The organism is Agrobacterium sp. ST15.16.055, from assembly GCF_027956555.1.
Classification (GTDB): domain Bacteria; phylum Pseudomonadota; class Alphaproteobacteria; order Rhizobiales; family Rhizobiaceae; genus Agrobacterium; species Agrobacterium salinitolerans.
In genome coordinates this window covers 57,392-170,929 of the sequence record NZ_JAQKGN010000008.1, presented here as the reverse complement: position 1 = coordinate 170,929, position 113,538 = coordinate 57,392, and the positions used below count along the sequence as shown (strand labels likewise).

Below are 113,538 nucleotides of genomic sequence, written 5' to 3'. Positions count from 1 at the left end.
CGCGCTGATGACACATCTGCGCGCCTCCCGCGACAATCTCGAAACCTTCCTCGCCCCGGTCGGCACGGTAAAGGCGCTGAGCGACATCGACGGCCTGCGTGTGGCGCTCACCGATGGCAGCACCATTCATTTCCGCCCTTCCGGCAACGCCCCGGAAATGCGCTGCTACGTCGAAGCCGCCAATCAGGATGAGGCCGAAACGCTTCTGAAAAAGGGGCTCGACCTCATCCGTAATTTTGGCTGAGTCTGGATGCCACCTGCACGATGGTGTAAGCTTGCCGCATGAAGAGAGCAGAGGCCATCAGGAAACTCAAAATGCACGCCCATGCCATGAAAAGCATGGGCGCGACATCGCTTTATGTTTTTGGATCGACCGCCCGCGATGAAGCACTGACCGCAAGCGATCTGGATGTCTTCATCGATTACGATCAGGACGGCCGCTTTTCGCTGATCGATCTCGTCGGCATCAAGCAGTTTCTGGAAAACGAACTGGCGATGGAGGTGGACGTGACCACCCGCGACAGCCTCCACCCGCTGCTCCGCGCCGACATCGAGCAATCCGCAGTGCAGATATTCTGATGATAAAACGGAGGATCTGGCCGGTTCTCAGCGAAATGCTGGACGCGATCCAAGGCATCGAAACGCACACCGCCGGACTATCACTGGACGACTTCAAGCAGAACTGGCTCCTCAAGCTCGCCGTACAGCGCGCTTTGGAGATCATTTCCGAGGCATCACGGCACATCCCGGCAGAATTATTGCGGGACGTTGCGCCTGAAATTCCGTGGAAACAGATTCACGGGATCGGCAATACTCTACGACATGAATACCACAAAGTCGCGGATGATGTGATCTGGGCGGTGGTGACCGAAAATGTCGCACCACTGAAAATAGCCGTCCAAGCTATTCAACAATCCGTCGGGCCTGACAACTGACGTTTTATGGGCACGATGTCCCAAATGTCGCATCCCGTCTTTCCCTGTTGCACTCGCTGGCCCGGAAAGCGATAAGGACCGCAGGGTCCAAGGAGGCGACGATGAGCGGCGAGACCGTTACCCTTTACGAAGCGATCGGTGGCGATGCGACCGTCAGGGCGCTCACCCGGCGCTTCTATGAATTGATGGATACCCTGCCCGAGGCCGCACGCTGCCGCGCCATCCATCCTGTCGATCTTTCCGGCAGCGAGGCGAAGTTTTACGACTACCTGACCGGATATCTTGGCGGACCGCCCGTCTATGTCGAAAAACACGGCCACCCGATGCTGCGCCGTCGCCATTTCGTCGCCCCTATCGGCCCCGCCGAGCGGGATGAATGGCTGCTGTGCTTCCGCCGCGCCATGGATGAGACGATAGAAAATGCGAAGCTGCGCGAGATCATCTGGGCGCCGGTAGAGCGGCTGGCTTTTCACATGCAGAACCAGGAAGCGGATAATCCATGACCCACGAGAGACTGCGCGCCTTCATTCTGCTGCTGGGTAGCCTCCTGGGTGCTGCCGGCGTCATGCTTGCCGCCGCCGCGACCCATACCGGCGAAACCTATATGCTGGGCAATGCCTCGGCTATGGCGCTGGCGCATGCGCCGGTGCTGGTGGCGCTCAATATTGGCGCTAACCGCATCAGAACCGCCATTCCGGCGGGCCTGATCCTCGGCCTCAGCACGGCGGTCTTTGTTGGTGATCTCGTCACCAGACATTTTTCAGGCCACAGCCTGTTTGCCTACGCGGCCCCCCTGGGTGGCCTCGGAATGATCGCGGGATGGCTGGTGCTCTGCGCCGGCGCGTTCCTGAAGCCGAAAGGCTGATCGGCCTTAACGCCGCCGCGTCCAGCGAAACGGCAGGATGTTGCGGCCCTTTTCTGCCGCCTCGCCGAGTGCAAAGGGTGGTGCTTCGCCGGGCTGGCGGGTGCGCAGATGGGGAAAGATCGCCACATTATTGCCGGCGGTCGCGGCGCGATTGCGCCTTTCACGTTCACCGATGATTTCATAGATTTCCGTCAGGGCCGGATCGGCGGCCTGCTCGGCCATCTTGTGAAGTTCCGCGCGGCAGGCCTCGTCTGCCACCGGCTCTTCGCCCTTAAAATTATTGCGCTCGTCGCTCATCGCTGGAGGTCCGTTCATTCATCGTCTGCAGCGCCCGCTCCAGACTGGATTTGCTGCCGTTGCGCAACGGAACGAACGTCTTGCCGAATTTCTTGCAACCGGACTTCACCCGCAGACACGCATCGTGGCTGATACAGTCGATCGGGCAGAAAACGCAGTCGACGGAGGGAAGAACGGTATCGATGCGGGAGACGGCTTCACGCAGGCCGCCGTCGTGATGAATGAGCTCCGCGCCGAAATTGCTGGCGATCTGGCGAAGATGGGCAACCTGACAGTCACGGCCGCCGACATAAAGAAAGCTTTTCGGACCGGAAAGCTGCTGTTCGGACACATCCTTTTCGGTCTGTGGCGCGCCCTTGCCCTGCTTGCCGCCGCGTTCGGCCTTCTTCTTTTCCTTGCGTGCCATTCCCTCACCTGCCGGTTGGTTTTTGATACCCCGATATTGGGCCCCGACATTCGGGATGCGGGCACCATAATAAAGATGAGTTTTCTAGTAAAGTATAAAGGTGATAATTTTCATCATGTTTTTCGCAGCACGCTTAGGCGCTGAGAATCCGGCGATGCTCAGCCGGTTATCCGTAATCCGCCCATGAAAAGCTGCTCGAGATGGCGGGCCGCATCTTCGAAACGCCCGTCGCCGCCGTGTCTGTCCCCCAGCACCGCCCGCACCTGCACATCGAAATCGGCATAGTGCTGAGTGGTCGACCAGATAGAGAAAATGAGGTGGTAGGGGTCGCATTTGGCCATCCGCCCGGCCTTCACCCAGGCGCGGATCACCTCTGCCTTCTCATCCACCAGCTGTTTTAGCGGGCCTTTCAGTTCGTCCTCGATATGGGGCGCGCCCTGCAGGATTTCATTGGCGAACAGGCGGCTTTCACGCGGAAAATCCCGCGACATTTCCAGCTTGCGGCGAATGTAGGAGCGGATTTCGCTTTCGGGATTACCCTCGGCGTCAAAGGCGCGCAGCGGGTCGAGCCATGTATCCAGCACTCGCTCGATCAGCGCGCGATGCATCGCCTCCTTGGTGCGGAAATAATAAAGCACGTTCGGCTTGGACATGCCGGCCGCCTCGGCAATCTGGTCGATGGTGGAGCCGCGGAACCCATTCGTGGAAAAAACACTGAGCGCAGCTTCAAGAATCGCTTCCTGCTTTTCCTCCTGAATGCGGGTCCGCTTCTGTGTTTTCGCTGCGCGCGGTATGGCCATTCTCAGCTCTCTGTTTCTTTTCAATGCAATTGCCGCTACAGTATGCTTAAAAAATAATCGCCGTTCATAGCTTAGGCAAAATTACTGCGATTCGTCACAAAATCCCTTGCTGACGCCAGTGCGAATTTGCAATGTTTACCAGCCGGTCAATTTATCCACCATCGCCGCCACAAGGCAATGGCTGTTATCTTAACCGGCAAAAAATGGGAACGGCACAAGCTTTGCTTTGATAAAAACAAAACAGGTGAGGACGACACTGCATGGCGGCGGGTAAGAACTTGACGGTCAATGGCGACCGTCTGTGGGACAGTCTGATGGACATGGCGAAGATTGGCCCCGGCATCGCCGGCGGCAATAATCGCCGCACACTGACGGATGAGGATGCGGAAGGCCGCCGCCTGTTTCAGCGCTGGTGCGAGGCGGCGGGTATGACGATGGGCGTCGACCGCATGGGCACCATGTTCGCCACCCGCCCCGGCGAAGACCCGGACGCGTTGCCGGTCTATATCGGCAGCCATCTCGACACCCAGCCGACCGGCGGCAAGTACGACGGCGTGCTTGGCGTGCTGGCCGGGCTGGAAGTGGTGCGCAGCCTGAACGACCTCAATATCAAAACCAGACACCCGATCACCGTCACCAACTGGTCGAATGAAGAAGGCGCGCGCTTCGCGCCCGCCATGCTGGCCTCGGGCGTCTTCGCCGGCATTCACGATCTCGACTACGCCTATAGCCGCACCGATACCGACGGCAAGACCTATGGCGACGAGCTGAAGCGCATCGGCTGGCTGGGTGAGGAAGAGGTCGGCGCGCGCAAGATGCACGCCTATTTCGAATATCACATCGAGCAGGGGCCGATCCTGGAGGCGGAAGGAAAACAGATCGGCGTCGTCACCCATTGCCAGGGCTTGTGGTGGCTGGAAGTAACGTTGACCGGCAAGGAAGCCCATACCGGCTCCACGCCCATGGCCATGCGCGTCAATGCCGGCCTAGCCGCCGCCCGCATTCTTGAAAAAGTGCAGGAAGTGGCAATGGCCCACCAGCCGGGTGCCGTCGCCGGCGTCGGCCAGATGATCTTCACGCCCAATTCCCGCAATGTCCTGCCCGGCAAGGTGGTTTTCACCATCGACCTTAGAACCCCCTCGCAGGCGAAGCTCGACAACATGCGGGCCATCTTCGAACGCGAGGTGCCCGCTATCGCCGAAAAACTCGGCGTCGGCTGCTCGATCGAGGCCATCGGCCATTTCGATCCCGTCACCTTCGATCCGGTGCTGGTGGGCCGCGTGCGCAATGCCGCCGAAAAACTGGGTTATAGCCACATGGACATCATCTCCGGCGCCGGCCACGATGCCTGCTGGACCGCACGGGTCGCCCCTTCCACCATGATCTTCTGCCCCTGCGTGGACGGGCTTTCGCACAACGAAGCGGAAGAGATTTCGCCGGAATGGGCAAAGGCTGGCTGCGATGTGCTGCTGCATGCGGTGCTGGAGACTGCGGAGATCGTGGAATGATCGTGCCCACGAGGCCTTGCCCCCTCATCCGGCCCTTCGGGCCACCTTCTCCCCGGCGGGGAGAAGAAACACGCGGCAACACCCCCGACCCTACCACCGGCGTCATGAAAATCTGCGACGGTGCCTCCCATTTCTTCTCCCCGCCGGGGAGAAGGTGGCCCGAAGGGCCGGATGAGGGGGCAAGGCTCATGGTGGACCACACGGGCAAAAAAGCAGCAAAACGCCAACCTGGCAAAACCACGCAAGCCCGAAAACTCCGCCGCGACGAGACCGACGCCGAATACCGCCTCTGGTATGAACTCAAAGGCCGACGGCTAAACGGCTTCAAGTTCAGCCGGCAAGTCCCGCTTGGCGCTTACATCGCCGATTTCGTCTGCCGCGAGAAAATGTTGATCGTCGAACTTGACGGATCGCAGCACGCCTCTTCCCCCCACGACCGGCAACGGACGCTCTGGTTAAACGGGCAGGGCTATACCGTGCTCCGGTTCTGGAACCACGAAGTTTTCGAAGACCTCTCCTCCACGCTCACCACCATCCTCGCCGTCCTGAACGCCGAGACTTTCCTGCCCGATCATCCCGACCGTTATTCGCCAGCCCTCGTCACCGGGAACACGCCACAATGACCGCCACCATCATCAAGAACGGCACCGTCGTCACCGCCGACCTCACCTACAAGGCCGATGTGAAGATAGAAGACGGCAGGATCACCGAGATCGGACCCGATCTCACCGGCGGCACCATCCTCGATGCCACCGGATGTTATGTCATGCCCGGCGGCATCGATCCGCATGTGCATCTGGAAATGCCCTTCATGGGCACCTATTCCGCCGATGATTTCGAGAGCGGCACGCGGGCGGCGCTGGCCGGCGGCACGACCATGGTGGTGGATTTCTGCCTGCCGGAGCCGGGGCAATCGCTTCTCGATGCCCTGCAACGCTGGGACAACAAGGCAACGCGTGCCAATTGCGATTATTCCTTCCACATGGCCGTCACCTGGTGGGGCGAGCAGGTCTTCGATGAGATGAAGACGGTGGTTCAGGAAAAAGGCATCAACTCGTTCAAGCACTTCATGGCCTATAAGGGCGCGCTGATGGTGAATGACGACGAGATGTTCGCGTCCTTCTCGCGCTGCGCGGAACTCGGCGCGATTCCCTTCGTGCATGCGGAAAACGGCGATATCGTCGCGCAGATGCAGGAAAAACTGATGGCGCAAGGCAATATCGGGCCGGAGGCGCATGCCTATTCCCGCCCGCCTTCCGTAGAAGGCGAAGCCACCAACCGCGCCATCATCATTGCCGATATGGCCGGCGCGCCGCTTTATGTCGTCCACACCTCCTGCGAACAGGCGCATGAAGCCATCCGCCGCGCCCGGCAAAACGGCATGCGGGTCTATGGCGAACCGCTGATCCAGCACCTGATCCTCGATGAAAGCGAATATGCCAATCCCGATTGGGATCATGCCGCCCGCCGGGTGATGTCTCCGCCCTTCCGCAACCGCCAGCATCAGGACAGCCTCTGGGCCGGTCTCGCCTCCGGCTCGCTGCAATGCGTGGCGACCGACCATTGCGCCTTCACGACCGAGCAGAAACGCTTCGGCCTCGGCGATTTCCGCAAGATACCGAACGGCACCGGCGGGCTGGAAGATCGCATGCCGCTGCTGTGGACCCATGGCGTGGCGACCGGCCGGTTGACGATGAACGAATTTGTCGCCGTCACCTCCACCAATATTGCGAAAATCCTCAACATCTACCCGAGAAAAGGCGCGATCCTCGTCGGCAGCGATGCCGATATCGTCGTCTGGGATCCGGCGCTTACAAAGACCATCAGCGCCGCAAGCCAGCAATCGGCCATCGACTACAACGTGTTCGAAGGGCAGAAGGTGAAGGGCATGCCGCGCTACACCCTGTCGCGTGGCCTCGTCAGTGTCGAGGAGGGCACCATCGAGACACAGGAAGGCCACGGCCGGTTCGTGACCCGCGATCCCTATCCCGCCGTCAGCCGGGCGTTGTCCACCTGGAAAGAACTCGTTTCGCCGCGCAAGGTGGAGCGTAGTGGCATTCCGGCATCGGGCGTATGACCATGAGCAGCGAGCCGAAACGCGAAATCCTCATCGCCGCCGCCGTTCTCCTCAACGAGCACCGGCAGATGCTTGTGGTGCGCAAGCGCGGCACCACGCAGTTCATGCAACCGGGCGGCAAGATCGATCCGGGCGAAACGCCGGAACAGGCGCTGCACCGCGAGCTGGCCGAAGAAATCGGCCTGACGCTGCCCGAACATGCCGTTCGTTATGAGGGCATCTTTCGCGAGGAAGCCGCCAATGAACCGGGCGCCGATGTCGTCGCCCACGCCTTCACCGCCAGACTTCATGCCGAGGTCACCCCGCAGGCGGAAATCGAGGAAGTGCGCTGGCTCGATCTCGACCGCAACCCCGGCGTGACCATCGTCAGACTGACGGAAACCCAGATGCTGCCGCTGGCGCGCGCAGCGCTCACGGAAAGCGACAATCAGCAAAGATGAACCAGGCCTCTCCCTATTCCGTCGTTTCCGCCAGAAAACTGGGCCTCACCTTCGAAACGGGGGATGGACCTGTCCACGCGCTGTCCAATGTCGATCTGGATGTGAAAAAGGGCGATTTCGTCTCCTTCATCGGCCCTTCCGGCTGCGGCAAGACCACGTTTCTGCGGGTCATCGCCGATCTTGAAAAACACACATCCGGCGAGATCACCGTCAACGGCACGACGCCGGAAAATGCCCGCAAGGACCGATCCTACGGTTATGTGTTTCAGGCCGCCGCGCTTTATCCCTGGCGGACCATCGAAAAGAACATCGCGCTGCCGCTTGAAATCATGGGTTACAGCAAGGCCGAGCAGCGCGAGCGCATCGACCGAACGCTTGACCTCGTCAACCTCACGGGCTTCGGTAAGAAATATCCCTGGCAGCTTTCCGGCGGCATGCAGCAGCGCGCCTCCATCGCCCGCGCACTCGCCTTCGATGCCGACCTGCTGTTGATGGACGAGCCTTTCGGCGCGCTGGACGAGATCGTCCGCGATCACCTCAACGAGCAGCTGCTGAAACTCTGGGATACGACCGGCAAGACCATCTGTTTCGTCACCCATTCCATTCCCGAAGCGGTCTATCTCTCGACGAAAATCGTCGTCATGTCGCCGCGGCCGGGGAGAGTGACTGATGTGATTACATCCACCCTGCCGCGGGAAAGGCCGCTGGAGATCAGGGAGACGCCGGAGTTTCTGGCCATTGCCCATCGGGTGCGTGAGGGGTTGAAGGCGGGGCATAGTTATGACGGGTGAGGTCAGCGCCAGCATTGGCTCATTTGGCGGGAGGTTGCCACACGTTTCTTCTCCCCGCCGGGGAGAAGGTGGCCCGAAGGGTCGGATGAGGGGGCAAGGTTGCGGCCTACCGCTACCCTTGCCCCCTCATCCCGCTGCCGCGACCTTCTCCCCCTCGGGGAGAAGAAGGCAGGCGGCTCTACCTCCATTCCATTCGCAAACAGTGAGATGGCCGAGACCCACCCACGAGTCGATCTCCCCCCTTGAGGGGGAGATGTCCGGCAGGACAGAGGGGGGTAAGCCTCACCCTCGGAATGATCGGCGGAGCAAAACCCCATGACCCTCCTCCGCCACCGCGTCCTTCCCATCCTCACCGTCCTCCTCGCCATCCTCATCCTCTGGTACCTCGCTGTCATCTATCTCAACATGCCCTTCGCCCGCGATCAGGCCACCCGCGCCGGCCAGACGCCGAGCTTCACGGAACTCCTGCCGCAAACCTTCGCGCAGGAGCGCCCGGTCCTCCCGGCCCCGCACCAGATCGCCGCCGAACTCTGGGACACGACCGTCAACAAGGCCATCACCTCCAAGCGCAGCCTCGTCTACCACGCCGGCATCACGCTTTCGGCCACCCTGCTCGGTTTCGCCATTGGCGCAGTGCTGGGCATTCTCCTCGCGGTCGCCATCATCCATAACCGAGCCATGGACCGCTCCGTCATGCCGTGGATCATCGCCAGCCAGACGATCCCCATCCTCGCCATCGCGCCGATGATCATCGTCGTCCTGAACTCCATCGGCATTTCCGGGCTTCTGCCCAAGGCGCTGATCTCCACCTACCTCTCCTTCTTCCCCATCGTCGTCGGCATGGTGAAGGGCTTAAGAAGCCCCGAAACGCTGCAGCTTGACCTGATGCACACCTATAATGCCTCACCGGCCCAGATCTTCTGGAAGTTGCGCTGGCCCTCCGCACTGCCTTATCTTTTCACCTCGCTGAAGATCGCCATTGCGATTGCGCTTGTGGGTGCCATCGTCGGGGAACTGCCGACGGGCGCGGTGGCGGGCCTCGGCGCGCGGCTCCTCTCCGGCTCCTATTATGGCCAGACGGTGCAGATATGGGCGGCGCTGTTCATGGCCGCCGGTGTGGCGGCGTTGCTGGTGTCGATCATCGGCATTGCCCACGCCGCCGTCCTCAAGAGAATGGGAGCACGGCCATGACGAACCCCTTCTGGTTTATCGGCGCGATCCTGTTCTGGCTTGCCGCCTGGGCCTTCAACGAGTGGCTGGTGCGGCGCAATTTTACCTCGACCTCTGGAAAGCGCATCGGCCGCATCGCCGTGCCCCTCCTCTTCGGCCTTGCCCTTCTGGTTCTGTGGGAAGGCATCGTGCGCGGCTTCTCCGTGCCGCCCATCCTGCTGCCGGCCCCGAGCGCCATTCTCGCCCGCCTTCTCGGCTCGCTGCCGATCCTCTGGGCGGATTTCCGCCAGACCTTCCTCAAATCGGTGCTGACGGGTTATGTGCTCGGCTGCGGCCTCGGTTTCATCGCCGCCATCCTCATCGACCGCTCGCCCTTCCTCCAGCGCGGGCTTCTGCCCATCGGCAATTTCGTCTCCGCCCTGCCGGTCGTCGGCATCGCACCGATCATGGTCATGTGGTTCGGTTTCGACTGGCAGTCGAAAGTCGCCGTCGTCGTCATCATGACCTTCTTCCCGATGCTGGTGAACACGGTGCAGGGACTTGCCGCCGCCAGCCACATGGAACGCGACCTGATGCGCACCTATGCCGCCGGCTGGTGGCCGACGCTGATAAAGCTGCGCCTGCCCGCCGCCTGGCCCTTCATCTTCAACGCGCTGAAGATCAATTCCACGCTGGCGCTGATCGGCGCCATCGTCGCGGAATTCTTCGGCACGCCCATCGTCGGCATGGGGTTCCGCATATCGGCGGAAATGGGCCGCAGCAATGTCGATATGGTCTGGGCCGAAATCGCGGTCGCCGCACTCGCCGGCTCCGGCTTTTATGGTCTGGTGGCGCTCGCAGAGCGGGCCGTCACCTTCTGGCATCCGTCCGTCCGTGGGGGACGAACGTAAATAACGAAAAAGGGAACAGCGATGAAAATGAAACTTGCATCCATGCTTCTTGCCGGCGCGTCACTTCTGACCGCATTCGGGGCTGAGGCCGCCGACAAGATCACCCTGCAGCTGAAATGGGTGACCCAGGCGCAGTTCGCCGGTTATTATGTCGCCAAGGACAAGGGCTTTTATGAAGCCGAAGGTCTCGATGTCGATATCAAGCCGGGCGGCCCGGATATCGCACCGGCGCAAGTGCTGGCTGGCGGCGGGGCCGATGTGATCGTCGACTGGATGCCGTCAGCACTCGCCACCCGCGAAAAGGGCGTGCCGCTGGTCAATATCGCGCAGCCGTTCAAATCGTCGGGCATGATGCTGACCTGCCTGAAGGAAACCGGCATCACCAAGCCTGAAGATTTCAAGGGCAAGACGCTGGGCGTCTGGTTCTTCGGCAATGAATATCCGTTCCTGTCCTGGATGGCGCATCTGAAAATCCCGACCACCGGCGGCGCGGATGGCGTTACCGTGCTGAAACAGGGTTTCAACGTCGATCCGCTTTTGCAGAAACAGGCCGCCTGCATTTCCACCATGACATATAATGAATATTGGCAGGTGATTGACGCCGGCATCAAGCCGGAAGAACTCGTCACCTTCAAATATGAAGACGAAGGCGTGGCGACGCTGGAAGACGGACTTTACGTTCTCGAAGACAAGCTGAAAGACGCCAAGTTCAAGGAGGACATGGTCAAATTCGTCCGCGCCTCCATGAAAGGCTGGAAATGGGCCGAAGAAAACCCTGACGACGCCGCCGATATCGTTCTCGAAAACGACGCCTCCGGGGCGCAGACGGAAAAACACCAGAAGCGGATGATGGGCGAGGTTGCCAAACTCACCGCCGGTTCCAAGGGCGCGCTTGACAAGGCAGACTACGAGCGAACGGTAAAAACCCTGCTCGGCGGCGGCTCCGATCCGGTCATCACCAAGGAACCGACAGGCGCCTACACCACTGAAATCACCGATGCGGCGCTGAAATAGCCGAATTAAACCCGAATAAAGGGAACGCGCGGCGCCATCCGCGCGTTTTTTTCGCTGGTAACCCATTCGACGAATTACAATATCCAGCCCCATACAAAAATGTATATCAACCATCGCGGCTATGCGGATTGATTTGCACGGCAACAGGAATTACAGTCCCGCCTACAAGACTGCCAACTTTGATCTTGTAAAATAAGCACAGGGCAAAGGTGCTTAAGATTCGCGTTGAGGGGCGTTTGAATCGGGAGGATCGAAAAGGAAGTATTGTGATCCCTTGTTTCACATTCGCTATCGCATGACCTTTTAAGACACGCCTTGGGCTGCAGGACATGCGATCGGATATTGCGCGAGCCAAGACACATGCAGCATAAAGTCACGTTTAACCGGTTTGTATTCCTTCTTCTTTCGGCAACGGCGCTTCCCCTCTCAGCAGCCGCCGAGGGAGAGACGCAGGCGCCGGCCAAACAGCAGAACCTGCCATCGATCATCGTCGCGCATGCGGCAAAACGCGATCTCGTGGACCGCATCATTGCCACCGGCACGATCCGCCCCGTGGACGAGATTTACGTCCAGCCGCTGGTCGACGGTCTGTCGATCGACACGCTGAACGCCGATATCGGCGACCGGGTGGAAGCGAAGGCGGTTCTCGCGGTCCTTTCATCGGACAGTCTGATCCTTCAGAAAAGCCAGCTTGAGGCCAATAAGGCCAAGGCACAGGCCGCTGTTGCGCAGGCCAAGGCACAGGTTCTGGAAGCGGAGGCGAGCGCCAACGACGCGAACCGCCAGCGTGACCGCGCCGCAAAGCTCGGCCAGAGCGGTTCCGGATCCGTCTCGCAGGTTGAGCAGACGCAGGCGCAGGCGGAAGTCGCCGCCGCCAAGCTGAACGCCGCCCGCCAGGCCGTTTCCGCCGGCGAAGCCGATATCAAGGTTGTGGATGCGCAGATTGCCGATATCGACCTGAAATTGACGCGCACCGGCGTGAAAACCCCGGTCGCCGGTATTGTTTCGGCCAAGAATGCCAAGGTCGGCGCGATTGCCAGCGGCGCCGGTGATCCGCTGTTTACCGTCATCAAGGATGGCGCGATCGAACTTGTCGCCGATCTGTCCGAGACGGATATCCTCAAGGTGAAACCCGGCCAGAAAGCCTATTTGACGGTTGCCGGCGGAGCTGAGAAAATAGAGGGCAAGGTGCGCCTCGTGTCGCCCACCGTCGATCCGACCACGCGCCTCGGTTCCGTGCATGTGGTGTTGCCCGAAGGTAGCCCGGCGCGATCCGGCATGTATGCCAGCGCGGCGATCATCGTCGAGGAGACGAATGCGCTCGCCTTGCCGCTGTCGGCCGTCACCTCCGGGCGTGAAGGTTCAACCACCCGCAAGGTGGAAGGCGACGTCGTCAAACAGGTAAAGATCGAGACCGGCATCGAAGACGGCGGTTTTATCGAGATTGTCAGCGGTCTTGCCGCTGGAGACAAGGTTGTCGAGAAAGCTGGGGCATTCGTGCGTGATGGGGACCGGATCAGACCGGTGGAAGCCCAGACGGCTGCGTCCAACTGACTGAGGGAATGAGATGAACTTTTCCGCATGGTCAATCCGTAACCCGATTGCGCCGCTGCTCGGCTTCGCGCTTTTGATGATCCTCGGCATGCAGGCGTTCAACACCCTGCCCATCACCCGTTTTCCGAACATCGACGTTCCCGTCGTGGCCGTCACCGTCACCCAGAGCGGCGCTTCGCCGTCCGAGCTCGAAATGCAGGTGACGAAGGAGATCGAGGACGCCGTCGCCGCCATCAGCGGCGTCGACGAAATCCAGTCCACCGTGGTCGATGGCCAGTCCACCACCACGGTCGTCTTCCGCATCGAAAAGCCGACGGAAGAAGCGGTTCAGGATACGAAGGACGCCATCGACAAGATCCGCAGCGATCTTCCCGCCGATATCGAGGAACCGATTGTCAGCAAGATCGACGTCGAGGGTCAGGCGATCCAGACCTTCGCCGTCTCCTCGCCCAACATGACGCTGGAAGAACTGTCCTGGTTCGTGGATGACACGATCAAGCGTTCGCTCCAGGGCCAGTCGGGCATCGGCAAGGTGGACCGTTATGGCGGCGCTGACCGCGAAGTGCGCGTTTCGCTGAACCCCGAAAAGCTCGATGCCTATGGCATTACCGCCACCGAGGTGAACAGCCAGCTGCGCGGCACGAACGTCGATCTCGGCTCGGGCCGAGGCCAGGTTGGCGGCAACGAACAGACCATCCGCACGCTCGGCGATACGCGCGACGTGAGCCAGCTTGCCAATACCACGATAGCGCTGTCCAACGGTCGTTTCGTCAAGCTCTCCGAACTCGGCACGGTCACCGACACCTATGAGGAGCAGAAATCCTTCTCGCGCTTCAACGGCAATCCCGCCGTCACCTTCGCGGTGTTCCGCTCCAAGGGCGCGAGCGAGGTCTCGGTCGCCGAAACCGTGGCGGCAAGCCTCGATCAGGTGCGCAAGGATCATCCCGACGTCTCGATCGAAATGGTCGATGACGCCGTCTATTTCACCTATGGCAATTACGAGGCGGCGCTGCATACGCTGATCGAAGGCGCTATCCTCGCCGTTATCGTCGTCCTGCTCTTCCTGCGCAACTGGCGTGCAACGCTGATTGCCGCCGTGGCGCTGCCGCTTTCCGCGATCCCGACCTTCTGGATCATGGATATCATGGGCTTCTCGCTCAACCTCGTCAGCTTCCTGGCCTTGACCCTCGCCACGGGTATTCTCGTCGACGACGCCATCGTGGAAATCGAGAACATCGCCCGCCATATCAAGATGGGCAAGACGCCCTATCGGGCAGCGCTGGAAGCGGCGGATGAAATCGGCCTCGCCGTCATCGCCACCAGCTTCACCATCATCGCCGTCTTCGTGCCCGTCTCGTTCATGCCGGGCATTCCGGGCCAGTACTTCATCCAGTTCGGCCTCACCGTCGCCTTCTCGGTGTTCTTCTCGCTCGCCGTTGCCCGCCTCATCACACCGTTGATGGCGGCGTATCTGATGCGTGCCGAAGATGCGATGGACGATCACCACGACAATGATAGCCGGCTGATGAAGGCCTATACGCGCATGGTCACCGCCACCACCCGCAAGTGGTGGGCGCGATATCTGACGCTGCTCGGCGCCATCGGCTTCCTCGTCGCTTCCGTCATTCTGCTCGCTGGCGTTCCGGGGAGCTTCCTGCCGCCGGACGACGCCTCGCGCGTGACGCTTTCGGTGGAACTGCCGCCCAATGCGACGCTCGACGAAACCGACCGCACGACAACGCAGATTTATCACGCCATCCGCGACATCGATGGCGTGGAAAGCGTCTTCATCCTCGGCGGCGCTTCGCCCAAGGGGGACCTGGAACTGCGCCGCGCCACCGTCAACGTCATCCTGCAGCATATCGACCATTCGCTGCTGAAAACCCTTGTCAACAAAGGCCTCGGCTCCCTTCCGCTCATCGGTCAATATCTGCCGAAGGTGGAAGAGAAGGGCCGCACACGTCCGCAATGGGATGTGGAGCAGGATATTTTCGCGCAGGTGCGCGGCATTCCCGATGTGCGCATCATCAAGCTCAACGACCGTGCGGAACGCGAGCTCTCCTTCAACTTCCTCTCCTCAAACGAGAAGGACCTGAACGACGCCGTCGGTATTCTAGAAAGCCGCCTGCGGGCCTCGCCGATCCTTGCCAATGTCAGCTCGGAAGGCGCCCTGCCCCGGCCGGAACTGCAAATCCGCCCGCGCAAGGATGAAATCGCCCGCCTTGGCATCACGCCGCAGCAGATTTCGCAGACCGTGCGTGTCGCCACCATCGGCGATACCGATGCGCAACTGACGAAGATTTCGCTGGATGACCGGCAGATTCCGATCCGCGTGCAGGCGTCGCTCGACACCCGCCGCGACCTCGCCACCATCCGCGCGCTGAAGATCAAGACCGCCTCCGGATCGCTGGTGCCGCTCTATAGCGTTGCCGATATCGATTATTCGGAAGGTCCAAGCTCGATCAAGCGCAACGACCGCAACCGCGTCGTCTCCATCGGCTCCGACGTTCCCTTCGGCACGGCGCTCGATACGTCGACGGCCGAATTCAAGCGCATCGTGTCGGAAACCGAACTGCCGGCGAGCGTTCGCCTTGCCGAAAGCGGCGACGCCAAGGTGCAGGGCGAAATGCAGCAGGGCTTCGTCAATGCCATGCTGCTCGGCCTGATGCTGGTGCTGGTCGTGCTCATCCTGCTCTTCAAGGATGTCATCCAGCCCTTCACCATCCTGTTCTCGCTGCCGCTCGCCATCGGCGGCGTGGCAGTGGCGCTCATCATCACGCAGAACGCGCTCTCCATGCCGGTTCTCATCGGCATCCTGATGCTGATGGGCATCGTGACGAAAAACGCCATTCTGCTGGTGGATTTCGCCATCGAAATGCGCCGTCACGGCATGGAACGGGTGCATGCCATGGTGGAGGCCGGCCGTAAGCGCGCCCGCCCGATCATCATGACCTCCATCGCCATGTCGGCGGGAATGTTGCCCTCCGCCCTCGGCGTCGGCGAAGGCGGTTCGTTCCGCGCGCCGATGGCGATTGCGGTGATCGGCGGCATCATCGTATCCACCGTACTGTCGCTGATCGTGGTGCCGGCCTTCTTCCTGATCATGGACGACCTCTCGCGCCTGCTCGCCCACCTCTTCGGCCGCTTCGTCGGCAAGAAGGAAGTGGAGGAGGAAGCCCTCTCCAACGAGAAACTCTCGGAGATCGCCCACGAAAACAGCCTCGCCCTCTCCTCGCTGGAGGCCCGGGTCGCCAACATGGAAAAGGGCACCGGCGAAAAGGCAGGCGAAAAGGGCAGCAATATATTGCGACTGCCGCCGCTCGCTGCGGAGTGAAAGTTGCAAATACGAAGATTGAAACGCCGGGGCTTGTACCCGGCGTTTTTTCGTCTCTGTGGTAAAGCACGACATCGCGGCATATTTCTTCTCCCCGCCGGGGAGAAGGTGGCCCGAAGGGTCGGATGAGGGGGCAACTTTGCCGAATCTCTCTACCCTCGCCCCCTCATCCCGCTGCCGCGGACTTCTCCCCCTCGGGGAGAAGAAATATGCCGCACCTACTCACTCCATTTTCCCCTGCCGCCCTGATCTTCAACGGCTCGGCCGCATTGCCAAACCCGTTTGATCGAAATCAATTCGCTTTCCAGATGAACTGCTAGTCTCCCTCGCATCGGGAATTGCCGGTTGAGGATTAATGCTATGGGTTCTTTGCAGATAGGCGTGAGGGAGAAGGAACTTCCCCGGTTTCGTATCGCTTCGGACAGCCCGGCAAAAGGTTTAAGCGGGAGCCGGATGGACGTGAACAAGACCGTGAAGCTGAGCAACAGGGACAGGAACATTCTGCTGCGCGCACCCTTGATCGGGATAGCGGATGATGCGGCGGCGCTGAAGCTGATGGAGGCGGCGACCATCACCAATGTCAACGCCCGCCACGTCCTCTTCAAGGAAGGTGAAGCGGCGCAGCATTTTTACTGCGTGCTCTCGGGTTATATCAGGCTTTACCGGCTGGACCGGCACGGACGCGAGGCGGATGTGCGTGTCAGCGGCCCCGGCGATACCTTCAACGAGTGCCTGATCTTCGGCAGCGATACCTATCGTTACAGCGCGCAGGCGGCGGAAAACTGCACCGTGGCGCGTTTCGAGCTGGCAAGAATCCGAACCCTGATCGATCAGGAGCCGGCCATCGCCAAGGCCGTCATGCGCTGCTTGTCCAACAGCCTGCTCGGCACCATGGATTGCATCGCCAACGACCGGCTGCAAACCGCGCCGCAGCGGGTCGCCCATTACCTCATCAATCAGGGCCCGCGCGACGCCACGTCCTTTTCGCTGCGGCTGCCGTTCCAGAAAAGCCTGCTCGCCGGCAAGCTCGGCCTCGCGCCGGAAGCGCTGTCACGCGCCTTTTCCACCCTGAAAAAGGCTGGTGTCACCGTGCGCGGCCGCATCGTGCAGGTCAACGACGTGGCCGCATTGAAGCAAATCTGACATACGGGGAGAGGATGGAGGGCGGGATGCCTCAGGGCATTCCGCCCTTCTCTTACAAACCGCCCTGCTCTTTCAGGAAACCAACGATGCGATCCACGCCATCGCCGCGCTTCATGTCGGTAAAGACGAAGGGCATGGCGTTGCGCATGCGGGTCGCATCGCTGTCCATGACGGTCAGATCGGCGCCGACATAGGGCGCAAGGTCCTTCTTGTTGATGACCAGCAGGTCCGAGCGGGTGATGCCCGGCCCGCCCTTGCGCGGAATTTCCTCGCCCTGGCAGACGGAAATGACATAGATGGTGATATCGGCAAGATCGGGCGAAAAGGTCGCGGCGAGGTTGTCGCCGCCGGATTCGATGAAGACCACATCGAGATCGGGAAACCGCGCATTGAGCCCGGCAATCGCCTGCAGATTGATCGTGGCGTCCTCACGAATGGCGGTATGCGGGCAACCGCCCGTCTCCACCCCGACGATACGCTCTGATGGCAGCGCCTGCATGCGCACCAGCGCCTCGGCATCCTCCTTGGTATAGATATCATTGGTGACGACGGCGACGGAATAATCCCCGCTCATCGCCTTGCAGAGCTTCTCCGTCAGCGCCGTCTTGCCGGAACCCACCGGCCCACCAATGCCGACGCGCAGAGGCCCATTACCCGATTTCATCACTCTGTTCCCTTCATCATGCTGTGGTCCAATTTTACGACAACCACTCAAATTTCAGCTCAAATATACGCAAGGATCGTGCCACTTGTTTCTTCTCCCCGCCGGGGAGAAGGTGGCCCGAAGGGTCGGATGAGGGGGCTAGCTCTCGGTATATCTCTACCCTTGCCCCCTCATCCCGCTGCCGCGACCTTCTCCCCGGCGGGGAGAAGAAACAAGTGGCATGCGCTCGCCCCATCGATTGCCGTCGCTTTCACGACCGGAAAAGCCGCGTACCCTGTGTTTCGTGCCGCATCGCCGCCGTATCGGCGATAACAGTGGCGCTGCCGAGATCGTCGAGCGTGGATAATGCGGCCCGTGCCGCAACGTCCGCGATCATCGCCTCGCTTGCGGCCAGAATGGCGACACCATCCTTTTGCCCCGCGACGCCAAGGCGGATGCCGGCCGAAACGATCTGCGAGACGCCGGCATGCAGAAAGGCCGCAAGCGTCTCGCGCAGCGGTACTCCATGGCCGGAAGCAATAGCGCCTATGGCGACGGGATAAGGAGCCTCCTTCGGCAACAGCTCCAGAACCGCGTGCGGCCATGCGCCGGCAGCGGCAACGAAAGCATCGCCCAGAAGCACGGTCTCACGATAACGCTCCGCCGAGCCGGCCAGCGCACGGCCGAGATCAGCCATTTCGCTGAGCGCCGCGGCATCCTGCGAGCTTCGCCAGGCATGCGCCAGAAACACCGCATCGTTCCACAGGCTACCGTGGCTCAGCAGCGTTTCGAGCCAGTCGCGCAGGGCCGCCGCATCGCCGACGCGCCGATCTTCCACCGCCTTTTCAAGCCCGCCGGAATAGGAAAAACCACCGACGGGAAAAGCCGGCGACATCCAGGCCATCAACCGCAGCAGCGCGGCGACGCCGCTTTCCGCGCTCACGGCTCAGCCGTGATCGTGATGGTGGTGGCCATGATCATGGCCATGGGAATGACCGCCATGAGCGTGGTAAGCGCCGCGTGCCGGCTGGAACGGTTCTTCGACCTCCCGCACGGTAGCGCCCAGACCTTCCAGCATGGCACGAATGACGTGGTCGCGCAGGATGAGAATTCGCTCTTCCTCGATCTGCGCCGAAAGATGCCGGTTGCCCAGATGCCAGGCAAGCTCGATCAGGTGAAGACGATCCTTCGCTTTGATTTCGAACAGCTTTTCATCCGCCGCACGGACCTCGATCAGGTCGCCGTTTTCCACCACCAGAAGATCGCCATGGGCAAACAGCACGGGCTCCTTGAGATCCAGCATCACCATCTCGTCGTTCTGCAAGTGCAGCAGCTTGCGGCGCAGATGCCGTTGGTCATGCGCCAGGGTGACATAGCCGGAAGCTTCGTCGGCAGGAGTTCCGGCCGGATGATAGGAGGTGACGCGCAGCATGGGATGATCCGTTTCAGAAACAGTCTTGGGAGGCTGATTTTTGACGGATAGGCGGAGGGATTTCAAGAAGCGATTTCAGCAAGAGGCACCCCGGACAACGAAAGGCCCGGCATCGCTGCCGGGCCTCCCCGAAATAACAAAACCGAAATCAGGCCGCAGCGCGGCTTTTCAGGTTTTCGAGAATATTCTGCGGCGAAGAAACGCCGTAAGGGTCGGATTCGCAATTGTCGGAATAACCCTCTTCCTCGAACCACTGCTCCACCAGACCGTCATTGATGACGGCGGCGTAACGCCAGGAGCGCATGCCGAAACCGAGATTGTCCTTGGCGACCAGCATGCCCATCTTGCGGGTGAACTCGCCCGAACCGTCAGGAATGACCTTGACGTTTTCGAGGTTCTGGCCCTTGGCCCAGGCATTCATGACAAAGGCATCGTTGACCGACAGGCAATAGATTTCGTCGACGCCCAGCGCGCGGAATTCACCCGCCAGCTTTTCGAAATCCGGAAGCTGGTAGGTCGAGCAGGTCGGCGTAAAGGCGCCGGGCAGCGAAAACAGCACGACCTTCTTGCCCTTGAAATAATCGTCGGAGGTCATGTCCTGCCAACGGAAAGGGTTCGGTCCGCCAACGGCTTCATCACGAACGCGCGTGCGGAAGGTTACGGCGGGCACTTTTTTGCCGAGCATGTCTTGTCTCCTGTTCTGGCGTTTTACATGGATCGCTTGGGATCGATCCGCGCGGACTTGTTTAGCAGTTTCCATAGCGCATGACGCGCTGCGGTGCAGCATAAAAAAAGGATTTCAGCCGCCAAATACGCGAAATGGCCGCACGGAATTTGGGATCAATTGTGCATATCTATCGACCAGCGCAACAGCGGCGGCAAGGGCGTCCACCAGCCGGTTTGAATGCCCGCGTCCCGCAACATCGCGGCTGACCATGTGTTGCATCCGGCGAGCGCATTGAACCAGCCATTCGCCTCGAAAAACGCGTCCGTCAGGCCGTAGCCGGCACTGGCAACCGGCCTGACACCGTTGTCGTTTCCGGCAAAACTTGCCCTGATGCCCGCGACAAGGCGCTGATAGCCCGCTTCGGAAATGCGAAGCCGTTTCACGCCGGCGAGACTGGCGGGAAAATCGCCTGTCACATCCACATGCATGACGGCGCTGTCCAGCGTAAAGGAGCGCAGCACCGGCATCGGCTTCAGATCGGCCCAGGTGGGCGTTTGGATGTAAAACGAGCGGCCGCCCCAGCCGAACACCAGATAGGCGGCCGCCGGATGATTGACCGCAATGCCGCCCTCCTGCAACTCGGCAAAAACCCGCCGCAGATCGTCATCGATAGGCAGGGCAATGTCCGTGTGGATCGGGTTGGACAACAGCAGGATTTCGCGATCTTTCCCACCGTTTACATCATCCGCGAAAAAGGGACGCGGCACCACGGTGCCGAGCACGAAAAGCAGGACGACCAGCAGCAAGCCGCCGCCGATCCATCTGAGAACAGTCCGCAACGCAACGTCCGTTAAAACAGGAAATAACGCTGCGCCATCGGCAGCACCGTCGCCGGTTCGCAGGTCAGCAACTCGCCATCCGCCCGCACCTCATAGGTCTCGGGATCGACCTCGATATGCGGCGTCAGCGAATTGTGGATCATCGACGCTTTCGAGATACCGCCACGCACGTTCTTAACCGCCAAAAGCTTCTTGGCGACCCCGAGCCGCTGGGCAAGGCCACCGTCGAGCGAGGCCTGCGACACGAAAGTGACCGAGGAATTGGTGCGCAGCTTACCGTAGGCCGCAAACATCGGCCGGTAATGCATCGGCTGCGGTGTGGGAATGGAGGCGTTCGGATCGCCCATCGGTGCCGCGGCGATGGAACCGCCGAGCAACACCATTTCCGGCTTCACGCCGAAAAACGCCGGATTCCACAACACCAGATCGGCGCGCTTGCCGACTTCGACGGAGCCGATCTCGTGGCTTACACCCTGGGCGATGGCCGGGTTGATGGTATATTTGGCGATGTAACGGCGCACCCGGAAATTGTCGTTTTCGCCGGTCTCTTCCTTCAGGCGACCGCGCTGGCGCTTCATCTTGTCGGCGGTCTGCCAGGTGCGGATCGCCACTTCGCCGACACGGCCCATGGCTTGGCTGTCGGAGGAAATGATCGAAAACGCGCCGATATCGTGGAGGATATCCTCCGCCGCAATGGTTTCCTTGCGGATGCGGCTTTCGGCAAAGGCGATATCCTCAGGGATGGACGGGGAAAGATGGTGGCACACCATCAGCATGTCGAGATGTTCCGCCAGCGTATTGACGGTATAGGGCCGCGTCGGGTTGGTGGAGGACGGAATGACGTTCGGGTTGCCGCAGACCTTGATGATATCAGGAGCATGGCCGCCGCCCGCCCCTTCGGTGTGGAAGGCATGGATGGTGCGGCCCCTGATCGCGGCAACGGTGTCTTCTACGAAGCCGCTCTCGTTCAGCGTGTCGGTGTGGATCATCACCTGCACGTCGTATTCGTCGGCCACCGTCAGGCAATTGTCGATGGCGGCAGGCGTCGTGCCCCAGTCTTCATGCAGCTTCAGGGACGATGCGCCGGCAAGGATCATCTCCTCCAGCGGCGCTGGCAGCGAGGCATTGCCCTTGCCGGCCAGCGCGAGGTTCATGGGGAATGCATCGAAGCTTTCGATCATCCGCTCAATGTGCCACGCGCCGGTGCAGGTGGTGGCAAGCGTGCCATGCGCCGGGCCGGAACCGCCACCGAGCATGCAGGTCACGCCACTCATCAGCGCTTCTTCGATCTGCTGCGGGCAGATGTAGTGGATATGCGCGTCCATGCCGCCTGCCGTCAGGATCTTGCCTTCGCCGGCAATTGCTTCCGTCGAAGGGCCGACGATGATCGTGACACCCGGCTGCGTATCCGGATTGCCCGCCTTGCCGATGGCATGAATGCGGCCGTTCTTCAGGCCCACATCCGCCTTGTAGATGCCGCTATGGTCAACGATGACGGCATTGGTGATGACGGTATCGACGGCGCCTTCGGCCCGCGTCGCCTGGCTCTGGCCCATGCCGTCGCGAATGACCTTGCCGCCGCCAAATTTCACTTCCTCGCCATAGGTCGTGTGGTCCTTCTCGATCTCGATGAAGAGTTCGGTATCGGCAAGACGCACCTTGTCGCCAACGGTCGGGCCAAACATACCGGCATAAGCGGCGCGGGAAATCTTGTAAGGCATGGGTTCAGGCTCCTTCGGACGCGGAGAAAATCGATGTGGGAGAAATTCGTTTGAGCCGGCCCTCGCCCGCGAGGGCTTCGACCAGCTGTTGTTCGGCGGTAAATGGATGTCCGCTCCAGCCCTGATGGCCGAAGCCGGCAATCGCCACCTCGTCATCCTCATCGCTAACATTCTCAAGAACATGGGCGATGGCGAAAAGGCCGGTGCTGGGGCAGACATAGGGCGCGGGCGCATAGGCTTCGAGCGCGACATCGAGCCGTTCGTGAACGCCCCGATGGATAACAACATGGCTCTTGCCGCCCGCCCGCGCGATTGCCGCAAAGGCAGCTGTGTAATCGGCGCAGAAATCGGTGAGTTCCGGCCAGCGCACCCGGATATCAGGTTCCATTTCTGCAAATTTTGCGGGATCACGCACCGACCAGATGGCAGCCGCCTGTCGCACACCGTCGCTTTCGCGCCATTCGGTCCCTTCGCTCATCTCGCGACCCGGCCGCCCGGTATTGCAGACGGCCACGACATCGGTGCGCGTGCCGCCAAGCCCGAGGGAGCGGCAGTCGTTGAAACGGATGACGATATCCGAACGGTCGATGAGCCGGGCGGCGCCGGGCGGCAACTCCCCATTTCCAACAATCGTGATCTGCCGCCCCATGCGTTCAGAAGCCTTCCGACAGCTGGCGCAGATCATCGGCACGCTTAGTGCTCATCTCGGCCAGGCAGGAAGAAATCAGCATCGGCTCCATCGAGCCGCCCCGCGCCTGAAAGCCTGATAGCGCGCAATTCGCATCGCGAAACGCCACCCAGGCGCGCTGGGCAGTGACCAGAGCATCGGCCGCACCCTTGCCATCCGCATCCGCCGCTTTGTCACGTTCGGTTAGCAGCTTGCGCAGCTTCTGATATTCGACATTGAGCTGCTTGTCGGCCTTCTCATAATCCTTTCCAGCGCAAATCGTCATATCCGCCTGCGTCTGTGGTTCCTTGCAGTTTGGCTCCTGTGCGGTTGCCGGCCCAGAGATGCCTGCAGTCACGCAGAAGACGGCGGCCATGGCGAGGCTGTTTTTGCTGATCGCCATCGCTCAGGCCGCCGCGCCGTCAAAAGCCTGCGACTTCAGCGCCCGGGGGTCGACACCGTCGAGACAATTGGCATTGACCGCCACCATCGGCGTTCCATCCGGCCCATCGGCATAAGCAAAGCTCTCGATGCCGCAGGTGGAGCAGAAAAGATGATGGATCTTGTGTTTGTTGAAGAGATATTCGCTGAGCTTGTCCTCGCCGGAAAGCAGCGTGAATTTCTCACGCGGCGCAAAAGCGAGCGTGGAACCCAGGCGCTTGCAGCGCGAACAATTGCAGACGACGGTATGGTCGAGATCGGCATCGACCTCGAAGCTCACATCGCCGCACTGGCAGCTTCCATGATAATGCGCCGTCGCCATTTCATAACCTCCCCATGACCTGTTGACGGAAACCATAAACCTCGCGCTTGCCGGACAGCGGCACCAGCGTCACTTCCCGTTTCTGGCCGGGCTCGAAACGTACCGCCGTGCCGGCCGGAATATCGAGGCGCATGCCGCGCGCCTTGTCGCGGTCGAACAGGAGACCCGCATTGGTCTCGAAAAAATGGTAATGACTGCCCACCTGCACAGGCCGGTCACCCGAATTGGCCACTTCAATCGTCACGGTCGGCTGGCCAGCATTGAGTTCGATGGTGCCCTCTGCGGCAATGATTTCGCCTGGTTTCATGGAATTTCCCCTTTTATCTCAGGCAGCGTTGGCCGCCATGCAGCCTTTGCCCCTCACCTAATCGGTTCGTGAACGGTCACCAGCTTGGTGCCATCGGGAAAGGTCGCTTCCACCTGCACATCATGGATCATCTCGGCGATACCATCCATCACCTGATCGCGGGAAATGACATGCGCGCCCGCCTCCATCAGCTCGGCCACGGCGCGGCCATCGCGGGCGCCCTCGACCACGAAATCGGTAATCAGCGCAATCGCTTCGGGATAGTTCAGCTTCACGCCGCGTTCCAGCCGGCGGCGCGCCACCATGGCGGCCATGGAAATCAGCAGCTTGTCTTTTTCTCTTGGGCTAAGGTTCATCGTGGTCCCGCAGCTTGGAATCTGTTCCGCCAGCATGGTTGCGGCAAGCAGATCCGACGTGTTGACAGACCCCGAGGGACGCCTGATACGAAGCGATCCGAAGGGTTTACAGATTCCAGACTTTCGGCACTGGCGCGCCGTTTCGCAAGAGCGAAATGATCGGGAAAAGCAATTTTCTCAAGGAGAAACCGTCTGCGGCGGCAACCCGTACCACAAGCTTGCCCTGCCATTGGCTGGCGCCGCCGCTTTCCCCGGCAATAGCCCGGATTTTAGGCAGAAGCGCCTCGGAGAGAGGCCCGATGTAAAGCAGCGTGGCAAAGGCCACCTGGCCGGCGAGAACCGCCGGTTTCGCCGTCAGCGCCGCCACCTCGCCCGAAAGCAGAAGCTCTTCGGCATGCACAAGCGTGCCCCCGTGGCGAATGCGCCAGCGGTCACGAAAAAGCCCATGCGTCATCGCCTCGCCCATGGCCTGGCGACCGAGCAACACGGCTTCGACGGCGATGAATTCGGAGGATTGGTCGAGATCGGCCTCGAGCCGACGGGTGAGCGATGCCCGGTCGAAGAGAATGGTTTCCTGCGGCAGCCAGTGCAGTTTCGCGCCCGGCCCGGCAGAAATGCGGGCGGTAACCGTGGCTGTGCCTGATGATGCCTTGTAGACTTTCTCACAGGCCTGCGTTGTCACGACAAGCGAGGTGCCGGCACCGGCGACCGCCTGCCATTCGATCTCGTCTCCGCCGGTGAGCCCGCCGGAGGAATTGATGAGAATGGCCTCGGCTTCGTTCGAAAAAGTGTCCGGCAGGCGGATCTTGGCGCAGCCTTCCTGAAACAATTCGTCCAGCCGGCTGCGCCCTTCAACGGCCTTGGTTACAATGCGTCCTCTGCCACGGGCGCGTTGCTGCCGGACAGGCTGTTGAGCGTCTTCACAACCGGAAGGGACGATGACTTGCTGTTGCTGCTGCACGCGGTCTCCGAAGCACTTGCGGAAGCGGACGAGGCTTTTGCGCCGCAATCCTTCTTGACGACGGCGTCCACCACCAGCTGTCCTTCCGTATTGCGGAAGAAATCCCACATTCTTTCGGCCGCATCAACCGTGCGCGTCACTTCGCCTGTGGGCATCTTGCGCTCCACGGCCGGTTCCGCCTTCGGCGTCTGTTCGCCGCCCGGCTTGCGGGTGACGACAGCGCTCGCGGCCAGCACTTCCGCCTTCATCGTGGCGCGCGGCCAGGCATGGTCCCAGTTCTCGATGACATAGGACTGAATGCGCGCACCGGCCTTGCAGACATCATAGGAATTGACGGTGAAGCTCTCGCCCACCTTGCTTTTGGCGGCGCCTTTGCAGCCGTCCATTTCGGCCCAGCGCTTCAGCGCCGTCTCGCCGCCATATTGCCAATAGGACTTGCCGCCGCCCTGATAGGGATTGGCGGGGTCTTTCAGCCCGGCAAAGGCGATGATCGACATCGGCCGCGCCGGTTTGCAGCTTGCCGCATCCGGTCCCCATTTGCCTTCGGTCTCCAGCGGATAACCCGCACGCAGCGAGGCGACGAAACCGGCAGCGGTGAAATCCGCGCCGCCATTGCAGATGAATTGCGACAGCATGCGCCCGCCGCCGGAATAACCGGAACCGTAAAAACGCTCCTCATCCACGCAGAACCTGCCCTTCACCATGGTGATGGCATCGCGGATGAAACCGACGTCGTCCAGCCCGCCCGGGCGCTTGGTGACGCCGGGAACATTCCAGGCATGGGTGCCGGGCAATTCGCCATTCAGGCTGCCGGCCAGCGCCACCACCACCACACCGTCCCGTTCGGCAAGCTTGTCCCAGCCGCTGCGGTTCAGCTGGCCATGCGGATTGCTGTTGGAGCCATGAAAATCGAACACCACGGGCAGCGGCTTTTTTCCATCATAGGCGGATGGAACAAAATAGACGCCGTCGCGTTTCTGGCCATTGGAAAGAATGGAAAAATCATGCCTGCCCGGTTCCATGCCGGGTCCGGGCAATTGACCGCAGGTCGATGCCGACGCTGCGACACCGGCGCTCGCGCACATGGCAAGACCCAGAAAGAGGGTGCGTGCGGAGCGGAACAGCCGGGCGGTCCGGCCAATGGCAAAATCTTGATGCATTGACACGCCTTTATTGGGCACGGTTTTCCCGACGATACGTCGGACGTGCGTGGAATGTAAGGGATCAACTGTCGCGGCGTGCGAATAGACTTTTCCTGTGTCCCGCATGCAGCATTTGCGCTGCCAATATCACAGGCTTTTATTCAACGAAATGCTAAGATTGCGCATAAAAGCCATGCAGACACGCATAGACTTTCAAAATATTAATCGGCCATTTGCACATCGTGATCGGCGTGCGGCATCTTTAGTCTCGGTTTATACTGTCAGGTGACGCCGCGCCTCGGGCGTATCCAGCGTCTCGGCCAGGCCCTGATGCACGATCTCGCCGCGATCCATGATGTAGACGTAATCGGCGAGCTCGCGGCAGAAATCCAGATATTGCTCGACCAGCAGGATCGCCATGCCGGTGGAATCGCGCAGATATTTGATCGCCCGGCCGATATCCTTGATGATCGACGGCTGAATGCCCTCGGTCGGCTCGTCGAGAACGAGGATCTTCGGCCGCGTCACCAGCGCCCGGCCAATGGCAAGCTGCTGCTGCTGGCCGCCGGAAAGATCGCCGCCGCGCCTTCCCAGCATGGATTGCAGCACGGGAAACAGGCTGAAAATATCATCCGGAATGAACCGTTCCTTACGCGGCAGCGGCGCATAACCGCTCTCCAGGTTTTCCTGCACGCTGAGCAGCGGAAAGATTTCCCGCCCCTGCGGCACGTAACCGACGCCGCGCTTGGCCCGGTGGTAAGGCGCCAGCCCATCCAGCGGCGCACCGCCAAAGCTGATCGAACCGCCACTGATGGCATGCTGGCCGGTGACGGCGCGCAAAAGCGAGCTTTTGCCTACACCGTTGCGGCCGAGAACACAGGTGATCTTGCCCATTTCAGCATTCAGCGAAACGCCGCGCAGCGCCTGGGCTGCGCCGTAGTGGAGGTTGATGTTGTCGACTGTCAGCATGGTGAAACTCCAATGACGGTATGGTGTGCGGTGCTACCCCCCTCTGCCCTGCCGGGCATCTCCCCCTCAAGGGGGGAGATCGGCAAGCGGCGAAAACTCTGCCCATGGAACGGGCGGGTGCGGCATCTGATCTCCCCCTTTGAGGGGGAGATGCCCGGCAGGGCAGAGGGGGGTACGGCAAACGCAGACGCTTCCATCACCGCCCCAAATAATTCTCAATCACCTTCGGATCGCTCGACACAAAATCGATCGACCCTTCGGCCAGCACCGAGCCTTCGGCAAGGCACGTCACCTTCACCCCAAGCTCGCGGATGAAGCCCATATCGTGCTCAACCACGACCACCGAACGGGTCTTGGCGATTTCCTTCAGGAGCACGGCGGTTTCGGCGGTTTCCGCGTCCGTCATGCCAGCCACCGGCTCGTCCACCAACAGCAGCTTCGGCTCCTGCGCGAGCAGCATGCCGATCTCCAGCCACTGTTTCTGCCCATGGGAGAGATTGGCGGCGAGGTCGCCGCGGCGGTGGGAAAGGCGCACGGTGGCGAGGATTTCCTCGATGCGTGCCTTGTCCTCCGCCGTCAGCCGGTAGAACAGCGTAGCGAACACGCCGCGCTTGCGGTTCAGCGCCAGTTCCAGATTGTCCCAAACGGTATGGCTTTCGAACACCGTCGGTTTCTGGAACTTTCGCCCTATGCCGAGCTGGGCGATATCCGCCTCGTCCTTTTTGGTGAGGTCGATGCTGTCTTCGAACAGCACCGTGCCGGTATCCGGCCGGGTCTTGCCGGTGATGATATCCATCATCGTCGTCTTGCCAGCACCGTTCGGGCCGATGATGGCGCGAAGCTCGCCCGGCTCCACAACGAAGGAGAGAGAGTTCAGCGCCCTGAACCCATCGAAGGAAACGGAAACACCGTCGAGATAAAGCAGGCTCTTGGTTCTGTTTTCGGAAACCGTGTTCATGGGCTTACTCCGCCGCCTGTTGCGCAACCGCGCTGTCGTTGCCAGCTTGACGCGCCGCGCCCGCCGCCCGCTTTTCGCGCCGTCCGGCCAGATAATGCTGCACCGTGCCGACGATGCCCTTGGGGAAGAACAGGGTTACAGCGATGAAGAGGCCGCCGAGCGCAAACAGCCAGAACTCTGGAAATGCGCCAGTGAAATAGCTCTTGCCGCCATTGACGAGCAGAGCGCCGATGATCGGCCCGATCAATGTTCCGCGCCCGCCCACCGCCGTCCAAACCACCACTTCGATGGAGTTGGCCGGGGAAAATTCGCCGGGATTGATGATGCCCACCTGCGGCACGAACAACGCACCGGCAATGCCCGCCATCATGGCAGACACGACGAAGGTGAAGAGCTTGATGTTTTCCACCCGAAAACCGAGGAACCGCACCCGGCTTTCGGCGTCGCGCACGCCCACCAGCACCTTGCCGAATTTGGAGTTGACGATGCCCGAGGCAATCAGCAGCGAGATCGCCAGCATCACCGCCGTCATGGCAAACAGGACGGCACGGGTGCCATCGGCCTGTACGGAATAGCCAAGAATATCCTTGAAATCGGTCAGCCCATTATTGCCGCCGAAACCCATGTCGTTGCGGAAGAAGGCAAGCAGCAGCGCATAGGTCATGGCCTGGGTGATGATCGAGAGATAAACGCCATTGACGCGCGAGCGGAAGGCAAACCAGCCGAAGACGAATGCCAGCAGCCCCGGGACGACAAGCACCATCAGCGCCGCAAACCAGAACATGTCGAAGCCGTGCCAGAACCAGGGCAGTTCCTTCCAGTTGAGGAACACCATGAAGTCAGGCAGCACGGGATGACCGTAAACCCCGCGCGTGCCGATCTGCCGCATCAGATACATGCCCATGGCATAACCGCCGAGCGCGAAGAAGGCGGCGTGGCCGAGCGAGAGAATGCCGCAATATCCCCAGACCAGATCAAGCGCGAGCGCGAGCAGCGCATAGGCCAGATATTTGCCGAGCATCGACATGATGTAGGTCGGGATGCGGAACGCGCTGTCTTCAGGCAACAGCAGGTTGGAGGCGGGCACCAGAACGGCGATGGCGAGAATAATGCCGATGGCGATGGAAATGCGGCGATCGAGCGCGCGCAGGAGGAAGCCGGTAATCATGCTTCGATCGCCCTTCCCTTGAGTGCGAAGAGACCACGCGGCCGCTTCTGGATGAACAGGATGATGAGGACGAGCACGAGAATCTTGCCGAGCACAGCGCCCACCGTCGGCTCTAAGAATTTGTTGAGCACGCCGAGCGACAGTGCGCCCACCAGCGTTCCCCAGAGATTGCCGACACCGCCGAACACCACGACCATGAAACTGTCGATGATGTAGCTCTGGCCGAGATTGGGAGAAACATTGTCGATCTGCGACAGCGCCACGCCGGCGAGCCCGGCAACGCCCGAACCGAGCGCGAAGGTAAAGGCATCCACCCATGGTGTGCGGATGCCCATGGAGGAGGCCATGCGGCGGTTCTGGGTCACGGCACGCATCTGCAATCCGAAGGCGGAACGCTTCAGAAGCACCAGCAGCGCGAAGAACACCGACAGCGAGAAGCAGACGATCCACACCCGGTTCCAGGTGAAATTGAGATAACCGACGCTGAAGGAGCCGGACATCCAGCCGGGGCTGCCGACTTCACGATTGGTGGGGCCGAAGATGGAGCGTACACCCTGTTGCAGGATCAGCGAGATGCCCCAGGTGGCAAGCAGCGTTTCCAGCGGTCGTCCATAGAGATAGCGGATGACGCCACGTTCCATGATGAGGCCGACGCAGGCCGTGACGAGAAAGGCGGCTGGTAGGGCAATCGCCAGCGACCAGTCGAAAAGGCCGGGGAAATGGCTGCGGATCAGTTCCTGCACCATGAAGGTGGAGTAAGCGCCGATCATCACCATCTCGCCATGCGCCATGTTGATGATGCCCATGACGCCGAAGGTGATGGCAAGACCGATGGCGGCGAGCAGCAGCACCGAGCCGAGCGACAGGCCATACCAGACATTCTGGGCGTAATCCCAAAAGGCAAGGGAACTCTCGATGCTGGAAATCGCCTCGTCCACATCCGGCTTCAGGCTCGGATCGACCGACGGCGTCGCCGCCATCAGAATGCTGATCGCATCGCGCCCGCCAAGCGCCTTGATGGTGGCGATCGCTTCTTTTTTGGCTTCGAGGGGGCGGTCGGAGGAGAGCAGCGAGACAGCCCGCGCCTCCTCCATCCGGGTCCGCACCTCACTGTCGGTTTCCTTTGCTATGGCCGCTTCCAGCAATTCGAGATTTTCAGCGCTCGGGGCTTTCAGGACGGCGTCAGCCGCCGAAAGCCGCACGGATTTTTCCGGGCTGAGCAAGGTCAGCCCGCCCATCGCGGCGCGGATAACGCGGCGAAGATTATTGTTGACCCTGATCTTGGAAACCGCCGCCTTCGGCGCCGAACCGGCGCTTTCACCCGTCAGCGGGTCGATCAGCGTGAAATCGGAACCGGCGGGCTTGGTCATGAAGACGAGATTGTCGGACTTGCGCACATAGAGATCACCCGCCGCAAAAGCCTCCAGTGCCGGAACGACGCGCGCATCGCCCGTTGCGGCAAGCTGCCCGATCAGCACTTCGGCCTGCTTGAAATCAGCCGTGCCGAGCTGGTCGATCAGCGCCTTTGGGTCGCTTTGCGCGACGGCGTGGGCTGCGATCCCCATGGTGAACCAGAGGAAGATGGCTCCGAGAAAAGATCGGATCGTCATGTCGGGGTCCTTGGAGCGGTTTGCGATGGGGCGTGTGAACTTGGTGGCCGTTGAGTATGCGGCTCACCCCCCTCTGCCCTGCCGGGCATCTCCCCCTCAAGGGGGGAGATCGATCTGAGGCTAGGTTCCGCCCATCTCAAATGTTGAGGTGAAGCGATGGGGTTTGTCTTGCTGATCTCCCCCCTTGAGGGGGAGATGCCCGGCAGGGCAGAGGGGGGTAATGCTTGCTGAATTTTCAAATAAGTCCGCCCCTCCTGCGAGGGGCGGCACCAACCCCGCTAATCAGCTACCCTTGCCGCCGCACTTGCCCGTGGCCACGTTGAAGTTGCCGCAGGACATCGGCTTTCTCCAGTCCGAAATCAGATCCTTCGAGTCCGGCAGGTAATCCGACCATTCGTCACCCACCACCTGCGGTGTCTGCTGCACGATCTCGAACTGGCCGTCGGCCTGGATTTCGCCGATCAGCACCGGCTTGGTGATGTGGTGGTTCGGCATCACGGTGGAGTAACCGCCCGAAAGGTTCGGCACGGAGACGCCGATGATACTGTCCAGAACCTGGTCCGTATCGGTGGTGCCGGCGGCCTCGACAGCCTTTACCCAGGCGTTGAAGCCGATATAGGCGGCTTCCATCGGGTCGTTGGTCACGCGCTTGTCGTTCTTGGTGAAGGCATGCCAGGTCTTGATGAACTCGGCATTGACGGGAGCATCGACGGACTGGAAATAGTTCCAGGCGGCAAGATGGCCGACCAGCGGCGCGGTATCGAGACCGGCAAGCTCTTCTTCACCCACGGAGAAGGCGACGACCGGAATGTCCTCGGCCTTGATGCCCTGGTTCGCCAGTTCCTTGTAGAAAGGCACGTTGGCGTCACCATTGATGGTGGAGACAACGGCGGTCTTCTTGCCGGCCGAGCCGAATTTCTTGATGTCGGATACGATCGTCTGCCAGTCGGAATGACCGAACGGCGTGTAGTTGATCATGATGTCCTCTTCCTTGACGCCCTTCGACATCAGGTAGGCCTTCAGGATCTTGTTGGTGGTCTGCGGATAGACATAGTCCGTGCCGGCCAGAACCCAACGCTCGACGCCTTCGGTATTGGCGAGGTAATCGACGGCCGGAATGGCCTGCTGGTTGGGTGCTGCACCCGTGTAGAAAATGTTGCGCGAGGATTCTTCACCCTCATACTGAACCGGATAGAACAGGATGGAGTTCAGCTCTTCGAAAACCGGCAGAACGGATTTGCGCGACGACGAGGTCCAGCAGCCGAAAACGGCGGCGACCTTGTCCTGCGAAATCAGCTGACGAGCCTTTTCGGCGAAGAGCGGCCAGTCGGAGGCCGGATCGACCACCACGGCTTCGAGTTTCTTGCCGAGAACGCCGCCCTTCTTGTTCTGCTCGTCGATGAGCATCAGCATGGCGTCCTTCAGCGTCGTCTCTGAAATCGCCATGGTGCCGGACAGCGAATGCAGCACGCCGACCTTGATGGTGTCGTCTGCGGCAAAAGCGCCATGGAAGGCGGTGGTGGACAGGATCGCGCCAAGCAGCGCGGCACTAAGCGTCTTGCGGAATATCATCGGAAGAACCCCTCTCCTTGTTGGCCTCTCGTGGAGGCTCAGCGGCATCTGCGGCCGCTGCTGGGAGGGACTATCGATCTCGCGAGCGCGAAACCGTATACGTCAATTGACGTAGTCGGGGTGGCGAAAGCTGCAGTGGGGGGTTGGGAGATTAGCGCCCAGGGCGGAACTACCTATATGGAGAGAGACGTCTCCCCTTGTTTCTTCTCCCCCTCGGGGAGAAGTCCGCGGCAGCGGGATGAGGGGGCGAGCGTCAATATATACGGAGGGGTTACGCCCTCATCCGACCCTTCGGGCCACCTTCTCCCCCTCGGGGAGAAGAAATTCGCGGCAACGTCCGCACATCAAGAATGCGGCTTGCCGTCCCGCTCTTCGTCACGGATCGCCTCGTCGTGATACCACGAGCCAAAATCCACATGCGGCTCCCGCGCCTCGCGCTCGAGGTCACTTAGCCCGCTGTTGCGGAACTTGGACACGCCCGCGCGCCCGCCATTCGGGAATTGATAGATCGTCGCCGTCTCACGATGAAAGCCAGTCGCCATTTCGGTCATCTCACTCTGTTTGCATCGAAGCACTTTGGTATCAGGAGCAAACCCTTAAAACCCGGATTCGCTCCGTTTGATTAAAAAAAAATCACCCTGCGAAAAATATAGGCATGAATCGCCTCTTCTACAAGAAAAACCATTCCGAAAGCGCCGGTTTTTGGGGCAATTGCCAATCCCTCGCGCGCAATCGAAATCATTGCACCGCAGCAGGGCATTTCCCAAGAGCATGCCGGCTATCTATCAGGATTCAATGATGAAACATGAGGGGTGAATTTACCTGCCGCAGCGCAGCAGAAGCGCGGGTGGGCGATATCGCAGCCGCTGAGCGACATGGGCCTTGAAAGATTTTTCGAAAAAATCGCCAGATATCGCCAATCTGGCACGCGGCATGCATCTAAGGGGTCAGCCCTTGAACGCGAATGCGCTTCCGGTGGCGAAAGCCACGGGAGGCCTCAAGGCTTCGCATTGTTACCTATGAGAGGTTCGTAATGACTAAGTTCAAACTCGAGTACATCTGGCTGGACGGATACAAGCCGGTCCCCAACCTGCGCGGCAAAACCCAGATCAAGGAATTCGATGAATTCCCGACACTCGAGCAGCTGCCGCTTTGGGGCTTTGACGGCTCTTCCACGCAGCAGGCCGAAGGCCACTCTTCCGATTGCGTGCTGAAGCCCGTCGCGATCTACCCGGATCCGGCCCGCTCCAACGGCGCGCTCGTCATGTGCGAAGTCATGATGCCCGATGGCGTCACCCCGCATCCGTCGAACAGCCGCGCCACCATCCTCGACGACGAAGATGCATGGTTCGGCTTCGAGCAGGAATATTTCTTCTACCAGGACGGCCGCCCGCTCGGCTTCCCGGAACAGGGTTACCCGGCTCCGCAGGGTCCTTACTACACGGGCGTCGGCTTCAAGAACGTCGGTTCGGTTGCCCGCGAAATCGTTGAAGAGCACCTCGATCTGTGCCTCGAAGCCGGCATCAACCACGAAGGCATCAACGCCGAAGTGGCCAAGGGCCAGTGGGAATTCCAGGTATTCGGCAAGGGCTCCAAGCGCGCCGCCGACCAGATCTGGATCGCCCGTTACCTGCTGCTGCGCCTTTGCGAACAGTACGGCATCGACGTCGAATTCCATTGCAAGCCGCTCGGCGACACCGACTGGAACGGTTCGGGCATGCACTGCAACTTCTCCACCAAGTTCATGCGCGAAGTTGGCGGCAAGGAATATTTCGAAGCCCTCATGGCCGCTTTTGCCAAGAACTGGAAAGAGCACATCGACGTTTACGGTCCGGACAACCACATGCGCCTGACCGGCAAGCACGAAACCGCTCCGTGGAACAAGTTCTCCTACGGCGTTGCCGACCGTGGCGCCTCGATCCGCGTTCCGCATTCCTTCGTCAACAACGGTTACAAGGGTTACCTCGAAGACCGTCGTCCGAACTCGCAGGGCTGCCCGTACCAGATCGCTTCCGTCGTTCTGAAGACGATCGCAGAAGTGCCGCTCGCAAAGTCGGCTGCTGCCTGATAACCCAAGACATGGCGTCGCCCGCAACCGGGCGACGCCATTTTTATGTCCACCGAACGGCCGGACCGGACAGGCGACCTTTCGCCGAGCGCCGCACACGGCATAGTCTTCCCATACGCAAGCTCAAACAAGCGGCGTGGCTTTGACCAACAGCCTCGGGTTTTCCGAAAACCGCAACATCGTTTTCGGTCCGATGCTCTCAAGCAAGAAGGTGAGCGATGGGCATTCTCCAGAAATTCTCTCTCGAAAACCGCATCGCCGTTATTACCGGCAGCGGTCGCGGCCTTGGTTTCGAAATCGCCAGCGCCTTTGCGGAAGCGGGCGCCCATGTGTGGCTGACCGGCCGCAACGCCGAGACGCTCGAACAGGCGGCGGGCATCATTCGCGCTGCCGGCGGAAAAGCCGACTATGCCGCTTTCGACATTGCCGATACCGCCGCCGGAAGCGCCCTAGTCCGCCGTATCATGGGCGAGTTCGGCCATCTCGATATCCTCGTCAACAATGTCGGCGCGCGCGACCGCCGTCCGCTTGCCGAATTCAGCGACGAGGACGTGCTGGATCTTATCCGCACCGACCTCACCTCCTCCGTCTCGCTCTCGCGCGACGCGGCTGAAGCCATGAATGCCAACGCTTACGGCCGCATCATCACCATCACCTCCATTCTCGGCCACATCGTCAGGCCGGGTGATGCGATCTATCCCGTCGCCAAACAGGGGCTGACCGGACTGATGCGCGCAATCGCTGTCGAATATGGCGCGCGCGGCATCACCAGCAACGCCATTGCGCCAGGCATGTTCGCCACCGAAACCAATGCGGCCCTCGCCGAGAACCCTGAGATGGTTGCCTTTGCCAAGCTGCGCGTGCCGCTGGAGCGCTGGGGCAGGCCGGATGAAATCGCCGGTGCCGCCCTGTTTCTGGCGAGCGACGCGGCCTCCTTCGTCAATGGCCATGTGCTGACGGTGGATGGCGGCATGTCGGTGCGGCTGTGAGAGGCCCCTTGCGGAAAGGCGCTCGATAGGCATGGCGGCACGGCAACGCATCATCCCCGTCAGGCGCGAATATAACCGCTGGGTCGCCAACCAGACGCTGGAAGATTATGCGCTGCGCTTCACCGCCAAGAGCGCCCGGCAATTTTCCTCCAACCGCATTTCCCACACCGCCATCGGCGCGATTTCCTTTCTGGCGCTGGAAGCCATCGGCGGCGCGATCACGCTGTCCTATGGCACCACCAACGCCTTTTACGCCATCCTCGTCGCGGCCATTGCCATGCTCGCGGTCGGACTGCCGATCAGCCGTTACGCCATCCGCCACGGGGTCGATATCGATCTCCTGACGCGCGGCGCGAGCTTCGGTTATATCGGCTCCACCATCACTTCGCTGATCTATGCAGCCTTCACCTTCATGCTCTTTGCCATCGAGGCGTCGATCATGTCCGGCGCGCTAGAGCTGGCGCTCGGCATACCGCTCTGGATCGGCTACATCATCTCCGCCGTCATGGTCATTCCGCTCGTCACCCATGGCGTGCGCCTCATCAGCCGTTTCCAGATCATCACCCAGCCTTTCTGGATCGTGCTGAACATCCTGCCCTTCATCTTCATCGCCCTGATGGACTGGGAAAAATACGATCTCTGGCGCGCCTTTGCCGGCATTCACCACGCCTCCGGCCCGCCCGGCACCGTGGCGGATTTCAACCTCGTGGAATTCGGCGCGGCCTCGGCCGTCATTCTGGCGCTGATGTCGCAGATCGGCGAACAGGTGGACTTCCTGCGCTTCCTGCCGGCCGAAGGCCAGAGCCGGCTGCGCCACCGCCTCGCGGTGTTTCTGGCGGGTGCCGGCTGGGTCGTCGTCGGCGTGCCGAAGCTGCTGGCCGGTTCCTTCCTTGTCGTGCTCACCTTCAGCTCCGGCGTCTCGGTGGACCGCGCCGCCGATCCGGCCCAGATGTATCTCACCGCCTTCGGTTACATGATCCCCAACCAGACGGCGGCGATGCTGCTGATGGTCGCCTTCGTCGTCGTCTCGCAGCTGAAGATCAATGTCATGAACGCCTATGCGGGTTCGCTCGCCTGGTCGAATTTCTTTTCGCGGCTCACCCACAGCCATCCCGGCCGCGTCGTCTGGCTGGTCTTCAATGTGGCGATCGCGCTGCTTCTGATGGAACTCGGCATCTACCGCCTGCTGGAAGAAACGCTCGGCATCTTCTCCATCATCGCCATGGCCTGGCTCTGCACCATCTCTGCCGATCTGTTCATCAACAAGCCGCTCGGCCTTGCCCCACCGGGCATCGAGTTCAAGCGCGCCCATCTCTATGATATCAATCCCGTCGGCGTCGGTTCCATGACGCTTTCGGCCACAATTGCGCTAATGGCGCATTTCGGCGCCTTCGGGCCGCTCGCCGCATCGCTCGCGCCCTATCTGACGCTCATCGTCGCTTTCATCGCCTCGCCGCTGATTGCCTGGAGTACAAAGGGTAAATTTTATCTCGCCCGCAAACCGCGCCAGAAATGGCGCGAGGAGAGCAGCATCACCTGCTCCATCTGCGAACACCCCTTCGAACCGGAAGACATGGCCTGGTGTCCCGCCTATGCCGCGCCGATCTGTTCGCTCTGCTGCTCGCTGGACAGCCGCTGCCATGACATGTGCAAGCCCAAGGCCAAGCTCAACTATCAGGTCGCGACTGTCGCAAAAACCTTTCTCCCGAGACAGCTGGTGGCCAAACTCGCCACCCGGCTGGGGCGTTATGGGATGGCGGCGGCGATTGCCGTCACCGCCATCGGCGGCATATTGGCGATGATCGCCCATCAGGTCGGCACCGCCTCGCCGGCAACGGCAGATGTGGTCAACCGCACCATCCTCATCGTGTTTTTCGTCTTCGCCGTCATTGCCGGCATCGTCTGCTGGTTTCTGGTGCTTGCCCATGACAGCCGGGTGGTGGCGGAAGAGGAATCCTCGCGCCAGAACACGCTACTGCTGAAGGAAATCGCCGCCCACAAAAAGACCGACGCCGCCCTTCAGGACGCCAAGGAAACGGCGGAAGCCGCCAACCGCGCCAAGAGCCGGTATGTCGTTGGCCTCAGTCACGAATTGCGCACGCCGCTCAACGCCGTTCTCGGTTATGCCCAGATCCTCGAGCGGGACGAGACCATCCCCCCTCCCCGCCAATCGGCGATCAAGGTCATCCGCCGCTCCGCCGACCACCTCTCGGGTTTGATCGACGGGCTTCTCGATATTTCCAAGATCGAGGCGGGCCGCCTGCAGGTCTATTCCAACGAGATCAACATTCAGGATTTCCTCGATCAGATCGTCGATATGTTCCGCCCTCAGGCGCAGGCCAAGGGCCTGGAATTCCGCCACGACCGCTCGCCCGCTCTGCCGCAATATGTCCGCACCGATGAAAAGCGGCTGCGCCAGATCCTCGTCAACCTGCTCTCCAACGCCATCAAATTCACCGATGAGGGCGCGGTCACCTTCGATGTCGGTTATCGAAGCCAGGTGGCAAGCTTCACCGTGTCCGATACCGGCCGCGGCATCGCGGAAAAGGACCTCGCCCGCATCTACGAACCCTTCCAGCGCGGCGAGGCCGAAAGCGTGCGGCCGATGCCCGGCCTTGGCCTGGGGCTGACGATTACAAGGCTTCTGACCAATACGCTCGGTGGCGAGATTTCCGTTTCCAGCGAAAAGGATGAGGGATCCACCTTCCGCGTGCGCCTCATGCTGTCTGCCGTGCACCGGCCAAGCACGACGCCAGCGGCGGAAAAGACCATCCGCTCCTATTCCGGGCCGCGCCGCACCATTGTCGTGGTCGATGACAATGAGGATCACCGCGAACTAATGCGGCAGGTGCTTTCGCCGCTCGATTTCGTGGTGCTGACGGCGCAATCCGGCCCCGAATGCCTCACCCTCATCGAAGGGGTGAAGCCAGACCTTTTCCTCATCGATATTTCCATGCCCGGCATGACCGGCTGGCAGCTGGTGACGAAGCTTCGCGAGGCAGGGCAGACGGCCCCGCTCATCATGCTCTCGGCCAATATCGGCGACGGCACTGTCGCTGGCGCGGGGGAGGACAACCACAATGACGCCATCGCCAAGCCGGTCGATATCCGCCATCTCTGCGACAGGCTCGCCGTGCATCTCGGGCTAAAATGGATTTACGATACCGATCTGCCGCCCGCGCTAAAGCAGCAGCCCCCTGCCGAGATCATCCATCCCGGCGCAATTCATATCCAGGATTTGCAGCGGCTCGGCGAAATAGGCTACATACGCGGCATCGAGGCGAAACTCGCCGATCTTGCCCGCAACACGGATAACCTGCCCTTCACGCGGGAGCTCGGCACCTATGTGCAGGCCTTCGATCTGGCCGGTTACGCGCATTTTCTCAAACGGTTTGCAGATAAAGACACGGGAGACGGCAAGGCATGAGCGGTCAGGCGGCGGCAGCCCCGAGAGACATCGTATTGCTGGTGGATGACAGCCCGGAAGCTCTGGGGTTCCTCACCGACGCGCTGGAACAGTCAGGCTTTTCCGCCCTCATCGCCACCTCCGGCCAGGCCGCGCTCAACATTGCCGAGCGCATTACGCCCGATATCATCCTGCTCGATGCCGTCATGCCGGCCATGGACGGTTTCGAGACCTGCCGTCGCCTGAAGGCCAATGCGGCGGTGGCGCAGGTGCCGGTCATCTTCATGACCGGGCTGACAGAGACCGAACATGTGGTGCGGGCGCTCGAATCCGGCGGCGTCGATTATCTGACCAAGCCAATCAATATCGACGAGCTGCGCGCCCGCATCCGCGTGCATCTTTCCAACGCCCGCTCGGCGCAAAGCGCCCGCGTCGCCCTCGACGCCGCCGGCCGCCATCTGCTGGCGGTGCGCGCCAATGGCGCCATCCACTGGTCCACCCCGCAGGCGACGCGGCTGGTCAATGCCGCGACCGGCCGGGATGATGGGCTGGAGATTGTCGTTGCCCATATTTCCGGCTGGCTTTCGCACCGGGCAACGGTGGATGCCGCCCGCGACACGCCGCTGACGATCACCGAGGCCGGGCGGCCCGCTTTGCAACTCTCCTTCCTCGGCGCGATGGGACCGGACGAATATCTCTTCCGCCTGACCGCCGCCAATGAGAAATCCGACGACCATCTGCTGAAGGACCACTTTGCCCTGACAACGCGGGAATCGGAAGTTCTGTTGTGGATTGCCAAAGGCAAATCCAACCGCGATATCGGCGATATCCTCGGCCTTTCCGCGAGAACCGTGAACAAGCATCTGGAGCAGATCTATGTGAAGCTCGGCGTCGAAAACCGCGCGTCGGCGGCTGTGAAGGCCGCGCATGTCCTGCATCAGGGGTGACGACCGCCGTTAATATGCTAAGGTTCGTCCGGCATATATTTTCCGCTTGAGTGCACGCCACCCGCTTATTGGCCGGGCGGCCGCCGCTTGTTTCTTCTCCCCGAGGGGGAGAAGTCCGCGGCAGCGGGATGAGGGGGCGAGGTCTCCGAATTCCGGCGAGATTGCCCCCTCGTCCGACCCTTCGGGCCACCTTCTCCCCCTCGGGGAGAAGAAACCAGCGGCGACCCACCACCCAAAAAATCAATGTTCGACCAACTACACCCTGTCACAGGATAGAAATTCCATGGACCGTTTCATCATCCTTTCCGGCTGCTCCGGCGGCGGCAAATCCACCCTGCTTGCCGAACTAGCCCGACGCGGTTTCGCCACCGTCGAGGAACCAGGCCGCCGTATCGTCGTCCAGGAAACCCGCAATGGCGGCACCGCCCTGCCGTGGATCGACATGCAGGCCTTCGCCCGCCGGGCCATCGCCATGGCGCTCGAGGACAGGCAGAATGCGGCACCGGAGGGCCTCGTCTTCTTCGACCGCAGCCTGGTCGACGCCGCCTCAGCACTTCGCCATGTAAATGGCGATACCTTCATCGAGGCGCTGCGGGCTTCACACCGCTATAACCGCCTGGTTTTCCTTACCCCGCCATGGCCTGAAATTTACACGGGCGACAGCGAGCGCAAACATGGCTTCGATGCGGCGGTCGAGGAATATGGGCGTTTGCTCCGCGACTATGACGAGCTGGATTATGAAACGATAATATTGCCGAAGGTACCGGTATCGGAGAGAGCCGGCGTGGTATTGGAGCAGCTTGCCAAGAAAACGCGCTGAGGCCGGGATTGCAGTTGACCCGCGCGCCAATTTGGCTGGGGTCAGTTATTGCGAAGATTGGAGGCGTCCGCCTCGAAAATAAAAGCCCGGCATCGCTGCCGGGCTTCGATAGGCTATGATCCAGTGAGACTCACGTCCCCTGCTGAATGTAGGTGAACTTGCCGTCCGGACCCTTCTTCCACTCGTACATGACGTAACCGGGAAGCTTCGGGTCGCCCTTCTCATCGAAGGAGATTTCGCCAAGCGCGGTCGGGAAAGTGCCGGACTTCAGGGCCTCGGCAACCTTTTCCGGATCCACGGAACCGGCGGCCTTCGCCGCACCGGCAATCGCCTGCATCGCGGCATAGGAATAGAGCGTGTAGGCTTCCGGGTTGAAGCCGGCGGCCTTGAACTTCTCTACCAGTTCCTTGTTTTCCGGGCGCAGTGTCGGATCGGGGCCGAAGGTGTTGAGCGTGCCTTCGACGGCGTCGCCGGCGATGGAAGCAAGTTCGTTCGAGACGATACCGTCGCCCGAAACGAGCTTGGCCTTCAGGCCCTGGTCAGCCGCCTGGCGGATGATCAGGCCGGCTTCGGTGTGCAGGCCACCCCAGTAGATGATGGAAACGCCGGCTTCCTTCATCTTGGAGATCAGCGCGGAGAAGTCCTTGTCGCCGACATTGACGCCTTCATACATGACTTCCGTCACGCCGGCGGCATTGGCAGCCTTTTTGGTTTCATCGGCAAGGCCCTGACCGTAAGGCGTCTTGTCGTGAATGATGGCGACCTTGGCATCCTTGAAATGATCGGCCAGGTACTTGCCGGCAATGCCGCCCTGCTGGTCATCACGGCCGCAGGTGCGGAAGGTGTTCCACAGGCCGCGTTCGGTGAAGACCGGGTTGGTTGCAGCAGGCGTGATTTCGAGAATGCCGTTTTCGGCGTAAACTTCAGAGGCCGGAATGGAAACGCCGGAGTTGAAGTGACCGACAACGAATTTCACGCCGTCAGCGACGAACTTGTTGGCAACCGAAATACCCTGCTTGGGGTCGGATACGTCGTCGCCCAGCACGATCTTGATCTGCTCGCCATTGATGCCGCCGGCGGCATTGATGTCTTTCGCAGCCTGTTCGGCGCCCTTCTGGATCTGAGCGCCGAAAGCAGCGTTCGGGCCGGTCAGCGGTGCGCCGACAGCGATCACGACATCGGCCCAGGCCGAACCGCCAAACGCGACCATGGCGGTCAGCGCAACAGCGGAAAGAAGAGACTTCTTCATTACTTTACTCCCAGTTCCTTGGATGGGTTGATTGCAAGGACCTGTTCGACACCCACCTTAACCGAACAGAAACCGTTCCACTCTGACGAGCATTGTGCAGCCGGAAAAATCCGCCTGTCAATCTTTCTTCTTGTAGGAAAATGCCGACGTCCGGTCGTAGAGCCAATAGTAGTTATTGACCATCTGGCTCGTCCGGCGCATGCGGAAACCGACGCTGGAAAAAGCCAGAAGAAGAACGACGTCAAACACGTAATAGAAACCGTTGATGAACGGCCCGGCAAAGAGCGCGTAGTGCAGAAACCGCATCACTACACCCAGAGCGAGCGTATAGATCACCACCCGCGTATAACCGCCCCAGCCATCGGCCACGGACTTGCCCGTGCGCCATGCTGTCCAGAAACCCAGAAGAACAACCAGCGCGCGCAGAACATACCGCACGCCGTTATCCGTTTCGAAAAAAAGGCCCTGCATCTCTTTCCCCATCAGTGCCGGACTGAAACGCCCTGGCCCTGCCTTGTCTGTCGTCCCGTCGTTTTCCCGCCGGGCATTTTATTGTTTGCACCCCGCCATGGATCCTTAAGGTTTGGCCGAAAGGACGACAGGCCACCGTTTGCAGTCTTGCGCCGCAAAATTTCCGGCGCAAGTAAAATCTTTCAGTGCCGTCCGCCTTCGAGATAGGCGGCGCGGACCTGCGGATCGGCGAGCAGTTCTCTGCCCGAACCGCTCATGGTCACCTTGCCGTTGACCATCACATAGGCGCGGTCGGAAAGCTTGAGCGCGGCAAAGGCGTTCTGCTCCACGAGGAAGACGGTCAGCCCCTCTTCCTGGTTGAGTTTCTTGATCGCCTCGAAAATGCCCTTGACGATCAGCGGTGCGAGACCGAGCGACGGCTCGTCCAGCAGCAAAAGCTTCGGCCGCGCCATCAGCGCGCGGCCGATGGAGAGCATCTGCTGCTCGCCGCCGGAAAGCGTTCCGCCGCGCTGGCTCTGACGTTCTTTCAGGCGCGGGAACATCACGAAGATCTTCTCGACGTCTTCCTTGAAATATTTCAGATTATCGAGATTGGCGCCCATCTGCAGGTTTTCCAGCACCGTCATGCGCGGGAAAATCCTGCGGCCTTCCGGCGACTGGGCGATGCGCTTGCGGGCGATGAGATGGGTCGGCAGCCGGGTGATATCCTCGCCGTCGAAGATCACCTGGCCGGCGCGCGCCTGCGGGCTGCCGCAGATGGTCATCATCAGCGTCGACTTGCCGGCGCCGTTGGCCCCGATCAGGCTGACGATCTCACCCTTTTTGACCTCGACATCGACACCGGCCAGAGCGCGGATATTGCCATAATAGGTTTCGACACCCTGGACTTTCAGAAGCGGTTCACCAGACATCAGGCCGCTCCTCCGTCGAGTTCTTCCGCAATCACGTCTTCCACTTCATCATCCTCGACACCCAGATAGGCGGCGATGACCTTCGGGTCGTTCTTCACATGGTCCGGCGTGCCGTCGGAAATCTTCTGGCCATATTCCAGAACCACCACATGATCGGAAATCTGCATCACCACGGACATGTCGTGCTCGATCAGCAGCAGCGACGTGCCTTCATCGCGGATACCGCGCAACAGCGTGTTGAGCGCCAGCGATTCCTTCGGGTTGAGGCCGGCGGCCGGCTCGTCGAGGCACAGAAGCTCCGGCCCGGTGCACATGGCGCGGGCGATTTCCAGACGGCGCTGCGCGCCATAGGGCAGATCGCCGGCCGGATCGTCGGCACGGTCGATCAGATCCGCCTTTTCCAGCCAATACTTGGCCTTCTCGATCGAGGCGTCCACCGCCCGCCGGTAAGCGGGCAGGCCGAGAAGACCGAGGATCGTGTAACCCGAGGCCTTCATCAGCACGTTGTGCTGGGCCACCAGCAGGTTTTCCAGAACGGTCAGGCCCGAAAACAGCCGGATGTTCTGGAAGGTGCGCGCCACCTTCGCCTTCTTGGGGATTTCGAAATCCGGCAGGCGCTCGAGAAGATGCGCCTCGCCGCTTTGCTGGCGCATGGTAATCATGCCCATGGTCGGCTTGTAAAAGCCGGTGATGCAGTTGAAGACCGTGGTCTTGCCCGCACCGTTGGGGCCGATCAGCGCCGTGATCTCGCCGCGCTTCGCCTCGAAGGAGAAATCGTTGATGGCCATCAGGCCGCCAAAGCGCATCGAGAGATGTTCGACCTTGAGGATCGTATCGCCAGTCGTATTGGGTGTCATTGTTGCCGTTCCGGAAGCCATCAACCGTGACCTTCCTTGGTAAAGCTGCCGGAGACGGCCTTGCGTTCTTTAAGGAAAGCCGTGGGTTCACGCGAGCCGACAAAGCCGCGCGGCTTGAACAGCATGACGATGACCATGCCAAGACCGAAGAGCAGCATACGGTAGAGTTCCGGTGTGAAATCGGGCCCGAAGACATGCTTCAGGAATTCCATTTCACGCAGCGCCTCGGTGCCGCCGACCATGACCAGCGCCGCAATGGCGATGCCCGTGAGCGACCCCATGCCGCCGAGAACGACGATGGCAAGGATGACGGCGGATTCCAGGAACACGAAGCTCTCCGGCGAAACGAAACCCTGGCGCGCGGCAAAGAAGGAACCGGCAAAACCGCCGAACATCGCACCCGTTGCAAAGGCGGTGAGCTTGGTGATGACGGTATCGATGCCGAGCGAACGGCAGGCGATTTCGTCCTCGCGCAGCGCTTCCCATGCCCGGCCGATCGGCATGCGGCGCAGGCGGATGGTGACATAGGCCGTCAGCATGCAAAGCAGCAGAATCACGTAGAACAGGAAAATCTTGTAATAGGCCGAAGACATGGAAAGGCCGAAAACCTTGGCGAAATTGTTCGGCGCGCCGATATCGAAGGACCAGATGCCGAAAACCGACGCCTTGGCGATGCCCGAAATACCGAAGGTGCCCTTGGTCACATCCGTCCAGTTCAAAAGCACGAGGCGGATGATCTCACCGAAGGCGAGCGTCACGATCGCCAGATAGTCGCCGCGAAGACGAAGAACCGGGAAACCGAGAATGATGCCCCAGAAACCGGCGAGAATGCCCGCGACCGGCAACAACACCCAGAAGGACAGGCCGAACTGGCTGGAGAGCAGCGCATAGGAATAGGCGCCCACCGCATAAAAGGCCACGTAACCGAGATCGAGCAGGCCGGCGAGGCCCACGACGATGTTGAGGCCCCAGGCCAGCATCACATAGATCAGGATCTGGATGCCGAAATTGTCGACGAATTTCAGCGAGCCCTGAAAGCCGAAGAGCTGCACGGCGATCACCGGATAAAGCAGCAGAAGGACCAGCGCCAGCTTCAGGAAGTGCTTGTGGAAAAAGCCCTTTTCCTCGGAAATCTCCGGCACGCCGCTTTTGGCCTTTGCCAGCTTGCGGCGGTCCAGCGACGGCTTGATGAAGCCGACCATCAGGAACCGGCCGACGGCGGCAACGGCGACGAAAATCGCCAGAAGGCCCCAGCGCGTACCCCAGATCAGCTGGTTGTTTATATCCTGATAAGTGATGATGCCGACATAAAGAATGAACATGCCGAGCGATACGAGGCCCGCAATCAGGCCCTCCTTCACAGCCGTCGCCATCAGGCTCGGGCTGGAAGCAGCATTGTCGGAAGCGATATTGGTCATGGGATCACACCTTCTCGACTTCCGGACGACCGAGAATGCCGGTCGGCTTGAAGATCAATACGAAAGCCAGGATGCCGAACGCCGCGACATCCTTGTAGGCGATGGAGAAATAGGCCGACCACAGCGATTCGATGAGGCCTATCAGCAGACCGCCGAGCACGGCGCCCGGCAGAGAGCCGATGCCGCCGAGAACGGCTGCGGTAAACGCCTTGACGCCAGGGATGAAGCCGTCGCTGAAAGACGCAACGCCGTAATACATCAGATACATGGTGCCCGCGACAGCGGCGAGCGCCGCGCCCATGATGAAGGTGATCGAAATCGTCTTGTCGACATCGACGCCAAGCAGCGCGGCCATCTTGCGGTCCTGTTCCGTGGCGCGCTGCGCCCGTCCAAGCGGGGTCTTGTTGACGATATACCAGAAGGCGAAGAGCAGCACCGAGGTAACGACCATGATGATGAGCTGCTTAAGCGACACGGTGATGTCGCCGAAATGATAGCTTTCCGTCACGAGCGACGGGATCGGCTTGTTGCGCGGACCCTGCGTCACCTGAATGAAGTTGGACAGCACGATCGACATGCCGATGGCCGTGATCAGCGGCGCGAGACGGAACGACCCTCTGAGCGGGCGGTAGGCGACGCGTTCGATAACCCAGTTCCACAAGCCGGTCATCAACATGGCGACGACCATCATCAAAAGCAGAAGAAGCGCCACCGGAATGCCGGCGACAAAGGATGTCACGATCAGGAAAACGATCAGCGCGGCGAAGCCGCCAAGCATGAAAATGTCACCATGGGCGAAGTTGATCATGCCGATGATGCCGTAAACCATCGTATAGCCGATAGCGATGAGGCCATAGATCGATCCAAGAGTCAGCCCGTTGATGAGCTGCTGGATAAAATACTCCATGTCTTTCCCCCGGGTATGGCCTCAAATGGGCCACGCCTCGTTATGTTAATTATAGGGGAAGCCTTTCAGGCAGACCCCCACCCTCAAAATGCATATCGTGTTCGTTAAAAATGTGAAGTCAAAAACGGGCGATCCTGCACAAAATTTGGAATTTCCACATGGACTGCCGCTTTCCCGGTCAAAAGAGCCATGATTTTGGCAGGAAGTGCTGAAAAAATGACGGCCGGATGCTTATTTCAGCATTGTCCAACGCCATTATTTGACGGGCGGCGGGCAAAGGAGTAGCGAAGATCGGAACGGCGATATCCCGCAGACGGGATCAATTGGCAAAGAGATGATCGACATATTGACGAAAGCGGCGCTGGACGCCGGGCAGGCCATCATGGCGGTCCACCGTGCCGGCCCGCATGTGTCGTATAAGGACGACTGCTCGCCGGTGACCGAGGCCGATCAGCGGGCCGAGACGATCATCCTTGCGGCGCTGGCCGCCCATTTTCCCGATATCCCCGTGGTTGCCGAAGAAGCGGTGTCGAGCGGCATCCTGCCGGAAACCGGTGCGGAGTTCTTCCTCGTCGATCCGCTGGACGGCACCAAGGAATTCATTTCCGGCAAGGACGATTTCACCGTCAACATCGCGCTCATCCGCAACGGCGTACCCGTGGTCGGCGTGGTCTACGCCCCCTGCCGCGGGCAGGCATGGACGGGCGAGGACAACGCCGCCGAAAAGCTCACCATTTCCGGCGAAGGCGTCATCCTTTCGCGCCGCCCCATCCGCGCGCGCCGGCGCGGCGCTTCCCCCGTGGCGCTGATCAGCCGCTCCCACTGTACGGCAAAAACGGAAGCCTTCGTGGCCGAACACGGGCTGAAGGACTGTATCTCCGTCGGCTCCTCGCTGAAATTCTGCATGCTGGCGGAGGGCGCCGCCGATATCTATCCTCGCTTCAGCCGCACCATGATGTGGGACACGGCCGCCGGCGACGCCGTGCTGCGCGCTGCCGGCGGCAGGACGCTCGATTGCGAGGGTAAGCCGCTTGCCTATGCGGTGAGGGGTGACGGCGAGGATGCGCTGGCCAATCCGGATTTCATTGCCGAAGGGGCGATGGCGGTGGAACAGGCGGGGTAATACCCGCTTGCCGTCTCCTGCGGCTACTGCAACGGGTGGATCGGATTTCTGCCTTGGTGAGCTTCGGCGTATGCCGCTTCACCCCCCTCTGCCCTGCCGGGCATCTCCCCCTCAAGGGGGGAGATCGGCAGGAGGCGCTACCACCGCTTCATTCGTAAACGTCGTGATAGGCGAGACCTATCCACGAGTCGATCTCCCCCTTGAGGGGGAGATGCCCGGCAGGGCAGAGGGGGTGAAGCGGCATACGCCGAAGCCTCCAAAAAATAATCCATCCCCGCTCATCCCCACCCCACGCCACCGCCCCACAATGCCCCGCAACGAAACACCGCAGCGCGGAAGGCACACCATGACGGAACAGACGGCAAGACTTCGGCTTCCCTACATCCTGCCCTCGCAGGCCCAGAAGCACGTCACCCACAACGAAGCCCTGCAAAGGCTGGATGCGATCGTGCAGCTCGTCGTCAGGGCCACCGTCGCGACACCGCCCGAAGATGCAGCGGAAGGAGACTGCTTCCTTCTCTCCGCCGGCGCCACCGGCGACTGGGCCGGCAAGGGCGGCAGACTTGCCTTCCGGCAGGATGGCGCATGGCTTTCGATCACGCCGCAGCCCGGCTGGACGGCATGGTTCGCGGCCGAAAGCAGATACCGGGTCCTGCAGGACGGAAACTGGCGCGACTTGCCGCTGCCGGCAAGCGGTCGGCTGGAAAGGCTGGGCATCGGCACGGAGGCAGACGCCGCCAACCGCATGGCGCTCGCCTCCCCCGCCAGCCTCTTCACCCATGGGCCGGAAGACGGCAGCCACCGCATGACGGTCAACAAGGCAGGCAAAACCGATACCGCCTCGCTGCTGTTCCAGTCCGGCTGGAGCGGCCGGGCGGAAATAGGCCTTGCCGGCAATGACGGCTTTTCGATCAAGACCAGCAAGGATGGTGCCTCATGGCACACCGCACTTCTCTGCAGCGGCGATGGCCGGGTCTCGATGCCCAACCGCGCGCTCACTGTTGCCGGCCTGCCGGCGGGCACGACGAAACCCGCCAATGGCACGGCGGCAGGTTTTTCCGTGCTCTCCATCGCCGAGGGCGGATTTACGCTCGGCGATGCGGTGAGCGGTGGCGGACGTGAACTCGTCGTTCCGGCAAAGGGCCTTTATCTGGCGGCCCTGACGCTCGCCGTGGTCTCCTCTTCCGGCCACCGGGTGACGCTTTTTATCAATGGCGCGGCGACCAGCTTCAGCATCGCCGGCAACGTCTCCGCCACCGGCACCCAGCAGTCGGCCACATCCATTCTTTCTCTCGATGCCGGCGACCGCCTGCGGCTGCAGCATGAGGGAACGGCGGAATTTACCCAGGGCGATAGGAAAACGTGCCTTTCGCTTGCGGCACTTTGACGGAAACAACCGGTGAGAGAGAAAAATTGCGATTTTTGGAAAAATTTTTTCCCGGCAAAATAAGGCGACTCGAACAAATCAGGCGAAACCGTTCAAATTCTTAATAAATTGTCACGAGCTGCTTAGGCAATTTTTAAAGGTACCGGGATAGAGTTCCCGTCATATGGTCTTGAGTTTGTATAGAGTGTCCAATGACCGAAATGATACGCCCACGAGTTAAATATGTCATCGGCCCCGATGGCAGCCCTCTGACGATTGCGGATCTTCCGCCTGCCAATACCCGTCGTTGGGTCATTCGCAGAAAGGCCGAGGTGGTTGCCGCCGTACGCGGAGGACTGCTGAGCCTCGAGGAAGCCTGCGAGCGTTATACGCTCACCGTCGAAGAATTCCTGTCCTGGCAGTCCTCGATCTCCGATCATGGCCTTGCCGGCCTGCGCACCACGCGCATCCAGCAATATCGCCACTAAACAGTGCGCCGGCGCGGCAACGCGCCCAGACCGAGTGTAGAGAACGCCCCGCCGGATCATCGACGGGGTTTTCGGTCTAATTTCGGATGTCCATCTGAGAACTGCGCCACTGAGCCGGTGATTGTCGCCAGTTTGTGTCCGCTGCGTTTGCTATCATGCTGTTTCAATTCAGGCTGAAGCCGGTACAGTGGCGACAACGAACAGCAATGCGGAAGGCGCTCATCATGGACATCAAGACAACCGAAACCGGATCGCACGGCGAATACTCGGCAACCATCGACGGCCACAAGGCGGAGATGACCTATTCGCGCACTTCCCCTTCCCTCATCATCATCGACCATACCGGCGTGCCCGATGCGCTGCGCGGTAAAGGCGTCGGCCAGACGCTCGCCGCCCATGCGATCGATGAAGCCCGCAAGGGCGGCTGGAAAATCATTCCACTCTGCCCCTTCTTCAAGGCCCAGACGTTGCGCCATGCCGAATGGGCGGATGTTATCCAGGGGTAACCCGGCAGTATAGCGCAAGCGTCACGGCATATTTCTTCTCCCCACCGGGGAGAAGGTGGCCCGAAGGGTCGGATGAGGGGGCCAGCTCTCCGTATATCTCCACCGTCGCCCCCTCATCCCGCTGCCGCGGACTTCTCCCCGGCGGGGAGAAGAAACAAGCGGTTCACACCTGATCCCTCAACAACCGTTCCAGATATCGCGTTATTCATAAAAGGACGTCACGCCACCTTCAGCGGCGGTGTTCCCGCATGCATGCTGTGACGGACTTCCTCGCGAAATTCAGGCGTATCCTTTGCGCCATGCACAGCCACGGCATGTTGCACGGCCGCTTCCATAAGCTCCTCCGGAGAATCGGCGGAGATGGCAACGGTGCATCTGCTGTCACTGGGGAATTCGCGGCAATCTATATATTGGCGGGCCATTTTTTCCTCCCTGCAAGTGCCGCCCGCACCCGCACGGGGCGCGTGCGCGTAAAAGCCTCCGGCTCACGGTCGGAACCTCCGTAAAATACGCCTTTCCCCAGGTCGGGACAATCGAAATCAGGCCCGACCGTCCCGGCGGAAAACACCGGCGACGCGGCAAAACAAAAGGCCGCCCTGAACGAGCGGCCTTTCGAAAAAATGCATGGCGTCCCGTCATTGAAAGCCGCCTCCTGATCCACCGGCAGCCGTCAATGAGGACGATCCTCGTAACCTCCTGCGCCTATAGGTCAGGCGCGGGCGCGGATGGCTCCGTCGCGGTTTTCGAGGGCAGCGGCCTTTTCATATTCGGCCTGCACCTCTTCCAGCGAAGCTTCGGCGGCTTCCTGTTGGGCCTTCAGCTCACGGATCGAGACCTGAAGATTATCCGCCCGCTGGCGCGCGGCCTTGGCGAAGGTCGGATAGGCGAAATGCGTCGGATCGGTAATGCCCGACTTGCTTTCTTCCAGAGATATCTGATGCACCAGTTCCTTTGCCATCCGCTCGAACTCGGACATCATCTGCTGCAGCTGGTTAAGCTGCCGGCGTTTTTCATTGACCTGAAATTCCTTCAGGCGAACCAGGCTGTCACGCGACTTCATACGCAATACTCCATGGATAGCGAGACCCGGATCAAAAAGGCACTATGCCACCCTGATCGGCCCGTTTAACCCGCCCGTTTTTCCGCAAGGGTTGCCCCCTGTCCCGGAATGATTCCCAAAAGTTACCCGGCGTTAATAAAAAACCGCCGCCGTTAACCTTTCGTTTACGGGCATCGTTAATGATAAACACGATCATTTAAGGGTCGGTAAATGCCAGGTCCAAAAAAATGGACCCGACGATGTGAGAGTCGATTGAATCACTTAACGGGATTTCCTCACGTTAAGCTTCAATTTTGGCGATGGTGGATTCACGTGCAAAAACAGCGAAATGCCTTGTTTGCTTAATAAATTCGATACACCTTGCCAAAGGCAATTAGAATTTGTTAACCATTTGGTGGCAGCCTGCAAATCAGGCAACGTCTGGATCCGCATCGCGCGAGGCAATGATTTACCGGTTCGCGGGCGGCAAAGGGGATAATTATGCGGGTTCTACTTATTGAAGACGACAGCGCGACAGCGCAGAGCATTGAACTGATGCTTAAGTCGGAAAGCTTTAACGTTTACACGACCGACCTCGGTGAGGAAGGCGTGGATCTGGGCAAGCTCTACGACTACGACATTATTCTTCTCGACCTCAACCTGCCCGACATGTCGGGTTACGAGGTTCTGAGAACGCTTCGCCTCTCCAAGGTCAAGACGCCGATCCTCATCCTGTCCGGCATGGCCGGCATCGAGGACAAGGTGCGCGGCCTGGGCTTCGGCGCAGACGATTATATGACGAAGCCGTTCCACAAGGATGAGCTTGTTGCCCGCATTCACGCCATCGTCCGCCGTTCCAAGGGCCATGCGCAGTCGGTCATCTCCACCGGCGAACTCATCGTCAATCTCGATGCCAAGACGGTTGAAGTGGGTGGCCAGCGCGTTCACCTGACCGGCAAGGAATATCAGATGCTCGAGCTGCTTTCGCTGCGCAAGGGCACGACGCTGACCAAGGAAATGTTCCTGAACCACCTTTATGGCGGCATGGACGAGCCGGAACTGAAGATCATCGACGTCTTCATCTGCAAGCTGCGCAAGAAGCTCGCAAACGCCGCCGGCGGCGCCAACTACATCGAAACCGTCTGGGGCCGCGGCTATGTTCTGCGCGAGCCAGATGGCGCGACGGAATTCCTCGAAACCGCCTGATCCAATAGGGTACAGGGCAGTTTTTAAAAGACCCGCTGGAAACGGCGGGTTTTTTGTTGTGATTTGAAGGTCGCAGGTAACGGTGTCATTGGCATATTACGACACACGATCATATTCCGGCGCATGGATACTCCCTCTTTCCTGTGCTTGTACAGGAATGAGGGAAGAAGAGCTTGGCTATGCGCCGCAAAAGGATGATGGCGCATGAACCACCCTATCCCCATCCTCAGGACCGAACGCCTGACGCTGCGCCCGCTGATGATCACAGATTTTCCGGCCTATCGGGATTTCATGATGTCATTGCGCTCTATCGGTGTGGGCGGGCCTTACGACCTGCCCTCGACATGGGGTGTGTTCTGCCACGATCAGGCCAACTGGTACTTTTTCGGCCATGGCGCACTAATGATCGAGCTTGACGCAACGGGACAATGTGTCGGCCAGGTCGGCATCAATCACGGTCCGCTGTTTCCGGAAAAGGAACTGGGCTGGCTGCTTTACGAAGGCCATGAAGGATACGGCTATGCGGCGGAAGCCGCCTCGGCGCTGCGCGACTGGGCCTTCAAGACCCTGAACCTGCCTTCGCTTGTCAGCTACGTCTCGCCGCAGAATCGGAAATCTGCAGCCGTTGCCGAGCGAATCGGCGGCATGCTCGATCCGAAAGCGCCCCGTTCAGATCCCGAAGACCTCGTTTATCGGCACCATCCGGCAAACGCCGTTTGAAAGAGGAACACCTCAGGATCATCCCGCTCACGACGCGTCCCGAAACATATGGCAACGCTTAGCAGACCTCGAACGTGTTCACAGTCGTTCTCGATCGCGATCGAGACCGCCACGGCGGCAGCCTCGATCAGGCGGCGGATCAGACCGCTGCAAGCTGCTGGAGATGGTTTGCCATGCCGGCACCCTCCCCGCCCGCATTCACCGTGTCGAAATAGTCATGCCATCCGCTGTCAGCGATTGCCTCCACCAGAAGAGAAAGGGCCTGCCGGTCACGGCAACGCCACAGCGCAAAGAATTCATGGGGGGACGCGTGGCCCAGCGAGGTATCGACCGCGCCCGTTGTGATCACCTCGATACCCGCCTGAGAAAGCGCGCTCATGCCCGCGCCGATCCGGGCAAAAAAAGCTGCCCGCGCCTCGCCGCTCAAGGCCTTCCAGCTTGGTTTGGCCGAATAAAGTTCAGCGAGAAAATAAGACATGTCATCAGTCTCCATATTTGGAATCAATTGTCGGGAAGGCGGGCCGAAACAGTGGCCGCGCCCGTCTTTGTCCGCACCTTCACAAGAAGCTTGCTCAACAAACAGCGCTCGCTTTGGTCGAGACCGGAAAGCAGCGAGGATATCCATTCGGCATGTTCAACAAACAATGTCTCCACCAGCGTCTTGCCGCTGACAGTCAGGGAGACCAGAAGCTTGCGGCGGTCGTCATAAGCGGGTCGGCGCGTCACGAACCCATCCTTCTCCAGCCCGTCAAGCAGGCCGGTAATGGTGGCGCGCGTGACGCCGGAAGCGTCGGCAAGTTCATGCGGCGAAAGGCCTTCCGCCCTGTCTCGCAAGAGTACAAGAAGCAGAAATTTCCCTTCCGACAGACGGTGCGGCGAGAGCCGCGCGGCGCAATCCCGGTCAATAGCCGCAGCAAGCGACAGAAGCTCGAAACAAAGCCTGATCCCGCCGGGCTCTGCGGTGATTTCGTTTGTTAGGGGCTTTCCCGGTTCAGAAACGCCCGATTGCAATGTGCGCGCCAACAGCGCTTCATATTTCTTTTCCAGCATCATAAGCCGGCATATAGTATGCCGCCTTACCATCCGTCAACCCTTTTATTCCTTGGCCCCTGCCCCCGCAGATTTATGTTCCCATAAGTCTTTCGAAAAGCCGCACCGGGCTTTCCCGGAACGTCGTCTCCCGGAAAGGACGGAAGCCGAAGCGGGCGGCGATTGCGAGAGAGGGCGTATTCAGCGGATCGATCATGCAGACGACACGGCTCGATATGCCCGCGGCGTCAAACCAGCCGAGCGCGGCTTGCACGGCTTCGCTGGCCGCGCCTTTGCCTGTCAAATCCCTGTCGATCTTCCACATGGCCTCCGGAGCGGTGTCGAAATCCGCGCCATGTCCACGGCGCATATGGGCAAGACCGACCTCGCCGACGATTCGTCCCGTGGCGGCCTCCTCAACCACGAAGGGGCCGAAGCCGAAGACGGACCAGTGACCGATGAAGCGCAGGAGCCGCGCAAAGGCGAGTTCGGGATCGAGCGGCGCGATTGAGCTCACCCCTGGTATCGGACGAACATCCGCGCCCCAGAAGGAGCAATAAAGTGCTTCGTCCTCAATGGCGTGAGGCCGCAACACAAGACGCGCGGTTTCGACACGGATCATGAGACCTTCTCCTCGGAAAAGAAAAAGGCCGGGCGCAGGCTAAAGCCGCACCCAACCCTGGTGGCATCCTTGTCGCATTGAAACGATCACGCCGTAATCGTCTTGGCGGTAAACACGATGCGGTCGTCATGCACCTTGTATTCCACCGCCATATTGGCCTCCTCGGCCAGAAGCAGCGTGTAGTAGGGCTGCACGGAATGGGCGTCGACCGCCTCTTCCAGCCTGCCCTCGTAAATTTCCACGAACTTGGCCGGCACCCGCATCATCCGGCCCTTGACGGTGATTTCGAACCTGGCGTCGCCGTCGGGGTTTTCCAGCAGCACGTCCACATTGCCGCCGCGCGGAATGGAGCCGTAAGCGACGAGGAAGAGGTTGAGCAGAAGTTTGACACGATTCTTCGCAACGATGGCGCGCGGGCCGTTCCAGCTCACTTCCGCCTTCTTTTCGGCGGCAGCGAAATCCTGGGCGGCTTTTTCGGCCTCACCGGTGTCGATGGAGGCGCCGGCCGAACCGGAAGCGCCGAAAGCAAGGCGGGCGAACTTCAGCCGCACGGATGCGTTAAGGGCTGACGTGCGGATGAGATCGAGCGCATCGTCATCCGTGCCGCCCTCGTCCAGAAGCTCGAGGCCGTTATTGATGGCGCCGACAGGAGAAATCACATCATGGCACACACGGCTGCACAGAAGAGCCGCCAGATCGGGACCGGACAGCGTGATATTGAGTTTGCTGGTCATAAAATTCTCTCCTGCGCAAGGGAGGCGCGGACGGTGTGGAAATTGTTAAGCCATAATGACACCATATTTGGTAAACCGATTGTTAATAGGATGGTTTCAAAATGCCAAATGGCTTAACAGGCCACACTGGAGCCATGTGTATCCGCAAGGATGCGCGAAATATGCTGTAGAATTTTTTCTGCACGCCAGTCCTCAAGAAAACCGATTCGGATTTCGGGCTGGTGCGCTAACGAAACAGACGGACGGACATGACGATGCGCCTTACGAAAACCCGCACCATTGCACGCCTGGGACTGGGAAAGATTGTCGCGCTCCTTGCGAGCCTCCTGTTATGGGCCGCACCGGCCGCAGCCCAGAACAGCGATCAATATTCTTTCCAGGAAGTCATTGATGCGGGCCACGGATTCTTCGGTGAAACCACCGGCGGCCTTGCCAAGGTGGTGGAGCGCGCCTTCCAGCAATACGGTCTTCCGAACGGTTACATTCTCGGCCAGGAAGGCTCCGGCGCCTTCGTCGCGGGCCTCACCTATGGCGAAGGTACGCTTTACACCAAGAACGCCGGCCAGCACCCCGTCTTCTGGCAGGGCCCCTCCCTCGGCCTCGATTACGGCGGCCAGGGAACCCGCGCCATGATGCTGGTCTACAACCTGCCTTCGGTCGATGCGCTTTACCGCCGTTACGGTGGTGTGAGCGGCTCCGCTTTCATCGTCGCCGGCGTCGGCATGACCTATCTGAAAAGCAGCGATGTGACGCTCGCCCCCATCCGCACCGGCATCGGCGCGCGCCTCGGCATCAATGTCGGTTACCTGAAGCTCACCCAGCAGCCGACCTGGAACCCCTTCTGATTCGCCAAGGTCTGAGTGGAGCTAACGGTGGTCTACAGGATGAGGCATTGCGGCAGGTTTCTTCTCCCCGCCGGGGAGAAGGTGGCCCGAAGGGCCGGATGAGGGGGCGACGTTGCCGTATCTCATAACCCTTGCCCCCTCATCCCGCTGCCGCGGACTTCTCCCCCTCGGGGAGAAGAAGCAAGTGGCAACGTACCGCCCGCTAACTGCCTAGGGGAGCCCCCTCCCCACGGTTGCAATAATAGCGTAACGTGCTTTCGCGCCCTCTTTCCGAATGCGCGCGTATCTGAGTTTCGGAGACTGTCCCGCGTGATCGAATATGCCATTCTTTTCGGATTGGGTTTTCTCACCGCAACCCTGCTGGCCCTGTTGATCGCACCCGCGATCCACCGCCGCATCGTCGCCTATACGGAAAATCGCATACGCGCGACGATGCCCATCAGCCCGCAGGAAGTTCGCGCCCAGAAGGACATGGCGCGTGCGCTTTACGCCGCAGAGAACGCCAAGATCCGCCAGGAGCTGGATACGGAACGGGAAAAAAACACCTCCCTGCGCCTCGCCAACGAGGCCGCCTCCAGCGATGCCTACCGCCTTGGCGAGCAGAACCGCGGTTTCTCCCTGAAAATCGAGGAGCTGACGCTGGAAATCGGCGAATTGCGCGCGGCCCTCGATGCCGCCGAAGAACACGCCGGCGCCCTACGGGCGAACCTCGCGCAACAGGAGCAGGCCGCCAACGAGCGCGCCGGCCAGATGTCCGATCTCACCGCCCGCCTCACCCATCTGACGCGCGAGCTGGATGATTCGAAAATCCTCGCCGCCACCCGCGATCTGGAAGCCGAACAGGCCAAGCAGAGCGCCACGCGTTTCCGCAAGGAGGGCGAGACCGCCACCCGCGAATTGCAGGATGTGGCGGCCCGCAACAAGGAGGCGATGACGGCGGTTGCGCGCGAAAGCCGCAAGGTCACACGGCTCGAGGAGCAGGTCGCGACCGTCATGGCGAAAAACGCCGATCTCGACACGATGCTGACACTGCGCAACCAGGAAGTCGCCCGGCTTAAGGAACAGCTTGCGGCAACCGGCGGCCGCAGCAACGACATGATCATCCGTCTGCCGAACCCCGCCGTCTCGGACGACAAAACGGTCAGCCCATCGCAACCGACGGCCCCCGCCCCAGCCGCCGCGCTTGAACCCGCACCCGCCGCCGAAGAGGCGATACCGGCTGCCGCCGCAGAGGAACCAGCCCCCCCGGTATCGACCGAGCCAGCGGCGTCGCAAGGCCTGGAGCAGGAAATCGAGGATATCCGTAATCAGGGCGCCGCGCTCACCGAACGCCTGCTGAATGTGCGCGGCGTCGGCAATGACGAACCCATCCGCCGCGAAATCGCACGGATCGCCGCCGAGATGATCGCGCTCACCGCCGCGCAGGAGGGTGAGGCCTCGCCTATTCCGGGGTTGCTGGCCAAGGCCTCCGGTTCGTCAGGGCGGGAGAGCCTTGCGACGCGGGCGAAGGTGGTGATGGAGAAGCGGGAACGCTAGGTTCGCCGAGGGTCTGGTTTACCTCAACGTTGAGTGTGCGGCTCACCCCCCTCTGCCCTGCCGGGCATCTCCCCCTCAAGGGGGGAGATCGGCAGGAGGCGCGACCACCGCTTCATTCGCAAACGTTGAGAGGGGCGAGGCCTCACCACGAGTCGATCTCCCCCCTTGAGGGGGAGATGTCCGGCAGGACAGAGGGGGGTGAGCCGCATACGCCGAAGTGCTAAAGCGGCTCTGATCTACACCCGCCCCATCACCCCCGCCATCTCATAAAGCGCCAGCCCCGAAGCCGTCCCCGCATTCAGGCTATCCAGCTGCGGCGACTGCGCAATCCGCGCGGTATGAAACCGCGAGAGCACCGATTGCGGCAACCCCTCGCCTTCTGTGCCGATCACCAGCGCCATGCGCTGTGATCGGGGAATATCGCGTATCTCCGTCTCGCCATTCGGAGACAGGCTCCAGATAGCAAACCCCGCCTCGGAAAGCCGCTCCAGCATGTCCACCGCCCCGCCACCGCGATGATAGGGAACCGACAGCACCGAGCCCACGGAAACCCTGAGCGCCTTGCGATAAAGCGGGTCGCAACACGTCTCGTCCAGCAGCACCGCATCGGCGTAAAAGGCCGCCGCATTGCGGAACATCGCGCCGAGATTATCGTGGTTGGAAATGCCGCAGCCGACAAGCACCAGGGAAGATGCGGGAAGTGCCGCCGTCATTTCTTCCAGTCCGCGATCCTGAACCCGCCGCCCGAGCGCCAGAATGCCGCGATGCAGGTGAAAACCGACGATGCCGTCCAGCACCGGCGCTTCCGCCACATAGACCGGCACATCCGGCGGGAAATCCGCAAGGATATCCGCAACGCCGGAAAGGCGGTTGCGCAGGATCAGGATGCTCTCGGCTGCAAATGCGCCTCCCGCTTTGTGGGCGGCGGCCAGCATGCGCAGCACCACCGTGCCTTCCGCAATGAACCGACCTTGACGGCCGGTGAGATCACGCTCGCGAATATCGCGAAACGCGGCGATGCGCGGATCGGCGGGATCCTCGACCGGGATCAGCGGTCGCCCCTCCAGCAGGTTATTGGCCTCACTGGCCATCGACCGTCACATCGGCGAGGAACCGGCCGGTCGCAACATTGAAGACCAGCGCCTTGCGGGTGCCATTGGAAAGCCGGCCATAAAACAGCATGTCGCCGCCGGAATAGCTGACATTGTCGATCGTGAAGCCCTGCGGCAGGCTGGCGGTGACCGCCATCGGGCCATTGCCGGTGGGAACGGCAAGGTTCGGCGCTTCCGCCTGTGTCTGAACCGCCTTCGACGGCCCCATCGCCTTGTAGACAACCGCACCGAAGACGGCCATAAGGCTGATAAACATCACGGAGCCCGACACGATCTGCAAACGGATCATCTTGCGGCGAACTTTTTCCATGGCCGGATCAAGCGGCTTGTCTTCCTGTTCGTCTTGCTCGATCTGCGTCATCGGGTTCCCTGAAATGCTGATGGATCGGAAAAATAAGAATGAACGACCCCTTTAAACAAGGCGGAGACGCAAGGAAAGTCCTGATTGCCGGGGAAGATGCCGAAGGCCGCCTCGATTCGTGGCTGGCAGGCGAGGTGGGCGGCGACTTCTCCCGCAGCCGCCTGAAGGCGCTGATCGAACAGGGCGCGGTTTCCCTCAACGGCAATCCGGTGACGGAGCCGAAGAAGAAGGTGCATCCCGGCGACCGTATCGAAATCATCATGCCCGAGCCGGAAGACCCGGAACCCAAGGGCGAGGACATTCCGCTCGACGTGGAATATGAGGATGAAGACCTGATCGTGCTGGTCAAACCGGCCGGTCTCGTCGTGCATCCGGGCGCAGGCAACTGGACCGGCACGCTGGTCAACGCCCTCATCCACCATTGCGGCGACAGCCTCTCCGGCATTGGCGGTGTCAAGCGGCCGGGCATCGTGCACCGGTTGGACAAGGAAACCTCCGGTGTCATGGTCGTGGCGAAGAACGACAATGCCCACCGGCATCTCGCCGCGCAATTTGCCGATCATGGCCGCACCGGGCCGCTGGAGCGCGCCTACAAGGCCGTCGTCTGGGGCCGCCCGCGAACCCTGCGCGGCACCATCGACGCAGCACTCGGCCGCAGCGCCGACCGCACCAAACGCGCCGTCAAACACGAGGATGCCGACGATGCCCGCGAGGCGATCACCCATTACGAGGTGATGGAACGCTACCATGAGCGGCCGGACGCCACCTGCCTCGCCTCCATGGTGGAATGCCGTCTGGAAACCGGCCGCACCCACCAGATCCGCGTGCACATGGCCCATATCGGCCATCCGCTGATCGGCGATCCCGAATATGGCGCGGCCTTCCGCACCAAGGCGAACCTTCTCGAAGAACCGGCCAAAAGCACCGTCCGCGGCTTTCCGCGCCAGGCTCTGCATGCCTATCTGCTCGCTTTCGAACATCCGCGCACCGGCGAGGTGATGGAATTCGAAACCGACCTGCCCGACGACATGGAAGCGCTGACCGCCGCATTGCGTGGCTGAAAACCTGCATGGCGCGGTCAAAAAACCGCGCCATGCATTTCGCCGGAAGCCCCGGATAATAAAAAAAGATTAGCGGATAGCGATATTCCGCAGTCGGTCCTTTTTATAGACCGCCCCAATTTCGCTTCAATCGTCACACCTCCTCGGCCCCGCAACGCCTGAAATCGCGGCCATTAAACTGTGACGATTTCAAGCCTGCCAAATAAAGCGCAGAGACGCCATTCGTTCGATCCGCCCCGAACGGAACCGGCATGATGACGGGATCTATCGCATGAATATCGAAGACCGCCGGTTTATATTTCAGGAGTTGCGCAGCGTCGAAGGTTATATCGACCCGCCCGATGCGCTCGTCTTCAAAGCGCTGTTGCAGGCCCAGACGAAAAGCGGCCTCCATGGCGGCCTGGCGGAAATCGGCGTTTATTATGGCCGATCCTATTTCCTGCTGCGCAAATTCGCGCAGCCGCAGGAAAAGGTTCTGGGCGTCGACTTGTTCGATCTCGACCCGCCGGAAGACGGCAGCCTCGACCAATATGAGCGCCTGATGGAAAACGGTCGCCGGCTGGACTTTCCAATGGACGAGAACCTCATCATCAAGGGCGACAGCACCCGGCTGGCGCCCGCCGATATCACCTCCCGCATCGGCCCCGCCCGCTTCTTCAGCATCGACGGCGGCCACACCCTGCACCATGTGCTGGCCGATGCGAAACTGGCCATGGAGGTGATCGAGCCGCATGGCGTCATCGTCTTCGACGACACTTTCAACCCCGCCTGGCCGGAAGTGACGGTGGGCGTCGCCGATTTTCTGCGCACCCATGGCCATAGCCTCGTCTGCTTCGGCATGACGAAATACAAGACCTATGTCTGTCACCGGGAATTTCACGCCACCTATGCTGCTGCCATCGCCGCCGATCACGATCTGCAGGCCCTTTCCCATGTCGAAACGCAGTTCCTCGGCTCGAAGGTGGTGCGCCTGCACAATCCCATGCGCAGACGGGTGATGTATGAACTGATGGTGCGCTCCGGCCTTGGTGGCTTCTCGGAACGAATCTACCGTTCGAAAGTTAAACAGATCAAGGAAGGTGTGACTGGAATATAACGTATGTGTGAACGCAGCGTTCGCTTGAAACGCGGCGGGCGCGTACATATTTGTCACATGGGTTCGTGCGGGGTCGGTAACGACCCGCAGCTTACGGTGTGCCTCGGGCGGGTGATTTGCCATGCCAAAGAGGGTGCCGTTCCAGACCATAGATAAGGGGGTGCTTTATGGCCCGCAATAGTTTGCCTACGATTACAGCCGGCGAAGCCGGCCTCAATAGATATCTCGACGAAATCCGTAAATTTCCGATGCTGGAGCCGCAGGAAGAATACATGCTGGGCAAGCGTTATGCCGAGCATGGCGACCGCGACGCCGCACACAAACTCGTCACCAGCCATCTGCGTCTTGTTGCCAAGATCGCCATGGGTTACCGCGGTTACGGCCTGCCGATCGGCGAAGTCGTGTCCGAAGGCAATGTCGGCCTGATGCAGGCGGTGAAGAAGTTCGATCCGGAACGCGGCTTCCGTCTGGCCACCTATGCCATGTGGTGGATCAAGGCCTCGATCCAGGAATATATCCTGCGCTCGTGGTCGCTGGTGAAGATGGGTACGACCGCCAACCAGAAGCGTCTATTCTTCAACCTGCGCCGGCTGAAGGGCCGCATTCAGGCGATCGACGATGGCGATCTGAAGCCGGAACACGTCAAGGAAATCGCCACCAAGCTGCAGGTGTCGGAAGAAGAAGTCATCTCGATGAACCGCCGCCTGCATGGCGACGCATCGCTGAATGCGCCGATCAAGGCGTCCGAAGGCGAATCCGGCCAATGGCAGGACTGGCTGGTGGACGATCATGACAGCCAGGAAGACGTGCTGATCGAGCAGGACGAGCTGGAAACCCGCCGCCGCATGCTGGCGAAAGCCATGGGCGTGCTGAACGAGCGCGAACGCCGCATCTTCGAAGCCCGCCGCCTTGCCGAAGACCCGGTGACGCTGGAAGAACTCTCATCCGAGTTCGACATCAGCCGTGAACGCGTCCGCCAGATCGAGGTTCGCGCCTTCGAGAAGGTGCAGGAAGCGGTGCAGAAGGAAGCGCTGGAAGCCGCGCGTGCATTGCGCGTGGTGGATGCGTAAGCGCTCCTTAAAACGCTAGTCGACATAAAGCCCGCGGATCGCAAGAACTGCGGGCTTTTTGTTTGAAACCGGCATTATTCAGGACGGTAGGTGCAGCCCCCTCATCGCCTCGCTGCGCTCCGGCACTTCTCCCCGGCGGGGAGAAGAAGCTGGGGCACCGTCTCATTCCACAGGGGATTTCAGACTGATGCTTTGAGAGGTCGATAGGTTGCCGCAAATTCTTCTCCCCGCCGGGGAGAAGTGCCGGAGCGTAAGCGAGGCGATGAGGGGGCCAGCTCTCGGCAAGCCCCCGGATCATCACTGCCCGGTCGTCGGCGTTGCCGCCGCCCATTCGCTGAGCGCCTTGTCGAAGGCGGCGATGCCGTCATTGCCCTTTTGCAGGGTCAGCAGCGCACGCCGGCCATTGCGATAGGAAACCGGAATGTCGATCCAGTTGCGACTCTTCAGAAGCTCCAGATTGGTCTTCATCGCATCCGGGAAATCGTTGAGCGCAATCATGTGGAAATCGTCGGTGATCTTGGCCGGAACCGCAATCAGGGCGTTGCCGCGATCCTGCTCGGTGCTCTTCATCGCGATGCGCTGGACGCTGTCGATAGCGCCGCCTTCGAAGCCGGGCGATACCGAGAAGACGATCTCGATCAGATGGCTGGCCGGCAGCGACGGGTCGGTATTGCGCTTAAAGGTGATCAGTGCGCTGAGGCCACGGCCGGGAACGTTGATCTGACCCTGCACGGTGGGCGAAGGTTTGCCATCGCCGTCATTTTCCTGCTGCAGCGACCAGGAAACGCTGCCCTGAATGGCGGTCGGCACCGTCTGACCCAGCACTTCCTCATAAAGGAACATGCGGTCGCCGGCGGCGGCGGCGGGCTGCTGCGCCGGCGTGCCGGCAGGCGTTCCGGCTGGCGCACCGGCATTATTGGCCGGAGCCTCGCCCGCAGCCGGCGGCGCGACATTCTGCTCATAGACCGACTGGCCTTCGGCGGTAACGGGCTGGCCGTTCGCGCCCGGCGCAGGTCCCTCGTCACGCTCTGTGCCGTCGGCCAGAAGCCGCTGAGTGAACTTGGTGCCGGTGACGGAGCCGTCATCGCCATGGGCCGGCGTCTGTTGGTTGGTCGGGGACGTCGGCTGCTGCCCCGTGGCGGGCGGCTGCTGGGTCGCCGGCGGTGTCGAGGTCTGCGCCTCACCCGTCCCGTTCGAAGCCGTCTCGCTTGAGCCGCCGTTCTGTGCGGAGCTGACCAGCCCGCCGACCATATCGTTCAGCGCATCGCGGTTCATCCACACGGCATAACCGCCGCCGGCTAGCAGCGCCACGCCGGCAAGGGCAAGCACCACCGACGCATAATTGCGACGCGGCTTCTTCTTGACCATATAGGCGGGCGTCGCGGCGGCAGCGCCCACACCATTCGGTTCGCCCGGAGCCTGACTGGTGGAGGACGACGCGCCGTCATAACCGATCAACTCGTCCAGATCGTCCCAGGGCGTGCGTTCCTTATTGTCCTTTGCCGCGGCCTGATCGCCGAAGAGATCGTTATCGGCGCGCGGCAGCGCTGGCGCGTCCTTCGGCGGAATGGCGATATCCGCATCCTGGAAATAGGACGAAAAATCCTCGACCACGGCTGCCTTTTTCGGGGCCTGCTCTTCCGTCTGGCGATGATCGTCGAAATCGTGCCGGCCACCAAAGGCGGGCGCGTGCTCCACGGCGGCGGGGCCGAAATGGTCGTCCGCCTCGCGACGCTCATGCTCGTCGTAAGGGGCCGGCTCGAAGCTTACCTCCGGTTCCTGGTAATGCTGAGCGGCATAACCGGCAACGAGCGGACCTTCCTCGGTCTCGTTACGAACCTCTTCATATTCCTCTCCGGCCGGACGCACATCGTCGTCCTGCGCGTCCTCGAGCTTGCGCCAGTCGTCCTCATCCACCGGCTGCGCCCAATGGGACGGAACGGAATCATCAGCAGGAGCGGGCGCCGTTTCAGGCACCACATAGTCATCCTGCGGCTGGTGAGCCGGCTCTTCTTCCGTACGGACGAAATAGGTGCCGACGGCTTCGTCGGAGCCGTGTGCCGGAGCGTGAGCGGCATGAACCGTTTCCGGCGCATCATAAAGCTCTTCCGGCTCGCGGCCGCCGTGATGCGGCTCCTCATCGGCAGCGGTGTCAGCGTGCCGGGGCTCTTCCTCTTCGACCGCTTCTTCGTAAACCGGCTCGGATTGCGCGGGTTCAGCGGCTGCCGGTTCTTCGTAGACCGGCTCGTGCCGCGCCTCTTCCCGGTCTGCATCCTCCGCCGGCTCGGCGGCGCGGGCGTCGTCTTCGTCGGCGGAATCCTGCTGGTAATAGGACGCCGCCGTCTCTTCCGCAGCGGGAGAGACAGCGTCATCTTCCTCCAGCGCCGGAAGCGCCTCTGCATATTCGCTGTCCACCTCGGCGATTGCGGCGTCCAGCTTGGCGATCTGCCGGCGCAACAATTCTTCCGGCGGACGTGGCTTCATATTCTCGAGCTGGCGCACAACAGCACTGCGCGCCTTGTCGTAAACCTTCGCCCGGTTTTCGGGAGTATTGTTCGCCAAGCCATCCACGGCCTTGCGAATGACTGCTACAAAATCCGCCATAAGCACTTTCTCGTCGTGACCGGCGACGTACCGGCCCGATATGGTTTATGAATCTAGATCGCCGAGGACATTAATCCTCAAACGGATCAGTCACAAGTATGGTGTCGTCACGCTCCGGACTTGTCGACAGAAGCGCGACAGGCGCCCCGATCAATTCCTCGACCTGACGGACATATTTGATTGCCTGAGCAGGCAAATCCGCCCATTTTCGGGCACCGACGGTAGATTCCTTCCAGCCTTCCAGTGTGACGTAGATCGGCTCGACCCGCGCCTGCGCGCCCTGGCTTGCCGGAAGATGATCGATTTCCTGCCCGTCCAGCTTGTAACCGACGCAGATTTTCAGCTCGTCGAGACCGTCGAGAACATCGAGCTTGGTGAGCGCGATGCCGGTAATACCGTTGGTGGCGACCGACTGGCGCACCAGTGCGGCATCGAACCAGCCGCAGCGGCGCTTGCGGCCGGTGACGGTGCCGAATTCATGACCCTTTTCGCCCAGGAACTGGCCGATCTCGTCGTTCAGCTCGGTCGGGAACGGACCTTCGCCAACACGGGTGGTGTAGGCCTTGGTGATGCCGAGAATGTAACCCAGGGAACCCGGACCCATGCCCGAACCGGCAGCGGCCTGACCGGCAACCGTGTTGGAAGAGGTCACGTAAGGATAGGTGCCATGGTCGATATCGAGCAGCGACCCTTGAGCGCCTTCGAACAGGATGCGCGCACCGGCGCGGCGCTTCTTGTCGAGCAGCAGCCAGACGGTTTCGCTGAACGGCAGGATGCGTTCGGCAATCGAGCCCAGTTCTTCCATGATCGTCTCATGCGCCACTTCAGCCGCGCCGAAACCGCGACGAAGCGCATTGTGATGCGTGAGGATGCGGTCGACCTTGGCGGAAAGCGCCTCCATGTCGGCCAGATCCATGACGCGGATGGCGCGGCGGCCGACCTTGTCTTCATAGGCCGGGCCGATGCCGCGGCGGGTGGTGCCGATCTTGGTGCCGCTGTTGGAGGCCGCATCTTCGCGCATGCCGTCCAGTTCTCGATGCAGAGAAAGAATAAGGGTGGCGTTGTCGGCGATGCGCAGGTTTTCCGGCGTGACCTTGACGCCCTGCGCTTCCAGACGGCCGATTTCGGCAATCAGGGCATGCGGATCGACCACGACGCCATTGCCGATGACGGCAAGCTTGCCGGGACGCACGACGCCGGACGGCAGGAGCGAAAGCTTGTAGCTGATGCCATCGATGACAAGCGTATGGCCGGCATTATGGCCGCCCTGATACCGCACGACGACATCTGCCCGCTCGGACAGCCAGTCGACAATCTTGCCTTTGCCTTCGTCGCCCCATTGCGAGCCGACCACCACAACATTCGTCATTTCTTGCTTTCCTGCTCATGGCGCTTGCACGCCCGATAACCCGATGGGAAACCCAAACCCGCGAATGTATACTGCGTTGTTTTACGGAAAGCGACCCTGTTTCTTATGGAGAATTTTGCTTTTTCCGTGACAAGACGCGGATTTCCCGCATTATCTCGCCCCGTGGGGGCCAAGCGCGGGCGCGAGGCCGCCATCCACCCCTCTCCGTTTTCCCACCCATTGAAGAAGCGAAACATCAGCGTGCCTTCGAAAGCCTATATCGCCCTCATCATCGCCACGCTCTGCTGGGGCGGCAACACCGTTGCCGGAAAGCTGGCCGTCGGCCACATCAGCCCCATGGCCTTCACCTTCCTGCGCTGGGTCTTCGCCGTCGCCATCATCTTCGCCATTTCCGTGCCGCAACTCATCAAGGACTGGCCGGTGGTGAAACAGCGCCTGCCCTATTTCTTCGTGCTCGGCAGTGTCGGTTATACCGCCTTTAACGTGTTTCTCTACACGGCCCTGCAACACACCTCGGCCATCAATGCCGCCGTCATCCAGGCCGGCATTCCCATGGTCATCTTCGTCCTGAACTTCATACTGTTCCGCACCCGCGTGCTGTTCGGCCAGATCGCCGGCTTCTGCCTCACCATCGCCGGTGTGGCGCTGCTCGCCTCGCATGGCGATCCGGTCTCGCTGCTGCAACTGGAAATGAATGTCGGCGACGCCGTCATGCTGCTCGCCGTGCTTGTTTATGCGATCTACACCGTCATTCTGCGCTGGAAACCGGCCGTCGACTGGCGCACGCTGATGGCCATCCCCGCCTTCTTCGCGCTCCTCACCTCGGTGCCGCTGGTCTTCTGGGAAATCTCCCGCAACAGCGTCGTCTGGCCGGATCAGAAGGGTTGGGTGCTGGTGGTCTATGCCGGGATTTTTGCCTCACTCGTCGCGCAGATCCTGTACATCAAGGGCGTGGAACAGATCGGCGCCAACCGCGCCGGCCTCTTCATCAACCTTGTGCCTGTCTTCGGCACGCTGCTGTCCGTCTTCGTGCTCAGCGAAACGCTGCACACGTATCAGATAGCCGCACTCATCATGGCGCTGGCGGGCATTGCCGTCGCGGAACGAAAAAAATCGCCGGCTTCCTGAACCAACAGGGTCAGGAAAACCGGCGCAGTCTGGCAGGCATGAAAGAATGGAGCGTCGGATCGCAAACTGTTTCCGATGCTCGAACCAAAGGTCAAAGCGCGGTTTCGCGCTCTGCCGGAGAAAAGACGGCGTTGCCAAGGACGATATCGCCCCTGTCGGTGGTAACGATCAGCACTTTTTCGAGCGATCCGTCATTGTTCAGCGAAAAGGCGAGGCGCAGCGCGCTGGAGGACCAGCCGGCGCCGGCAAGGGCCGTGCGCTTGATGGCGGCGCAATCACCGCAATCGCCAAGGCTCAAAGACGGCGTTGCCGGAACATCGGTTGCAAAACCGGAGACATAATCGTCGAGCGCGCCCATTGTGGCGTTCACGTCGCGGTTGACGCGCAGCAGTTCCTCACGGCGCTCGACCGTCAGCGGCGCAGCGATGGCAGAGACGCACTGGCCGGCGGCAAGAACGCAGCCGTCGAAACCATCAGGCGCGGAAACACCGATCTGCGTCACGGCGGATTTCTCGACGGCGGCGAAACCGCGGGCAAAACCGGCAGCGCCAGCAGCGTCGGCATGGTTGGACATGGAAGCAACGGCAATTCCGCAGATGGCGGCAGCAATAATCTTCTTCAGCATTTCATACCCCGTTTGCGATCCGCCGGCTTGTGCCGGTCTCGATTTCTGTTTTGTGGAGCGCCTCTTGCAAGGGCCGCTCTCCGTCTGTGATCCCACAATGGCACAGCACTGTTTTCAGGCGCTTTAAGCCGATTGCTACAATTTTATCGGTTTTGATTTTTGGGACACCGAGCACATTTTCAGACATGCGTCGATGCCGTCGCCGCGATAGTCGCGGCAACGTGGCGGGAGAGAAAGGGCCGCATCGCTGCGGGGCATGGATTGGTATTGGAGGGTTTGCAGACGATGCGGCCCGGCTCCGATATTTTAACCTGTAACGCACCCGCCAAACCGGTTCCTGTTTGGAAGGAGGCCACATGCCGGCCGCCTCAACCGTGACATTGGGAAACTCCCCAGTCTCGGCCGCCTGCCCCGCCCATCTCGCGCCGCGCGCACGTTTGATGACCGGTATGGAGACAAGCCTACCGCGCAGATAGACACCGGGGATGCACGGGGAAGAAAAAAGTCGAAAGATGACAGGAAGCGACGATGCGCGGCTGGTTTTGCCCCATCCCCGCCACAGGAATTTTCAGCGGGTTAACGGCCGCGCGATGTCAGGCATTTGAATTAACCTTGTCTTAAAACCCGACGTTAATGGTTAGCAATTTAAGAATAACGGAACGAAAGGGTTCCGTTATGCGTGGCGTATCTGCCGTTGTTTTTCTGATGCTCGTCCTGGCCGGCTGCGCCACCGCACCGTCGCAGGTCACCAATGCCTGTGCGATTTTCGAGCAGCGGAACGGCATCTTCAACAACTGGCGGCGTGATGCCAAGGCGGCCGAGCGCGAATTCGGCGTGCCCGTGCCGGTCATGATGGCGACGATCTACACCGAATCCGCCTTCCGCCCCTATGCACGGCCGCCGCGCACCAAACTCTTGGGTTTCATTCCCTGGAAACGCCAGTCGAGCGCCTATGGTTATGCACAGGCGCTGGACGGCACATGGAGCGTTTACCAGCGCGAAACCGGCCGCTGGTCGGCAAGCCGCACCGATTTCACCGATGCGATCCATTTCGTCGGCTGGTACCACGCCAAGAGCCGACGCGAAAACGGCATTGCGCTGAACGACCCCTATAATCTCTACCTCGCTTATTATTCCGGCCATGCCGGTTATGCGAAGGGCAGCTGGCGCAACAATTCCGCGGTCCAAAAGGCCGCCCGCCGCTCCGCCAACATGGCGCTGCGTTACGAGGCGCAGTTGCAGCAATGCGGATATCGCTGAGGCGAGACTGGACAAGTTCACTTGAGAACAAGGGACGGAGTAGCAACCACCTCCGTCATCCTCGCGCTTGACCCGAGGATCCATGGTCACGCCGGGCGGTGGATCCTCGGGTCAAGCCCGAGGATGACGTTTTGTCGGGAGCGGCATGGTGCCGGAATGGTCGCGCCAGACGGAGAGCGCCTGTGCAGCCACACGCCTATTCCCCATAAGCCGCCAGAAAACCCCTGACCGCATCGATCTCGCCGGCGCGGATTTCATGCCCGCCCGGATGCCATACGGTTTCCACCGTGCCGCCCTGTGCCTTGAGGCTCTGTTCCAGCGCCTTCGTCAGCGGCACCGGGCAGATAGGATCGCGCTCGCCGGCCGTAATCAGCACCCGGCGCGAGGCCTTGGCGGGAGAAATCTTCGGCTCGAACGGGATGAGCGGATGCATCAGCACCGCCGCATCGAAAAGTCCGGGTTCTTCGATCAGCACATTGGCGAGAATATTCGCACCATTGGAAAAACCGAGGCCGATGACCGGACCCGCCTGGTAATGCTCCCGGTTCGCCTTGATGAAATCCGCCATCTTGACGGTCGCCCGTTGAAGGTCGGCCATGTCGTAGACGCCCTCTCCCGTGCGCCGGAAAAACCGCGCCGCACCGTGTTCGGAGACATCGCCGACGGGTGAGAGAATGGTCGCCTCAGGCAGCAGGCGCGAGCCGAAATCGAAGAACTGGTTTTCATCGCCGCCGGTGCCGTGCAGCAAAACGAAAAGCGGTGCACCGGCAACGCCGGCGCGGGATTTGTGGAAATAGCTGTCCCTGGTCATGGGAGAATCCTTTCTGAAAGGAAGAAGGTTCAACGATACACGCGGCTTCTTCAGCCAAGCGGAGCAATCATGGGGAGCGAGCGGCTGCCGCCCGTTTCTTCTCCCCGGCGGGGAGAAGTCCGCGGCAGCGGGATGAGGGGGCAAGGGCGGTGAGATACGGCAACGGTGCCCCCTCATCCGACCCTTCGGGCCACCTTCTCCCCGGCGGGGAGAAGAAACGGGCGGCCAAGTCCCTGACAATTAAACCGTCATTTCATCCCCAAGCGGTTCCAGCTGCTCTTCCAGCACGGAGCGCAGATGCGCGTGCTGGGTCGGCAGTTTCAGCGCCTCGCCGAGATGGGCGGTATCCTCGTCGCGGTCGAAACCAGGTTCGTTGGTGGCCACTTCGAACAGCACACCGCCTGGCGTGCGGAAATAGATCGCCCAGAAATAATCGCGGTCGATCACCGGCGTCACCTGATAACCGGTATCCATCAGCGCCTTGCGCACCTCCAGCTGCTTTTCACGGTTTTCGACCGCAAAGGCGATGTGGTGCACAGACCCCGCACCCAGCCGCGCGCCAGAAATATTCGGCATGGTCTCGATGTCGATGAAGTCGGCGCCGTTGCCGCCGGGAATGCCGAGGCGCAGTACGCCATCCTGACGATCCACTTCCTGATAGCCCATGAATTTCAAAAGCTCGGCCGTCGCACCTTCATCGCGAAGGCGCAGCGACGCACCCTGAAAACCATGGATCGCCTGATCCGCGCCGACACCGTTGCCGATCCATTGCGCACGGTTGTCGTCCCTGACCTCGACCAGCGCAAAACCGTCTCCATCAGGACCTGCGAAATGCAGGCGCTTGTTGCCGAAGGCTTCATCACCCTTCAGGCCGTCCACGCCGGCCTTCGAAAGACGATCCTGCCAGTAGCCGAGCGATCCTTCCGGGACGGAAAACAGCGTCGTGCCCACCTCACCGGTGCCGGGACGGCCACGGGCGATGTGCGGGAACGGAAAGTAGGTCATGACCGAGCCGGGCGTGCCGACCTCATCGCCATAATAGAGATGATAGACGTCAGGCGCGTCGAAATTGACCGTCTTCTTCACCCGGCGCAGGCCGAGCGTATCGGTGAAAAAATTGTTGTTCTGGCGCGCGCTCGCCGCCATGGACGTGACGTGGTGCAGGCCCTTGATCTGGTTGAGCATGATAAACCCCTTTTGCCTGGCGGGCCTCACGGTTGGGGCCTGCCCTGTTCATGGGGTAAAGATGGGGTAAGAGCGCTCTTGCGCATAGAGTGGGCAACGGGAACGGATTGTTCCCGAATGATGAACGATAAATTCGACTGTTCAACGAGCCCGATAAGGCAGCCTCAATGATCGTCGGCAGCGCCCAAAGTCCAGTAACCGACGGCGCGCAGCGATGCTTTCGGGAAAGCTATCTCGTCGGTGAGGAAGGATTTTGCCGCCCTCGCCTCGGATTTTTCGCAGGCGACAAAGACATGCAGACCGTCATGATCCGCGCTCCAGCCATGGTCGCGCAGCGCCTTTTCGATGAGGCCGGCGGTGCCGGCGGGCTTGCCTCGGCGATAAAGCCATGTCCACTCGACATCGGCCGCGCAGACGATCTCCTGCCGTTCGGCTTCGTCATCGATTTCGGCGTAGACGCTGAGCTTTTTCCCGGCCGGCATTTCGGCCGCCATGCGCAGCATCACCGGCAACGCCGTCTCGTCACCGGCAAAGACATAACGCTCGGCTTCCGGGCAAACACCGCTCGGGCCGATGATGCCGAGAACATCGCCGGGCTTCGCCGTCGCGCCGAAGGTCGCGCCCGGCATGTTCTCACCCTCATGCATGACGAAGTCGATATCGACTTCACCGCGCGCGATATCCCCGGAACGAATGGTGTAAACACGCCGTGTGAGAAGATCGTCGCCCGCCGGCCAGACGATCGCCCCGGTGGGCGCAAGATAAGGCCAGACCGGCGCACGGGCCTGATCCGGCACCAGAAGCAGGCGCACATGCATGCCGCCGGTCAGCAGCCTTTCGATGCCGCTTTCGACGGAAACCACCAGCCGGCGCATATGCGGCGTCAGATTATAGGCGCGGGCAACCTTGCCGACGAAAAGATTGGGCAGTTCACGCTGCTCGGCGCCATGGCCGCTCCAGCGGAAATCCAGCCCCGTCTCGCCGGAGAATTCGACGATATGCTCGGCCACCATCGCCTTTACCGACATCAATATATGTTCGGAAATGCAGCTGACCCTTGCGGCGAAACGGCCGCTCTCGGCGCTGAAGCTGCCATGGCCATATTCGGTCTTGAACCGCACCGTCGCACCTTCGCGTTCCATCTCCATATGCTCGGAAAAATGATCCTCGAAAGCATCGACGATCGACAGCGGATCGGACAGCGAGACGGAGGTTTCGGCAGACAGGAGAGACACGGGCATAATCCTTCACTTCATAGTCTGGTTATCTTTAATCCCGACAACCGCGAATCGTAAAGGTATTTTATGAGTGTCTAGAGAAGGTTTTTGTCGCTTCCCACCGTTTCCGGCAATTGCCAGTCGATCGGCTGGCGGCCATGGGAGAGGAGAAAAGCGTTTGCCTTGGAAAAATGGCCATTGCCGAAAAAGCCGTTATGGGCCGAAAGCGGAGACGGATGCGGCGAGCGCAGCACGAGGTGCTTGCGCTGGTCCACGAAGGCCGCCTTCTTCTGGGCATAGGAGCCCCAGAGCAGAAAGACGACAGGGTCGCATTCATCGTTGACGGCGCGGATGACGGCGTCGGTGAATTTTTCCCAGCCCTGCCCCTGATGCGAGGCGGCGCGGGCCTCTTCCACCGTCAGCACGCTGTTGAGCAAAAGCACGCCCTGTTTCGCCCAGCTTTCCAGAAAGCCGTGACCGACCGGGCGAATGCCGAGGTCGCTCTGCAATTCCTTGTAGATATTGACGAGCGAGGGCGGAATGCGCACGCCGGGCTGGACGGAAAAGCACAGCCCATGCGCTTGGCCGAACCCGTGATAGGGGTCCTGGCCTAAAATGACGACCTTGACCTCATCGAGAGGCGTGAGATCCAGCGCCCGGAAATAGTCCGCGCCCTTCGGGAAGATGCGCTTGCCGGCGGTCTTTTCGGCAAGCAGGAACTCCTTCAGCTTGAGCATATAGGGGCTGGCGAATTCACCGGAAAGAACGCGCTTCCAGCTATCCTCGAGTTTCACGCCTGCCTCCGCCATGCCTGTCTCCATTCGAGCTTATTTGAACCGGTTGCCGCGTTGCAGCACTTCGATCTTGTAACCGTCCGGATCGCAGATGAAAAAGTATTTCGCGAAGGGCTGGCCCTTATAATCGGCTTCGATGATCTTGCCCGGAGAAAGCCCCATGTCGATGAAACGTTGGTGTTCGGCGTCCACATCGGCAACGCTGACGGCAAGGTGGCCGTAACCGTCGCCCAGCGCATAAGGCACTTCGCGGCCGCGATTGACGGTCAGTTCCAGCTCGAAATCACCCTCGGCATTGCTGAGATAGATCAACGTGAAATTCTCGAACTCGGCGCGTTCCGCGATCTCAAGGTCGAAAGCCTGCCTGTAAAATTCCACCGAACGCTTTTCGTCCAGCACCCGGACCATCGAGTGGATCAGCTTGGCCATGGTGTTTTCCTTCTTCTTCCTGTTGACGGCCCGGTTATGCTCCGTGCATCGCGGCCCAAGGGAATAAGGATTGAGCGTCACGCTTTCAACCCTAAAGGCGGTCTGCGACAGGACCTAGCGGCCAGATCACGGCAAATGTGATAGCGGAAACCCCTGATTTTTTGTGGTGTGGCCGGGGCATGCGGCAACGGGACCGCATGGTTTTGAGCCCGCCGCTCTATCCTGAGTGACGAACTCATGATACCGGCTAGGCATGCGCCTTTTATACCTCTGTCTTGGCTGGGTGATGGTCGCGACCGGCATTGTCGGCGCGTTTCTTCCCGTTTTGCCCACCACGCCCTTTCTGCTTCTGGCGCTCTGGTGTTTTTCCCGCTCTTCGCCGAAGCTCGAGGCATGGCTTCTGGCCCACCCCCGATTCGGCCCTTCGCTGCGGCGCTGGCGTGAACGCGGCGCAATTGCCCGCAATGCCAAGGTCGCAGCACTTTCTGCCATGTCCGTCAGTTACGCCGCCTTCTGGTTTCTCAGCGAGCCGCCGCCGCTGCGGGCGACAATCGTCGCCGTCGTCATGCTGGGTTCCGCGCTCTTCATCGCCACCCGTCCGGAAAGCTGAAGCGAAGGACAGGCCCTTAACGGTGGCGCGACTGCGGCAGCACGTAAGGAATATGCCGCGCCGGCAACCGGCCGACGACACCGCCGATGCCATAGACACGCGCAATCGTCTCGTCGCTGATCGTTTCCAGCGAGGGGCCGCTCGCCGTCACGCGGCCGCCATGCATGACGATGAGTTGATCGGCAAATTCCGCCGCAAGATTGAGGTCGTGCAGAATGGCGAGCACCAGCCCGCCGCCGCTTGCAAAGTCACGCGCCGTTTCCAGCACGGCGATCTGGTGGCCGATATCGAGACTTGCGGTGGGCTCGTCGAGAAAGAGCGCCCGCGCCTCGCCGTTTTCCATCGGGTTCGGCACCTGTGCCAGCGCCCGGGCAAACTGCACCCGCTGCTGCTCGCCGCCGGAGAGCAGGTTGTAGGACCGCTGCTCAAAACCGCGCAGCCCGGCCTTGGCGAGCGCCCGGCGGGCCTGTTCCTCCGGCGTACGAGCCCCCTGTGCAACCGCTCCCATGCGCACGATTTCGAGCGCCGTGAAAGGAAACGCCAGCTGGGTGCTCTGCGGCAGTACGGCCCTGAGACGGGCAAGCTGGAGCGGCGTGAAGGCCGGCAGATCGACATCGTTATAGGTCACCGACCCGGCCTCAGGGCGCATCTCGCCCGAGAGAACCTTCATCAGCGTGGATTTGCCAGCACCGTTGGGGCCGATGATGACATTGACCTTGCCGGGCTTCAGATCGACGCTGACCGTATCGAGAAGCCTGCGGCCGGAGCGGATGAGGGTGATGTTTTCAGCCCGGATCATGACATGTTCCGCATGGAAAACCCGCCGCGTCCCAAGAGCAGGAACAGGAAGACCGGCGCGCCGATGAGCGCCGTGACGACGCCGATGGGCAGTTCCGCCGGTGACGCAACGGTGCGGGCGAAACTATCGGCCAGAAGCAGAAGTGCCGCCCCGCCAAGTGCGGAGGCCGGCAGCAGGAAGCGGTGCGACGGACCGATGGCGAGGCGAAGCAGATGCGGCACGACGATGCCGACAAAACCGATGGAACCGGCCGCCGCCACGCTTGCGCCGCAGGCGGCGGCAACGGCGAGAATGACGATCCGTTTCAGCCGCTGCACCGGAATGCCCATGTGAAAGGCGGCGGCATCGCCGAGAATGAGCGCATCGAGCCCGCGGGCAACGAAGGGAATGATGGCGAGAACGACAATGATGAATGGCAGGGTGGCGAGCACCTTGGCGGGCGTGGCCCCGCCGAGCGACCCGAGCGACCAGAAGGTGATGTCGCGCAGCGCCCGGTCATCCGCCACGAAGATCATCAGCCCGGTCAGCGCGCCGCTGATCGCCGCAACCGCAATGCCGGCGAGAATGAGCGTGGTGGTGGAGGTCGCGCCGTCCTTGGTGGCGATCAGGTAAAGCACCCAAGTATTCAACAGCCCGCCGAAAAACGCCATGAGCGGCAGGAAATGCGGGCCGAAAAACACGGCAACCGTGGCGAGCGCGCCTTCCCCCAGCGAAATCGCCGCAACCGCAAACAGCGCCGCACCCGAGGTGACGCCGACAATGCCGGGATCGGCCAGCGGATTGCGGAACAGGCCCTGCATCATCGCGCCCGAGACGGCAAGCCCCGCGCCGATCAACATGCCGAGCGCCGTGCGCGGCAGACGCACCGCCTCGAGAATGACCCTGTCGCGCGCATCGAGTTGATCCGCGCCGCCCGTGAAATAAGCCCAGAGTTCGGACATGCCGACACCCGTGGGTCCGCTGACCAGCGACACGCCACAGGCAAACAGCAGGATGCCGACGAGCACGGCAAGGGTGACGACCCCCTGGCGGGATCTGTCGCCCGCAACCCTGCCTTCAGCGGAACTCAAGGCGGCAAGGCTCACGGCTTCACCACGTCGGGATAGAGCTTAGCTGCCAGCTCGCGGCCCGCAGCGGGCGTGCGCGGGCCAAAACCGATGAGATAAAGCCCATCCATGCTGATGAGCGCCTTGCTTGCGGCGGCAGGCGTGGACTGGAAGGCCGGCAACGCGAAAATCTCTTCTGCCTTGGCGGCATGGTCGCCGCGCGCCATGGTCAGCACCACATCGGGTGCTGCGGCAATGACCGCCTCGTCCGTCAGTGGTTTATAACCCGTGATCTCCTGCGCCGCATTGATGCCGCCTGCCATTTCGATGATCGCCGCCGCTTCAGTATCCTTGCCCGCCGCCATGATGCGGCCGCCAGCCGTGGAAAGCACGAAGAGAACGCGCTTTTTGCCCTTTTCCGGCACAGCCGAAACATCTTTGGCGAGCGTATCGAGCCCGGCTTTGGTCTCGGCTGCCAGTGCCTTCGCCCTGTCCGACAGCCCCACGGCCGCGCCGACATCCTCGATCTTTTTGGGGATGGCATTACCGCTCGGCGGCGTATCGACGGTGACGAAAGGCACGGCGCTTGCCTTCAGGATGGCGATGACATCGGCCGGGCCGGAACCGTCTTCGGAGAGGATGAGATCGGGCTTCTGCGACAGGATGCCCTCCGAAGAAAGCGCCCGCATGTAACCGATGTCAGGCTTGGTCAAGGCGTCAGCCGGGTAGCTGCTGGTGCTGTCACGCGCCACGATACGGTCCTGCGCACCCAGCGCATAAAGGATTTCGGTGACCGTGCCGCCCACCGCAACGATGCGCTTCGCCTCCGGATTACCTTTGTCCGAAGCCATGGCAGCCGGCGCTGCAAAGGCGATTGCGACGGGCACGAGGGCGGCGAAAACGAAGGAACGAAGGCGGGAATTCAACATGGCGCTATCCTGAAATACGACCCGGCACGGCTTTGCCCGCGTCACTTAATCTTGAGTTCTTTGCACATGTTTATGGACGGCGCAATCGATAAGTGGAGTATTTTTGTTTGCTTTGTCGTGACCCCCTTCCCAACCTCCCCTCGGCTGGATATCCTGACTCAAACTGGAAACTTAAAGGGAGACTTTCATGTTTATCGCAATGAACCGCTTTCGCGTGGTGCCGGGTTATGAGGAAACCTTCGAATCCATCTGGCGCGAGCGCAAATCGCACCTCAGCGAATTGCCGGGCTATATCGAATTTCACATGCTGAAAGGCCCGAAGGCGGACGACCACACGCTTTATGCCTCGCACACCGTCTGGGCCACCAAGGACGATTTCCTTGCCTGGACGAAATCCGAACAGTTCCGCGCCGCCCATGCCAAGGCCGGCGAAAACCGCGGCAAGGTTGAATATCTTTCCGGCCCGCATTTCGAAGGTTTCGACGTCATCATCCATGAAGACAAGAATGGCGAACGCCGTTCGATTGCGGCCTGAGGCCGCCCGATGAGCATTGCAGCCCAAAAGACCGACGACGACAGGCGGGCCCGCGCCGCCGCTGCACTCGCCGAAAAGCCTGACGGCGTCGTGGAGGCCATCGCCGCCAAGGCCGAGGTGACGCCAGCCGAAATTCTGGCGATCCTGCCGCAAGGCGCCGCCGTTTCCGCTGCCGCCGACCGGTTCGACACGATCTGGAACGAGATGCGCGGCTGGGGTGAGGTCCTGATGATCGTGCAAACCGGCGACATCGTGTTCGAAGTGCCGGGCCACCTGCCGGAAGGCAACGAAAGCCACGGCTGGTTCAATATCCATGGGGACAGCCCCATCGGCGGTCACATCAAGAAGGACAATTGTGCCGGCATCACCTTCGTCGATCGCGGCTTCCATGGCCGCCGCTCCTGTTCCGTCTGGTTCATGAACGCCGCCGGCAGCGCCATGTTCAAGATTTTTGTCCGCCGTGACGAAAACAAGGAGTTGCGCCCGGAGCAGCTGGCGAGGTTCGAAGCGCTGCGGGACGGTTTCCGCGGCTGAGACCCTGGGGGGAAAGGCTGCCCCGCCTCTCCCAGCCTCCTGTGACAAGCACAGGATGAGGGGAATTCCAGCATTCGCCATTCTCCACGCTTACTGCGACCGCAAGGCCTCGTTCCAGCGCTCGATCAGGCGGCTGCGCTTGACCTGATCCAGATAGACCATCAGGCCGGGGCTGACCGGGACCGGGCGCAGTTGCGCGCCGTGGATGGCCTGCATGGTATTGGCGGTGTTTTCGCCTGCCACTTCCGGGCTGACGGCGGGGATCTGCAACTGCCGGGCCATGATCGTCTGACCTTCCTTCGACATGAAGAATTCCAGATAACGGCGGCCGAGCGCCGGGTTGGCGGCGGCTTCCGGCACGAGCCCTATGCGTGACATGACTACGGTATAGTCTTTCGGCAGCACGATGCCGACATCCGGGTGGCGCGAGGCCCAGTCCGCCGCATAGGAGCCGAGAATGTTGTAACCCATCACGAAGCGACCGTCCGAGACACGCTCCAGAATGGCGGACGAGGTGGAGTAGACCTTCACGCCCGCCGCGCCCATGGCCTTGATGACGCTCCATATATCGCCGAACTGCTCCTGGTCGCGCGACATGAAGAGGAAGCCGACGCCGGAGCGCTCGATGTCGTAAGTCGCGATACGGCCATGCACTTCTTTCGCATGGCGTTCGAGATAGTCGACGAATTCGGCGCGGGTTGCAGGCGGTTTTTCGGTGGTGAAGCTCGGCTTGTGATAAACGAAAACCGCCGGCTCGAAAGTTAGCGCGTAAGCGGTGTTGCGCCAGTTCGCCCAGGCGGGCCAGCGGGCGCTCATGGCCAGATCCGAGCGCTGGGCGTAACCGTCATTGCTCAGCTTCACCTGCAAATCCATGGCGGAGGAGAAGGCGAAATCGGCGGTCTTTTTCCCCGCATCGGTTTCTTTCACGATGCGGTCGTAAATCTCGCCGGTCAGCATATCCTCGTAATGGACGGCGATATCGGGATTGGCCTTCTGGAAACCCTCGATCATCGGCGTCGCCAACGGCTCGTCCAGCGAGGAATAGACGACCAGCGTTTCGGCATCCGCCTTGCCTGACGGCGCCGGAAAGATGGCGACCTGGGCAAGCGCCGGCGAGGCCATGCAAAGACAGAGGCAGAGAAGAAGGCGGATACGCATGAAAAGATCATGCCGCAGGCGGCGGCCATTCACAAGCGCTGAGGGTCTGGTTAAACTCGGCAATGCTGTGGGAGGAAGATTTGCGCATTTTGCTGGTCGAGGACAATCAGGTGCTGTCGGAGGGGTTGTCGGCGCTTCTGCGCGGCAGCGGTTATGCCGTGGATGTGGTATCCGACGGCGCTTCCGCCGATGCGGCGATTGCGGCGGAAAGTTTCGATCTCGTCATTCTCGATCTCAACCTGCCGGAAATGGACGGCATTGAGGTGCTGCGCTCCATGCGTTCACGTCAGGACAAGGCGGCGGTGCTGATTCTGACGGCGCGCGGCACGCCGGAGGAAAAGGTCAAGGGGCTCGATCTCGGCGCTGACGACTACATGATCAAGCCTTTCGACATCACCGAATTCGAGGCGCGGGTGCGGGTGCTCCTGCGCCGCAACGCCGGGCTGCGCTCCTCGGCGCTGAGTTTCGGCAAGGTGCTGTTCGATCTCAATTCCCGCACCTTTTCGGCCGATGGGCGCCCGCTCGATATTCCGGCGCGCGAGGTGGCGCTGCTTGAAGTGCTGTTCATGCGGGCCGGCAAGGTCGTCGCCAAGGAGGCCATCGTGCAGTCGCTGACCGGCTTCGACGACGATATTTCCGCCAATGCCATCGAGCAATATGTCAGTCGCCTGCGCAAGCGGCTCGCCCCCCACGGGCTGACGGTGAAGACGGCGCGCGGCATCGGCTATTATCTGGAAAAGCTGCCGGAGATGGCTGAATGAGACAGGCCGGCTATTCGCTCAGGCGGCGACTTTTAGGCTGGCTTCTTATTTCAACCGCCATCATCGGTTGCGTGGCGCTCACCGATACCTGGCGCGAGGCGGTCAATACCGCCAATGTCGTTTCCGACCGCGTGCTTTCCGGTTCCGCACTTGCCATCGCCGAGCGGGTGGTTGTGGCCGAGGACGGCTCGCTGGAAGTGGACATTCCCTATGTCGCGCTGGAAATGCTGACATCGGCCGCGCAGGACCGGGTATTTTACCGTGTCGACGGACCGAACGGGCAATTCCTCACCGGTTACCAGAACCTGCCGACGGTGGAGAACAAAAATGGCGATACGCCCGCCTATCGCGATGCGGTGTTCCGCGATGAGCCGATCCGCGTCGCCGCCATCAGACGCTTTGCGTCCACCGGCATCAATTCCGTGCCCTTTTCCGTCACGGTTGCCGAAACCACCATTGCCCGCAGCCAGCTTGCGCAGGCGATCATCCTGCGATCTGCGCTGCGCCTGCTTTTGATGATCGTGGGGGCGGCGATCATCGTCTGGATCGCGGTGACGATTTCGCTCAGGCCGCTTTACCGGCTCAGCGAAGCCATTGCCGAGCGCAGCCCGAACGACCTGCACCCCATTCGTCAATCCGTGCCGGTGGAGGTGGAAAACCTGGTGGAAACGGTGAATTCTTTCATGGTGCGGCTGCAATCGGCGCTCGATGCGCTCCGGCATTTCACCGGCAATGCCAGCCACCAGCTGCGCACGCCGCTTGCCATCATCAGCACCCAGCTCGCGCTTTCCGCCCGCGCTGCAAGCCTTGAGGAGGCGCAGGCGGCGGCGCTGAAGGGCGGGGCATCGGTGGCCCATGCCGAACATATCCTCGCCCAGCTGCTGCGCATGGCCAATATCGACGCCGCCGGCTCCAGTGAGAAACACGATTTTTCCGCGATCGACCTCGTGGCGGTGGCGCAGAACGTGACGGCCGATTTCGTGCCGCGCGCCGCAGAGGCGGGTATCGATCTCGGTTTCGAAGGCGAAGGCGAGGCGACAATTCTGGCTGAGCCGCTGCTCATCGGCGAGCTGATCGGTAATCTTGTGTCCAACGCCATCAATTATGCCGGACGCGGCGCGGAAGTCACCGTGCGGGTCGGCAGGCAAACGGGCGCCGTCTGGCTGGAAGTGGAAGATAACGGCCCCGGCATCCCACACGAAAAGCGCGCCATGGTGCGCCAGCGTTTTGCACGCGGCGAAGCCAACGCCGCCCCCGGCGCCGGTCTCGGCCTCGCCATCATCGAGGAGATTGCCGGGCTGTTCGGCGGGCGGCTTACGCTGGAGGATGGCACGGACGGGCGTGGGCTGAGGGCGCGGGTGGTGTTTGGTGGTCCGGAAAGAGCGGCGTAGCAGGGCGGCTTGTCAGGCAGCCGTTATCACCCCATCCGCTCGGAAGCATAACTTCCCGGGCTCGGCGGGAAGACGACCGTGCGGTTGCCGTTGATGAAGGTGCGGTGGTGGATATGGGCGTGGATGGCGCGGGCCAGCACCTGGCTTTCGACATCGCGGCCAAGCGAGACATAATCGTCGGCCGATTGCGCGTGGGTGATGCGCACCGTGTCCTGCTCGATGATCGGGCCTTCGTCGAGATCGGCGGTGACGTAATGGGCCGTGGCGCCAATCAGCTTCACGCCGCGCTCATAGGCCTGCTTGTAAGGGTTGGCGCCCTTGAAGCTCGGCAGGAAGGAGTGGTGGATGTTGATGATTTTGCCAGACATCTTCCGGCACAGGTCATCCGAGAGCACCTGCATGTAACGCGCCAATACCACCAGTTCGGTTCCGCTGGTCTCGATCAGCTCCATCAGCTGCGCTTCGGCCTTTGGTTTATTCTCCTTCGTCACCTTGATGTGGTGGAAGGGAATGTCGTGGTTGACGACGACCTTCTGATAATCGAAGTGGTTGGAGACGACGCCGACGATATCGATAGGCAGCGCGCCGATCTTCCAGCGGTAGAGCAGGTCGTTGAGGCAATGGCCGAAACGCGACACCATCAGCATCGCTTTCATGCGCTGGCCGTCCGGGTAGATATCCGCATCCATGCCAAACTTTTTCGCCACCGCCTGGAAGCCTTCGGTAATGGCCTCAAGCGAGGCGCCCTCTTCGGAGATGAAGGAGACGCGCATGAAGAACTTGCCGGTCTCGAGGTCGTCGAACTGCGAACTATCGACGATGTTGCAGCCTTTTTCCGCCAGATAACCGGAAATCGCGGCCACAATGCCACGGGTCGATTTGCAGGCTACGGTCAGAACATAGGATGTCATTCGTTTTCCCTCACAGACTTGGCGTCGGCATCAGCCGGCACAGTTCAGCGCGTTCCATAGCGCAGCTCTGCGGCGGTGCAAAGCGTCGAGACGAACGCAGCCAAAGTCATAGGGCGGGAAAGGACAGCGCGCCGTGCCGGAAGCGACATGGAATGTTCCATGGCCAGCACAGTTGGGCCAGCACAGTTTGGGCCAGCACGGCGACGCAGCGTGTTTCGGCAGGTTGTCGGCCTCAGGCGCGGCGCAGACGCATCGCCGTACGGCCGCGGCCGTCGATCAGTTCCAGCGTACCGCGACGCGGCTCCAGCCTAAAGGAGCGGGCCTGTTCCAGGGCTTCGATGAACTGCCGTTCCTGGCGCATGATGTCCGGGGCGCAGGCCATCTGGGTGGAAATCATCCGGCCGAAATCGACACGGTTGCGGCGGATTTTCACCTCGCCGCCGATGCCGTTGCAGCCGGCATTGCCCGAAACGCGGCCCTCGCGGGTAATTTCCAGCGTCGCCTGACGGCGGCCGCGAACCCGTTCGCCGCGGATCTCCTGCACCAGCCAGCGCCCGTCGATGCTGGCTTCCGGCTCGGGTCTGCCGGGACCAGCGCCCACACGCTCCAGCACGAGGTCGGTATCGTCGCGACCGCCGGTCAGCACGGAGTAACGCTGCGTGGTGGTGAAGAGCAGCCGGTCGCGGTCGCGGATTTCGGCGCTCAGCGCATAGGAACGGCGGCCCCTGATGTCGCGGTCGTCATAACGCAGCACGAAGGGCACGGGCACCTGACCGCGCGGGCGGATGGTGGTTTCGGCAATTGTCTGCGACGGCGCATCCGCCAGCGAAACATCGATCAGGCGCACGGTGACGGTCGCGCCCGGCGGTAGCGCGATGCGCTCGCGATAGGAGACGCTGCCGCGCAGGCTTGCCGGTGCGGCAGCCGCGCCGCCCGCTGCAAAAAGCGGGGCGAGAGCCAGGAGACCGGCGAAACTGCGGCGCGAAAGAAGAGGTTGGCGGTCGGTCATGGTGCTTGCTCCGTGCTGGTGCCGTTTGAATTTGAACGGATGATAGAAAACGGCACTGAACGGGCGATGAACCGTGGATATTTCAGTCGTGTGTAGAGGGCGAGATCAGCGCGGATGGTGGCGGGCACGATTGTGAGAGTTGTGTCCGGCGCGTCCCCATAGCCTCATCCCTGTGCTTGTCGCAGGAATGAGGGCGGAACAAGCATCGAAAGCACAAAGCAAAGCCATCCCACGCGCCACAGTAGACGTCCGATACAAATTAATAGAGAGTAAATGCGCAAGGACTTGCGTAGCGTCAGTTAGATGACAGCTTTTTGTGATGCTCTGCAATCCTTCTTCATTCCGTGGAGGCGGAAGAAGATGCGGGAGGAAATTCAGGACGGTTGCCAGGTCACCACGCTGAGCATTCAGCGCTGGCGCACGCGTGTCTAAAAAGCCCCCCGCATAAACGAAAAACGACGCCCAAAAGGGCATCCTGAGGAGGGTTTTCAAGTGAAGCATTTTCTTATCGGCACATTTCTGGCGGGCGTGATCGCCCTTCCGGCAGCGGCAGCGGATTACACCATCATCGCGCCGGCCAACCCCGGCGGCGGCTGGGACCAGACCGCGCGCTCCATGCAGACCGTGCTGCAGGAAGAAGGCATTTCCAAGAGCGTGCAGGTGCAGAACGTACCGGGCGCCGGCGGCACCATCGGTCTCGCGCAGTTCGCCAGCCAGCAAAAGGGCAACCCTAACGCCCTCATCGTCGGCGGTTACGTGATGGTCGGCGCTATCCTCACCAACAACGCGCCCGTCACCCTCAAGGAAGTGACGCCGATCGCGCGTCTGACCGGTGAATATGAAGCCATCGTCGTTCCGGCGTCCTCACCGCTGAAGACCATTGGCGACCTCGTCGACCAGCTCAAGAAGGATCCCGGCAGCGTGTCCTGGGGCGGCGGCTCCGCCGGCGGCACCGACCATATCGCCGTTGGCCTGATCGCCAAGGCGGCCGGTGTCGATCCGACCAAGATCAACTACATCGCCTATTCCGGCGGCGGCGAAGCGCTTGCCTCGATCCTCGGCTCGCAGGTGACGGCCGGCGTTTCCGGCTACGGCGAATTCGAAGGCCAGATCAAGGCCGGCACGCTGCGGCTGCTCGCGGTCACCAGCGAAAACCGTCTGGACGGCGTGGACGCGCCGACGCTGAAGGAAAGCGGCCTCGACGTCGTCGTGCAGAACTGGCGCATGGTCGCGGCTCCTGCCGGCCTTTCCGCCGATCAGGAAAAGGCGGTGAATGCCGACATCGAGAAACTGGCAAAATCCGAAAAATGGCAGGAAACCCTGAAGACCAAGGGCTGGATGGACACCTATCTCGCTGGTGACGCCTTCAAGGAACAGCTCGCCAAGGATACCGCCGCCACCGAAACCATTCTCAAAGACATCGGACTGGTAAAATGAGCCAGGGTTCCAACCCTTCGCAGCATCAAAAGCGCCGCCCTGACTGGGCGGCGCTGGCGATCGCCGTCTTCCTCGTCATCATCGCCTGCGTGATCTTCTGGGACAGCGCCCGTCTTGCAAGTGTCACCGGTTATTCGCCGGTCGGCCCGGCGACGGTGCCTTACGCCATCGGCTTCTGTCTTGTCGGCCTGGCGCTGTGGACAGCCATCGAGGCCTGGCGCGGTGATTTCCCCGCGCGCGACAAACAGGAAATCGCCCCGGTTATCTGGGTCGTCGCTGGCCTTGCCGCGCAGATGTTGCTGCTCAACGTCGCGGGGTTCTCCATTGCCACCGGCCTGCTTTTTGCCTTTACGGCGCGTGCCTTTGGCAAACGCAAGCTCTGGTATTCGATCCCCATCGGCATCGCGCTCAGCTTCTTCATCTGGTTCATCTTCGCGCGGCTGCTGCAGCTTTCGCTGCCTGCCGGGCCTCTGGAGCGGCTGTTCTTCTGACAGCCATTCCGACCAAAATTCGAGATCACGGGAACAGCCGGCGCGCAATGACGCAAAAGCCAGCCGTTCCGCCCGCTCATTTGCTCGACTTGGGGGACATCTGCCCATGAGTACCTTTGAATTCCTGCTGCACGGTCTTGAGGTTGCCGCCCAACCCATGAACCTGCTCTATGCGCTGATCGGCGTCACGCTCGGCACCGCCGTCGGCGTTCTGCCCGGCATCGGCCCTGCGCTGACCGTGGCGTTGCTTCTGCCCGTTACCTATAGGCTCGATCCCGCCGGTTCGCTCATCATGTTCGCCGGCATCTATTACGGCGGCATGTATGGCGGCTCGACCACCTCGATCCTGCTCAACACACCGGGCGAGAGCGCCTCGATCGTGACCGCGCTCGAAGGCAACAAGATGGCCCGCAAGGGCAGAGGCGGTCCGGCGCTGGCCACCGCCGCCATCGGTTCCTTCGTCGCCGGCCTCATCGCCACCATCGCGCTCGCCTTTATCGCGCCCTATATCGTCAAGCTGGCGCTGGTTTTCGGCCCGCGTGAATATTTTGCACTGATGGTGCTCGCCTTCGTCACCGTTTCTTCCGCTTTCGGGGACTCGGCGCTACGCGGCCTTACCTCTCTGTTCATCGGTTTCGCACTCGCCATCGTCGGTATCGACCAGCTGACCGGCCAGACCCGCATGAGCTTTGGCATTCCCGACCTGCTCGACGGCGTGGAAGTGACGACGCTTGCGGTTGCGATGTTCGCTATCGGCGAAACGCTGTTCATCGTGGCCCAAGGCCAGAGCGGCCCCGACAAGGTCGAGGCCGTCAAGGGCTCGGTCTGGATGAGCGCGCAGGACTGGTCGCGCTCCTGGAAAGCCTGGCTGCGCGGCACGCTGATCGGCTTCCCCATCGGCGCCATGCCGGCGGGCGGTGCTGAAATCGGCACTTTCCTCTCCTATGCCACCGAAAAGAAGCTGACCAAATATCCGGAAGAATTCGGTGAAGGCGCCATCGAAGGCGTGGCCGGTCCGGAAGCCGCCAACAATGCGTCCGCCGCCGGTACGCTGGTGCCGCTTTTGACGCTCGGCCTGCCGACCACCGCAACCGCCGCCATCATGCTCGCCGGCTTCCAGCAATATGGCCTGCAGCCCGGTCCGCTGCTGTTCGCCACCAATCCGCAGCTCGTCTGGGGCCTGATCGCCAGCCTGTTCATCGCCAACCTGATGCTGCTGGTTCTGAACCTGCCGCTCGTCGGTCTCTGGGTGAAGCTGCTGACCATCCCGAAGCCATGGCTTTACGCCGGCATCCTGCTGTTTGCGACGCTCGGCACCATCGGCGCCAACCCATCGGTCTTCGAACTCGGCATGCTGCTCGCCTTCGGCATTCTCGGTTACATCATGCGCATCTTCGGTTATCCGATTGCGCCTGCGGTCGTCGGCCTCATCCTTGGCCCGCTTGCCGAACAGCAGCTGCGCCGCGCGCTCGCCATCGGCCAGGGCGACCCGACGGTGCTGTTCACCTCGCCGATCGCCATTGGCCTCTTCATCGTGGCAGCCGCAGCCTTCATCATCCCGCTCATCATGCGTATCCGCGGCCGTGGCGACGTGCTGACGCAGCTTGCCGCCAACGAGGACTGAGAAACCGGAAACCTCTCAAGGCAACTGGCCCCGTATCCTCGGATACGGGGCCTTTTTTATTCACGCCAACGGGATGTGTGGCGCCGGCGCGACCGTGATATGATTCCGCTCCAAACGCAGGAGAAAAATATGCGCACGATCGCAATCATGATGGTTTTGGCGCTCGCCGGCTGCACCACCGTTTCCCCCAATGTTGAACCCATTCCCGGCAGCATCACCTATGGCGGACAGCCGCGAACCAAACTGACCAAGTCCCCCATCGGCAGCACGCTCAGCAATGAATTCGTCATGGGCGACGGGCGGCTGGCGATCGAAACCTACCGCGTGCAACCGGATCGGTCCCTGAAACTGGAGAGGCGCGAAATCGTCGGCGACTGGCCGCCGGATTGAGAACGGCGCTTCCGTCATCCTCGGCCTTGTGCCGAGGATCTGCGGCCTGTCGATTTTGTTCAACGTGATTAGATCCTCGGCACAAGGCCGAGGATGACGTCCGGACAGATTGCAGGCCATGCTTTTCCACCCGCACATTTCCCGCTCACCGCAATTCAGAATCGTTCTAAAACATAATTTTGATTTCCGCCGACCTTGCCAATAAAGCTGACAGCGAACATCAAGTTAACCCTGCGGAAAAATCTTCCTCTGGGGTTCAGAACTATATTGCAAGGGACATATAAGTGGCCATCAACTTCACCTTCCCCGTTCGGCTGCTGGCGGCAGCGGCCTTCAGCCTCGGCGCAATCACGGCAAATGCCGAAGACATGACGATCAAGCACGCCCAGGGCGAGACCGTGCTGAAAGCGGCCCCGAAGAAAGTTCTGGCTCTCGATATTCCCTCGCTCGACAATCTCGATGCGCTCGGCGTCGATCCAACGGGTGTCGTCGGCTCCAACCTGCCTGTCTATCTGCAGAAATATGCCGACGGAAAATATCTGAAGGTCGGCACGCTGTTTGAGCCCGATTACGAGGCGATCAATGCGGCCGAGGCCGATCTCGTCATTGTCGGCGGCCGTTCGCGGGCGAAATATCCGGACGTTGCGAAGATCACGCCCGCCATCGACATGTCGGTGGATTCCAAGGAATTCATCGGCAGCGTGAAAGCCAACATCACCAAGCTCGGCAATATCTTCGGCAAGCAGGAAGAAGCCAAGAAGCTCGATGCCATGATCGATGAAAAGGTAGCGAAGCTGAAGGAGATCGCACCCAATTCCGGCACGGCGATGATCCTCGTCACCAATGCCGGAAAGGTCGGCGTTTATGGCCCCAGTTCGCGCACCGGCTGGCTGCACACCGAAATCGGCTTCAAGCCGGTCGCAGCCGACATCGACGACCGTTTCGACCGCGGCGACGTCGTCTCCTTCGAATATCTGGCCGAGGTCAATCCCGAATGGCTGTTCGTGATCGACCGCGACGCCGGCATCGGCCGTGCGACCGACCCCGGCAAGGCGGCCGCACAGGTGCTGGACAACGAGCTGGTGCACCAGACCAATGCCTGGAAGAAAAAACAGATCGTTTATCTCGACCCGCAGGCCGCCTATATCGTCAGCAGCGGTTATACGGCGCTCACCACCCTGCTCGACCAGGTCTACAAGGCCGTCTCCGAGCAGAAATCGTAAAAGCCTCTAGGCATCCGCTTCTGAAGGCCGCTCCATACTCGACGTCATCCTCGGGCTTGACCCGAGGATGACCAAGGAGAGGTCGGACGCCTGTTTCGGCAGCCTGCCAAACCACGGGGAGCTTTCACCATTTTCGAAAAACCGCCAACTTGAAATCCCTGTCCCTCATCCTTGCCCTGTTGCTAACGCTGACGCTCGCCATCACCAGCCTGTTCGTCGGCGTCAGCAATGTCTCGCTCGCCACGCTCTTCGCACCGGATACGAGCGCGGACGCCCTGCGCGTGCTGCTCGTCAGCCGCATTCCGCGCACGCTGGCGCTGATACTCGCCGGAAGCTCGATGGCGATTGCCGGGCTCATCATGCAGATGCTGGTGCGCAACCGCTTCGTGGAGCCTTCCACGGCGGGCACCACCGAATCCGCCGGCCTCGGCCTGCTCACCGTCACCCTGCTGGCACCGGACACGCCGATCTTCGGCAAGATGCTGGTGGCCGCCGTTTTCGCGCTCGGCGGTACGGCTCTTTTCCTGCGTATCCTGAGGCAGGTGCCTTTGCGCGACGTGCTGCTGGTGCCGCTGATCGGCATCATGCTGGGCGGCGTCATTGCCGCCGTCACCACCTTCTTTGCCTATCGTTTCGATCTCCTGCAATCGCTGGGCGCATGGATGACGGGGGATTTTTCCGGCGTGCTGCGCGGCCGTTACGAACTGCTGTGGGTCGGCTTCCTTTTCGCCATCGCCGCCTATCTCGCCGCCGACCGTTTCACCGTGGCAGGCATGGGCCGCGATTTCACCACCAATCTCGGTCTGAACTACCGCCGCGTCATGGCGCTCGGCCTCACCATCGTGTCGCTGGTGAGCGCTGTCGTCGTCGTCACGGTCGGCATGATCCCCTTTTTAGGCCTGATCGTTCCGAATGTCGTCAGCCTGATGATCGGCGACAATATGCGCCGCTCCGTGCCCTGGGTGGCAACGCTCGGCGCGGTCTTCGTACTTTCCTGCGATATCATCGGCCGCACCGTGCGCGCACCTTACGAAATACCCATCGGAACCGTGGTCGGCGTCATCGGCAGCGCGCTCTTCCTCTATCTCCTGCTGCGGAAACGCCACCATGCGTGAGAGACATCCCGACCGGCGTGCAAAAACCGTTCTTATCGTGCTTGCGGCATTCGCACTCCTCTCCATGGCCGCCTTCATGACGCTCGGCGCAAAAGGGAGCTGGAGCTTCGTGTTGCCGTTTCGCGGCATCAAGCTTCTGTCGCTCTTGCTGGTGGCCTATGCCATCGCGGTCTCCACCGTGCTGTTCCAGACGGTGACCAACAACCGCATCCTCACTCCTTCGGTCATGGGTTTCGATTCGCTTTACGTGTTGATGCAGACCGGGCTGATCTTCGTTTTCGGCTCGGCAACGGTCGTCATGATCGATCCGCAACTGAAATTTCTCGCTGAAACCAGCCTGCTCGTCGCTTTTTCCGCCCTGCTCTATCGCTGGCTTTTTGTCGGTGCGGAACGCAGCCTGCATCTGCTGGTGCTGGTCGGCATCGTTTTTGGCGTCTTCTTCCGCAGCCTCTCGGGTTTCATGCAGCGCGTGCTCGACCCCAATGAATATACCGTGCTGCAGGATGTGCTGTTTGCCAGCTTCAATTCCATCGATCCCACGCTTCTTGCCGTTTCCGCCGTCATCATCGGCGTGGTGACCATCATCGGGCTCAGGCTCACGCACACGCTCGACGTCCTCTCGCTCGGCCGCGCGACGGCCATCAGCCTCGGCGTCGAATATAAGCGCACGGTCACTATCATCCTCGTGCTGGTCTCCGTGCTGGTCGCCGTCTCCACAGCGCTGGTCGGCCCCGTCATGTTCTTCGGCCTGCTGGTCGCGGCCCTTGCCCATTATCTTACCGGCAACGGCAAACACGCCTATGTGCTGCCCGCGGCAATCCTCATCGCCGTAATCTGTCTGGTGGGCGGCCAGGTGGTGCTGGAGCGGGTTTTCGTCTTCGATACGGCGCTCTCGATCATCATCGAATTTCTCGGCGGTATCGTCTTTATCGGTCTAATTTTGAAACGGGGTGCGCGATGATCATCGCCAGTCAGATCAGCAAATCCTATGGCGACAGCCTCGTCGTCGATGGCGTCTCCGTCTCCATTCCGGCAGGCGGCGTCACCTCCATCATCGGGCCGAACGGGGCGGGAAAATCGACCCTGCTCTCCATCGTCGCAAGGCTGATGTCGATGGATGCCGGAACGGTGACGGTGGACGGTCTGGATGTGACCAAAACCCCATCCGATACGCTGGCGAAGCGGCTTTCTATCCTGCGGCAGGACAACCACATCTCCTCGCGCCTGACGGTGCGAGACCTCGTCGGTTTCGGCCGTTACCCCTATTCCAAAGGCCGCCCCACCATCGAGGACAAGGTCCATATCGACCGGGCGCTCGAATATCTCAATCTCGAAGCCCTTGCCGGCCGGTTTCTGGACGAGCTTTCCGGCGGCCAGCGCCAGCGCGCCTTCGTGGCCATGGTGCTGTGCCAGGACACGGATTACGTGCTGCTCGACGAGCCACTCAACAACCTCGACATGAAACACGCCTCCAGCATGATGAAGATCATGCGCCGCGCCGCTGACGAGCTGAAGAAGACCGTGGTTCTGGTGCTGCACGACATCAACTTCGCCTCCTGGTATTCCGACACCATCATCGCCATGCGCGAAGGCCGCATCCGCCATCAGGGGCCGGCGAACGAGATCATCCGTCCGGACGTCCTCAAGGACATCTACGACATGCCGATCCGCGTCAATGAGATAGACGGCCGACGCATCTGCCTGTTTTACGAATGACACGATGATTGTGCAGGATTTTTGCTGTCCCAGCGCCTGGCATGGAACAGGGCCGCAGGCCGGGACGTTAAACGATGGACTTTTCCAAAGCGGCATTCCGTCCGCAACTTCAGGAGACATCGATGAAGACGCACAAGACGAAGAACGACCTGCCTTCCAACGCCAAGTCGACCGTGATCGGCATTCTCAATGAATCGCTCGCTTCCGTCATCGACCTTGCGCTCGTCACCAAGCAGGCGCACTGGAACCTCAAGGGCCCGCAATTCATCGCCGTCCATGAACTTCTCGACACGTTCCGCGCCCAACTCGACAATCACGGCGACACGATTGCCGAGCGTGTGGTCCAGCTTGGTGGCACGGCGCTCGGCAGCCTGCAATCGGTCTCCTCAACGACAAAGCTCAAGGCCTATCCGACCGATATCTACAAGATCCATGACCATCTGGACGCCCTGATCGAGCGTTATGGCGATGTGGCCAACATGATCCGCAAGGCGATCGACGATTCCGACGAGGCCGGTGATCCGACGACGGCCGACATCTTCACCGCCGCCTCGCGCGATCTCGACAAGTCGCTCTGGTTTCTCGAAGCGCATGTGCAGGAAAAAAGCTGAGCGGAAAACGGCTCTCGCCTGCCCAAACAGCAAAGCGCCCGAGATACCCGGACGCTTTTTTAACGGAATGGCGCAATCAATGCCGACGTAAGACCGCAAGCCCTATATCGCGCAACATTTCATGGTCGAGAATGCCGCGCTGGGCGCTTCGGATCAAAACCGCTGCGCACTCATTGGCGACATGGCTGCTGCGATCTTGAAGGCACTCGAAACATACGCCATCGAAAATATTCTGTAGATCGGTGATCTGCTCTGGCGACAATTGTGCGCCAACTCTTTCAAAAGCTGCGTACGACAAGGCTCATCCTCCCGATGATGATATGCCAAGTATCGTTCCCAATATCGTTTCGGATTTTTCGTGGACAGGCAATTTGTACACCCGAACGAATCACTTGTCGAATCAGATTTTAACCAAATGTAAACAGGTTATTTTCTGGCCTTCCCGCCGGCCGCCACTCCCGTCACAGGGAGATAAAAACCAGCTGAAACAACATCTTCAGCGGAAATTCCCTGCGCTTGCGCCCGTAATGGCCGCCAGATTTCGGATAAATCCGCACACAGGCGGATTTCCACCGAAACCGCAAAAGAAACTATTGCATTCCAAAAACGATTGAGCGATATAGCACCCGTCGCCACTTGGCGGCCCACGGTTCAGCGAACTACCCCGGACCGGTGGATTTGAGCGGGTGTAGCTCAGGGGTAGAGCACAACCTTGCCAAGGTTGGGGTCGAGGGTTCAAATCCCTTCGCCCGCTCCAGTTTCCCAAAAAAAGACGGATAAATCGTCACCACGTCCGATGTGAGATGCATCGTTTCTATGGGCTGTGATGCGCATCGCCATGCGCAATGCGCGAAGATTTCTCACACGAAGAAAACCGGGAAGGGCGTTCCCTCCCCGGCTCTCATTGTCAGGCAGCTTCGTCCCAGACAGGCGCAAGCCCGTCCGGCGACACAATGCGGCCATCCGGTCCGGCGAGCGCATGGATCGCCGCCATTTCATCGGCAGAAAGTTCAAAATCGAAGATGGCGAGATTCTCATCGACGCGGGCTTCGCTGACCGTTTTCGACAATGCGACGACACCCGGCTGTTGCACGAGCCAGCGCAGCACCACCTGCGCCACCGACTTGCCACGGCCTGCGGCGATTTCTTTCAGCACCGGATCGGTGAAGACCTTGCCATCGGCCATGCCGTAATACCCCGTCACCGACATGCCGGCGGCCTTTGCCGCGGCGATAACCACATCCTGATCGATATAGGGGTGGTATTCGATCTGGTTGGTCACGATCGGGGCCCTGGACAGCTTCACCGCCTCGGCCATCAGCGCCGTGCTGAAATTGGAAACGCCGATATGGCGAACCTTGCCGGCCTGCCTCACCGCGTTCAGCGCGCCGATCTGTTCGGCAAGCGAAACCGCCTCATTCGGCCAATGCAGCAGCAGCAGGTCGACATAGTCGGTCTTCAGCTTTTTCAGGCTCTCATCCACGGAGGCGAGGAAGGCATCGTGCCTGTAATTCTCGACCCAGACCTTGGTGGTGAGAAACACCTCGCTGCGCGCCACGCCCGAAGCAGCAATGGCTTCGCCGACCTCGGCTTCGTTGCCGTAGATCTGGGCGGTATCGATATGGCGAAAACCGGCCTTCAGCGCATGGGGAACGATGCGCAGCACATCGGCGCCGGGGATACGAAACGTGCCGAAGCCGAGCGTCGGGATCGAAACGCCATTCGCGGTGACATCAAACATATATTTTCTCCTTTGGGGTTATCCGGCCAGCTTGGGGTATGGCCTGGAATCATGTGAAAGCTCAGGCGGTTTTCAGCGTCAGCGCGGCGCGGCGGTCGAGAGCGCTGCTCCAGAGGGTCAGCAGCAGGGCGACGGCGACGAGGATGGCGCCAACCCAGGGGGTTGCGGCAAGACCCATCGGCGATTCCACCACCAGACCGCCAAGCCATGCGCCAATGGCGATGCCGAAGTTGAACGCGGCGATGTTGAGCGCCGAGGCGACATCGACGGCACCGGGGCGATGCTCCTTGGCAAGCTGCACCACATAAAGCTGCAGGCCGGGAACATTGGCGAAGGACAGGAAACCAAGCGCCGCAAGCGTGATGAGCGCCAGCATCGGCGAGAAGGCGGTGAAGGAAAAGACGAGCAGCACGATGGCCTGCGCCAGGAAAAGACCGATCAGCGCCTTGGCCGGGTTATGGTTGGCGATCCTGCCGCCGCCGATATTGCCGGCTGCAATGGCGACGCCATAAAGCACGAGGATCAGGCTGACGCTCTTTTCCGAAAAGCCGGTCACATCCTGCAGGATCGGAGCAAGGAAGGTGAAGGCGACGAAGGTGCCGCCGTAGCCGAGCGCGGTCATGGCGAAAACGATGAGCAGCCGGCCGGAACCGAGAACACGAACCTGATCGAAGAGGCTCGCCGGCGGCGCCTTTTTGAGCGTGCTTGGCAGAAGCGCGGCAATGCCCAGGAAAGCAATGACGCCAAGCGCGGTGACGGCCCAGAAGGTGGCGCGCCAGCCGAAGACCTGCCCGATATAGGTGCCGAGCGGAACGCCGGTGACGATGGCGACCGTGAGCCCCATGAACATCATCGCAATGGCGGAAGCGCGACGGTTTTCAGGCACGAGATCGGCGGCGATGGTGGAACCGACCGAGAAAAAGACGCCATGGGCGAAAGCGGCGATGACGCGGGCGACAAGCAGCATCTCATAGCTCGGCGACAGGGCCGCAGCGCTGTTGCCTATGATGAACAGGGCCATCAGGCCCAGCAGCAGCGGCTTTCTTTCGATCCTGCCCGTCAGCGCCGTCAGGATCGGCGCACCGAAGGTGACGCCCAGCGCGTAGACGCTGACAATGAGGCCGGCAAGCGGCAGGGTGATGTGAAGATCGGTCGCGACCGTCGGCAGAAGACCGACAATCACGAACTCCGTGGTGCCGATCGCATAGGCCGCGATCGTCAGGGCAAATATGGCCAATGGCATGACGAATACCTCTTCGCCCGGGGCGGGATCGCGGGCGTTCTGGACAGCAACGCTGTCGGTTTGGATCATTTGGACAGCGATGCTGTGGTTTAGATCATTTGGACAGCGATGCTGTCCGGTTGGATCAAATCTATGGACGCAATATGGGCGAAGGGGACTTGCATGATAATCGGCAAGGTGGGACAAATACCTTTGAATTTATTTCACAGGCGGTGCGGCGATGGACAACAGGGCCGGAGAAATGGAAGTCTTCGTGGCGGCGGCCGAACTCGGCAGCTTTTCCGCCGCCGGGCGCAGGCTGCAGCTTTCACCGTCCGCCGTCAGCAAGCTCGTCACCCGCATCGAAGACCGCCTCGGCACCCGGCTGCTCGCCCGCTCCACCCGGCTTGTCACGCTCACACCGGAAGGTGAAGTCTATCTGGCCCGGGCAAGGCGCATTCTCGCCGACATAGCCGAGACCGAGCAGATCGTGGCGAGCGGCGGCAAGGTGGTGCCGCGAGGCCTTTTGCGCGTTAACGCCACTCTGGGCTTCGGCGAACGTTATCTCCTGCCGCTGGCGCCGGAATTTTTGTCGCTTTATCCGGAAATCGAGCTGGATATCTCCCTGACCGACGGCGTCATCAGGCTGATCGAGGAACGCACCGATATCGCCATCCGCTCGGGCGCCATGGGAGATTCATCGCTGAAGGCGAGAAAGCTGAAGGAAGTCCGTCGCGTCATCGTCGCCTCCCCCGCCTATATCGAACGACACGGCATGCCGGAAAAACCGCAGGATCTGGCGCGGCACAATTGCTTCAGCTTCAATTTCAGCCGCAGCCTCAACGAATGGCCGTTTCGCAACCCCGGCTCTGCGCAAGTCTACCGCCTGCCTGTCAAGGGCAACGTCTCGGTCAACAGCGGCATGGCCATGCGAAGGCTCTGCCTGACGGGCCTGGGGCTGGGAAGGGTCGGCGAATTTCATATCGAGCCGGATATCGAGGCGGGCCTGCTCGTGCCGGTTCTGGAAGACTACAATGCAGAGGAGATGGAAGTGATCCACGCGGTTTATGCCGGTCATGAACACCTGGCCGCCCGCGTTCGCGCCTTCATCGATTTTGTCGCAGCAAGGGTCGGGCGGTGACTGGCCGCCTCAGACCAGGCCGTGCACCAATTTGGCCAGCCAGTCGACAAAAACGCGCACCTTGTTGGTTACATGCCGGGTCTGCGGGTAAACCACATAGATCGGCATCGCCTCCCGTCGCCATTCGGAAAGCACCGGCACCAGTTCTCCCCGCGAAAGCGCATCCTTTACCATGAAGACGGGAAGCTGCACGATACCCATGCCGGCCAGCGCGGCATTGAGATAGGTACGGCTGTCATTGACTGAGACGACATAATTCGGGGTCAGCTCGACGCTGCGCACACCGTTATCGAAGGAGGCCGGCATGATCTGACCGGTGGTGGCATTGAGGTAGCCCACCGAATAATGTTCCTTCTCCAGATCCTCCGGCTCTTGCGGCATGCCGAAATTTTCGATGTAGGACGGCGAGGCGAATGTCTCGAACCGGAGTTCGCCCACTTTACGGGCAATCAGCGACTGATCGCGCAGCACGCCGACGCGCAGCGCACAGTCGACATTCTCCGCTATATAATCGACCAGACGGTCACCGACACCGAGGTCGAGGCGGATTTGCGGATAACGCTGGTAAAATTCGCAAAGATGTGGGATAACCACCAAGTCCGCGAAGACACCGGCCATTTCCACCCGCAACCGGCCGGAGGGCTGCACCTGCGCGCTGGACATGCTGCCGTCAAGCTCTTCGATTTCCGATAAAATCTGTGAGGCCCGCTCATAATAGAGAGCGCCGTCCGTTGTCAGCATCACCCGGCGCGTGGTGCGGTTGAGAAGTGTGGTGTGCAAATGCGCCTCCAGCGCCTGCACCATGTTGGTGACGGTGGTCTTCGGCATATTCAGCGCTGTCGCGGCGCGGCTGAAATTGCCGGTTTCCACGACCCGCGTAAAAACCCGCATGGCGGAGAGCTGATCCATGATGAGATTATCCGTCTTTATGGAATAGTGTTTTCATTTTAGAGCACTTGATCGTTTTTCTCCGAACAATAATATGAATTTCAGATTTTGCAAATATGGTGCGCCTCTCATGGTGGTGCACGGGACCGGATCAGATGAACGCGCACTGGGAAAACATCAAAAGCTGCGGGGGCCTCGCATCCCAGCTTTCCGTGCGCCGATATGAGGGTGCAAAGCTTTGCAGCCAGCCGCCCGTGGTGCTTTACCTGCGCGGCGGATCGTTTCTGCAACCCGGTCTTGAGCCGGGCGGTAATTGCCCCGAGCTTCCGGTGGCCCGCGCGCTTGCGGAAAGCGGCGCGGTGGTCGTGGAAGCCGACTATAGCAAGCCGTCCGGCAACGAGTTTCCGATGGTTATCGATTGTGCCTATGAGGCGCTCGATCATCTGAGCCGGGATCGTAAACATTATGGCGGCGCGAAATCGCTGCTGTTCGTGGCCGGCGAAGAGGCTGGCGGCAATGTGGCGGCGGGGCTTGCCTTGAAGGCCCGTGACCGCATGCCGGGCAAACTCGCAGGCCAGATTCTTCTGTCGCCTATGATCGACCCGATGATGACGACGGAATCCTTCCGCAACGCGGACAGGATCGGCATGCGCCAGCGCTGGGCCGATGGCTGGAGCCATTACCTTGCCAAGGCGTGCGGGTTTTTCCACCCCTATGCCGCGCCCTGCCAGTGCACGCGGCTGAACCGGGTGGCGCCGGCGCTGATCTTTACCGCCGAGGATGACCCTCTGCGCGACGAAACGGTCAATTATGGAGACCGCCTCATCGCCTCGGGTGTCAGCGTCCGGAGCCATGTTTTCCCCGCCGGCATCGGCTGGACGGGGCTTTATCAAGGAGAGGGCGGCGGATGGGTCTCATCCGTCTGTTCGGAGTTCAAGACTTTCGTTGACCAGTTAAAACACTGAAAATTCGCATTTATTTATGAACGACCTGCTCCCGATCGGGGGCCAAGGAGATACCCATGACGCTGAACACAAAGCGCCGGGCCCTGACGGGCGCCGGTATCGGGCTTGCCATGTCCGTTGCAGCCGCAGCACTGTTTTTCGACCTCCCCACCAGCCGTGACGCGACGGCCGCTTCCACGCCGGCTGAAACACCGGCAATCCCGGTCACCGTCGCCAAGGTGGAAAGCCGCGACGTGATGCGCTGGGAAGAATTTTCCGGCCGTCTCGAAGCCGTCGACCGGGTGCAGATCCGCTCCCGCGTCGCCGGCCAGATCAAGGCCGTGCATTTCCGCGAAGGTGCGCTCGTCAAGGAAGGCGACCCGCTCTTCACCATCGACCCGGCCCCCTATCAGGCCGCTGTTGCCGGTGCTGAGGGACAGGTCGCTTCCGCCGAAGCCAAGGTAAGCCTTGCAAAAACGGAACTGGAGCGTGGCCGCCGGCTTTCCGACAACCGCACCATTTCCCAGAGCGATCTCGACCAGCGGCAAAGCTCGTTTGCGGATGCCGAAGCCCAGCTTCGCGCTGCCCGCGCAGCACTCACCACGGCTGAGCTGGATCTCGGTTACACCGAAATCCGCGCTCCGGTTTCCGGCCGGGTCGGCAGGATCGAAATCACCGCCGGCAACCTCGTCGCTGCCGGCTCTACCTCGCCGGCGCTCACGACGCTGGTATCGGTCAACCCGATCTATGCCAGCTTCAACGCCAGCGAAGGCGTTGTAGCCAGGGCGCTTGCCGAACTGCCGAAAACCGATGACGCCCTGCCCGCCCTCGAACAGATCCCGGTGGAAATCGGCACGCTTTCGGATGAGGGTACGCCGATCAAGGGTACGCTGCACCTGATCGACAACCAGGTGGATTCGGCAAGCGGCACCATCGGTGTCCGCGCCGTCTTTGAAAATCCGGACGGCAGGCTGATCCCCGGCCAGTTCGTGCGGGTGCGAATGGGTGAACCGAAGCCAGAAAACCGCATCGTCATCAGCGACCGGGCCATCGGCACGGATCAGGACAAGCGGTTCGTCTTCGTGGTGGACGCCGAAAACAAGGTGAGCTACCGCCAGATCAAGCCGGGCGCACCGGCCGACGGCCAGCGCATCATCGAAAGCGGCCTTGCCGCCGGCGATACGATCGTCGTCAACGGTCTGCAACGCATTCGCCCCGGCGCGACCATCGCACCGCAGACGGAAGACAAGGTTGCTGCTTCGCAGTAACCCTCCCCTTTGATCAGCAGGCGTCCCGCGCTGTCGCGAGACGCCCCCTTAGACAGAACCGGCCTTCACCGGCGGCAGGATTGCCGCCGGAACGGCCTTCGCATTCCCAAAGACCCGGAGAGGGACTGGATATGAATATTTCCAGATTTTTTGTCGACCGGCCGGTATTCGCCGGCGTGTTGTCGATCCTGATTGTGGTGGCAGGCCTTCTCGGCATGCGCGCCCTGCCGATTTCGGAATATCCCGAAGTCGTTCCGCCATCTGTCGTCGTGCGCGCCACCTATCCCGGTGCGAACCCGACCGTTATCGCTGAAACCGTCGCGACACCGCTGGAAGAACAGATCAACGGCGTCGAGGACATGCTCTATATGGGCAGCCAGGCGACATCGGACGGCGTGCTGACGCTGACCGTGACCTTCAAGCTCGGCACCGACCCCGACAAGGCGCAACAGCTGGTACAGAACCGCGTGTCGCAGGCCGAACCGCGGCTGCCGGCGGAAGTGCGCGCACTCGGCATCACCACCGTCAAAAGTTCGCCGGACTTCATCATGGTCGTCAACCTCGTCTCGAAGACCGACGATTATGACATCACCTATCTGCGCAACTATGCGACGCTGAACGTCAAGGATCGCCTCGCCCGCATCGAAGGTGTCGGCCAGGTGCAGGTCTTCGGCGCAGGCGACTATTCCATGCGCGTATGGCTCGACCCGCAGAAGGTTGCCGAGCATGATCTGGCCGCAAGCGATGTTTCCGACGCCATCCGCCAGCAGAACGTGCAGGCCGCAGCCGGCGTCATCGGCGCTTCCCCAAGCCCGAATGGTGTCGACCTGCAGCTCAACGTCAATGCCCAAGGCCGTCTGACGACGCCGGAAGAATTCGGCAACATCATCGTCAAGAGCGGTGCGAACGGCGAAATCACCCGCCTGCGCGATGTCGCCCGCATCGAGCTTGGCGCTGCCGACTATACGCTGCGCTCGCTGCTCGACGGCGAACCCGCCGTGGCTGTCGCCGTGCTTCAGGCCCCCGGTTCCAACGCCATCGAAATCGCCGACAATGTCCGCGCGACCATGGATAATCTGCAATTGGCAATGCCCGATGGCGTGAAATACGAGATCGTCTACGATACGACGAAATTCGTGCGCTCCTCCATCGAGAAGGTTGTCGATACACTCCTCGAGGCCGTTGGCCTCGTGGTGCTTGTGGTCATCCTCTTCCTTCAGACCTGGCGCGCCTCGATCATTCCGCTGATCGCCGTTCCGGTCTCGATCATCGGCACCTTCGCCGTCATGTATGCCTTCGGCTTCTCCATCAACGCCTTGACGCTGTTCGGCCTTGTGCTTGCCATCGGCATCGTGGTGGATGACGCCATCGTGGTCGTCGAAAACGTCGAGCGAAACATCGAAAACGGGCTCTCGCCGCGGGACGCCACCTATAAAGCCATGCGTGAAGTCTCCGGCCCGATCATCGCCATTGCGCTGGTTCTGGTCGCCGTCTTCGTGCCGCTTGCCTTCATTTCCGGCCTGTCGGGTCAGTTCTACCGGCAGTTCGCGCTGACGATTGCCATCTCGACCGTCATTTCGGCCATCAACTCGCTGACGCTGTCACCCGCGCTTGCGGCCCTGCTGCTGAAGGAACATGGTGCCCCGAAAGACTGGCTCACCCGTTTCATGGACAAAATCTTCGGCTGGTTCTTCCGCGGCTTCAACCGCGCCTTCGGTGCCGCCTCCAACGGCTACGGCAAAACTGTCGGCGGGCTGGTGACGCGCAAGAGCCTTGTCATGATGGTCTACATGGCGCTGGTGGCCGCCACCTACGGCATGTTCACGACAGTTCCGAGCGGCTTCGTGCCGGCGCAGGATAAGCAGTATCTGATCGGTTTCGCCCAGCTTCCCGATGGCGCAACGCTCGATCGCACCGAAAGTGTGATCAAGCGGATGAGCGCGATCGCCATGGAAACGCCCGGTGTCAGCCACGCCATCGCCTTCCCCGGCCTGTCGATCAACGGCTTCACCATCGGCTCCAATTCCGGCATCGTCTTTGCGGTTCTCGATGATTTCGAAAAGCGCAAGACACCGGAACTCTCCGGCGGTGCCATCGCCATGCAGCTGAACCAGAAGTTCGCCGGCATTCAGGATGCCTTCATCGCCATGTTCCCGCCGCCGCCGGTCAACGGTCTCGGCCAGACAGGCGGCTTCAAGCTGCAGATCGAAGACCGCGCCGGTTACGGTTACCAGACGCTGGATGAAGCCGCGAAGGCCGTGATCGCCAAGGCATATCAGACCCCGGAGCTGGCAGGCATCTTCTCCAGCTACCAGATCAACGTGCCGCAGCTCTTCGCCGATCTCGACCGCGCCAAGGCGGAACAGCTGGGCGTCTCCGTCAGCGACGTCTTCCAGACGCTGCAGATCTATCTCGGCTCGCTCTATGTGAACGACTTCAACGCCTTCGGACGCACATACAGCGTGCGGGTGCAGGCAGATTCGCAGTTCCGCGCCCATGCCGAAGACATCGGCCGTCTGAAGGTTCGCTCGGCGACCGGCCAGATGATCCCGCTGTCGACGCTGCTGAAGGTGGATGCAACGACGGGGCCGGAGCGCACCAACCGCTATAACGGCTTCCTTGCGGCCGATATCAACGGCGGTCCCGCACCGGGCTTCTCCTCGGGACAGGCTCAGGCGGCTATGGAGAAAATCCTTGCCGAGAACCTGCCCGCCGGCATCGATTACGAATGGACCGACCTGACCTACCAGCAAATCCTGGCAGGCAACTCCAGCATTGTGGTTTTCCCCTTGGCGCTGCTGCTCGTCTATCTCGTGCTGGCTGCGCAATATGAAAGCCTCACCCTGCCGATCGCGATCATCCTGATCGTCCCGCTCGGTGTGCTTGCGGCCCTCACGGGCGTCTGGCTGACGGGAGGGGACAACAACATCTTTACGCAGATCGGCCTTGTCGTCCTTGTCGGTCTCTCGGCGAAAAACGCGATCCTGATCGTGGAATTCGCCCGGGAGCTGGAATTCGAAGGACGAACACCGCTTCAGGCGGCCATCGAGGCAAGCCGGCTTCGCCTGCGCCCGATCCTGATGACCTCCCTCGCCTTCATCATGGGCGTGGTGCCGCTGGTCGTCTCGACAGGTGCCGGTGCGGAAATGCGTGCGGCCATGGGCGTCGCCGTCTTCTCCGGCATGATCGGCGTGACGTTCTTCGGCATCTTCATGACACCGGTCTTCTACGTGCTGGTGCGCAAGCTCGCGGGCAACCGTCCGCTCATCCAGCACAGCCGAGAAGAACCGGCCAATTCGGACTACAAGCTCGAAAAGGCCGGCTAAGACCACACTCCCATCCACCGCAACCTTCGACGCAAGCCCGCCGCGCATCCCAAGATGCGCGGCGTTTTTCATGGTTGGGACGTTCATGCGACATCGCTGAAATAGAATCTGTTTCAAATAGTTAAGTAGAGATAACACTCATATTGCGCTGCATTAAAACTGACAAAAGGCAATATATCCGCAAGGCTAAACCGGCGCTGAAAGAAACAATGCTATTTTATGCTTTATATTTTGTGGTAATTTTCGAAATCAGGGTGATTCGGACTAAATGATTTAGTTCAGGGGCGACATGATGGAGCAGGATTACGAGAGCTGGGCAACCACCGTTGCCTATTCGATTGTGATGCATGAGGGGCTTGATCTCGCCCTTTCCGCGCAAAATCTCGACAGGGGCAAAACCCGGAACAACCGGGAGCGGCTGATGGAAGCCATCCGCACCTCGCTGCTCGAAGCCCGTTCGAGAAGCGGCCAGTTGACGACGGCGTGAAGGACTGCCAGTCGCACCGGATACGGTAGCGGCTCAGGCCGGAAACAGGTCGGTCCGGATCGCCGCTTTCAGCGGCAGATGGTCCGAGGCGATGCGCGCCAGCGCGCTGTCATGCGCCTCCACCTGCTCGATCAACCCCTCACGATTGGCAATGATCCTGTCGAGCGCCAGCACCGGCAGGTTGGACGGAAAGCTCGGCACAGCTGGCGGCAAAGCGCCAAAAGCATCCCGGAACGTATTGAGCGACGAACCATTTCCGAGGCGCCATTCGTTCAGGTCTCCCATGAGAACGGTCGCGCATTCATTGCGCGCTTCGAGAAGGCTGATCAGTGCTTTTGCCTGCTGGGCGCGGGAATGTCTGAGAAGCCCGAAATGGGCGGCGATGACCCTCAGCGTGCCGCCGCTTTTCAGGTCCAGTTCCACGACGAGCGCACCGCGCGGCTCCAGCCCCGGCAATTTCAACGTATGCACATCCCTGACCGCGCCCTCCTTGAACAGCACGACATTGCCGTGCCAGCCATGGGCCTTCACGCCGGCCTGCACGGGCACGGGAATGAGGCCGCTTTCCCGCTCCAGCCGGGCGAGATCGAGCAGGCCCGTGCGCTCGCCGAAACGGCTGTCCGCTTCCTGAAGGGCGATGATGTCAGCGCCGATTTCCTGAATGACGCGGCTCGTGCGGTCGGGATCGAACTTGCGGTCGCGGCCGACGCATTTATGCACATTGTAGGAGGCGATGACGGGAAAGGAATGATCTTTGGTCGCTGGCGCCGCATTCTGGCGCTGGCGGCGGTCGCGCAGCGACTGCATGACGAAGGCGGACAGGCTGGTGTTTTTCGTCAAGGCCGCTTTTTCATCATCCAGCAAACCGTTCTTTTTCACGCGTTTATGCCTCCGGTCTCGCGCAGCGCCCTGCCGGACGCACCGCACACTAAAGATAAGGCGAAGCGAGCCACAGGACACGCTCCACAAAACGGACAACGAATGGCCGCGCATTCAGTTCGCTGAGCCGCACGGGCAAGGCGGTTGCCCGTGCATCCCGGATGCGCTCGCCGATTGTCGCGGCGAATTCCTCATCCATAACTTCGAGATCAATCTCAAAGTTCAATCGCAGCGAACGCGGATCGAGATTGGAAGAGCCAATGTAGCTCCAGCGCCCGTCAATCACCAGAAGCTTGGAGTGATTGAAAGTCCCCGTCGCCCGCCAGATGCGGCAATAGTTCCTCAGCATCTGGTCGAACTGCGCCGTCATCGCCCTGTCCACAAGCACCAGATTGTTGCTTTTCGGCACGATGATATCCACCACCACTCCCCGCCTTGCTGCGGTTATGAGCGCTGAAATAAGCTCCCTATCGGGGAGAAAATAGGGCGACATGATGAGAATGGAGGAGCGGGCGACGGAAAACGCGCCCATCAGCATCTTGTGACTGGTCTCGATGCTTTTGTCTGGCCCCGAGGAGCAGACGCGGGCGACGATTTGCGAACCCGGCACGCCGTCGGGAATGGCGATATCCCAGACTGGCGCATCCAGAAGCTCCCTTGTCGTGAACCGCCAGTCCTCCGCCGCGATGGAGAAAAAATCCGATACAACCGGCCCGGTGATCTTGAAATGCGTGTCTTGCGACCGGTTTTCGCCGCCGAATTCCTCTGTGAACCCTTCGCGGATATTCATGCCGCCGCTGAACGCGATGCGACCGTCCACCACAAGAATCTTGCGGTGGGTACGCAGATTGGCATAGGGCAGCCGCAATCCCATGATGACATTGCCGTTGAAGACATCGCAGACGATGCCCTTTTCCCTGAGCGTCGGCAGGATGCTCGGCACGGAATAACGCGCACCCACCGCGTCCACCAGCACGCGCACCTCCACGCCACGGACCTTCGCCCTTTCGAGCGCGGCGACAAAACGCGCGCCGATCCGGTCATTATCGAAAATATAGGTTTCGATAATGATCGACCGCTTCGCTTCCCCAATGGCCTCCAGCATGGCGGCATAGGCGGCATCCCCCGTGACCAGCGGCTCTATGCCGTTACCGGTCGTCAGCGCATGGCGGGTTACCCGGTCACCCAGCGTCTTCATCGCCTCGAAACGGCGTCCGAAGCGCGCGGCTATCGTCTCGCCGCTGGCGTCCAGACGCGCCACACGATCCATGATCTCGTCCTGCATGAAGGACCGTTGCTGCGTGATGTTGGACCGGCGAATGCGGTTAATGCCGGCAATGGCATAAATGACCGCGCCGACGATGGGCGACAGCACGATAACCCCGACCCAACCGAGCGCGGAGCGGACCTCCTCCTTCGTCATCGTGGCATGCACGGCGGCCACGGTTCCCATCAAAATCGAGAGAACGGCAAGGATATGCGGCCAATAGGCAATGACGAGATCGAGCATGGTACAACTATAGAGTACTTCGGCAATCTCGCAATGACAGGCAGGTAGTGCTGGCAGAGACAAGAACCTGACAGCGCCATGCTTTTGCGGGACAGACCCTTGCGGGATTAACGGTGGAAACCGGCCTTGCGATATGTCATGAGAGCGCATCTTGATCTTTGGGCAGTGGCAAGGCGGGGTGCACTTGCGGGCTTTCTGCCTCGTTTGAAAGCAAGAAGGCCGTGATGCAGGAAAATACACAGGGCGCCGTCATCGTCATTTCCAGCCATGTCATGCGTGGCTCCGTCGGCAATCGTGCCGCTGTCTTTGCGCTGGAGACACTCGGTTATCCGGTTTGGGCGGTGCCCACCATCGTCATGCCCTGGCATCCCGGCCACGGCCCTTCCACCCGGATGCGCTTTCAGGACGACGATTTCGACAAGGCGATGACCGACCTCGAAAACGCCAAATGGATCGGCGAGGTCAAGGCTGTCCTGACCGGTTATTTCGGCAGCGCGGCGCAGGTGTGCTCCGTCGCAAGGCTGATCCGCAATCTGAAGGAAAAGAACCCGTCGCTGATTTATGCCTGTGACCCGGTCATGGGCGATCTTGGCGGGCTTTACATTCCGCTTGAAACAGCGGAAGCCATCCGCGATCACCTCATCCCGCTTGCCACCGTCGCCACGCCAAACCGTTATGAACTGGCCTGGATGAGCGGCGCGGAACTTGAGACCAACAATGCCATCATGGATGCCGCGCTCGCACTCGGCCCCCCGAAAATGCTGGTCACCTCAGCCGTCCCGATGATGACGGGCGGCACCGGCAATCTTTATCTCAGCGGCCGCCACGCACTGCTTGCCGAACATCGCGCCATCGAGAATGCGCCGAACGGCCTCGGCGACCTGATGTCGGCGCTATTCCTCGCCCGTCTGCTGGAAGGCGTGGATGACGAAAAGGCGCTGCAGCTCGCAACCGCCAGCGTCTTCGAAATTCTGGCCCGCACCAAAAAACGCGACATGAACGAACTGACGCTGGAAACGGATTCTTCAAGCCTCTCCACACCCATGGCCATGGTGCAGATGCGTCATCTCTTGCATCCTTCGCGCAGCAAGCGCAAATAGCGCCTAGAGCATTTCCAGGCTGGACCTCGGTTTTCCGTCAGGAAATGCGGCAAAAAAGGAGTTGGAGCAATATCGCGGTTCGAAGAACAGCAAGAATGCTCCAAAGGATTGGTCTTCAACGCACCGAGTTCTTCTCTTGATCTCGGTCCAACCACAACGGTAATGCGATAGATGAAAGATTTTCCGGAAAACCTTCTCAACGGCTACAAGAGCTTCATGAGCGGCCGCTACGCCGATGAGCGCGAAAGATACCGCGTTCTGGCAGATACCGGACAGAAACCGCAGACCCTGTTCATTGCCTGTTGTGACTCCCGCTCCGCGCCGGAAACCATTTTCGACTGCGGACCGGGAGAGCTTTTTGTCGTCCGCAACGTCGCCAACATGGTGCCGCCTTTCGAGCCCGACGGCCAGTACCACGCCACCTCGGCGGCCATCGAATACGCCGTTCAGGTTCTGAAGGTGAAGGATATCGTCGTCATGGGTCACGGCCGCTGCGGCGGCATCCAGGCGGCGCTCGATCCCAATCTCGAGCCGCTTTCTCCCGGCGACTTCATCGGCAAGTGGATGAACATGGTCAAGTCCGCCGCCTCGCAAATCCAGAGCAACGACGTCATGACCGCTTCCGAGCGGCAGACCGCGCTGGAACGGGTCTCGATCCGTAATTCCATCGCAAACCTGCGCGGTTTCCCCTTCGTCAAGGCGCAGGAAACCGCTGGCAAGGTGAAACTGCACGGTGCATGGTTCGATATCTCGACCGGTGAACTGTGGGTGATGGACGGCAAAACGGGCGACTTTCGCCGCCCGGATTTGTGAAAACAGATTTCTGATTGAAAGAGCGAGACGGCCTTATTGGCCGTCGATCGCCTTGCCGATAAACGCAATCGCCTGCTGATAGACGCTGGCGGCGTTCCAGCCCTGGATGGCCGCGTAATTGGCCTGTCCCTGCTGATAACCGGCGCCGCGCTGCCAGCCATGGCCGACGAGGAAGTTCGCGGTGGAAGCCAGCGCGTCGGCGCGCGAGCCGACGAGATCGATCCGGCCGTCGCGGTCGAAATCGACGCCGTAACGCACGACGTTCAGCGGCAGGAACTGCGTCTGGCCGATTTCACCATGGGCAGCACCCTTGGCATTGACGTTCAGCGAACCGCTGCCGACGAGCTTGAGGGCCGCATAAAGCTGCTCGGTGAAATAATCCGAACGACGGCAATCGAAGGACAGCGTCGCCACGGCGGAAAGCGTATGCTGGTTGCCAAGGAAGCCGCCAAAGCCGGTTTCCATGCCCCAGATGGCGAGCAGCGGACCGGCCGGCACGCCATAGGCGCGCTCGATGGACGCAAAGAGAGAAGCATTATTCTTCTTCATCGTCTTGCCGCGCGAGATGATCGTCTGACCGCCGCGCTTCTGCATGAACTGTTCGAAGGACAGCTTGAAGCTGTGCTGGCCGCGGTCAGCGCGGATTGTCGCCTGGTTGTAGGAGACGCCGGAGAAAGCACGGTCGAGCACCGAGGCGCTGACGCCGCGGCCCGTCGCTTCCTGCTTGAAGGCTCTGACCCAGGCATCGAAGCCCGCCGAAGTGTTGCCGCATTGCGCAGCCATCACCGGCGCCGCTGCCAGAACCGAAACCATGGCCGCACCAGCCAGAATTACCTTCATTGCCCGCATCAAAATCTGCCTTCGATATACTTTGGGGAGTTTTTCCCGAGAACCAAACCGTCAATACTGTATGATTCAGGTGCCAAAACCGTCTTTTGGCGGCCTAAATTGCCTTTCGGCAGCAAGGCCTGCAAATAAACTGGCCGTGATCGTCGCCAATTATGAAACCCGCCTGCCCCACACAGAACAGACGGGTTATACTTAACGAACCTTAAAAAATCGTATCAGGCTGCCGCCTTGCGGGGCTTGATGAGACCACGATTGATCAGGAGTTCGGCGATCTGCACAGCGTTGAGAGCCGCACCCTTGCGCAGATTGTCGGAAACGACCCACAGGTTGAGGCCGTTTTCGACCGTCGCATCTTCGCGGATGCGCGAGATATAGGTCGCGTCCTCACCGGCGGATTCAACCGGGGTGATGTAGCCGCCGTTTTCGTGCTTGTCGATGACGAGGCAACCCGGCGCTTCGCGCAGGATGTCCCGCGCCTGATCGGCAGTGATCTCGTTTTCGAACTCGATATTGACCGATTCCGAATGGCCGATGAAGACCGGAACACGCACGGCCGTGCAGGTTACCTTAATCTTCGGATCGAGCATCTTCTTGGTTTCGGCCAGAACCTTCCATTCTTCCTTGGTGTAGCCGTCTTCCATGAAGACGTCGATATGCGGAATGACGTTAAAGGCGATGCGCTTGGTGAACTTCTTGGCTTCCACCGGATCTGCCACGAAGACAGCGCGGGTCTGCTGGAACAGTTCGTCCATGCCTTCCTTGCCGGCGCCGGAAACGGACTGGTAGGTGGAGACGACGACGCGCTTGATCTTGGCGAAGTCATGCAGCGGCTTCAGCGCAACGACGAGCTGTGCCGTGGAGCAATTCGGGTTGGCGATGATGTTCTTCTTGGTGAAGCCCGCAACCGCATCGGCGTTCACTTCCGGAACGATCAGCGGAACGTCCTGATCGTAGCGCCATGCGGACGAGTTGTCGATGACGACGCAGCCCTGCTGGCCGATCTTCGGCGACCACTTCTTGGACACATCGCCGCCAGCTGACATCAGGCAGATATCCGTGTCGGAAAAATCGTAGTTCTCGAGGTTCGAGACCTTCAGCGTGCGGTCGCCATAAGAGACTTCCGTGCCCTGCGAACGGGCGGAAGCGAGCGGCACGACTTCATCGGCGGGGAAACCGCGTTCGGCCAGGATATTGAGCATTTCGCGACCGACGTTGCCGGTGGCGCCTGCAATTGCAACTTTGAAACCCATGATCAAGCTCTCTTTCTGTCTCTCCTCTTTTTGGTGAGGTGGGAACCCGCATCAGATCGCGGCTTCCTCGATCCCCAGCCAAACCGGGGAGAGAGCGGTGGCCAGAGACGTTAGACGGTTTTAATCGTCGTTTTGGCCGTAATTCGGGTAGAACGAGAAAGGCGCGGATCATCGCCGGCCAATTGTGCCGGTCCTTCCATGACGAACATGTCTGCAACATGCATGCGCAAGGTGATGCTCCTTCTTCGCGAGAAGCTATTAGAAGGTTTCTCGGTTGTGTCAAGAAAAAAGGCGCTTGCGCAAACAAGCTGTAATCAGCCCCGCGACATTTTCGGGACGCTTTATATTAGACTAAAGTCATAATCCGAAAGCATCGCTCTTACTGGGGTTAATTTTCTGTCACTCTCATGGTCCGCGCATTGCAGCCGAAAGGTTGAGTCCAGAGGAGAGAGCTGGGCTCCGCAATGCGTCGATTGGGACATCTGTGGAGGACAGACAATGGCAAATGTTGCAGCCGTGAGCGGCGCCGCCCGTCCAATGACGGGCGAAGAGAAGAAGGTGATTTTCGCCTCTTCTCTCGGAACAGTCTTCGAATGGTATGATTTTTATCTCTACGGCTCGCTCGCGATCTATATCGGCGCGAACTTCTTCAGCCAATATCCGGAAACGACGCGCAACATCTTCGCGCTGCTGGCCTTTGCCGCCGGCTTCCTCGTGCGGCCTTTCGGCGCGCTGGTCTTTGGCCGCCTCGGTGATATCGTCGGGCGCAAATATACCTTTCTCATCACAATCCTCATCATGGGCGTTTCGACCTTCCTCGTTGGCGTCCTGCCCGGCGCATCGCAGATCGGCATCGCCGCTCCGATCATTCTGATCGCGCTGCGCATGCTTCAGGGTCTGGCGCTCGGCGGTGAATATGGCGGTGCGGCAACTTACGTCGCCGAACACGCGCCGAACGGCCGCAGGGGCTATTACACCTCGTGGATCCAGACCACGGCGACGCTCGGCCTGTTCCTGTCGCTGGTGGTCATTCTCGGCGTGCAGTTCGCGCTCGGCAAGGAAGCCTTCGCCGCCTGGGGCTGGCGCATTCCCTTCCTCGTTTCCGTTCTGCTGCTTGGTGTCTCAGTCTGGATTCGTCTGAAAATGAATGAATCGCCCGCTTTCAAGAAGATGAAGGAAGAGGGCAAGACCTCCAAGGCGCCGCTGAGCGAAGCCTTCGGCCAATGGAAGAACGCCAAGATCGCGATCATCGCACTTATCGGCGCCGTCATCGGTCAGGCCGTCGTCTGGTATACGGGCCAGTTTTACGCCCTGTTCTTCCTGCAGAGCATTCTGAAGGTGGACGGCCAGTCGGCCAATATCATGGTTGCCGTCGCACTCGTCCTCGGCACCAGCTTCTTCGTGATCTTCGGCTGGCTTTCCGACAAGGTTGGCCGCAAACCAATCATCATGGCCGGCCTCATCCTCGCCATGCTGACCTACTTCCCGCTGTTCAAGGCGCTCACCTGGGCGGGCAACCCGGCGCTCGCCGAGGCCCAGTCCACCGTACGCGCCACCGTGACTGCGGCGCCGGGCGACTGCAAGTTCCAGTTCAACCCGACGGGCACTGCGAAATTCACCACATCCTGCGATATCGCCACCTCGTTCCTGACGCGCAATTCCGTGCCCTATGACGTGGTTGCGGGGGCCGCCGGCGAACCGGCAAGCGTGAAGATCGGCAACGCCACCATCGCCAGCTACGATGCGATTGCGGCTGGCGCGGATGCTTCCGCGAAGGACAAGGCCTTCCAGAAGCAAGTCAATATCGCAATGCATGACAGCGGTTATCCGCTGGTACGCGGTGCAGCACAGGTGCCGGATGCGAAACTGGACGCCTTCATCGCCGCAAACCCGGAACTCGGCCTCAATGCCGATGCGGTCCGCGCCACCGACAAGAAGATGGTGGCGACCGACAAGCTGGTGGCTGACAAGCTGCTGACGCCTGCCGAGACCGGCGGTGCGGCGGAAATGGCCGTCTACACCATTGCCGGCGGCGGCGCGTTCTCGATGGTAGCCGACCCGGCCGCCGTGAATTGGGTCGTCATTATCGCAGTGCTGACCGTCCTCGTCATCTACGTGACGATGGTCTACGGCCCGATTGCGGCCCTGCTGGTCGAACTGTTCCCGACCCGCATCCGCTACTCCGGCATGTCGCTGCCCTATCACATCGGCAACGGCTGGTTCGGCGGCCTTCTTCCGGCCACCGCCTTTGCGATGAGCGCGGCGAAGGGCGATATCTATTATGGTCTCTGGTACCCGATCATCTTTGCAGGCATCACGCTGGTCGTCGGCCTGCTGTTCCTGCCGGAAACCAAGGATCGCGATATCCACGCCATGGATTGAGCGAAAAGCACCCGAAACAGTCACCCGGCGCCTCGGCGCCGGGTTTTTTATTGCCGCCGTACCGCGACCGCCCCAAATGGCCTTTTCCCTGATGTCAATCCGCCGCAGGTAGAAAAACAGCAAGAACAAGACAAAAATACTCGAAATGGTCTATGACGGCTTATCAGGACGGGAATGGGAGAGCAGTTTTGAGAATCGGGACACCTAAGGAACTCTATGAAGGCGAAGCGCGTGTCGCCATGACGCCGGACAGCGCGCTGGCTTTGCAAAAACTCGGATATGATTGCGTGATCGAGGCTGGCGCTGGCAAGGCGGCCGGTTTTTCCGACGACGCCTATCGCGCGGCAGGCGTGACGGTGGTCGAAAGCGCTGAGGCGCTCTACACCGGTTCCGACATCATCGCCAAGGTTCGCCCGCCGGAAACGTCAGAGATTGATCGGCTGTCTTCCGACAAGACGCTGATCTCGTTTTTCTACCCCGCCCAGAACAAGGATCTTTTGGAGCAGGCCAAGGAAAAGGGCGCAAACGTCATCGCCATGGACATGGTGCCGCGCATTTCCCGCGCCCAGAAAATGGACGCCCTGTCTTCCATGGCCAATATCGCCGGTTATCGCGCCGTGATCGAGGCCGGCAATAATTTTGGCCGTTTCTTCACCGGCCAGGTCACCGCCGCCGGCAAGGTGCCGCCCGCCAAGGTGCTGGTCATCGGTGCCGGCGTCGCCGGTCTTGCCGCCATCGGTACGGCCACATCGCTTGGCGCCATCACCTATGCCTTCGACGTTCGCCCTGAGGTGGCCGAACAGATCGAATCCATGGGCGCTGAGTTCGTCTATCTCGATTTCACCGATCAGCAGCAGGACGGCGCCGCCACCGGCGGTTATGCCGCCCCCTCCTCGCCGGAATTCCGCGAGAAGCAGCTTGAGAAGTTCCGCGAACTGGCGCCGCAGATCGATATCGTCATCACCACCGCGCTGATCCCTGGCCGCGACGCCCCGAAGCTGTGGCTTGCCGACATGGTGGCGATGATGAAGCCGGGTTCGGTCATCATCGACCTCGCCGCAGAACGCGGC

General features: G+C 60.8%; 113 protein-coding genes, 1 tRNA gene and 1 pseudogene (2 of these 115 only partly in view). 58 read left to right on the top strand and 57 right to left on the bottom strand.

Annotated features, from left to right (window positions below; translation table 11 throughout):
* The 5 genes from uppO to PL599_RS14085 all read left to right on the top strand — a co-directional run.
* Positions 1-244: the 3' end of a polysaccharide biosynthesis phosphomannomutase UppO gene (gene uppO, locus PL599_RS14105; protein ID WP_269824472.1), read on the top strand. 1,172 nt of this gene lie to the left of the window's left edge; only the last 244 of its 1,416 coding nucleotides appear in the window; the start codon falls outside the window, past its left edge; it ends in the stop codon at positions 242-244.
* Positions 245-282: 38 nt separating this feature from the next.
* Entirely contained in the window at positions 283-579 is a 297-nt protein-coding gene (locus PL599_RS14100; protein WP_137410835.1) for a nucleotidyltransferase family protein, read from the top strand.
* Between the two features lie 35 nt (positions 580-614).
* Positions 615-935: a HepT-like ribonuclease domain-containing protein gene (locus PL599_RS14095; protein WP_332909359.1), complete on the top strand. Its 321-nt coding sequence runs from the start codon at positions 615-617 to the stop codon at positions 933-935.
* A gap of 101 nt (positions 936-1,036) precedes the next feature.
* Entirely contained in the window at positions 1,037-1,438 is a 402-nt protein-coding gene (locus tag PL599_RS14090) for a globin domain-containing protein (RefSeq protein WP_269824474.1), read from the top strand.
* Positions 1,435-1,800, top strand: coding sequence for a DUF423 domain-containing protein (locus tag PL599_RS14085; protein ID WP_269824475.1), 366 nt, complete (start codon positions 1,435-1,437; stop codon positions 1,798-1,800). Before PL599_RS14090 ends, PL599_RS14085 begins: the two co-directional genes overlap by 4 nt.
* A 6-nt stretch (positions 1,801-1,806) precedes the next feature.
* Here the strand turns inward: PL599_RS14085 and PL599_RS14080 are convergent, their stop codons facing one another.
* The 3 genes and pseudogenes from PL599_RS14080 to rutR form a co-directional block, all read right to left on the bottom strand.
* Positions 1,807-2,097 (bottom strand): hypothetical protein, encoded by a 291-nt coding sequence (locus PL599_RS14080; RefSeq protein ID WP_269824476.1) that lies wholly within the window; start codon positions 2,095-2,097, stop codon positions 1,807-1,809.
* Positions 2,078-2,401, bottom strand: a pseudogene (locus PL599_RS14075) (DUF2325 domain-containing protein); the annotation flags it as partial. The pseudogene PL599_RS14075 and the gene PL599_RS14080, both read right to left, overlap by 20 nt.
* Positions 2,402-2,661: 260 nt before the next feature.
* Positions 2,662-3,303: an HTH-type transcriptional regulator RutR gene (gene rutR / locus PL599_RS14070; protein ID WP_077981450.1), complete on the bottom strand. Its 642-nt coding sequence runs from the start codon at positions 3,301-3,303 to the stop codon at positions 2,662-2,664.
* A gap of 260 nt (positions 3,304-3,563) precedes the next feature.
* Here rutR and PL599_RS14065 point away from each other — a divergent pair, with 260 nt between their 5' ends.
* The 11 genes from PL599_RS14065 (at position 3,564) to PL599_RS14015 (ending at position 17,224) form a co-directional block, all read left to right on the top strand.
* Positions 3,564-4,811 carry a Zn-dependent hydrolase gene (locus PL599_RS14065; protein WP_271359168.1) on the top strand — a complete coding sequence of 416 codons (1,248 nt, stop codon included), beginning with the start codon at positions 3,564-3,566 and terminating at the stop codon, positions 4,809-4,811.
* Entirely contained in the window at positions 4,808-5,434 is a 627-nt protein-coding gene (locus PL599_RS14060) for an endonuclease domain-containing protein (protein ID WP_269824478.1), read from the top strand. The genes PL599_RS14065 and PL599_RS14060 overlap by 4 nt, the downstream gene beginning before the upstream one ends.
* Positions 5,431-6,888 carry a dihydropyrimidinase gene (gene hydA / locus PL599_RS14055; RefSeq protein ID WP_269824479.1) on the top strand — a complete coding sequence of 486 codons (1,458 nt, stop codon included), beginning with the start codon at positions 5,431-5,433 and terminating at the stop codon, positions 6,886-6,888. The genes PL599_RS14060 and hydA overlap by 4 nt, the downstream gene beginning before the upstream one ends.
* Entirely contained in the window at positions 6,885-7,328 is a 444-nt protein-coding gene (locus tag PL599_RS14050; RefSeq protein WP_269824480.1) for an NUDIX hydrolase, read from the top strand. The genes hydA and PL599_RS14050 overlap by 4 nt, the downstream gene beginning before the upstream one ends.
* Entirely contained in the window at positions 7,325-8,119 is a 795-nt protein-coding gene (locus tag PL599_RS14045) for an ABC transporter ATP-binding protein (RefSeq protein ID WP_269824481.1), read from the top strand. The genes PL599_RS14050 and PL599_RS14045 overlap by 4 nt, the downstream gene beginning before the upstream one ends.
* Before the next feature lie 315 nt (positions 8,120-8,434).
* The gene (locus PL599_RS14040) at positions 8,435-9,310 is read left to right on the top strand and encodes an ABC transporter permease (RefSeq protein ID WP_269824482.1); all 876 of its coding nucleotides are present in this window, start codon (positions 8,435-8,437) and stop codon (positions 9,308-9,310) included.
* Positions 9,307-10,179, top strand: a complete 873-nt coding sequence (locus PL599_RS14035; protein WP_269824483.1) for an ABC transporter permease — start codon at positions 9,307-9,309, stop codon at positions 10,177-10,179. The genes PL599_RS14040 and PL599_RS14035 overlap by 4 nt, the downstream gene beginning before the upstream one ends.
* Before the next feature lie 21 nt (positions 10,180-10,200).
* Positions 10,201-11,193, top strand: a complete 993-nt coding sequence (locus tag PL599_RS14030; RefSeq protein ID WP_137410845.1) for an ABC transporter substrate-binding protein — start codon at positions 10,201-10,203, stop codon at positions 11,191-11,193.
* Between the two features lie 360 nt (positions 11,194-11,553).
* Entirely contained in the window at positions 11,554-12,747 is a 1,194-nt protein-coding gene (locus PL599_RS14025) for an efflux RND transporter periplasmic adaptor subunit (RefSeq protein WP_269824484.1), read from the top strand.
* A 13-nt stretch (positions 12,748-12,760) separates the two neighbouring features.
* A complete protein-coding gene (locus tag PL599_RS14020; protein ID WP_269824485.1) occupies positions 12,761-16,081 on the top strand; it encodes an efflux RND transporter permease subunit in 3,321 nt (1,106 codons plus the stop codon).
* 453 nt (positions 16,082-16,534) lie between these two features.
* Positions 16,535-17,224: a Crp/Fnr family transcriptional regulator gene (locus PL599_RS14015; RefSeq protein ID WP_137410847.1), complete on the top strand. Its 690-nt coding sequence runs from the start codon at positions 16,535-16,537 to the stop codon at positions 17,222-17,224.
* Between the two features lie 52 nt (positions 17,225-17,276).
* Here the strand turns inward: PL599_RS14015 and ureG are convergent, their stop codons facing one another.
* The 19 genes from ureG to PL599_RS13920 all read right to left on the bottom strand — a co-directional run bounded on the left by ureG (position 17,277) and on the right by PL599_RS13920 (position 33,550).
* On the bottom strand, positions 17,277-17,888 hold the full coding sequence (ureG, locus tag PL599_RS14010) for an urease accessory protein UreG (RefSeq protein WP_006315013.1): 612 nt from the start codon (positions 17,886-17,888) through the stop codon (positions 17,277-17,279).
* A gap of 250 nt (positions 17,889-18,138) precedes the next feature.
* Positions 18,139-18,810: an urease accessory protein UreF gene (locus PL599_RS14005; RefSeq protein ID WP_269824486.1), complete on the bottom strand. Its 672-nt coding sequence runs from the start codon at positions 18,808-18,810 to the stop codon at positions 18,139-18,141.
* A gap of 3 nt (positions 18,811-18,813) precedes the next feature.
* Complete coding sequence (gene ureE, locus PL599_RS14000; RefSeq protein ID WP_269824487.1) at positions 18,814-19,299, bottom strand: urease accessory protein UreE; 486 nt, start codon at positions 19,297-19,299, stop codon at positions 18,814-18,816.
* Positions 19,300-19,447: 148 nt separating this feature from the next.
* Complete coding sequence (locus PL599_RS13995; protein WP_010972294.1) at positions 19,448-19,984, bottom strand: peroxiredoxin; 537 nt, start codon at positions 19,982-19,984, stop codon at positions 19,448-19,450.
* A gap of 155 nt (positions 19,985-20,139) precedes the next feature.
* On the bottom strand, positions 20,140-20,805 hold the full coding sequence (locus PL599_RS13990) for a TIGR02117 family protein (RefSeq protein WP_269824488.1): 666 nt from the start codon (positions 20,803-20,805) through the stop codon (positions 20,140-20,142).
* Positions 20,806-20,816: 11 nt separating this feature from the next.
* Entirely contained in the window at positions 20,817-22,526 is a 1,710-nt protein-coding gene (gene ureC, locus PL599_RS13985) for an urease subunit alpha (RefSeq protein WP_006315008.1), read from the bottom strand.
* Positions 22,527-22,530: 4 nt separating this feature from the next.
* Positions 22,531-23,175 (bottom strand): Urease operon accessory protein, encoded by a 645-nt coding sequence (locus PL599_RS13980; protein WP_077981435.1) that lies wholly within the window; start codon positions 23,173-23,175, stop codon positions 22,531-22,533.
* 4 nt (positions 23,176-23,179) lie between these two features.
* Positions 23,180-23,569 (bottom strand): lysozyme inhibitor LprI family protein, encoded by a 390-nt coding sequence (locus tag PL599_RS13975; protein ID WP_416172500.1) that lies wholly within the window; start codon positions 23,567-23,569, stop codon positions 23,180-23,182.
* A gap of 30 nt (positions 23,570-23,599) precedes the next feature.
* A complete protein-coding gene (locus tag PL599_RS13970; RefSeq protein ID WP_137410853.1) occupies positions 23,600-23,956 on the bottom strand; it encodes a GFA family protein in 357 nt (118 codons plus the stop codon).
* Between the two features lies 1 nt (position 23,957).
* A complete protein-coding gene (locus PL599_RS13965) occupies positions 23,958-24,263 on the bottom strand; it encodes an urease subunit beta (RefSeq protein ID WP_063948241.1) in 306 nt (101 codons plus the stop codon).
* Positions 24,264-24,316: 53 nt separating this feature from the next.
* A complete protein-coding gene (locus PL599_RS13960) occupies positions 24,317-24,619 on the bottom strand; it encodes an urease subunit gamma (RefSeq protein ID WP_003520609.1) in 303 nt (100 codons plus the stop codon).
* 106 nt (positions 24,620-24,725) lie between these two features.
* Entirely contained in the window at positions 24,726-25,580 is an 855-nt protein-coding gene (locus PL599_RS13955) for an urease accessory protein UreD (RefSeq protein WP_269824490.1), read from the bottom strand.
* On the bottom strand, positions 25,484-26,740 hold the full coding sequence (locus tag PL599_RS13950; protein WP_269824491.1) for an alpha/beta hydrolase family esterase: 1,257 nt from the start codon (positions 26,738-26,740) through the stop codon (positions 25,484-25,486). Before PL599_RS13950 ends, PL599_RS13955 begins: the two co-directional genes overlap by 97 nt.
* Before the next feature lie 255 nt (positions 26,741-26,995).
* Positions 26,996-27,691, bottom strand: a complete 696-nt coding sequence (gene urtE / locus PL599_RS13945) for an urea ABC transporter ATP-binding subunit UrtE (RefSeq protein ID WP_077981432.1) — start codon at positions 27,689-27,691, stop codon at positions 26,996-26,998.
* A 196-nt stretch (positions 27,692-27,887) separates the two neighbouring features.
* Positions 27,888-28,649, bottom strand: coding sequence for an urea ABC transporter ATP-binding protein UrtD (urtD, locus tag PL599_RS13940; RefSeq protein WP_003513917.1), 762 nt, complete (start codon positions 28,647-28,649; stop codon positions 27,888-27,890).
* Between the two features lie 4 nt (positions 28,650-28,653).
* The gene (gene urtC, locus PL599_RS13935) at positions 28,654-29,817 is read right to left on the bottom strand and encodes an urea ABC transporter permease subunit UrtC (protein WP_142913632.1); all 1,164 of its coding nucleotides are present in this window, start codon (positions 29,815-29,817) and stop codon (positions 28,654-28,656) included.
* Positions 29,814-31,427, bottom strand: coding sequence for an urea ABC transporter permease subunit UrtB (gene urtB, locus PL599_RS13930; protein ID WP_173990046.1), 1,614 nt, complete (start codon positions 31,425-31,427; stop codon positions 29,814-29,816). The genes urtC and urtB overlap by 4 nt, the downstream gene beginning before the upstream one ends.
* A 282-nt stretch (positions 31,428-31,709) precedes the next feature.
* Positions 31,710-32,999 carry an urea ABC transporter substrate-binding protein gene (gene urtA / locus PL599_RS13925; RefSeq protein ID WP_077981427.1) on the bottom strand — a complete coding sequence of 430 codons (1,290 nt, stop codon included), beginning with the start codon at positions 32,997-32,999 and terminating at the stop codon, positions 31,710-31,712.
* 344 nt (positions 33,000-33,343) lie between these two features.
* On the bottom strand, positions 33,344-33,550 hold the full coding sequence (locus PL599_RS13920; protein ID WP_162520560.1) for a DUF2735 domain-containing protein: 207 nt from the start codon (positions 33,548-33,550) through the stop codon (positions 33,344-33,346).
* Between the two features lie 482 nt (positions 33,551-34,032).
* On the opposite strand from PL599_RS13920, the gene PL599_RS13915 reads away from it, so the two are divergent.
* From PL599_RS13915 to PL599_RS13895, 5 genes are all read left to right on the top strand, one after another.
* Complete coding sequence (locus PL599_RS13915) at positions 34,033-35,067, top strand: glutamine synthetase beta-grasp domain-containing protein (RefSeq protein ID WP_077981426.1); 1,035 nt, start codon at positions 34,033-34,035, stop codon at positions 35,065-35,067.
* A gap of 218 nt (positions 35,068-35,285) precedes the next feature.
* Complete coding sequence (locus PL599_RS13910) at positions 35,286-36,056, top strand: SDR family oxidoreductase (RefSeq protein ID WP_191217835.1); 771 nt, start codon at positions 35,286-35,288, stop codon at positions 36,054-36,056.
* 31 nt (positions 36,057-36,087) lie between these two features.
* Entirely contained in the window at positions 36,088-39,483 is a 3,396-nt protein-coding gene (locus PL599_RS13905; protein ID WP_269824492.1) for a hybrid sensor histidine kinase/response regulator, read from the top strand.
* Complete coding sequence (locus tag PL599_RS13900; protein ID WP_077981423.1) at positions 39,480-40,409, top strand: response regulator; 930 nt, start codon at positions 39,480-39,482, stop codon at positions 40,407-40,409. The genes PL599_RS13905 and PL599_RS13900 overlap by 4 nt, the downstream gene beginning before the upstream one ends.
* 283 nt (positions 40,410-40,692) lie before the next feature.
* A complete protein-coding gene (locus tag PL599_RS13895; protein WP_269824493.1) occupies positions 40,693-41,229 on the top strand; it encodes an AAA family ATPase in 537 nt (178 codons plus the stop codon).
* Positions 41,230-41,359: 130 nt separating this feature from the next.
* Here the strand turns inward: PL599_RS13895 and PL599_RS13890 are convergent, their stop codons facing one another.
* From PL599_RS13890 to PL599_RS13865, 6 genes are all read right to left on the bottom strand, one after another.
* Complete coding sequence (locus tag PL599_RS13890; protein WP_077981421.1) at positions 41,360-42,478, bottom strand: branched-chain amino acid ABC transporter substrate-binding protein; 1,119 nt, start codon at positions 42,476-42,478, stop codon at positions 41,360-41,362.
* Between the two features lie 117 nt (positions 42,479-42,595).
* On the bottom strand, positions 42,596-42,949 hold the full coding sequence (locus tag PL599_RS13885) for a DUF6867 family protein (RefSeq protein ID WP_077981420.1): 354 nt from the start codon (positions 42,947-42,949) through the stop codon (positions 42,596-42,598).
* Positions 42,950-43,131: 182 nt separating this feature from the next.
* Positions 43,132-43,860, bottom strand: coding sequence for an ABC transporter ATP-binding protein (locus PL599_RS13880; protein ID WP_077981419.1), 729 nt, complete (start codon positions 43,858-43,860; stop codon positions 43,132-43,134).
* A complete protein-coding gene (locus PL599_RS13875; protein WP_269824494.1) occupies positions 43,860-44,738 on the bottom strand; it encodes an ABC transporter ATP-binding protein in 879 nt (292 codons plus the stop codon). Before PL599_RS13875 ends, PL599_RS13880 begins: the two co-directional genes overlap by 1 nt.
* On the bottom strand, positions 44,738-46,090 hold the full coding sequence (livM, locus tag PL599_RS13870; protein ID WP_373692762.1) for a high-affinity branched-chain amino acid ABC transporter permease LivM: 1,353 nt from the start codon (positions 46,088-46,090) through the stop codon (positions 44,738-44,740). Before livM ends, PL599_RS13875 begins: the two co-directional genes overlap by 1 nt.
* A gap of 49 nt (positions 46,091-46,139) precedes the next feature.
* Positions 46,140-47,042, bottom strand: coding sequence for a branched-chain amino acid ABC transporter permease (locus PL599_RS13865; RefSeq protein ID WP_077981416.1), 903 nt, complete (start codon positions 47,040-47,042; stop codon positions 46,140-46,142).
* A gap of 334 nt (positions 47,043-47,376) precedes the next feature.
* Between PL599_RS13865 and cysQ the strand changes: the two genes are divergently transcribed.
* The 4 genes from cysQ to PL599_RS13845 all read left to right on the top strand — a co-directional run bounded on the left by cysQ (position 47,377) and on the right by PL599_RS13845 (position 50,525).
* Positions 47,377-48,165 (top strand): 3'(2'),5'-bisphosphate nucleotidase CysQ, encoded by a 789-nt coding sequence (gene cysQ, locus PL599_RS13860; protein ID WP_142913624.1) that lies wholly within the window; start codon positions 47,377-47,379, stop codon positions 48,163-48,165.
* Positions 48,166-48,511: 346 nt separating this feature from the next.
* Positions 48,512-49,552: a DUF2793 domain-containing protein gene (locus PL599_RS13855; RefSeq protein ID WP_269824495.1), complete on the top strand. Its 1,041-nt coding sequence runs from the start codon at positions 48,512-48,514 to the stop codon at positions 49,550-49,552.
* 191 nt (positions 49,553-49,743) lie between these two features.
* Positions 49,744-50,019: a CtrA inhibitor SciP gene (gene sciP, locus PL599_RS13850; RefSeq protein ID WP_004430042.1), complete on the top strand. Its 276-nt coding sequence runs from the start codon at positions 49,744-49,746 to the stop codon at positions 50,017-50,019.
* A gap of 224 nt (positions 50,020-50,243) precedes the next feature.
* Positions 50,244-50,525 carry a GNAT family N-acetyltransferase gene (locus PL599_RS13845; RefSeq protein ID WP_080792710.1) on the top strand — a complete coding sequence of 94 codons (282 nt, stop codon included), beginning with the start codon at positions 50,244-50,246 and terminating at the stop codon, positions 50,523-50,525.
* A 218-nt stretch (positions 50,526-50,743) separates the two neighbouring features.
* Here the strand turns inward: PL599_RS13845 and PL599_RS13840 are convergent, their stop codons facing one another.
* Together PL599_RS13840 and PL599_RS13835 are read right to left on the bottom strand one after the other, a co-directional pair.
* Positions 50,744-50,947, bottom strand: coding sequence for a DUF1059 domain-containing protein (locus tag PL599_RS13840; RefSeq protein ID WP_077981414.1), 204 nt, complete (start codon positions 50,945-50,947; stop codon positions 50,744-50,746).
* Positions 50,948-51,234: 287 nt separating this feature from the next.
* Positions 51,235-51,585: a flagellar export protein FliJ gene (locus PL599_RS13835; protein WP_003491821.1), complete on the bottom strand. Its 351-nt coding sequence runs from the start codon at positions 51,583-51,585 to the stop codon at positions 51,235-51,237.
* 480 nt (positions 51,586-52,065) lie between these two features.
* Here PL599_RS13835 and ctrA point away from each other — a divergent pair, with 480 nt between their 5' ends.
* Entirely contained in the window at positions 52,066-52,770 is a 705-nt protein-coding gene (gene ctrA / locus PL599_RS13830; RefSeq protein WP_003491823.1) for a response regulator transcription factor CtrA, read from the top strand.
* 204 nt (positions 52,771-52,974) lie between these two features.
* Positions 52,975-53,490, top strand: coding sequence for a GNAT family N-acetyltransferase (locus PL599_RS13825; protein WP_269824496.1), 516 nt, complete (start codon positions 52,975-52,977; stop codon positions 53,488-53,490).
* Between the two features lie 139 nt (positions 53,491-53,629).
* Here the strand turns inward: PL599_RS13825 and PL599_RS13820 are convergent, their stop codons facing one another.
* The 4 genes from PL599_RS13820 to chpT form a co-directional block, all read right to left on the bottom strand.
* Positions 53,630-53,968, bottom strand: a complete 339-nt coding sequence (locus tag PL599_RS13820; RefSeq protein ID WP_077981605.1) for a DUF6616 family protein — start codon at positions 53,966-53,968, stop codon at positions 53,630-53,632.
* 23 nt (positions 53,969-53,991) lie between these two features.
* Positions 53,992-54,540 carry a MarR family winged helix-turn-helix transcriptional regulator gene (locus PL599_RS13815; protein WP_269824497.1) on the bottom strand — a complete coding sequence of 183 codons (549 nt, stop codon included), beginning with the start codon at positions 54,538-54,540 and terminating at the stop codon, positions 53,992-53,994.
* Between the two features lie 73 nt (positions 54,541-54,613).
* On the bottom strand, positions 54,614-55,141 hold the full coding sequence (locus tag PL599_RS13810) for a GNAT family N-acetyltransferase (protein ID WP_080789882.1): 528 nt from the start codon (positions 55,139-55,141) through the stop codon (positions 54,614-54,616).
* Between the two features lie 86 nt (positions 55,142-55,227).
* A complete protein-coding gene (gene chpT / locus PL599_RS13805) occupies positions 55,228-55,875 on the bottom strand; it encodes a histidine phosphotransferase ChpT (RefSeq protein WP_077981411.1) in 648 nt (215 codons plus the stop codon).
* Between the two features lie 248 nt (positions 55,876-56,123).
* Between chpT and PL599_RS13800 the strand changes: the two genes are divergently transcribed.
* Together PL599_RS13800 and PL599_RS13795 are read left to right on the top strand one after the other, a co-directional pair.
* Complete coding sequence (locus tag PL599_RS13800; RefSeq protein ID WP_170985549.1) at positions 56,124-56,720, top strand: DUF1134 domain-containing protein; 597 nt, start codon at positions 56,124-56,126, stop codon at positions 56,718-56,720.
* Positions 56,721-57,029: 309 nt separating this feature from the next.
* Positions 57,030-58,256, top strand: a complete 1,227-nt coding sequence (locus PL599_RS13795) for a hypothetical protein (RefSeq protein WP_269826866.1) — start codon at positions 57,030-57,032, stop codon at positions 58,254-58,256.
* 236 nt (positions 58,257-58,492) lie between these two features.
* On the opposite strand, the gene PL599_RS13790 is transcribed toward PL599_RS13795, so the two are convergent.
* On the bottom strand, positions 58,493-59,347 hold the full coding sequence (locus tag PL599_RS13790; RefSeq protein ID WP_269824499.1) for a TrmH family RNA methyltransferase: 855 nt from the start codon (positions 59,345-59,347) through the stop codon (positions 58,493-58,495).
* A complete protein-coding gene (locus PL599_RS13785) occupies positions 59,337-59,729 on the bottom strand; it encodes a hypothetical protein (RefSeq protein ID WP_137410868.1) in 393 nt (130 codons plus the stop codon). The genes PL599_RS13790 and PL599_RS13785 overlap by 11 nt, the downstream gene beginning before the upstream one ends.
* Before the next feature lie 38 nt (positions 59,730-59,767).
* On the opposite strand from PL599_RS13785, the gene PL599_RS13780 reads away from it, so the two are divergent.
* The 3 genes from PL599_RS13780 (at position 59,768) to rpoH (ending at position 62,956) form a co-directional block, all read left to right on the top strand.
* Complete coding sequence (locus tag PL599_RS13780; RefSeq protein WP_269824500.1) at positions 59,768-60,790, top strand: RluA family pseudouridine synthase; 1,023 nt, start codon at positions 59,768-59,770, stop codon at positions 60,788-60,790.
* Positions 60,791-61,061: 271 nt separating this feature from the next.
* Positions 61,062-61,886, top strand: coding sequence for a class I SAM-dependent methyltransferase (locus tag PL599_RS13775; protein WP_137410870.1), 825 nt, complete (start codon positions 61,062-61,064; stop codon positions 61,884-61,886).
* A 167-nt stretch (positions 61,887-62,053) separates the two neighbouring features.
* A complete protein-coding gene (gene rpoH / locus PL599_RS13770; protein WP_080789876.1) occupies positions 62,054-62,956 on the top strand; it encodes an RNA polymerase sigma factor RpoH in 903 nt (300 codons plus the stop codon).
* A gap of 297 nt (positions 62,957-63,253) precedes the next feature.
* Here rpoH and PL599_RS13765 read toward each other — a convergent pair whose 3' ends face one another.
* Together PL599_RS13765 and PL599_RS13760 are read right to left on the bottom strand one after the other, a co-directional pair.
* Positions 63,254-65,560, bottom strand: coding sequence for a hypothetical protein (locus tag PL599_RS13765; protein ID WP_269824501.1), 2,307 nt, complete (start codon positions 65,558-65,560; stop codon positions 63,254-63,256).
* Positions 65,561-65,630: 70 nt separating this feature from the next.
* Positions 65,631-66,929 carry an adenylosuccinate synthase gene (locus PL599_RS13760; RefSeq protein ID WP_077981405.1) on the bottom strand — a complete coding sequence of 433 codons (1,299 nt, stop codon included), beginning with the start codon at positions 66,927-66,929 and terminating at the stop codon, positions 65,631-65,633.
* A 240-nt stretch (positions 66,930-67,169) separates the two neighbouring features.
* Between PL599_RS13760 and PL599_RS13755 the strand changes: the two genes are divergently transcribed.
* Entirely contained in the window at positions 67,170-68,057 is an 888-nt protein-coding gene (locus tag PL599_RS13755) for a DMT family transporter (protein ID WP_162520557.1), read from the top strand.
* 91 nt (positions 68,058-68,148) lie between these two features.
* Here the strand turns inward: PL599_RS13755 and PL599_RS13750 are convergent, their stop codons facing one another.
* Entirely contained in the window at positions 68,149-68,682 is a 534-nt protein-coding gene (locus tag PL599_RS13750) for a transglutaminase-like cysteine peptidase (protein ID WP_269824502.1), read from the bottom strand.
* Between the two features lie 675 nt (positions 68,683-69,357).
* On the opposite strand from PL599_RS13750, the gene PL599_RS13745 reads away from it, so the two are divergent.
* Positions 69,358-69,942, top strand: coding sequence for a transglycosylase SLT domain-containing protein (locus PL599_RS13745; RefSeq protein WP_269824503.1), 585 nt, complete (start codon positions 69,358-69,360; stop codon positions 69,940-69,942).
* 196 nt (positions 69,943-70,138) lie between these two features.
* Here the strand turns inward: PL599_RS13745 and PL599_RS13740 are convergent, their stop codons facing one another.
* From PL599_RS13740 to PL599_RS13720, 5 genes are all read right to left on the bottom strand, one after another.
* Complete coding sequence (locus tag PL599_RS13740; RefSeq protein WP_077981400.1) at positions 70,139-70,753, bottom strand: alpha/beta hydrolase; 615 nt, start codon at positions 70,751-70,753, stop codon at positions 70,139-70,141.
* A 240-nt stretch (positions 70,754-70,993) separates the two neighbouring features.
* Positions 70,994-71,938, bottom strand: coding sequence for a VOC family protein (locus tag PL599_RS13735; RefSeq protein ID WP_271359138.1), 945 nt, complete (start codon positions 71,936-71,938; stop codon positions 70,994-70,996).
* Positions 71,939-72,102: 164 nt separating this feature from the next.
* The gene (locus PL599_RS13730; protein WP_271359136.1) at positions 72,103-73,179 is read right to left on the bottom strand and encodes a siderophore-interacting protein; all 1,077 of its coding nucleotides are present in this window, start codon (positions 73,177-73,179) and stop codon (positions 72,103-72,105) included.
* Positions 73,180-73,250: 71 nt separating this feature from the next.
* A complete protein-coding gene (gene ung, locus PL599_RS13725; protein ID WP_271359134.1) occupies positions 73,251-73,964 on the bottom strand; it encodes a uracil-DNA glycosylase in 714 nt (237 codons plus the stop codon).
* Positions 73,965-73,982: 18 nt separating this feature from the next.
* Positions 73,983-74,378 (bottom strand): VOC family protein, encoded by a 396-nt coding sequence (locus PL599_RS13720; protein ID WP_077981600.1) that lies wholly within the window; start codon positions 74,376-74,378, stop codon positions 73,983-73,985.
* 253 nt (positions 74,379-74,631) lie between these two features.
* Here PL599_RS13720 and PL599_RS13715 point away from each other — a divergent pair, with 253 nt between their 5' ends.
* The gene (locus PL599_RS13715) at positions 74,632-74,988 is read left to right on the top strand and encodes a YbaN family protein (protein WP_077981397.1); all 357 of its coding nucleotides are present in this window, start codon (positions 74,632-74,634) and stop codon (positions 74,986-74,988) included.
* A 16-nt stretch (positions 74,989-75,004) separates the two neighbouring features.
* Here the strand turns inward: PL599_RS13715 and PL599_RS13710 are convergent, their stop codons facing one another.
* Genes PL599_RS13710 through PL599_RS13700 form a run of 3 tightly spaced genes read right to left on the bottom strand, consistent with a single transcriptional unit; the run spans position 75,005 to position 77,762 of the window.
* The gene (locus tag PL599_RS13710) at positions 75,005-75,787 is read right to left on the bottom strand and encodes a heme ABC transporter ATP-binding protein (RefSeq protein ID WP_271359132.1); all 783 of its coding nucleotides are present in this window, start codon (positions 75,785-75,787) and stop codon (positions 75,005-75,007) included.
* Complete coding sequence (locus PL599_RS13705) at positions 75,784-76,872, bottom strand: FecCD family ABC transporter permease (RefSeq protein ID WP_077981395.1); 1,089 nt, start codon at positions 76,870-76,872, stop codon at positions 75,784-75,786. Before PL599_RS13705 ends, PL599_RS13710 begins: the two co-directional genes overlap by 4 nt.
* The gene (locus tag PL599_RS13700; protein WP_271359131.1) at positions 76,869-77,762 is read right to left on the bottom strand and encodes a heme/hemin ABC transporter substrate-binding protein; all 894 of its coding nucleotides are present in this window, start codon (positions 77,760-77,762) and stop codon (positions 76,869-76,871) included. The genes PL599_RS13705 and PL599_RS13700 overlap by 4 nt, the downstream gene beginning before the upstream one ends.
* Positions 77,763-77,949: 187 nt before the next feature.
* Between PL599_RS13700 and PL599_RS13695 the strand changes: the two genes are divergently transcribed.
* A complete protein-coding gene (locus PL599_RS13695; RefSeq protein ID WP_003522597.1) occupies positions 77,950-78,297 on the top strand; it encodes an antibiotic biosynthesis monooxygenase family protein in 348 nt (115 codons plus the stop codon).
* A 9-nt stretch (positions 78,298-78,306) separates the two neighbouring features.
* Positions 78,307-78,831 (top strand): heme utilization cystosolic carrier protein HutX, encoded by a 525-nt coding sequence (hutX, locus tag PL599_RS13690; protein WP_077981393.1) that lies wholly within the window; start codon positions 78,307-78,309, stop codon positions 78,829-78,831.
* A 90-nt stretch (positions 78,832-78,921) separates the two neighbouring features.
* Here hutX and PL599_RS13685 read toward each other — a convergent pair whose 3' ends face one another.
* Entirely contained in the window at positions 78,922-79,989 is a 1,068-nt protein-coding gene (locus PL599_RS13685; RefSeq protein ID WP_077981599.1) for an ABC transporter substrate-binding protein, read from the bottom strand.
* Between the two features lie 80 nt (positions 79,990-80,069).
* On the opposite strand from PL599_RS13685, the gene PL599_RS13680 reads away from it, so the two are divergent.
* Both PL599_RS13680 and PL599_RS13675 read left to right on the top strand, forming a co-directional pair.
* Complete coding sequence (locus PL599_RS13680) at positions 80,070-80,750, top strand: response regulator (protein WP_003491888.1); 681 nt, start codon at positions 80,070-80,072, stop codon at positions 80,748-80,750.
* Entirely contained in the window at positions 80,747-82,141 is a 1,395-nt protein-coding gene (locus tag PL599_RS13675) for a sensor histidine kinase (RefSeq protein ID WP_077981392.1), read from the top strand. The genes PL599_RS13680 and PL599_RS13675 overlap by 4 nt, the downstream gene beginning before the upstream one ends.
* A gap of 26 nt (positions 82,142-82,167) precedes the next feature.
* On the opposite strand, the gene purU is transcribed toward PL599_RS13675, so the two are convergent.
* Entirely contained in the window at positions 82,168-83,052 is an 885-nt protein-coding gene (gene purU / locus PL599_RS13670; RefSeq protein WP_137410880.1) for a formyltetrahydrofolate deformylase, read from the bottom strand.
* Between the two features lie 232 nt (positions 83,053-83,284).
* Positions 83,285-84,061, bottom strand: coding sequence for a YbaY family lipoprotein (locus PL599_RS13665; protein WP_269824506.1), 777 nt, complete (start codon positions 84,059-84,061; stop codon positions 83,285-83,287).
* 492 nt (positions 84,062-84,553) lie between these two features.
* Here PL599_RS13665 and PL599_RS13660 point away from each other — a divergent pair, with 492 nt between their 5' ends.
* From PL599_RS13660 to PL599_RS13615, 10 genes are all read left to right on the top strand, one after another.
* A complete protein-coding gene (locus PL599_RS13660) occupies positions 84,554-85,498 on the top strand; it encodes a Bug family tripartite tricarboxylate transporter substrate binding protein (protein WP_142913607.1) in 945 nt (314 codons plus the stop codon).
* Positions 85,495-85,989: a tripartite tricarboxylate transporter TctB family protein gene (locus PL599_RS13655; RefSeq protein ID WP_077981388.1), complete on the top strand. Its 495-nt coding sequence runs from the start codon at positions 85,495-85,497 to the stop codon at positions 85,987-85,989. The genes PL599_RS13660 and PL599_RS13655 overlap by 4 nt, the downstream gene beginning before the upstream one ends.
* Positions 85,990-86,095: 106 nt before the next feature.
* Positions 86,096-87,613 carry a tripartite tricarboxylate transporter permease gene (locus PL599_RS13650; RefSeq protein WP_077981387.1) on the top strand — a complete coding sequence of 506 codons (1,518 nt, stop codon included), beginning with the start codon at positions 86,096-86,098 and terminating at the stop codon, positions 87,611-87,613.
* A gap of 129 nt (positions 87,614-87,742) precedes the next feature.
* Entirely contained in the window at positions 87,743-88,003 is a 261-nt protein-coding gene (locus PL599_RS13645) for a hypothetical protein (RefSeq protein ID WP_269824507.1), read from the top strand.
* A 284-nt stretch (positions 88,004-88,287) separates the two neighbouring features.
* Positions 88,288-89,226 carry a siderophore ABC transporter substrate-binding protein gene (locus PL599_RS13640; RefSeq protein ID WP_269824508.1) on the top strand — a complete coding sequence of 313 codons (939 nt, stop codon included), beginning with the start codon at positions 88,288-88,290 and terminating at the stop codon, positions 89,224-89,226.
* A 149-nt stretch (positions 89,227-89,375) separates the two neighbouring features.
* Entirely contained in the window at positions 89,376-90,341 is a 966-nt protein-coding gene (locus PL599_RS13635; RefSeq protein WP_269824509.1) for an ABC transporter permease, read from the top strand.
* Positions 90,334-91,302, top strand: coding sequence for an iron chelate uptake ABC transporter family permease subunit (locus PL599_RS13630; protein WP_269824510.1), 969 nt, complete (start codon positions 90,334-90,336; stop codon positions 91,300-91,302). Before PL599_RS13635 ends, PL599_RS13630 begins: the two co-directional genes overlap by 8 nt.
* On the top strand, positions 91,299-92,057 hold the full coding sequence (locus PL599_RS13625) for an iron ABC transporter ATP-binding protein (RefSeq protein ID WP_137410886.1): 759 nt from the start codon (positions 91,299-91,301) through the stop codon (positions 92,055-92,057). The genes PL599_RS13630 and PL599_RS13625 overlap by 4 nt, the downstream gene beginning before the upstream one ends.
* Positions 92,058-92,179: 122 nt before the next feature.
* Positions 92,180-92,668 carry a DNA starvation/stationary phase protection protein Dps gene (gene dps, locus PL599_RS13620; RefSeq protein ID WP_137410887.1) on the top strand — a complete coding sequence of 163 codons (489 nt, stop codon included), beginning with the start codon at positions 92,180-92,182 and terminating at the stop codon, positions 92,666-92,668.
* A 682-nt stretch (positions 92,669-93,350) separates the two neighbouring features.
* A tRNA-Gly gene (locus tag PL599_RS13615) sits at positions 93,351-93,425 on the top strand.
* A 150-nt stretch (positions 93,426-93,575) separates the two neighbouring features.
* Here PL599_RS13615 and PL599_RS13610 read toward each other — a convergent pair.
* Together PL599_RS13610 and PL599_RS13605 are read right to left on the bottom strand one after the other, a co-directional pair.
* Positions 93,576-94,409 (bottom strand): aldo/keto reductase, encoded by an 834-nt coding sequence (locus PL599_RS13610; RefSeq protein WP_269824511.1) that lies wholly within the window; start codon positions 94,407-94,409, stop codon positions 93,576-93,578.
* 61 nt (positions 94,410-94,470) lie between these two features.
* Positions 94,471-95,652 carry an MFS transporter gene (locus PL599_RS13605; protein ID WP_142913673.1) on the bottom strand — a complete coding sequence of 394 codons (1,182 nt, stop codon included), beginning with the start codon at positions 95,650-95,652 and terminating at the stop codon, positions 94,471-94,473.
* 220 nt (positions 95,653-95,872) lie between these two features.
* On the opposite strand from PL599_RS13605, the gene PL599_RS13600 reads away from it, so the two are divergent.
* The gene (locus PL599_RS13600) at positions 95,873-96,772 is read left to right on the top strand and encodes a LysR family transcriptional regulator (protein ID WP_077981378.1); all 900 of its coding nucleotides are present in this window, start codon (positions 95,873-95,875) and stop codon (positions 96,770-96,772) included.
* Between the two features lie 9 nt (positions 96,773-96,781).
* On the opposite strand, the gene PL599_RS13595 is transcribed toward PL599_RS13600, so the two are convergent.
* On the bottom strand, positions 96,782-97,681 hold the full coding sequence (locus tag PL599_RS13595; protein ID WP_003522616.1) for a LysR family transcriptional regulator: 900 nt from the start codon (positions 97,679-97,681) through the stop codon (positions 96,782-96,784).
* A 134-nt stretch (positions 97,682-97,815) separates the two neighbouring features.
* Here PL599_RS13595 and PL599_RS13590 point away from each other — a divergent pair, with 134 nt between their 5' ends.
* The 4 genes from PL599_RS13590 (at position 97,816) to PL599_RS13575 (ending at position 103,685) form a co-directional block, all read left to right on the top strand.
* Positions 97,816-98,625, top strand: a complete 810-nt coding sequence (locus PL599_RS13590; protein WP_077981598.1) for an alpha/beta hydrolase fold domain-containing protein — start codon at positions 97,816-97,818, stop codon at positions 98,623-98,625.
* Between the two features lie 56 nt (positions 98,626-98,681).
* A complete protein-coding gene (locus PL599_RS13585) occupies positions 98,682-99,872 on the top strand; it encodes an efflux RND transporter periplasmic adaptor subunit (protein WP_142913603.1) in 1,191 nt (396 codons plus the stop codon).
* Between the two features lie 131 nt (positions 99,873-100,003).
* Positions 100,004-103,198, top strand: coding sequence for an efflux RND transporter permease subunit (locus tag PL599_RS13580; protein WP_077981376.1), 3,195 nt, complete (start codon positions 100,004-100,006; stop codon positions 103,196-103,198).
* Positions 103,199-103,487: 289 nt separating this feature from the next.
* Entirely contained in the window at positions 103,488-103,685 is a 198-nt protein-coding gene (locus PL599_RS13575) for a hypothetical protein (protein ID WP_162520556.1), read from the top strand.
* Positions 103,686-103,718: 33 nt separating this feature from the next.
* Here PL599_RS13575 and PL599_RS13570 read toward each other — a convergent pair whose 3' ends face one another.
* Positions 103,719-104,564, bottom strand: coding sequence for an endonuclease/exonuclease/phosphatase family protein (locus PL599_RS13570; protein ID WP_077981596.1), 846 nt, complete (start codon positions 104,562-104,564; stop codon positions 103,719-103,721).
* A gap of 49 nt (positions 104,565-104,613) precedes the next feature.
* A complete protein-coding gene (locus PL599_RS13565) occupies positions 104,614-106,074 on the bottom strand; it encodes a phospholipase D-like domain-containing protein (protein ID WP_142913672.1) in 1,461 nt (486 codons plus the stop codon).
* Between the two features lie 224 nt (positions 106,075-106,298).
* On the opposite strand from PL599_RS13565, the gene pdxY reads away from it, so the two are divergent.
* Both pdxY and PL599_RS13555 read left to right on the top strand, forming a co-directional pair.
* A complete protein-coding gene (gene pdxY, locus PL599_RS13560; RefSeq protein ID WP_269824512.1) occupies positions 106,299-107,174 on the top strand; it encodes a pyridoxal kinase PdxY in 876 nt (291 codons plus the stop codon).
* A 171-nt stretch (positions 107,175-107,345) separates the two neighbouring features.
* Positions 107,346-107,987, top strand: coding sequence for a carbonic anhydrase (locus PL599_RS13555; RefSeq protein ID WP_077981373.1), 642 nt, complete (start codon positions 107,346-107,348; stop codon positions 107,985-107,987).
* Between the two features lie 33 nt (positions 107,988-108,020).
* Here PL599_RS13555 and PL599_RS13550 read toward each other — a convergent pair whose 3' ends face one another.
* Positions 108,021-108,836 carry a lytic murein transglycosylase gene (locus PL599_RS13550; protein WP_077981372.1) on the bottom strand — a complete coding sequence of 272 codons (816 nt, stop codon included), beginning with the start codon at positions 108,834-108,836 and terminating at the stop codon, positions 108,021-108,023.
* A gap of 215 nt (positions 108,837-109,051) precedes the next feature.
* Complete coding sequence (locus PL599_RS13545) at positions 109,052-110,086, bottom strand: aspartate-semialdehyde dehydrogenase (protein WP_137410891.1); 1,035 nt, start codon at positions 110,084-110,086, stop codon at positions 109,052-109,054.
* Between the two features lie 498 nt (positions 110,087-110,584).
* Between PL599_RS13545 and PL599_RS13540 the strand changes: the two genes are divergently transcribed.
* Both PL599_RS13540 and PL599_RS13535 read left to right on the top strand, forming a co-directional pair.
* Entirely contained in the window at positions 110,585-112,468 is a 1,884-nt protein-coding gene (locus PL599_RS13540; protein ID WP_269824513.1) for an MFS transporter, read from the top strand.
* A gap of 188 nt (positions 112,469-112,656) precedes the next feature.
* Positions 112,657-113,538, top strand: the 5' portion of a protein-coding gene (locus tag PL599_RS13535; RefSeq protein WP_269824514.1) for a Re/Si-specific NAD(P)(+) transhydrogenase subunit alpha. The gene runs 693 nt beyond the window's last position; 882 of the gene's 1,575 nt are visible here — the first part of the coding sequence; the start codon lies at positions 112,657-112,659; its stop codon lies beyond the right edge, outside the window.

Bases quoted from the DNA above. Each gene is read 5' to 3' on its own strand.
- urtD (WP_003513917.1), bottom strand. From the start codon at position 28,649: ATGAACACGGTTTCCGAAAACAGAACCAAGAGCCTGCTTTATCTCGAC.
- PL599_RS14040 (WP_269824482.1), top strand. From the start codon at position 8,435: ATGACCCTCCTCCGCCACCGCGTCCTTCCCATCCTCACCGTCCTCCTC.
- PL599_RS13710 (WP_271359132.1), bottom strand. From the start codon at position 75,787: ATGATCCGGGCTGAAAACATCACCCTCATCCGCTCCGGCCGCAGGCTT.
- PL599_RS13865 (WP_077981416.1), bottom strand. From the start codon at position 47,042: ATGGAGTATTTTATCCAGCAGCTCATCAACGGGCTGACTCTTGGATCG.
- PL599_RS13800 (WP_170985549.1), top strand. From the start codon at position 56,124: ATGACGATGCGCCTTACGAAAACCCGCACCATTGCACGCCTGGGACTG.
- rpoH (WP_080789876.1), top strand. From the start codon at position 62,054: ATGGCCCGCAATAGTTTGCCTACGATTACAGCCGGCGAAGCCGGCCTC.
- PL599_RS13960 (WP_003520609.1), bottom strand. From the start codon at position 24,619: ATGAACCTTAGCCCAAGAGAAAAAGACAAGCTGCTGATTTCCATGGCC.
- PL599_RS13545 (WP_137410891.1), bottom strand. From the start codon at position 110,086: ATGGGTTTCAAAGTTGCAATTGCAGGCGCCACCGGCAACGTCGGTCGC.
- PL599_RS13595 (WP_003522616.1), bottom strand. From the start codon at position 97,681: ATGGATCAGCTCTCCGCCATGCGGGTTTTTACGCGGGTCGTGGAAACC.
- hydA (WP_269824479.1), top strand. From the start codon at position 5,431: ATGACCGCCACCATCATCAAGAACGGCACCGTCGTCACCGCCGACCTC.
- ung (WP_271359134.1), bottom strand. From the start codon at position 73,964: ATGGCGGAGGCAGGCGTGAAACTCGAGGATAGCTGGAAGCGCGTTCTT.
- PL599_RS13825 (WP_269824496.1), top strand. From the start codon at position 52,975: ATGAACCACCCTATCCCCATCCTCAGGACCGAACGCCTGACGCTGCGC.
- PL599_RS14095 (WP_332909359.1), top strand. From the start codon at position 615: ATGCTGGACGCGATCCAAGGCATCGAAACGCACACCGCCGGACTATCA.
- PL599_RS13610 (WP_269824511.1), bottom strand. From the start codon at position 94,409: ATGTTTGATGTCACCGCGAATGGCGTTTCGATCCCGACGCTCGGCTTC.
- ctrA (WP_003491823.1), top strand. From the start codon at position 52,066: ATGCGGGTTCTACTTATTGAAGACGACAGCGCGACAGCGCAGAGCATT.
- livM (WP_373692762.1), bottom strand. From the start codon at position 46,090: ATGGCGACGGCTGTGAAGGAGGGCCTGATTGCGGGCCTCGTATCGCTC.
- PL599_RS13855 (WP_269824495.1), top strand. From the start codon at position 48,512: ATGACGGAACAGACGGCAAGACTTCGGCTTCCCTACATCCTGCCCTCG.
- PL599_RS14080 (WP_269824476.1), bottom strand. From the start codon at position 2,097: ATGAGCGACGAGCGCAATAATTTTAAGGGCGAAGAGCCGGTGGCAGAC.
- PL599_RS13975 (WP_416172500.1), bottom strand. From the start codon at position 23,569: ATGGCCGCCGTCTTCTGCGTGACTGCAGGCATCTCTGGGCCGGCAACC.
- PL599_RS14090 (WP_269824474.1), top strand. From the start codon at position 1,037: ATGAGCGGCGAGACCGTTACCCTTTACGAAGCGATCGGTGGCGATGCG.
- PL599_RS13900 (WP_077981423.1), top strand. From the start codon at position 39,480: ATGAGCGGTCAGGCGGCGGCAGCCCCGAGAGACATCGTATTGCTGGTG.
- PL599_RS14065 (WP_271359168.1), top strand. From the start codon at position 3,564: ATGGCGGCGGGTAAGAACTTGACGGTCAATGGCGACCGTCTGTGGGAC.
- PL599_RS13695 (WP_003522597.1), top strand. From the start codon at position 77,950: ATGTTTATCGCAATGAACCGCTTTCGCGTGGTGCCGGGTTATGAGGAA.
- PL599_RS13920 (WP_162520560.1), bottom strand. From the start codon at position 33,550: ATGACCGAAATGGCGACTGGCTTTCATCGTGAGACGGCGACGATCTAT.
- PL599_RS13885 (WP_077981420.1), bottom strand. From the start codon at position 42,949: ATGCAGGGCCTTTTTTTCGAAACGGATAACGGCGTGCGGTATGTTCTG.
- PL599_RS14025 (WP_269824484.1), top strand. From the start codon at position 11,554: ATGCAGCATAAAGTCACGTTTAACCGGTTTGTATTCCTTCTTCTTTCG.
- PL599_RS13980 (WP_077981435.1), bottom strand. From the start codon at position 23,175: ATGGGGCGGCAGATCACGATTGTTGGAAATGGGGAGTTGCCGCCCGGC.
- PL599_RS14045 (WP_269824481.1), top strand. From the start codon at position 7,325: ATGAACCAGGCCTCTCCCTATTCCGTCGTTTCCGCCAGAAAACTGGGC.
- PL599_RS13790 (WP_269824499.1), bottom strand. From the start codon at position 59,347: ATGGCCAGTGAGGCCAATAACCTGCTGGAGGGGCGACCGCTGATCCCG.
- PL599_RS13915 (WP_077981426.1), top strand. From the start codon at position 34,033: ATGACTAAGTTCAAACTCGAGTACATCTGGCTGGACGGATACAAGCCG.
- PL599_RS13835 (WP_003491821.1), bottom strand. From the start codon at position 51,585: ATGAAGTCGCGTGACAGCCTGGTTCGCCTGAAGGAATTTCAGGTCAAT.
- PL599_RS14020 (WP_269824485.1), top strand. From the start codon at position 12,761: ATGAACTTTTCCGCATGGTCAATCCGTAACCCGATTGCGCCGCTGCTC.
- PL599_RS13630 (WP_269824510.1), top strand. From the start codon at position 90,334: ATGCGTGAGAGACATCCCGACCGGCGTGCAAAAACCGTTCTTATCGTG.
- PL599_RS13625 (WP_137410886.1), top strand. From the start codon at position 91,299: ATGATCATCGCCAGTCAGATCAGCAAATCCTATGGCGACAGCCTCGTC.
- PL599_RS13810 (WP_080789882.1), bottom strand. From the start codon at position 55,141: ATGATCCGTGTCGAAACCGCGCGTCTTGTGTTGCGGCCTCACGCCATT.
- PL599_RS14030 (WP_137410845.1), top strand. From the start codon at position 10,201: ATGAAAATGAAACTTGCATCCATGCTTCTTGCCGGCGCGTCACTTCTG.
- purU (WP_137410880.1), bottom strand. From the start codon at position 83,052: ATGACATCCTATGTTCTGACCGTAGCCTGCAAATCGACCCGTGGCATT.
- PL599_RS13950 (WP_269824491.1), bottom strand. From the start codon at position 26,740: ATGCATCAAGATTTTGCCATTGGCCGGACCGCCCGGCTGTTCCGCTCC.
- PL599_RS13605 (WP_142913673.1), bottom strand. From the start codon at position 95,652: ATGCCATTGGCCATATTTGCCCTGACGATCGCGGCCTATGCGATCGGC.
- dps (WP_137410887.1), top strand. From the start codon at position 92,180: ATGAAGACGCACAAGACGAAGAACGACCTGCCTTCCAACGCCAAGTCG.
- ureG (WP_006315013.1), bottom strand. From the start codon at position 17,888: ATGAAATCGGGTAATGGGCCTCTGCGCGTCGGCATTGGTGGGCCGGTG.
- PL599_RS13760 (WP_077981405.1), bottom strand. From the start codon at position 66,929: ATGACGAATGTTGTGGTGGTCGGCTCGCAATGGGGCGACGAAGGCAAA.
- PL599_RS13720 (WP_077981600.1), bottom strand. From the start codon at position 74,378: ATGGCCAAGCTGATCCACTCGATGGTCCGGGTGCTGGACGAAAAGCGT.
- PL599_RS14050 (WP_269824480.1), top strand. From the start codon at position 6,885: ATGACCATGAGCAGCGAGCCGAAACGCGAAATCCTCATCGCCGCCGCC.
- PL599_RS13750 (WP_269824502.1), bottom strand. From the start codon at position 68,682: ATGCTGAAGAAGATTATTGCTGCCGCCATCTGCGGAATTGCCGTTGCT.
- PL599_RS13840 (WP_077981414.1), bottom strand. From the start codon at position 50,947: ATGGCCCGCCAATATATAGATTGCCGCGAATTCCCCAGTGACAGCAGA.
- cysQ (WP_142913624.1), top strand. From the start codon at position 47,377: ATGATCGACATATTGACGAAAGCGGCGCTGGACGCCGGGCAGGCCATC.
- urtC (WP_142913632.1), bottom strand. From the start codon at position 29,817: ATGATTACCGGCTTCCTCCTGCGCGCGCTCGATCGCCGCATTTCCATC.
- hutX (WP_077981393.1), top strand. From the start codon at position 78,307: ATGAGCATTGCAGCCCAAAAGACCGACGACGACAGGCGGGCCCGCGCC.
- PL599_RS13905 (WP_269824492.1), top strand. From the start codon at position 36,088: ATGGCGGCACGGCAACGCATCATCCCCGTCAGGCGCGAATATAACCGC.
- PL599_RS13740 (WP_077981400.1), bottom strand. From the start codon at position 70,753: ATGACCAGGGACAGCTATTTCCACAAATCCCGCGCCGGCGTTGCCGGT.
- PL599_RS14100 (WP_137410835.1), top strand. From the start codon at position 283: ATGAAGAGAGCAGAGGCCATCAGGAAACTCAAAATGCACGCCCATGCC.
- PL599_RS13970 (WP_137410853.1), bottom strand. From the start codon at position 23,956: ATGGCGACGGCGCATTATCATGGAAGCTGCCAGTGCGGCGATGTGAGC.
- PL599_RS13775 (WP_137410870.1), top strand. From the start codon at position 61,062: ATGAATATCGAAGACCGCCGGTTTATATTTCAGGAGTTGCGCAGCGTC.
- PL599_RS13555 (WP_077981373.1), top strand. From the start codon at position 107,346: ATGAAAGATTTTCCGGAAAACCTTCTCAACGGCTACAAGAGCTTCATG.
- PL599_RS13845 (WP_080792710.1), top strand. From the start codon at position 50,244: ATGGACATCAAGACAACCGAAACCGGATCGCACGGCGAATACTCGGCA.
- PL599_RS13665 (WP_269824506.1), bottom strand. From the start codon at position 84,061: ATGACCGACCGCCAACCTCTTCTTTCGCGCCGCAGTTTCGCCGGTCTC.
- PL599_RS13650 (WP_077981387.1), top strand. From the start codon at position 86,096: ATGAGTACCTTTGAATTCCTGCTGCACGGTCTTGAGGTTGCCGCCCAA.
- PL599_RS13645 (WP_269824507.1), top strand. From the start codon at position 87,743: ATGCGCACGATCGCAATCATGATGGTTTTGGCGCTCGCCGGCTGCACC.
- PL599_RS13565 (WP_142913672.1), bottom strand. From the start codon at position 106,074: ATGCTCGATCTCGTCATTGCCTATTGGCCGCATATCCTTGCCGTTCTC.
- PL599_RS13910 (WP_191217835.1), top strand. From the start codon at position 35,286: ATGGGCATTCTCCAGAAATTCTCTCTCGAAAACCGCATCGCCGTTATT.
- PL599_RS13700 (WP_271359131.1), bottom strand. From the start codon at position 77,762: ATGTTGAATTCCCGCCTTCGTTCCTTCGTTTTCGCCGCCCTCGTGCCC.
- ureE (WP_269824487.1), bottom strand. From the start codon at position 19,299: ATGCTGCGCGTCACCTCCTATCATCCGGCCGGAACTCCTGCCGACGAA.
- PL599_RS13745 (WP_269824503.1), top strand. From the start codon at position 69,358: ATGCGTGGCGTATCTGCCGTTGTTTTTCTGATGCTCGTCCTGGCCGGC.
- PL599_RS14015 (WP_137410847.1), top strand. From the start codon at position 16,535: ATGGACGTGAACAAGACCGTGAAGCTGAGCAACAGGGACAGGAACATT.
- PL599_RS13820 (WP_077981605.1), bottom strand. From the start codon at position 53,968: ATGTCTTATTTTCTCGCTGAACTTTATTCGGCCAAACCAAGCTGGAAG.
- PL599_RS14085 (WP_269824475.1), top strand. From the start codon at position 1,435: ATGACCCACGAGAGACTGCGCGCCTTCATTCTGCTGCTGGGTAGCCTC.
- ureC (WP_006315008.1), bottom strand. From the start codon at position 22,526: ATGCCTTACAAGATTTCCCGCGCCGCTTATGCCGGTATGTTTGGCCCG.
- PL599_RS13685 (WP_077981599.1), bottom strand. From the start codon at position 79,989: ATGCGTATCCGCCTTCTTCTCTGCCTCTGTCTTTGCATGGCCTCGCCG.
- PL599_RS13585 (WP_142913603.1), top strand. From the start codon at position 98,682: ATGACGCTGAACACAAAGCGCCGGGCCCTGACGGGCGCCGGTATCGGG.
- PL599_RS13730 (WP_271359136.1), bottom strand. From the start codon at position 73,179: ATGCCCGTGTCTCTCCTGTCTGCCGAAACCTCCGTCTCGCTGTCCGAT.
- PL599_RS14060 (WP_269824478.1), top strand. From the start codon at position 4,808: ATGATCGTGCCCACGAGGCCTTGCCCCCTCATCCGGCCCTTCGGGCCA.
- PL599_RS13890 (WP_077981421.1), bottom strand. From the start codon at position 42,478: ATGAAGAAGTCTCTTCTTTCCGCTGTTGCGCTGACCGCCATGGTCGCG.
- PL599_RS13895 (WP_269824493.1), top strand. From the start codon at position 40,693: ATGGACCGTTTCATCATCCTTTCCGGCTGCTCCGGCGGCGGCAAATCC.
- urtE (WP_077981432.1), bottom strand. From the start codon at position 27,691: ATGCTGACAGTCGACAACATCAACCTCCACTACGGCGCAGCCCAGGCG.
- PL599_RS13965 (WP_063948241.1), bottom strand. From the start codon at position 24,263: ATGAAACCAGGCGAAATCATTGCCGCAGAGGGCACCATCGAACTCAAT.
- PL599_RS13875 (WP_269824494.1), bottom strand. From the start codon at position 44,738: ATGGCTTCCGGAACGGCAACAATGACACCCAATACGACTGGCGATACG.
- PL599_RS13675 (WP_077981392.1), top strand. From the start codon at position 80,747: ATGAGACAGGCCGGCTATTCGCTCAGGCGGCGACTTTTAGGCTGGCTT.
- PL599_RS13575 (WP_162520556.1), top strand. From the start codon at position 103,488: ATGATGGAGCAGGATTACGAGAGCTGGGCAACCACCGTTGCCTATTCG.
- PL599_RS13780 (WP_269824500.1), top strand. From the start codon at position 59,768: ATGAACGACCCCTTTAAACAAGGCGGAGACGCAAGGAAAGTCCTGATT.
- PL599_RS13590 (WP_077981598.1), top strand. From the start codon at position 97,816: ATGAACGCGCACTGGGAAAACATCAAAAGCTGCGGGGGCCTCGCATCC.
- PL599_RS13600 (WP_077981378.1), top strand. From the start codon at position 95,873: ATGGACAACAGGGCCGGAGAAATGGAAGTCTTCGTGGCGGCGGCCGAA.
- PL599_RS13995 (WP_010972294.1), bottom strand. From the start codon at position 19,984: ATGCTCGGCAAAAAAGTGCCCGCCGTAACCTTCCGCACGCGCGTTCGT.
- PL599_RS14035 (WP_269824483.1), top strand. From the start codon at position 9,307: ATGACGAACCCCTTCTGGTTTATCGGCGCGATCCTGTTCTGGCTTGCC.
- PL599_RS13735 (WP_271359138.1), bottom strand. From the start codon at position 71,938: ATGCTCAACCAGATCAAGGGCCTGCACCACGTCACGTCCATGGCGGCG.
- urtA (WP_077981427.1), bottom strand. From the start codon at position 32,999: ATGATATTCCGCAAGACGCTTAGTGCCGCGCTGCTTGGCGCGATCCTG.
- PL599_RS13715 (WP_077981397.1), top strand. From the start codon at position 74,632: ATGCGCCTTTTATACCTCTGTCTTGGCTGGGTGATGGTCGCGACCGGC.
- PL599_RS13880 (WP_077981419.1), bottom strand. From the start codon at position 43,860: ATGTCTGGTGAACCGCTTCTGAAAGTCCAGGGTGTCGAAACCTATTAT.
- PL599_RS13540 (WP_269824513.1), top strand. From the start codon at position 110,585: ATGGCAAATGTTGCAGCCGTGAGCGGCGCCGCCCGTCCAATGACGGGC.
- pdxY (WP_269824512.1), top strand. From the start codon at position 106,299: ATGCAGGAAAATACACAGGGCGCCGTCATCGTCATTTCCAGCCATGTC.
- PL599_RS13550 (WP_077981372.1), bottom strand. From the start codon at position 108,836: ATGCGGGCAATGAAGGTAATTCTGGCTGGTGCGGCCATGGTTTCGGTT.
- PL599_RS13655 (WP_077981388.1), top strand. From the start codon at position 85,495: ATGAGCCAGGGTTCCAACCCTTCGCAGCATCAAAAGCGCCGCCCTGAC.
- urtB (WP_173990046.1), bottom strand. From the start codon at position 31,427: ATGACGATCCGATCTTTTCTCGGAGCCATCTTCCTCTGGTTCACCATG.
- PL599_RS13815 (WP_269824497.1), bottom strand. From the start codon at position 54,540: ATGCTGGAAAAGAAATATGAAGCGCTGTTGGCGCGCACATTGCAATCG.
- PL599_RS13580 (WP_077981376.1), top strand. From the start codon at position 100,004: ATGAATATTTCCAGATTTTTTGTCGACCGGCCGGTATTCGCCGGCGTG.
- chpT (WP_077981411.1), bottom strand. From the start codon at position 55,875: ATGACCAGCAAACTCAATATCACGCTGTCCGGTCCCGATCTGGCGGCT.
- rutR (WP_077981450.1), bottom strand. From the start codon at position 3,303: ATGGCCATACCGCGCGCAGCGAAAACACAGAAGCGGACCCGCATTCAG.
- PL599_RS13765 (WP_269824501.1), bottom strand. From the start codon at position 65,560: ATGGCGGATTTTGTAGCAGTCATTCGCAAGGCCGTGGATGGCTTGGCG.
- PL599_RS13785 (WP_137410868.1), bottom strand. From the start codon at position 59,729: ATGACGCAGATCGAGCAAGACGAACAGGAAGACAAGCCGCTTGATCCG.
- sciP (WP_004430042.1), top strand. From the start codon at position 49,744: ATGACCGAAATGATACGCCCACGAGTTAAATATGTCATCGGCCCCGAT.